This window comes from Marinoscillum sp. 108 (assembly GCF_902506655.1).
Classification (GTDB): Bacteria; Bacteroidota; Bacteroidia; order Cytophagales; family Cyclobacteriaceae; genus Marinoscillum; species Marinoscillum luteum.
The window spans coordinates 2,364,531-2,479,873 of the sequence record NZ_LR734808.1 but is presented as its reverse complement, the minus strand read 5'-3'; the positions used below and the strand labels follow the sequence as shown (position 1 = coordinate 2,479,873).

The 115,343-nt window shown below is 45.7% G+C and carries 95 protein-coding genes, 1 tRNA gene and 1 riboswitch (2 of these 97 cut by a window edge); of the genes, 53 read left to right on the top strand and 43 right to left on the bottom strand.

Features of this window, described 5'->3' with window-relative positions; all coding sequences use genetic code 11:
• The 6 genes from GV030_RS09935 to GV030_RS09910 all read left to right on the top strand — a co-directional run.
• Positions 1-48, top strand: the 3' end of a protein-coding gene (locus GV030_RS09935; RefSeq protein ID WP_159582161.1) for an NADH-quinone oxidoreductase subunit N. Its footprint begins 1,389 nt before the window's first position; only the last 48 of its 1,437 coding nucleotides appear in the window; its start codon lies off the left edge, out of view; the stop codon is at positions 46-48.
• 6 nt (positions 49-54) lie between these two features.
• Positions 55-1,941, top strand: coding sequence for an amidophosphoribosyltransferase (locus tag GV030_RS09930; protein ID WP_159582160.1), 1,887 nt, complete (start codon positions 55-57; stop codon positions 1,939-1,941).
• Positions 1,942-2,113: 172 nt separating this feature from the next.
• Positions 2,114-2,223: riboswitch (SAM riboswitch) on the top strand.
• Between the two features lie 338 nt (positions 2,224-2,561).
• Complete coding sequence (locus GV030_RS09925) at positions 2,562-4,682, top strand: HEPN domain-containing protein (RefSeq protein ID WP_159582159.1); 2,121 nt, start codon at positions 2,562-2,564, stop codon at positions 4,680-4,682.
• A 3-nt stretch (positions 4,683-4,685) separates the two neighbouring features.
• Positions 4,686-5,453 (top strand): uroporphyrinogen-III C-methyltransferase, encoded by a 768-nt coding sequence (gene cobA / locus GV030_RS09920; protein ID WP_159582158.1) that lies wholly within the window; start codon positions 4,686-4,688, stop codon positions 5,451-5,453.
• On the top strand, positions 5,450-6,052 hold the full coding sequence (locus GV030_RS09915) for a bifunctional precorrin-2 dehydrogenase/sirohydrochlorin ferrochelatase (RefSeq protein ID WP_159582157.1): 603 nt from the start codon (positions 5,450-5,452) through the stop codon (positions 6,050-6,052). The genes cobA and GV030_RS09915 overlap by 4 nt, the downstream gene beginning before the upstream one ends.
• A gap of 4 nt (positions 6,053-6,056) precedes the next feature.
• Positions 6,057-6,722, top strand: a complete 666-nt coding sequence (locus GV030_RS09910) for a phosphoadenylyl-sulfate reductase (protein WP_255465301.1) — start codon at positions 6,057-6,059, stop codon at positions 6,720-6,722.
• Between the two features lie 93 nt (positions 6,723-6,815).
• Here the strand turns inward: GV030_RS09910 and GV030_RS09905 are convergent, their stop codons facing one another.
• From GV030_RS09905 to GV030_RS09890, 4 genes are all read right to left on the bottom strand, one after another.
• Positions 6,816-7,025, bottom strand: coding sequence for a hypothetical protein (locus GV030_RS09905; RefSeq protein WP_159582155.1), 210 nt, complete (start codon positions 7,023-7,025; stop codon positions 6,816-6,818).
• A gap of 189 nt (positions 7,026-7,214) precedes the next feature.
• Positions 7,215-7,439, bottom strand: coding sequence for a hypothetical protein (locus GV030_RS09900; protein WP_159582154.1), 225 nt, complete (start codon positions 7,437-7,439; stop codon positions 7,215-7,217).
• A gap of 199 nt (positions 7,440-7,638) precedes the next feature.
• On the bottom strand, positions 7,639-7,965 hold the full coding sequence (locus tag GV030_RS09895) for an iron-sulfur cluster assembly accessory protein (protein ID WP_159582153.1): 327 nt from the start codon (positions 7,963-7,965) through the stop codon (positions 7,639-7,641).
• A gap of 2 nt (positions 7,966-7,967) precedes the next feature.
• Positions 7,968-8,375, bottom strand: coding sequence for a hypothetical protein (locus GV030_RS09890; RefSeq protein WP_159582152.1), 408 nt, complete (start codon positions 8,373-8,375; stop codon positions 7,968-7,970).
• Between the two features lie 100 nt (positions 8,376-8,475).
• Here GV030_RS09890 and mce point away from each other — a divergent pair, with 100 nt between their 5' ends.
• Positions 8,476-8,880: a methylmalonyl-CoA epimerase gene (gene mce / locus GV030_RS09885; protein ID WP_159582151.1), complete on the top strand. Its 405-nt coding sequence runs from the start codon at positions 8,476-8,478 to the stop codon at positions 8,878-8,880.
• A gap of 26 nt (positions 8,881-8,906) precedes the next feature.
• Entirely contained in the window at positions 8,907-9,938 is a 1,032-nt protein-coding gene (gene thiL / locus GV030_RS09880) for a thiamine-phosphate kinase (protein WP_159582150.1), read from the top strand.
• Here thiL and GV030_RS09875 read toward each other — a convergent pair.
• Together GV030_RS09875 and GV030_RS09870 are read right to left on the bottom strand one after the other, a co-directional pair.
• The gene (locus GV030_RS09875) at positions 9,935-10,348 is read right to left on the bottom strand and encodes a hypothetical protein (RefSeq protein ID WP_159582149.1); all 414 of its coding nucleotides are present in this window, start codon (positions 10,346-10,348) and stop codon (positions 9,935-9,937) included. The two genes, thiL and GV030_RS09875, sit on opposite strands and share 4 nt — an antisense overlap.
• 234 nt (positions 10,349-10,582) lie before the next feature.
• The gene (locus tag GV030_RS09870) at positions 10,583-11,620 is read right to left on the bottom strand and encodes a LacI family DNA-binding transcriptional regulator (protein ID WP_159582148.1); all 1,038 of its coding nucleotides are present in this window, start codon (positions 11,618-11,620) and stop codon (positions 10,583-10,585) included.
• Positions 11,621-11,783: 163 nt separating this feature from the next.
• On the opposite strand from GV030_RS09870, the gene GV030_RS09865 reads away from it, so the two are divergent.
• The 8 genes from GV030_RS09865 to corA all read left to right on the top strand — a co-directional run bounded on the left by GV030_RS09865 (position 11,784) and on the right by corA (position 18,623).
• On the top strand, positions 11,784-12,830 hold the full coding sequence (locus tag GV030_RS09865; protein ID WP_159582147.1) for a sugar kinase: 1,047 nt from the start codon (positions 11,784-11,786) through the stop codon (positions 12,828-12,830).
• Between the two features lie 79 nt (positions 12,831-12,909).
• Positions 12,910-14,127 (top strand): 6-phosphofructokinase, encoded by a 1,218-nt coding sequence (locus GV030_RS09860; protein ID WP_159582146.1) that lies wholly within the window; start codon positions 12,910-12,912, stop codon positions 14,125-14,127.
• Positions 14,127-14,798, top strand: coding sequence for a bifunctional 4-hydroxy-2-oxoglutarate aldolase/2-dehydro-3-deoxy-phosphogluconate aldolase (locus GV030_RS09855; protein WP_159582145.1), 672 nt, complete (start codon positions 14,127-14,129; stop codon positions 14,796-14,798). Before GV030_RS09860 ends, GV030_RS09855 begins: the two co-directional genes overlap by 1 nt.
• A gap of 127 nt (positions 14,799-14,925) precedes the next feature.
• On the top strand, positions 14,926-15,414 hold the full coding sequence (locus GV030_RS09850; protein WP_159582144.1) for a gluconokinase: 489 nt from the start codon (positions 14,926-14,928) through the stop codon (positions 15,412-15,414).
• 1 nt (position 15,415) lies between these two features.
• Complete coding sequence (locus GV030_RS09845; protein WP_159582143.1) at positions 15,416-15,928, top strand: DUF3124 domain-containing protein; 513 nt, start codon at positions 15,416-15,418, stop codon at positions 15,926-15,928.
• A 61-nt stretch (positions 15,929-15,989) separates the two neighbouring features.
• Positions 15,990-16,190: a YwbE family protein gene (locus GV030_RS09840; RefSeq protein WP_159582142.1), complete on the top strand. Its 201-nt coding sequence runs from the start codon at positions 15,990-15,992 to the stop codon at positions 16,188-16,190.
• 462 nt (positions 16,191-16,652) lie between these two features.
• Positions 16,653-17,621 carry a calcium/sodium antiporter gene (locus GV030_RS09835; protein WP_159582141.1) on the top strand — a complete coding sequence of 323 codons (969 nt, stop codon included), beginning with the start codon at positions 16,653-16,655 and terminating at the stop codon, positions 17,619-17,621.
• Between the two features lie 27 nt (positions 17,622-17,648).
• Positions 17,649-18,623 carry a magnesium/cobalt transporter CorA gene (corA, locus tag GV030_RS09830; protein ID WP_159582140.1) on the top strand — a complete coding sequence of 325 codons (975 nt, stop codon included), beginning with the start codon at positions 17,649-17,651 and terminating at the stop codon, positions 18,621-18,623.
• Positions 18,624-18,670: 47 nt separating this feature from the next.
• Here the strand turns inward: corA and GV030_RS09825 are convergent, their stop codons facing one another.
• The 4 genes from GV030_RS09825 to GV030_RS09810 form a co-directional block, all read right to left on the bottom strand.
• Positions 18,671-20,821: a M3 family metallopeptidase gene (locus tag GV030_RS09825; RefSeq protein ID WP_159582139.1), complete on the bottom strand. Its 2,151-nt coding sequence runs from the start codon at positions 20,819-20,821 to the stop codon at positions 18,671-18,673.
• A 96-nt stretch (positions 20,822-20,917) separates the two neighbouring features.
• On the bottom strand, positions 20,918-21,805 hold the full coding sequence (locus GV030_RS09820; protein WP_159582138.1) for a mechanosensitive ion channel family protein: 888 nt from the start codon (positions 21,803-21,805) through the stop codon (positions 20,918-20,920).
• A 1-nt stretch (position 21,806) separates the two neighbouring features.
• The gene (locus GV030_RS09815; RefSeq protein WP_159582137.1) at positions 21,807-22,748 is read right to left on the bottom strand and encodes a mechanosensitive ion channel family protein; all 942 of its coding nucleotides are present in this window, start codon (positions 22,746-22,748) and stop codon (positions 21,807-21,809) included.
• 1 nt (position 22,749) lies between these two features.
• Positions 22,750-25,680 (bottom strand): hypothetical protein, encoded by a 2,931-nt coding sequence (locus tag GV030_RS09810; RefSeq protein ID WP_159582136.1) that lies wholly within the window; start codon positions 25,678-25,680, stop codon positions 22,750-22,752.
• 111 nt (positions 25,681-25,791) lie between these two features.
• On the opposite strand from GV030_RS09810, the gene GV030_RS09805 reads away from it, so the two are divergent.
• Positions 25,792-26,283 carry a hypothetical protein gene (locus GV030_RS09805; RefSeq protein ID WP_159582135.1) on the top strand — a complete coding sequence of 164 codons (492 nt, stop codon included), beginning with the start codon at positions 25,792-25,794 and terminating at the stop codon, positions 26,281-26,283.
• Between the two features lie 175 nt (positions 26,284-26,458).
• Here GV030_RS09805 and GV030_RS09800 read toward each other — a convergent pair whose 3' ends face one another.
• On the bottom strand, positions 26,459-26,755 hold the full coding sequence (locus tag GV030_RS09800; protein ID WP_159582134.1) for a putative quinol monooxygenase: 297 nt from the start codon (positions 26,753-26,755) through the stop codon (positions 26,459-26,461).
• Complete coding sequence (locus GV030_RS09795; RefSeq protein WP_159582133.1) at positions 26,752-27,534, bottom strand: S-adenosyl-l-methionine hydroxide adenosyltransferase family protein; 783 nt, start codon at positions 27,532-27,534, stop codon at positions 26,752-26,754. The genes GV030_RS09800 and GV030_RS09795 overlap by 4 nt, the downstream gene beginning before the upstream one ends.
• A gap of 88 nt (positions 27,535-27,622) precedes the next feature.
• Between GV030_RS09795 and GV030_RS09790 the strand changes: the two genes are divergently transcribed.
• The 4 genes from GV030_RS09790 to GV030_RS09775 all read left to right on the top strand — a co-directional run bounded on the left by GV030_RS09790 (position 27,623) and on the right by GV030_RS09775 (position 33,105).
• On the top strand, positions 27,623-28,570 hold the full coding sequence (locus tag GV030_RS09790) for a PhoH family protein (RefSeq protein WP_159582132.1): 948 nt from the start codon (positions 27,623-27,625) through the stop codon (positions 28,568-28,570).
• A complete protein-coding gene (locus GV030_RS09785; RefSeq protein ID WP_159582131.1) occupies positions 28,567-29,001 on the top strand; it encodes a GNAT family N-acetyltransferase in 435 nt (144 codons plus the stop codon). Before GV030_RS09790 ends, GV030_RS09785 begins: the two co-directional genes overlap by 4 nt.
• Before the next feature lie 80 nt (positions 29,002-29,081).
• The gene (locus tag GV030_RS09780) at positions 29,082-31,214 is read left to right on the top strand and encodes a ComEC/Rec2 family competence protein (protein ID WP_159582130.1); all 2,133 of its coding nucleotides are present in this window, start codon (positions 29,082-29,084) and stop codon (positions 31,212-31,214) included.
• Positions 31,207-33,105 (top strand): ATP-dependent DNA helicase RecQ, encoded by a 1,899-nt coding sequence (locus GV030_RS09775; protein ID WP_255465293.1) that lies wholly within the window; start codon positions 31,207-31,209, stop codon positions 33,103-33,105. The genes GV030_RS09780 and GV030_RS09775 overlap by 8 nt, the downstream gene beginning before the upstream one ends.
• On the opposite strand, the gene GV030_RS09770 is transcribed toward GV030_RS09775, so the two are convergent.
• The 3 genes from GV030_RS09770 to GV030_RS09760 form a co-directional block, all read right to left on the bottom strand.
• Positions 33,102-33,650, bottom strand: coding sequence for an HNH endonuclease (locus GV030_RS09770; protein WP_159582129.1), 549 nt, complete (start codon positions 33,648-33,650; stop codon positions 33,102-33,104). The two genes, GV030_RS09775 and GV030_RS09770, sit on opposite strands and share 4 nt — an antisense overlap.
• A 112-nt stretch (positions 33,651-33,762) precedes the next feature.
• Positions 33,763-34,950: a phosphoglycerate kinase gene (pgk, locus tag GV030_RS09765; RefSeq protein WP_159582128.1), complete on the bottom strand. Its 1,188-nt coding sequence runs from the start codon at positions 34,948-34,950 to the stop codon at positions 33,763-33,765.
• A gap of 62 nt (positions 34,951-35,012) precedes the next feature.
• Entirely contained in the window at positions 35,013-35,972 is a 960-nt protein-coding gene (locus GV030_RS09760) for an L-threonylcarbamoyladenylate synthase (protein ID WP_159582127.1), read from the bottom strand.
• 112 nt (positions 35,973-36,084) lie between these two features.
• On the opposite strand from GV030_RS09760, the gene GV030_RS09755 reads away from it, so the two are divergent.
• Positions 36,085-36,240, top strand: coding sequence for a hypothetical protein (locus GV030_RS09755; protein ID WP_159582126.1), 156 nt, complete (start codon positions 36,085-36,087; stop codon positions 36,238-36,240).
• On the opposite strand, the gene GV030_RS09750 is transcribed toward GV030_RS09755, so the two are convergent.
• Genes GV030_RS09750 through GV030_RS09735 form a run of 4 tightly spaced genes read right to left on the bottom strand, consistent with a single transcriptional unit; the run spans position 36,237 to position 44,254 of the window.
• The gene (locus tag GV030_RS09750) at positions 36,237-39,047 is read right to left on the bottom strand and encodes a FlgD immunoglobulin-like domain containing protein (protein ID WP_159582125.1); all 2,811 of its coding nucleotides are present in this window, start codon (positions 39,045-39,047) and stop codon (positions 36,237-36,239) included. The genes GV030_RS09755 and GV030_RS09750 overlap by 4 nt on opposite strands.
• The gene (locus GV030_RS09745) at positions 39,047-39,406 is read right to left on the bottom strand and encodes a carboxypeptidase-like regulatory domain-containing protein (protein ID WP_159582124.1); all 360 of its coding nucleotides are present in this window, start codon (positions 39,404-39,406) and stop codon (positions 39,047-39,049) included. The genes GV030_RS09750 and GV030_RS09745 overlap by 1 nt, the downstream gene beginning before the upstream one ends.
• A gap of 25 nt (positions 39,407-39,431) precedes the next feature.
• Positions 39,432-40,022 carry a hypothetical protein gene (locus GV030_RS09740; RefSeq protein WP_159582123.1) on the bottom strand — a complete coding sequence of 197 codons (591 nt, stop codon included), beginning with the start codon at positions 40,020-40,022 and terminating at the stop codon, positions 39,432-39,434.
• Positions 40,023-40,024: 2 nt separating this feature from the next.
• Complete coding sequence (locus GV030_RS09735; RefSeq protein ID WP_159582122.1) at positions 40,025-44,254, bottom strand: PKD domain-containing protein; 4,230 nt, start codon at positions 44,252-44,254, stop codon at positions 40,025-40,027.
• A gap of 131 nt (positions 44,255-44,385) precedes the next feature.
• On the opposite strand from GV030_RS09735, the gene GV030_RS09730 reads away from it, so the two are divergent.
• The 3 genes from GV030_RS09730 (at position 44,386) to GV030_RS09720 (ending at position 48,716) form a co-directional block, all read left to right on the top strand.
• Positions 44,386-45,465, top strand: coding sequence for a type IX secretion system membrane protein PorP/SprF (locus GV030_RS09730; RefSeq protein WP_370519067.1), 1,080 nt, complete (start codon positions 44,386-44,388; stop codon positions 45,463-45,465).
• A 69-nt stretch (positions 45,466-45,534) separates the two neighbouring features.
• Positions 45,535-47,865: a TonB-dependent siderophore receptor gene (locus GV030_RS09725; RefSeq protein ID WP_159582120.1), complete on the top strand. Its 2,331-nt coding sequence runs from the start codon at positions 45,535-45,537 to the stop codon at positions 47,863-47,865.
• The gene (locus GV030_RS09720) at positions 47,865-48,716 is read left to right on the top strand and encodes a DUF4249 domain-containing protein (protein WP_159582119.1); all 852 of its coding nucleotides are present in this window, start codon (positions 47,865-47,867) and stop codon (positions 48,714-48,716) included. The genes GV030_RS09725 and GV030_RS09720 overlap by 1 nt, the downstream gene beginning before the upstream one ends.
• A gap of 56 nt (positions 48,717-48,772) precedes the next feature.
• Here the strand turns inward: GV030_RS09720 and GV030_RS09715 are convergent, their stop codons facing one another.
• Positions 48,773-50,137 (bottom strand): hypothetical protein, encoded by a 1,365-nt coding sequence (locus GV030_RS09715; protein WP_159582118.1) that lies wholly within the window; start codon positions 50,135-50,137, stop codon positions 48,773-48,775.
• Positions 50,138-50,322: 185 nt separating this feature from the next.
• On the opposite strand from GV030_RS09715, the gene GV030_RS09710 reads away from it, so the two are divergent.
• The 5 genes from GV030_RS09710 to GV030_RS09690 all read left to right on the top strand — a co-directional run bounded on the left by GV030_RS09710 (position 50,323) and on the right by GV030_RS09690 (position 54,436).
• Complete coding sequence (locus GV030_RS09710; RefSeq protein ID WP_159582117.1) at positions 50,323-51,564, top strand: M48 family metallopeptidase; 1,242 nt, start codon at positions 50,323-50,325, stop codon at positions 51,562-51,564.
• 2 nt (positions 51,565-51,566) lie between these two features.
• The gene (locus GV030_RS09705) at positions 51,567-51,995 is read left to right on the top strand and encodes a response regulator transcription factor (protein ID WP_159582116.1); all 429 of its coding nucleotides are present in this window, start codon (positions 51,567-51,569) and stop codon (positions 51,993-51,995) included.
• Between the two features lie 85 nt (positions 51,996-52,080).
• The gene (locus GV030_RS09700; protein ID WP_159582115.1) at positions 52,081-52,617 is read left to right on the top strand and encodes a DUF4199 domain-containing protein; all 537 of its coding nucleotides are present in this window, start codon (positions 52,081-52,083) and stop codon (positions 52,615-52,617) included.
• 100 nt (positions 52,618-52,717) lie between these two features.
• Positions 52,718-53,737, top strand: a complete 1,020-nt coding sequence (locus GV030_RS09695; RefSeq protein WP_159582114.1) for a TrkA family potassium uptake protein — start codon at positions 52,718-52,720, stop codon at positions 53,735-53,737.
• A gap of 42 nt (positions 53,738-53,779) precedes the next feature.
• Positions 53,780-54,436, top strand: coding sequence for an energy transducer TonB (locus GV030_RS09690; protein ID WP_159582113.1), 657 nt, complete (start codon positions 53,780-53,782; stop codon positions 54,434-54,436).
• A gap of 89 nt (positions 54,437-54,525) precedes the next feature.
• Here the strand turns inward: GV030_RS09690 and GV030_RS09685 are convergent, their stop codons facing one another.
• Positions 54,526-55,194, bottom strand: a complete 669-nt coding sequence (locus GV030_RS09685; RefSeq protein WP_159582112.1) for a heavy metal transporter — start codon at positions 55,192-55,194, stop codon at positions 54,526-54,528.
• A 485-nt stretch (positions 55,195-55,679) separates the two neighbouring features.
• On the opposite strand from GV030_RS09685, the gene GV030_RS09680 reads away from it, so the two are divergent.
• Both GV030_RS09680 and GV030_RS09675 read left to right on the top strand, forming a co-directional pair.
• On the top strand, positions 55,680-57,962 hold the full coding sequence (locus tag GV030_RS09680; RefSeq protein ID WP_159582111.1) for a DUF3858 domain-containing protein: 2,283 nt from the start codon (positions 55,680-55,682) through the stop codon (positions 57,960-57,962).
• Positions 57,959-59,806, top strand: coding sequence for a DUF3857 domain-containing protein (locus tag GV030_RS09675; RefSeq protein WP_159582110.1), 1,848 nt, complete (start codon positions 57,959-57,961; stop codon positions 59,804-59,806). Before GV030_RS09680 ends, GV030_RS09675 begins: the two co-directional genes overlap by 4 nt.
• A gap of 80 nt (positions 59,807-59,886) precedes the next feature.
• On the opposite strand, the gene GV030_RS09670 is transcribed toward GV030_RS09675, so the two are convergent.
• Positions 59,887-60,729 (bottom strand): ATP cone domain-containing protein, encoded by an 843-nt coding sequence (locus GV030_RS09670; RefSeq protein WP_159582109.1) that lies wholly within the window; start codon positions 60,727-60,729, stop codon positions 59,887-59,889.
• A gap of 255 nt (positions 60,730-60,984) precedes the next feature.
• On the opposite strand from GV030_RS09670, the gene GV030_RS09665 reads away from it, so the two are divergent.
• Positions 60,985-61,713 carry a response regulator transcription factor gene (locus GV030_RS09665; RefSeq protein ID WP_159582108.1) on the top strand — a complete coding sequence of 243 codons (729 nt, stop codon included), beginning with the start codon at positions 60,985-60,987 and terminating at the stop codon, positions 61,711-61,713.
• 10 nt (positions 61,714-61,723) lie between these two features.
• On the opposite strand, the gene GV030_RS09660 is transcribed toward GV030_RS09665, so the two are convergent.
• A complete protein-coding gene (locus tag GV030_RS09660; RefSeq protein WP_159582107.1) occupies positions 61,724-61,918 on the bottom strand; it encodes a hypothetical protein in 195 nt (64 codons plus the stop codon).
• A 210-nt stretch (positions 61,919-62,128) separates the two neighbouring features.
• Entirely contained in the window at positions 62,129-62,983 is an 855-nt protein-coding gene (locus GV030_RS09655) for an AraC family transcriptional regulator (protein ID WP_159582106.1), read from the bottom strand.
• A 113-nt stretch (positions 62,984-63,096) separates the two neighbouring features.
• On the opposite strand from GV030_RS09655, the gene GV030_RS09650 reads away from it, so the two are divergent.
• The 12 genes from GV030_RS09650 to GV030_RS09595 all read left to right on the top strand — a co-directional run bounded on the left by GV030_RS09650 (position 63,097) and on the right by GV030_RS09595 (position 74,202).
• Positions 63,097-64,044 carry an NADP-dependent oxidoreductase gene (locus GV030_RS09650; protein ID WP_159582105.1) on the top strand — a complete coding sequence of 316 codons (948 nt, stop codon included), beginning with the start codon at positions 63,097-63,099 and terminating at the stop codon, positions 64,042-64,044.
• An 80-nt stretch (positions 64,045-64,124) separates the two neighbouring features.
• A complete protein-coding gene (locus GV030_RS09645) occupies positions 64,125-65,642 on the top strand; it encodes an L-dopachrome tautomerase-related protein (RefSeq protein ID WP_221413325.1) in 1,518 nt (505 codons plus the stop codon).
• Between the two features lie 36 nt (positions 65,643-65,678).
• Positions 65,679-66,215, top strand: a complete 537-nt coding sequence (locus tag GV030_RS09640; protein WP_159582104.1) for a carboxymuconolactone decarboxylase family protein — start codon at positions 65,679-65,681, stop codon at positions 66,213-66,215.
• A gap of 355 nt (positions 66,216-66,570) precedes the next feature.
• Positions 66,571-67,443 (top strand): SDR family NAD(P)-dependent oxidoreductase, encoded by an 873-nt coding sequence (locus GV030_RS09635; protein ID WP_159582103.1) that lies wholly within the window; start codon positions 66,571-66,573, stop codon positions 67,441-67,443.
• Positions 67,444-67,517: 74 nt separating this feature from the next.
• Entirely contained in the window at positions 67,518-67,979 is a 462-nt protein-coding gene (locus tag GV030_RS09630; protein WP_159582102.1) for a hypothetical protein, read from the top strand.
• A gap of 82 nt (positions 67,980-68,061) precedes the next feature.
• Positions 68,062-68,862 (top strand): helix-turn-helix domain-containing protein, encoded by an 801-nt coding sequence (locus GV030_RS09625; protein ID WP_159582101.1) that lies wholly within the window; start codon positions 68,062-68,064, stop codon positions 68,860-68,862.
• Positions 68,863-68,987: 125 nt separating this feature from the next.
• Positions 68,988-69,566, top strand: a complete 579-nt coding sequence (locus GV030_RS09620; protein WP_159582100.1) for a TetR/AcrR family transcriptional regulator — start codon at positions 68,988-68,990, stop codon at positions 69,564-69,566.
• Positions 69,567-69,619: 53 nt separating this feature from the next.
• Positions 69,620-70,345 (top strand): hypothetical protein, encoded by a 726-nt coding sequence (locus GV030_RS09615; RefSeq protein WP_159582099.1) that lies wholly within the window; start codon positions 69,620-69,622, stop codon positions 70,343-70,345.
• An 8-nt stretch (positions 70,346-70,353) separates the two neighbouring features.
• Complete coding sequence (locus GV030_RS09610) at positions 70,354-71,202, top strand: alpha/beta fold hydrolase (RefSeq protein ID WP_159582098.1); 849 nt, start codon at positions 70,354-70,356, stop codon at positions 71,200-71,202.
• A gap of 257 nt (positions 71,203-71,459) precedes the next feature.
• Positions 71,460-72,506 (top strand): alpha/beta hydrolase, encoded by a 1,047-nt coding sequence (locus tag GV030_RS09605; RefSeq protein WP_159582097.1) that lies wholly within the window; start codon positions 71,460-71,462, stop codon positions 72,504-72,506.
• Positions 72,507-72,528: 22 nt separating this feature from the next.
• Positions 72,529-73,350: an SDR family NAD(P)-dependent oxidoreductase gene (locus tag GV030_RS09600; protein WP_159582096.1), complete on the top strand. Its 822-nt coding sequence runs from the start codon at positions 72,529-72,531 to the stop codon at positions 73,348-73,350.
• Positions 73,351-73,380: 30 nt separating this feature from the next.
• Entirely contained in the window at positions 73,381-74,202 is an 822-nt protein-coding gene (locus tag GV030_RS09595; RefSeq protein WP_159582095.1) for an SDR family NAD(P)-dependent oxidoreductase, read from the top strand.
• A gap of 267 nt (positions 74,203-74,469) precedes the next feature.
• On the opposite strand, the gene GV030_RS09590 is transcribed toward GV030_RS09595, so the two are convergent.
• A tRNA-Arg gene (locus GV030_RS09590) sits at positions 74,470-74,543 on the bottom strand.
• A 156-nt stretch (positions 74,544-74,699) separates the two neighbouring features.
• On the opposite strand from GV030_RS09590, the gene GV030_RS09585 reads away from it, so the two are divergent.
• Positions 74,700-75,269, top strand: coding sequence for a nitroreductase (locus GV030_RS09585; protein ID WP_159582094.1), 570 nt, complete (start codon positions 74,700-74,702; stop codon positions 75,267-75,269).
• 3 nt (positions 75,270-75,272) lie between these two features.
• Here GV030_RS09585 and GV030_RS09580 read toward each other — a convergent pair whose 3' ends face one another.
• The 5 genes from GV030_RS09580 to GV030_RS09560 all read right to left on the bottom strand — a co-directional run bounded on the left by GV030_RS09580 (position 75,273) and on the right by GV030_RS09560 (position 83,509).
• The gene (locus GV030_RS09580) at positions 75,273-77,837 is read right to left on the bottom strand and encodes a TonB-dependent siderophore receptor (protein ID WP_159582092.1); all 2,565 of its coding nucleotides are present in this window, start codon (positions 77,835-77,837) and stop codon (positions 75,273-75,275) included.
• Between the two features lie 9 nt (positions 77,838-77,846).
• Complete coding sequence (locus GV030_RS09575; RefSeq protein WP_159582090.1) at positions 77,847-78,749, bottom strand: FecR family protein; 903 nt, start codon at positions 78,747-78,749, stop codon at positions 77,847-77,849.
• A 53-nt stretch (positions 78,750-78,802) separates the two neighbouring features.
• Complete coding sequence (locus GV030_RS09570) at positions 78,803-79,330, bottom strand: RNA polymerase sigma factor (protein ID WP_159582088.1); 528 nt, start codon at positions 79,328-79,330, stop codon at positions 78,803-78,805.
• Positions 79,331-79,519: 189 nt separating this feature from the next.
• Positions 79,520-82,987, bottom strand: a complete 3,468-nt coding sequence (locus tag GV030_RS09565) for a YHYH protein (protein WP_159582086.1) — start codon at positions 82,985-82,987, stop codon at positions 79,520-79,522.
• A gap of 30 nt (positions 82,988-83,017) precedes the next feature.
• Complete coding sequence (locus GV030_RS09560) at positions 83,018-83,509, bottom strand: hypothetical protein (RefSeq protein ID WP_159582085.1); 492 nt, start codon at positions 83,507-83,509, stop codon at positions 83,018-83,020.
• Positions 83,510-83,663: 154 nt separating this feature from the next.
• Between GV030_RS09560 and GV030_RS09555 the strand changes: the two genes are divergently transcribed.
• Positions 83,664-84,200, top strand: a complete 537-nt coding sequence (locus GV030_RS09555; protein WP_159582083.1) for a DUF6252 family protein — start codon at positions 83,664-83,666, stop codon at positions 84,198-84,200.
• Between the two features lie 26 nt (positions 84,201-84,226).
• On the opposite strand, the gene GV030_RS09550 is transcribed toward GV030_RS09555, so the two are convergent.
• The 10 genes from GV030_RS09550 to ilvE all read right to left on the bottom strand — a co-directional run bounded on the left by GV030_RS09550 (position 84,227) and on the right by ilvE (position 96,939).
• Positions 84,227-84,808: an O-methyltransferase gene (locus GV030_RS09550; protein WP_159582081.1), complete on the bottom strand. Its 582-nt coding sequence runs from the start codon at positions 84,806-84,808 to the stop codon at positions 84,227-84,229.
• A 68-nt stretch (positions 84,809-84,876) separates the two neighbouring features.
• Positions 84,877-86,160, bottom strand: coding sequence for a threonine synthase (thrC, locus tag GV030_RS09545; protein ID WP_159582079.1), 1,284 nt, complete (start codon positions 86,158-86,160; stop codon positions 84,877-84,879).
• A gap of 16 nt (positions 86,161-86,176) precedes the next feature.
• Positions 86,177-87,097 carry a homoserine kinase gene (locus GV030_RS09540; protein ID WP_159582077.1) on the bottom strand — a complete coding sequence of 307 codons (921 nt, stop codon included), beginning with the start codon at positions 87,095-87,097 and terminating at the stop codon, positions 86,177-86,179.
• 35 nt (positions 87,098-87,132) lie between these two features.
• Complete coding sequence (gene thrA, locus GV030_RS09535) at positions 87,133-89,562, bottom strand: bifunctional aspartate kinase/homoserine dehydrogenase I (protein WP_159582075.1); 2,430 nt, start codon at positions 89,560-89,562, stop codon at positions 87,133-87,135.
• A gap of 96 nt (positions 89,563-89,658) precedes the next feature.
• A complete protein-coding gene (gene ilvA / locus GV030_RS09530) occupies positions 89,659-90,930 on the bottom strand; it encodes a threonine ammonia-lyase IlvA (RefSeq protein WP_159582073.1) in 1,272 nt (423 codons plus the stop codon).
• Between the two features lie 8 nt (positions 90,931-90,938).
• Entirely contained in the window at positions 90,939-91,985 is a 1,047-nt protein-coding gene (gene ilvC, locus GV030_RS09525; RefSeq protein ID WP_159582071.1) for a ketol-acid reductoisomerase, read from the bottom strand.
• Between the two features lie 28 nt (positions 91,986-92,013).
• Positions 92,014-92,607, bottom strand: a complete 594-nt coding sequence (gene ilvN, locus GV030_RS09520; RefSeq protein WP_159582069.1) for an acetolactate synthase small subunit — start codon at positions 92,605-92,607, stop codon at positions 92,014-92,016.
• A gap of 19 nt (positions 92,608-92,626) precedes the next feature.
• The gene (ilvB, locus tag GV030_RS09515) at positions 92,627-94,360 is read right to left on the bottom strand and encodes a biosynthetic-type acetolactate synthase large subunit (protein WP_185155812.1); all 1,734 of its coding nucleotides are present in this window, start codon (positions 94,358-94,360) and stop codon (positions 92,627-92,629) included.
• A gap of 10 nt (positions 94,361-94,370) precedes the next feature.
• On the bottom strand, positions 94,371-96,047 hold the full coding sequence (gene ilvD, locus GV030_RS09510) for a dihydroxy-acid dehydratase (RefSeq protein WP_159582065.1): 1,677 nt from the start codon (positions 96,045-96,047) through the stop codon (positions 94,371-94,373).
• A gap of 1 nt (position 96,048) precedes the next feature.
• Positions 96,049-96,939: a branched-chain-amino-acid transaminase gene (ilvE, locus tag GV030_RS09505; RefSeq protein ID WP_159582063.1), complete on the bottom strand. Its 891-nt coding sequence runs from the start codon at positions 96,937-96,939 to the stop codon at positions 96,049-96,051.
• A 398-nt stretch (positions 96,940-97,337) separates the two neighbouring features.
• Here ilvE and GV030_RS09500 point away from each other — a divergent pair, with 398 nt between their 5' ends.
• A complete protein-coding gene (locus tag GV030_RS09500) occupies positions 97,338-97,892 on the top strand; it encodes a DUF3575 domain-containing protein (RefSeq protein ID WP_159582061.1) in 555 nt (184 codons plus the stop codon).
• A gap of 73 nt (positions 97,893-97,965) precedes the next feature.
• Here the strand turns inward: GV030_RS09500 and sucC are convergent, their stop codons facing one another.
• A complete protein-coding gene (gene sucC / locus GV030_RS09495; protein WP_159582059.1) occupies positions 97,966-99,177 on the bottom strand; it encodes an ADP-forming succinate--CoA ligase subunit beta in 1,212 nt (403 codons plus the stop codon).
• A 208-nt stretch (positions 99,178-99,385) separates the two neighbouring features.
• Between sucC and GV030_RS09490 the strand changes: the two genes are divergently transcribed.
• Positions 99,386-100,036 (top strand): ABC transporter ATP-binding protein, encoded by a 651-nt coding sequence (locus GV030_RS09490; RefSeq protein WP_159582057.1) that lies wholly within the window; start codon positions 99,386-99,388, stop codon positions 100,034-100,036.
• On the top strand, positions 100,033-100,872 hold the full coding sequence (locus GV030_RS09485; RefSeq protein WP_255465286.1) for a DMT family transporter: 840 nt from the start codon (positions 100,033-100,035) through the stop codon (positions 100,870-100,872). Before GV030_RS09490 ends, GV030_RS09485 begins: the two co-directional genes overlap by 4 nt.
• 18 nt (positions 100,873-100,890) lie before the next feature.
• On the opposite strand, the gene GV030_RS09480 is transcribed toward GV030_RS09485, so the two are convergent.
• Positions 100,891-101,613, bottom strand: coding sequence for a LytTR family DNA-binding domain-containing protein (locus GV030_RS09480; RefSeq protein WP_159582055.1), 723 nt, complete (start codon positions 101,611-101,613; stop codon positions 100,891-100,893).
• A 74-nt stretch (positions 101,614-101,687) separates the two neighbouring features.
• On the bottom strand, positions 101,688-103,874 hold the full coding sequence (locus GV030_RS09475; RefSeq protein WP_159582053.1) for an ATP-binding protein: 2,187 nt from the start codon (positions 103,872-103,874) through the stop codon (positions 101,688-101,690).
• 171 nt (positions 103,875-104,045) lie between these two features.
• On the opposite strand from GV030_RS09475, the gene GV030_RS09470 reads away from it, so the two are divergent.
• The 3 genes from GV030_RS09470 to GV030_RS09460 all read left to right on the top strand — a co-directional run.
• On the top strand, positions 104,046-112,319 hold the full coding sequence (locus tag GV030_RS09470) for an MBG domain-containing protein (protein WP_159582051.1): 8,274 nt from the start codon (positions 104,046-104,048) through the stop codon (positions 112,317-112,319).
• 281 nt (positions 112,320-112,600) lie between these two features.
• Positions 112,601-114,796, top strand: a complete 2,196-nt coding sequence (locus GV030_RS09465; protein WP_159582049.1) for an ATP-binding protein — start codon at positions 112,601-112,603, stop codon at positions 114,794-114,796.
• 204 nt (positions 114,797-115,000) lie between these two features.
• Positions 115,001-115,343, top strand: the 5' end (the start) of a protein-coding gene (locus GV030_RS09460) for a glucan 1,4-alpha-maltotetraohydrolase domain-containing protein (RefSeq protein WP_159582047.1). Its footprint extends 1,979 nt past the window's final position; 343 of the gene's 2,322 nt are visible here — the first part of the coding sequence; the start codon lies at positions 115,001-115,003; its stop codon lies beyond the right edge, outside the window.

Genomic DNA, 115,343 nt, shown 5'->3' with positions numbered 1-115,343 from the left:
GAAATATTGAATAACATTGCAGAAATTATTAAATTCCTTGATTGGTAACTAACCATGAGCGACCCTATCAAACACGAATGTGGAGTAGCTGTACTTCGCCTCAGAAAGCCCCTCCAGTATTACATTGATAAATACGGATCTCCGGCGTTTGCAGCAAAAAAGATGTACCTGCTCATGCAAAAGCAGCACAATAGGGGGCAGGATGGCGTAGGAGTAGCCAACATCAAACTGGATATGCCGCCCGGCACCAGATACATCAGCAGATACCGCACCACCAATCAGCAGCCGATCGAGGACATATTCGGCAAAATCAGCAGAAAATATAATAAAGCAAAGAAGGAAGGAGGCGACAGCTTCTACGATGCTCAATGGATGAAAGATAATTATGCTTTCACCGGTGAAGTATGGCTGGGTCACCTGAGGTATGGTACACATGGAAAGAACGGGATCGAAAGCTGCCATCCTTTTTTAAGACAAAATAACTGGAGAAGTCGAAACCTGGTGATGGCCGGCAACTTCAACATGACTAACGTGGACGAGCTTTTTGACAAGCTGGTCTCTTTGGGGCAGCACCCTAAGGAAATGGTGGATACCGTCACTGTGATGGAGAAAATTGGCCACTTTTTGGATGAAGCCAATCAGGCAGTTTTTAATAAATACAGGGGGACTAAAACCAATATTGAAATCACAGATATCATAGAGCAGGAACTGGATCTGCAGCGTATTCTTGAAAAGTCCTGTCGCGACTTTGATGGTGGATACACCATGACGGGGATGCTGGGGTATGGCGCAGCATTCGTAGCGCGCGATCCCAATGGCATACGACCAGCCTACTACTATGCCGATGATGATGTGGTGGTAGTGGCTTCAGAGAAGCCAGCCATCAAAACCACCTTCGAATGTAATTACAATGAGATCCGTGAAATACCACCGGGTCATGCATTGATCATTGAGAAAGATGGTAGCTACAGGGAGGTGAAGTTTATTGAGCCAAGGGTGAAAAAGTCCTGTTCTTTTGAGCGGATTTATTTTTCCAGAGGTACCGATCCTGATATCTACAATGAGCGCCGGAAATTGGGAGAACTACTTATCCCGAGCGTCCTCAAATCGGTCAATTTTGACCTGAAAAATGCAGTTTTCTCGTACATCCCCAATACAGCGGAAACCTCCTTTTTGGGCCTCCTGAGAGGTATTGATAATTACCTCATTGCCCAGCGAAAGGATATTATACTCGATCAGAAGCCCAGTGCGGATTCACTGGAAGAGTTACTTTCTTTTCGCCCAAGGGTGGAGAAGTTAGTGTTGAAGGATGCCAAACTTCGAACTTTCATTACCGATGATGCGCACAGAGACGATCTGGTGGCGCACGTATATGACACCACCTATGAGGTGATCAATAAGCGAAAAGATACACTCGTGGTAATCGATGATTCTATCGTGAGGGGTACCACTTTGGAGAAAAGTATTCTGACACTGCTGGATAGGCTGGAGCCTAAAAAAGTGGTGATTGTATCATCTGCTCCTCAGATACGATTCCCGGACTGCTATGGGATAGATATGAGTAAGATGAAGGATTTTGTGGCCTTCAGGGCGGTGCTTGCCTTGCTTCAGAAGCATGATAAGGAGTATCTGTTGGACGAGGTATATGAAAAATGTCTGGCCAGCACGGGAGATAAAAATCAGCGCAACTTTGTGAAGGAACTGTATGCTCCTTTCACTTACGATGAAGTTTCAGCCATGATTACGAATATTGTTCGGCCTAAAGGCATGAAAGCTGAACTGGAAGTAGTCTATCAAACAGTAGAAAACCTACACAAGGCATGCCCTAACCATATTGGCGATTGGTACTTTACGGGTGATTACCCTACCCCTGGGGGAAACCGGGTGGTAAATAAGGCCTTTATGAATTTCATGAAAGGCTCTGAGGTGCGCGCTTATTAACGAAGGAAGTGAAATGCTGGAAATGCCAGTGGTTCATTTGCGAAAATTGGAAATATGAGCGTAAAATTTTGAAAAATTGAATTTTTCAATACAAGTTATCGTTATTTTGATTCGGAAGTTTTGAAGTCTCAGTTTTGTGACTCACCTTTGCCTCATCAATTAGCGTATAATTGATTTATAAAGAAGCGTGGAGAGACGGGCTCTGTGAAGCGCTAGCAACCTGAAAGCAATGTTTAAGGTGCTAATTCCTGTTTCTGGCGGTTGCCGGAATAAATATGAATTAATTGACCATGAATTTACAAACAACCTTCTTTTTTAAGTCAATTGACCTCTCGAGACATTCGATGAGTTGTTGTTGCTGTTGTTGTAAGTGATCCCTATCCCTTACTGAAATACAGCACCTTTTTATCCAACAACTTTTATCATAATGCCTTTTAAGTTCAATTGTAACCCTTTATTCTTTCTAATGTCATGTTGTTGCTGCGCATGCGTGTGTTGCATATGCTGCATTTGTACATGACATCCCGGGAAGCACCAGAAATAAATAAAATATTTTCATTGTGTAACTAAAGCCCCGGGAGACTTCATTCAGGGGCTTTTTTTATAGAAAAAACAAAAAAATGATCACAAAAGACATCAGCAAAGAGGCCAAAGCCGACATCAAAGAGCTCAAGGATAAAATCCAGGATTTTAATCTTGGCAGAATACCTGAGGAGCGTTTCAAGTCTTTTCGTCTGGCCAGAGGAGTTTATGGGCAGCGTCAGCAAGGCGTGCAGATGTTTCGTTTGAAGCTGCCGTTTGGGAAAATCACCCCGGATCAGCTGGAGACGGTGGCCAATCTTTCAGAAAAATATACGAATGGTAACCTTCACCTCACTACCAGACAAAATATCCAACTTCATTTTGTGAGGCTGCAGGATACACCGGAAATGTGGGAGGCTCTGGAGTCCGTAGGGGTGACCACCAAGGAGGCTTGTGGTAATACCGTTCGCAACGTGACGGCTTCTCCATATGCGGGTATTGATCCCGAGGAGCCGTTTGATGTATCTCCCTACGCTCAGGGGGTATTTGAGTACTTCCTCAGAAACCCCATTTGTCAGGAAATGGGGAGAAAGGTGAAAATTGCTTTTTCATCCTCTAAGTCGGATGCGGCATTCACTTATATCCATGATTTTGGGTTTATTCCTAAGATCAAGAATGGCGCCTACGGATTTGAAGTGATTGTAGGTGGTGGGCTTGGTGCTCAGTCATTTATGGGGCAGTTGGCTTATGATTTCCTACCTCAGGATGAACTGATTCCTTTTATAGAAGCAGGCCTTCGGGTGTTTGATCGGTACGGAGAGCGGGAGCGAAGACACAAAGCGAGACTGAAGTATCTGATAGAGCCTAACAAGGGGATCGGTCTTGAAGGGTTCATGAAACTGATAGAAGAAGAGCGCAAATCTCTGAAGCATCAGACCTACAAGATCAACACCAAAAAGGTGATCACCAAAGTGCCTGAGGATCAGTCGATCTTGGGAGTGGGTGATTTTGAGCCCAATACTGCTTATAAGGAATGGTTTCTCACCAACGTGTTTGAGCAGAAGCAGGAAGGATTCTACGCCGTGAAAGTGAGAATACCTCTTGGAGACATCAAATCACCAAAGGCAAGAAAACTGGCTGACATAGCTCGAACATATGCTGCTGAAGACATTCGGTTTACCCTCAACCAGGGGTTGCTACTCAAATACATCCGTCTGGAGAATATCCCCGCGGTGTACCAGGCCTTGCAGGAGTTGGATTATGCAGCTCCGGGCTTTGATACCCTCGCGGATGTGACAGCCTGCCCGGGTACAGACACCTGTAACCTTGGGGTGACCAATAGTACTGCACTGGCCCTTGTTTTGGAAGATTTGATCCGTGATGAGTTTCCCCACCTGGTGGATGAAACTTTGATTAAAATAAAAATAAGCGGATGTATGAACTCTTGTGGCCAGCATATGGTGGCCAATATTGGCTTCCATGGCAGTAGCATCAAGAATGGTGACAAGGTATCTCCCGCCATGCAGGTGGTGATAGGTGGAGGGCTTGATCCGGATGGAAAAGGGAATATTGCTGAGAAGGTTATCAAAATACCTACCAAGCGAATTCCGGATACGGTGAGGACTTTGCTCAATGACTATGAGGAAAATGCCACTGAGGAGGAGTATTTCAACGCTTACTTTAGAAGAAGGGGAAAACGATACTTCTATGACATTCTGAAACACATTGCCGATGTGAAAACACTTCGTGATGAAGATTATCAGGATTGGGGCAAAGTAGATGATTTTGTGCCGGAAATTGGAGTGGGAGAGTGCGCAGGAGTCATGATGGATTTGGTGGGCACTATCCTCAATGATGCCGGCGATCGCTTGGCTAGTGGTAAAAGAACCCTGGCAGAGGGCAAGTGGGCGGATGCTATCTACTATAGCTACAATACGTTTGTCATTGGAGCCAAGGCTATTTTGCTCAGCAAAGACATTCAATGCAATACCCACATTGGTATCATAGAAGACTTCCAGAAACATTGTGTGGAGACTGGTGAGTTTGAAGGGATCGAATCCTTCTCTGAGTTAGTACTCCAGATCAATAAGTACGAGCCCGACGAAGCTTTTGCAGCCGCATATCTTGGTCAGGCCAATGATTTCTTTGCCCAGGTCAATAATTTCCGAAGCAAAGAGGCTAAAGACAAGTTGGTAGTAAACGAATTTTATAAAGCATAAGTGATGACGAAAACACCAAAACTTACGCTCGTGGGCGCTGGTCCCGGAGATCCTGAGCTGATCACTGTGAAAGGTGTGAAGGCTCTACAAAAAGCTGATGTAGTCCTGTATGATGCGCTGGTGGATCCTGAGCTTTTGAGCTATGCGCCAGATGCGGTGCACATACCTGTGGGCAAAAGGGCAGGCAAGTCTAGTGTGTCGCAGGATACGATCAATCACCTGATTGTGCAATATGCCAAAGAGATGGGCCATGTGGTGCGTCTTAAGGGTGGAGATCCGTTTGTTTTTGCACGCGGGTGTGAAGAAAAAGCGATTGCTGAGAGGCATGGAATAGAGGTGGACGTGGTGCTGGGTATCAGTAGTGTGATGCTGCCGGGCTATTTTGGGATACCACTGACTTGCCGTGGGGTCAATCAAAGCTTTACGGTGGTGACTGCTACTACCAGTGAGGGTACGCTCAGCGAGGATGTACTCAGAGCTGCTGAGCATTCACCTACCACTTTATTTTTTATGGGATTAGGTAAAATAGACCTGATTGCGAGGGCATATGTGGAGTTCGGACGGGGTGACTTACCCGCAGCCATTATTAGCAAGGGTTCTCACGCTGATGGAGATGTCATCAAAGGAAAGGCAAAAGATATAGCGGCCATAGCAGCCAAAGCGAAACCTGAGGCACCAGCACTTTTGATTTTTGGAGAAGGGGCTGCCCAGGCTAGCAACCAGCAGCAGGTGAATACCTGGTGGGAAGCAGCTAAATCCGAGGTAGCATGAATGAAGTAGGTCTTTCTGAGGGTAATGTGTTATTTCCGGTTTTTCTAAAGCTCAACCAGATACAGACCGTGGTGGTGGGTGGAGGAAATGTGGGCCTGGAAAAAGTAGAGGCATTGCTGAAGAATGATCCCAAGGCTCGAATAAGAATTATTGCTCCGTTGATCCTTCCAGCCTTGCAAGTGCTTGCTGATGGATCGGAGTTTATAGAAATATTAAATCGTAAAGTCAGGGGTGGCGACCTGAAAGGTGCTGACCTTTTGATACTCGCTACTGATGATTATTCGCTTCATGAGAAACTGAAGAGAAAGGCCAAAAAGTTAAGATTGCTGACAAATGTTGCCGACACCCCTGACCTTTGCGACTTTTACCTGGGGTCTACTGTGAAAAAGGGAGACCTGAAAATTGGGATTAGTACAAACGGGAAGTCACCCACTTTCGCCAAGCGATTCAGAGAGGTGTTGGAAGATATTTTGCCAGACAGCACACCTGAATTACTGAACCAGCTGAAAACAATACGAGATGACCTGAAGGGAGATTTTAATGAGAAGGTAGAGCGCCTCAATGAGATCACTTCAGTCCTCACAAAGAAAGGAAAGTAAAAATATGGAATCCGATTCGAGACTTTTGGAACTTAATGACCGATACGGCAATCTTACTTATCTGGATCGATTGAAAATGCTCTTTGGTGAGTTTGAGCCAGAGGAGATCCTGGTGACCACCTCCTTTGGGAGCACCTCCATAGCGCTCATTCACATGATTAGCAAGGTGGCTCCACGCCACCCGGTTCACCTGATCAATACAGGGTACCTTTTTAAGGAAACCATTCAGTATCGCGATCAGCTCATCAATGAGTTTGATCTGAATGTGGTGGATGTTCAGCCAAGGGAGCGCTCCCATGAGTTTACGAGCAATCATAAGGTTTGGGAGGGCAATCCGGACTTTTGCTGTTTTATCAATAAGGTAGAGCCATTGAATGCCTTGAAGAAGGGTAAGAAAGTATGGGTGTCAGGTCTATTGGGTTTTCAAAATGAAAATCGTGCGGGAAAGAGAATTTTTGAAGAGTCTCAAGGGTTACTGAAGTTTCATCCCATCATTGATATGAGTCAGGAGGACCTGAATCTCTACCGTACCATATATGAGCTTCCCGCTCATCCGCTTTTATACAAGGGGTTTGGGTCTATCGGCTGTGTGCAGTGTACCAAAAAAGGAGTAGGAAGAGCAGGAAGGTGGGAAGGTAAAGAAAAAACCGAGTGCGGGCTGCACTTATGAGTGTGCATGTTTGAATCCTCTATATAGCGTTTGCTAAACCAAAAAAAAGCCCGGAATTTCCGGGCTTTTTACTTTTTGTAACTTTCAATGTGATTACTCTGCTACTGTTTCAGTTACTACTTCTACAGAATCAGATACTTCCATCGCAAGAGAGTCTGCTGCTTCTACTACTTCTTCCACAACAGCGATAGGTTCTGATACTTCTACAGTGTCTGCTGCAGTACTTTCAGATTGAGAAGTTCCGGCTCCGCCACAGGCGAAAAAAGCCAGAGAAATGAGTGCTAGGTAAATTTTGTTTTTCATGATAAAAAGGTTGATTTGTTGGTTTAGTGCACACAATTTACGTGTAATATTAAAATATTGCTAATTTTTTAAAAAATTATTATATGAGAGAAAGTGAATGTAACTAACGATTTTTCTTGAAATTAACGGTTTATCACTAGTGTGAAGCCTTTTTTGTTTTCTTTATTCACCTTCTTTTCAGCAGATATTTTATTTCTGTAATCTACTCTTGTAGATGTCGGAGGCTCCTTCCGATGCGATTTTCTTACGTCCGGGTCTGTTGTTGTAGCCACTGTCTGATTCCACATAGTTGCGTACTTTAGTTGCGGATTGTGTGGAAGTTTCTTTTTCATTCTCGTTGCCAACTAGATTTTGTTTGTTTTCACAGGAGAGGAGGGCAAGAAACATCATGTTGATTAAAATTAGGTGTCTCATGGTTTGGTGTTGTTCTACCGCGAAATTGCCAACATGTGAGTACCCAAGGGGTTCATATTCGTTGGATGGCTTAATGTGCTCTATGACTTGGTTGAGGAGCACGGTGGAGTGAGGGCTTGTTTCAGGGCTGAGCTATAAAAAAAACCACCCCGAGTAATCAGAGTGGTTTTACAATTTTCTGGTAGGTGATGATGGGGAGCTATACCGCGAAGCTCTCGCCGCAGCCACAGGTACGTGAGGCATTCGGGTTGATAAACTGAAATCCTTTGCCGTTCAGTCCATCAGAGAAATCCAGCGTGGTGCCCAATAAATAGAGCATGCTTTTTTTGTCCACAATCACCTTTACTCCTTTGTCCTCAAAAACTTCGTCGCTTTCAGTAAGTGTATTGTCAAAAAGTAAGTCATACATCAAACCGGAGCAACCGCCACCTTTGACAGCAACACGCACGTTATGTGCCGGTGAGTGTCCTTCTTCTATTCTTAGCTCTGCGAGCCTCTCTTTTGCTTTATCGGTTACATTGATCATAGTCAAGCTATTGGGTTGAGTACTACACTAAACACTGTGATGTTGTTCATATCCCGGCCATAATACAGTTTGTCCATGGCATCATAGATATTTTTTGCTCTGAAATAGGAGGTCTGAAGTTCATTCATCCCCTTAGTGGTCCACTGGATGGTGTAGGAGCTTTCCTTCTCTTTATGCGTTTTCACATAATCCAACATCTTATTCAAGGCATCTGTCTTGTCAAAACCAGTAATGGTTTTGAACAGAAAAGACTGGTTATGCCTTGGGTTGATGGTGATCAGATCCAGTTTTACCTTACCTTCACTGCTGGCAAATTCAAATACAAGGTCGCTACTTTTCAGACCCAGAAAATTCTTAATTTCATTTTGAATGCGAGCAGCCTCTACATGGACGTCTGTCCTAAATTCCATATTATGTTGACTTTACATAAAAATACAACAACTCAAGGAACCTTTCAAATACAGGAAAAGTTTCCTCATTTTTGCGAAATTAATACATAATCGACACATCATGGTTAGAATAGAGCACATTGGTATCGCAGTAAAGGATTTAGACAAAGCCAATGCGCTTTTTCAGAAGCTTTTTGGAACCCCCTCTTACAAGGAGGAGGTGGTGGACTCTGAGCATGTGACCACTTCATTCTTTGGGATTGGCCCCAATAAGGTGGAATTGCTTCAGGCTGGGGCTCCGGAGAGTGCCATTTCGAAATATATTGATAAGAAGGGGGAGGGCATTCATCACATCGCCTTTGAGGTGGATGATATTCTGGCAGAAATGGAGCGACTGGAATCCGAAGGGTTTGAATTGATTAACAAAGCACCCAAAAAAGGTGCAGATAATAAGCTGGTGTGTTTTTTACATCCCAAAAGCACCAATGGCGTCCTGGTAGAGTTGTGTCAGGAAGTGAAGTCCTAAAAAAAGAGGAAAATCAAAACGAGAAAATGAGCGAGGAAAAAAGAACAGAAATAGGAGCGTTGGGTGAGTTTGGCCTGATTGATAAGCTTTCGGAAGGAGTAAAAATATATCATGACACTACTGTAAAAGGTATAGGGGATGATGCTGCGGTGTATGATGCAGGAGATCATTTCGTGCTACTTTCCTCTGACATGCTTCTGGAAGGTGTTCATTTTGATTTGAGTTATATACCCCTGCAGCATCTGGGTTACAAGGCAGTGTCTGTGAATGTTTCCGATATAGCTGCTATGAATGGTACACCCAAGCAGATTACTGTGAGTCTGGGTCTGAGCAATCGATTCTCGGTGGAAGCCGTGGAGGTGCTTTATGAAGGGATACGGGCGGCATGTGAGGATTATAATGTTGACCTGGTGGGTGGAGATACTACTACTTCGCGCTCCGGGCTGGTGATTTCGGTGACTGCCATGGGTACTGTGGAGAAGGACAAGGTGGCTTATCGCTCAGGCGCTAAAGAAAGCGAAATTCTCTGCGTGACCGGGGACCTGGGAGGGGCCTATGTAGGTCTTCAGGTGTTGGAGCGTGAAAAACAGGAATTTTTGGCTAACCCAAACATGCAACCCAAGCTGGATGGTTATCCATTTGTGGTGGGCAAACAGCTACGGCCGATAGCGCGCATGGATGTGATTCATGAGTTTGGGACGTTGGGCATTGTTCCCACGTCTATGATCGATGTGTCAGATGGTCTTGCATCAGAAGTTTTTCATTTGTGTAAGGCGTCGGGCCTGGGAGCGGCTCTTTATGAGGATAAGATCCCAATAGATAAGGAAACCTATGAGACTGCTGCCGAATTTGGACTGGATCCTAATACCTGCGCCCTCAATGGCGGTGAGGATTATGAATTATTGTTTACCATCACTCAGGCAGACTTTGAAAAGGTGAAGAATCATGCGGAGATTCACACCATTGGGTACATGCAGTCTGCTGATAAGGGAAAGGCGCTGGTTACCAGATCTGGCAATACGATCGCCCTCACAGCTCAGGGGTGGAAACACTTCTAATTTTCCTCGAGCCAGTTGAGGGCCATGTCATAGCTGCCGAATGTGACAAAATCCACGTTTTTAATGGTTTGATTGAATATTTCGTAGGCAGGTTGTTTAGCGTTGGTGTCTGGTGACACCACATGCGCATAGGATTTGAGGTTGGTTTTGAGTAGTGCATTGATCCAGTCGGTTCTAAGCCAATCCATAAAATCGGGCCATGGACCTGACCCGAGCCGGTTATCATCGATCACTTTGGTGTACCCGGTTTCTTTCAGCTGCTGCACTATGCTCAGGGCTGCCTCTTTGGCGGGGCTGATCTCCATAAGGTTGCCAGTCCAGGTGCATTTAATGATGCCTCTCTCGTAAATAGGGATACAGAAAAAAAATGTTTGACCACTTGTGTCTTTAAGGGTGATGGAACTGCTCAAGGTTGTTGGTTTAGGATGGGTGATGCCTAAATTTAACCCGATATGGAACTAAATAAAAGGTCTGGCGTGAAAACGACAGGCCCTGTTTTAGCGGCGGTATTGATTAATTATGAGAAATACTCAGGTTTTTCCCTACTACTTATTCTTTTATTGGTGATTTGGCCCATTGTGGATTAGCTCGGCTAGGAGGTGAGATCATCCATCCAGCAAATGATCAGGGCGTATTTTGAATGGTTATTTCCCATACATCAGGTTCTCTTTGGTGATGATGTCCAGCTGCATGTAGTGCGTGGGTGGCACTTCAGTTTTGAGGATCAGGTGCTTGTAAAATGCCTGCACGGCCAGGTTACCCTGCACTTTCGGGTTTTGATATATGACAAAATCAATTAATCCTTTGTTGAGGTAGACGATGTTTTCGCGGACTAAGTCATAACCTATGATCCGACTTAAATGCCTCGGGATAACGTTTTCAGCACTTTTTGCAATTTGGTGCACCCGCGAATTGGGTACGAAAAAATGGACTGGTTCCTGATTGCCCAGTAGCGACTCTATCCCCGGGGGCAGGCCGACAAAGTCCTTTTCGAGTGTTATTTCATGAATGAGCTCCGGGCTGAAATTTTCCTGCTGGTAATATTTCCTAAACCCCTCTATTCGCTCATCCAGCGTTTTATTCAGACTGTCAAAATCAGTGTATTTGATCACAATCGCTTTTTGGCCCGAGGCATACCCGAGATTAAGGAGTTTGGCCGCCAAAAAACCACTTTGCCTGGAGTCCTGCCCTATGAATGCCAGAGGCTTGATGTTGTCCAGATTGGAGTCCACAAAGATGAATGGAATATCGGCCTGCTGGAGTGACTCACAAATCTGGGTGGCCTCTCGCTGAAGCAGGGGGGCGAGTATCACCCCATCAGGTGAGCTGTTCAGCGCGATATTTGATTGGGTAAGAAACGAATCCTTGTCTTGCCGGTCAAAGGTATAGAAGCTCAGCTGCATTCCCAGAGAGGCATACTCCTCAGCAGCCTCCTCTATACCTTCGCTTTGATTCTTCCAGTATTCATTGTCTTTTGGCAAAATCACGGCCAGGTTATACACCTTGTTGAGTTTCAGGTTTCTGGCAAACACGTTGGTAGAGTAGTTTCCTTCTTTGGCTATTTTGAGTACCAGATCCCGGGTGGCTTCAGCCACCTCACCCCTGTTGTGCAACACACGGTCTACCGTACCCGCCGAAACCCCGGCCTTTTTCGCTATTTCCTTAATGGTGATTCTTGCCATGGAATATTTTTGTGAAAATAGGTCATATTTTTTTGAAATCAGATGCAATATATTACATTTGTATGAATCGTTATCGTACACGATACAATATCCTCCTTGATTGGGGGTTATTTTTTACCAAACACCGTGTACGAACACGACACATTCTTAAAAGTATAAAGACATGAAAAAAGTAGTAACATTTGGCGAGATCATGCTTCGTCTTGCCCCAGAGGGTTTTTTGCGTTTCTCACAAGCCAACTCATTCGATGTGGTTTATGGTGGAGGAGAATCTAACGTTGCAGTATCACTGGCCAATTTTGGTGTTCCTGTGGATTTTGTAACCAGACTTCCAAAGAACGACATTGGCGAGTGTGCCATGATGGAAATGCGTAAGCGTGGGGTGAATGTGGACAAGATCGTGTGGGGTGGAGAGCGATTGGGTATCTACTTTTTGGAGACTGGTGCTGTCTCTCGCGGGAGCAAGGTGGTGTATGACAGGGCGCATTCTTCTATGTCCACTATCCAGCCAGGAATGGTGGATTGGAAAAAGGTTTTTGATGGGGTAGAATGGTTTCATTGGACGGGTATCACGCCAGCTATTTCTCAGAGTTCTGCTGATGCATGTCTGGAGGCCGTGAAAGTGGCTAGCGAAATGGGTGTTACCATTTCTACGGACTTGAACTATAGAGCAAAATTGTGGCAGTATTGCGATGGAGCTAAGCGCGAAGAGATCATGACCGAGCTGACCTCTTACTGCGATGTGATTTTGGGTAATGAAGAAGATGCTGAAATGCATTTTCACATCAAACCAGAAGGCGTCAGTGTGCAAACGGAAGGTCACAATGTGAAAGCAGAAGCTTTTCTGTCGGTATGTCAGCAAATGATGAAGAAGTTCCCTAAAGCTAAGAAAGTGATTACCACCCTGCGTGGTTCTATCTCGGCTTCTCACAATACATGGGCAGGAGTGCTTTATGATGGCACCAAAATGTTGGAAACGCGTCAATACCAAATCACAGATATCGTAGATAGAGTAGGTGGTGGTGATTCATTCATGGGTGGATTGATCTACGGACTGCTGAAGTACCCTGAAGACGATCAAAACGCACTTGACTTTGCCGTAGCGGCATCTTGCCTGAAGCACACGATCAAAGGTGATGCTAACCTGGTGACAGTTTCTGAAGTAGAGAAATTGATGGGCGGAGATGCTTCCGGAAGGGTAGCGCGCTAACAAGAAACTGGGTCGGTCCTTGAAGTATAATATATTGGTTGTATAAAAAGAGCCTGGGCCGACCCAAAATTTTAATTCTATGGAAAAATCAGTAGCAATCATCTGCGGTGGAGGTCCGGCCCCTGGCATCAATACGGTCATTAGCACCGTTGCCAAAGTCTTTTTGAACGATGGGTACAGAGTGCTGGGTGTGCAGGAAGGATACAAAGGATTGTTCGCTGAGTCTCCACAGATTAAGGAATTTGATTTTGAGCATGCCGACAGGATTTTCAGTCGGGGGGGATCCACTTTGATCATGAGCAGGCATAAGCCCAAAGATGATGAGTTTACGGTGGATTTCTTTGTCAAAAACAATGTGAAACTCCTGGTCACCATCGGTGGAGATGATACGGCCAGTACGGCCAATCGGATTTCTAAATTTCTGGCAAAAAACAACCTGGATGTCAAGAATATCCATGTGCCCAAAACCATAGATAACGACCTCCCCCTCCCGGATCGAAATCCTACATTCGGGTTTCATTCTGCCAAAGATGAGGGAGTGAAAATAGGCAATACCGTCTATGAAGATGCCCGCACGAGTCACAACTGGTTTGTGATGTCTACCATGGGCCGGTCAGCCGGTCACCTGGCTTTTGGGATCGCCACGGGGTGTCATTTTCCTATGATGATCATCCCTGAGATGTTCAACAAAACCAAGCCTACGCTGGATAAGATCATTAATCTGATCATTTCGTCCATGGTGAAGAGAAGAATTCTTGACATCCAATATGGCGTGGCCCTGGTGAGCGAGGGGGTTTTTCACATCATCGATGTGGAAGAACTCAAGAATTGCGGCATACTCTTCACCTATGATGATCATGGTCATCCTGAGCTGGGCAATGTGAGTAAATCCAATATTTTCAACGTGTTGGTGCAGGAGAAACTTAAAAAGCTTGGCATCAGTATCAAAAGTCGACCTGTGGAGATTGGCTATGAGCTGAGGTGTTGCAGGCCGATCGGGTACGACCTCACGTTGTGTACTTTGTTGGGCATAGGGGTGAAAAAACTGTACGACGAGGGCATTTCCGGATGCATCGTCACGGCTAACTCCAAGGGTGATATTTCACCGATGTACCTTTCAGAGTTTGAGGACGCCAATGGAAAGATCCCTCCACGGCTTGTGGACATGGATTCACAGATCGCGAAGCTCTGTTTACAGAATATGCATTTCATTACCGCAAAGGATTATGCAGCGGCTGGAGCTTTGCTGGATCATCCCGAAGAATACGATTTCAATAAAATTTTAAATTGGCAATAATGGCAAGATTTACAAGAATAGAAGTAGCATTAAAGATGAAGGAAACCGGGATAGTGCCGGTTTTTTACCACAAAGACGTGGAGGTGTGCAAGGAAGTCCTGAAGGCCTGCTACGAAGGTGGCGTACGAGTATTTGAGTTCACCAATAGGGGAGATTATGCCCATGAGGTTTTCGCAGCGTTGAATAAGTACGCGGAGAAAGAAACTCCTGAAATGATCCTTGGTGTGGGCTCTATTGTAGAGGCAGGAACCACTTCATTGTATATCCAGTTGGGTGCTAACTTCATTGTGTCACCGGTGTTGAACCCTGAAATGGCGAAGGTTTGTAATCGCAGGAAAATCTCCTGGTCTCCAGGCTGCGGGTCTGTGACGGAGATTTCATATGCCGAGGAGCTTGGCTCTGAAGTGGTGAAAATCTTCCCTGGTTCTCAGGTAGGAGGTCCATCTTTTGTGAAGGGTGTAAAAGGGCCATTTCCATGGTGTAGCATAATGCCGACTGGTGGGGTAGAGCCAACTGAAGAAAACCTGAGCAAGTGGTTTGAAGCAGGAGTGCATTGTGTAGGCATGGGCTCACAGCTCATTACCAAGGAGATCCTTCAGAATAAGGACTATGCGGCTTTGCAGGCGAGTGTAAGTCAGGCCGTGGCACTGGCTAAGCGACTTTCTAAGTAATTGATCTCAGAACCGACTCTCTGGCCCTGGGGTGTGAAAAGGAGCGTTGATGTTTTGGCTTTAGGGTCGGTTTGGTCATCTTAGTAGGTAGAAGTGGGATCCATTCACTTCCAAAAGCAGTAAAGGGATGATTTATATTATTGGAGGAGTGGCAGGAAGCGGAAAGACCACTGTCGGTACTTTGCTGGCATCCAAACTGGGTGTTCCCTTTTATGATGCGGATGATTTTCACGTACCGGAAAACATAGAGAAAATGGCTTCCGGTATTCCTCTGTCTGATAAGGATCGCATCTCCTGGCTCAGAAAAATATCACTGAATATGGTCCGATGGGACCAGGAGGGTGGATGTGTGCTGGCTTGCTCAGCCCTCAAAGAGTTTTATCGCAATATATTGACCCCCATTCCCACACACCACGTACAATGGATTATCTTAGAGGGAGATAGAAACCTTATTCTGCGGAGAATTCGAGAACGAAAGGGGCATTTCTTTGATGAAAGAATTCTTGGCTCTCAGTTTGATATCTTTGAGAAGCCCAAGTATGGGTGGTTTTACAATGTAGCAAACCCCGTGGATGCCATCGTCGATGAAATCCTTGTCAGAATTAATCAGGTGTGATATGAAAAAGATCTCTCCAGTGTTGTTAGTTTTTGTGGCCTTGATGTCCTGTCAGGAAAAGACAGTAGGGTCTGATGAGGTGACACCTGTCAACTGGAACAAGAGATCCGCCAACCTGACGACCTCAGATTCCCTTCAGAAAGGGGTAACATACCTCTCTGTTTACTCACAAATCTATAGCCGCTCCGAACACCGAAGACATGATCTTACGGCTACCGTGAGTCTCCGAAATGTGAGCATCGAAGATACAATCTATGTGTCCAGGGCTCAGTTTTTCGGTACCGAGGGCAAACTGATCCGAACCTATTTTGATCAACCCATTTTCATTTTGCCACTGGAGACGGTAGAAATAGTCATACAGGAAGTGGATAACGAAGGTGGGACAGGAGGTAATTTTATTTTTGAATGGATGATCAATCCAGGCACCCCCGAGCCATTGTTTGAAGCGGTGATGATCTCTACGTCCGGTCAGCAGGGGATTTCATTCACCACGCGAGGGATTCAGATCCGGTAGGTATTCCTATCTTCACGGGAAAGCACATTTTTTATTAGCTTGGTGTCAAAATAACCACAGGATGTCAGACGGAACCATCAGAAGCCATGTGAAAGTGGGACAGGAGGTAGAGATCGTGCAGAAGCACCACCAGCGTACCGGCGAGCTTACTGCCGGTGAGGTGAAGCGAATCCTTACCAATTCACCCAATCACCCGCATGGCATCAAAGTACAACTCACCACGGGAGAAGTAGGCCGGGTCAGGCATATTTTGGAGGACTGATATCTCCAGATTTGTTCGAAGTAGGAATAATGAATCAAATGGAATTGCTGTGGGGAGATGATATTAAAAGATAGATGTTGAGGTGATCTAATACTTTATACCTCAATCCAAATGATTGGCTACTTACCCTTCATTTTCTTTGCTTGCCCAAAGAAAACGAAGCAAAAGAAAAGGCACCAACGCAAAAAATCATTTTGACTCATCATGTTTGGGCTTTTTTTAGGGACTTTTTTGGAATCAAAATGATTCACACTTGCCTTGGATGCCCCGCCCTCCTTTACGCTCTCCTTTTCTGAATTCAAAGTGGATTAATTCAGCTTTGCAAAATATCTTTATAGTCATACCCCACATAAATATTGCTTGATCCGAAGTAACCCGTACGTCTGAAAAAAAAGTCAATAGAATCAAAGTAAATTCTTATTTTTAGCGGTTTTAACGATTGACTTAACACTTCGGAGATTTATGATTTACTTCTTGTTTTTGATCGGTTTTGTGCTGCTTATTAAAGGTGCAGATTTTCTGGTGGAAGGGGCCTCGTCTCTGGCCAAAAGAAACAACATTCCGGAGTTGGTCATCGGGCTGACCATTGTGTCATTCGGTACCAGTATGCCTGAGCTTATCGTTAACCTGCTCGCCAGCTTTGACGGGAGTTCTGAGCTGGCCATTGGAAATATTCTTGGGAGCAACATTGCCAACGTACTCCTCATCCTGGGGGTGGCGGCCATGATCCGGCCTTTAACTATTCAGAAGAGTATCTATTTTACTGAAGTTCCCATTTCTTTGTTTGCTACTGTGATGGTTGGCTTTTTGGCGAATGCCAATTTGTTTGTAGATGTGAAGGGGCTCACACTGAGTCGTTACGATGGTTCCATTCTCTTGTTTTTCTTCGCTCTTTTCATGACCTATATTTATGTAGTGTCCAAGTCCAAGCAGAGCATTCAGGAAGAAGCGGCTTCTGCGCAGACCATCAGCACCCTCCCGAAGGGTCGCTCCATCGCTTATATTGTCATAGGCTCGCTGGCATTGTTTTTAGGCGGAAAATGGGTAGTGGATGGAGCCTTCGAAATTGCCCTGTTTTTTGGGTTATCTGAAACTTTCATTGGTCTGACCGTGGTGGCCGTTGGTACTTCCCTTCCTGAGCTGGTAACCTCTGCGGTGGCCGCCAAAAAAGGGCAGTCAGATATGGCAGTTGGTAATGTGGTAGGATCCAATATCTTCAACATCCTATGGATCCTGGGACTAAGTTCCGTCATTCGTCCTTTGCCATTTGATGTGGTCTCGAACTCCGATATACTGATGGTGATTGCATCGAGTACTCTACTCATTGTGGCCATTGTGATTGGGAGGAAAGCCAGTATTGGCAGAGTTATGGGAACGATCTTCGTGCTGACTTATGCAGCCTACCTGGCCTACCTGGTCATGCGAGGGTAGTTTCTTTCTTGAAAATAATAGATCGCCTTGCTCACGCTCATCCAATATAATGATCCCGGGTATCTCACAAAGGAGAACCTGAGCCCTTCGGAGGCGGCTACTCTGGTGAAGGAAGATTTTATCAACTGGATTGATGTGGAGATTACCAGCCAGACGTATGTGGATGATACGGCAGGGCTCTTTAATATCCACCACCTCATTGCCGAAGACATCCTCAACACTGACCAACTGCCCAAGTTTGAACTCTTCGATGATCATCTGTTTTTCAGCACCAAGATGCTCAGTTTCGATGCAGACGAGGATCAGATCATGGAGGAGCACCTGAGTGTGGTGATGTGCAAAAGCCTGGTGATCACCTTCCAGGAAGGCCTCCCAGGGGATGCTTTCAATGAGTTGCGTAAGCGTATCCAGCTGTCCAAAGGTTTGATTAGAAAGTATAAAGAAGATTACCTGTTTTATCATATTCTGGATGCCGTGGTGGATCATTATCTGCAAATCATGGAAACCCTCCGAACCAGGATAGAGCAACTGGAAGCCCGATCACTTGCAGACCCTTCCTATGACGTCATGCAGCAGGTGATTGAAATTAAAAAAGACATTAATATTCTGAGGAAGTACACCGTACCGATGCGCGATGCGCTCAATAAGATGCGGGTGGAAGCGGATCATTTTATTCAGAAGAGCTCCATCAATTACTTTCAGGATGTGGCCGACCACCTGCTTTATCTGATTACCTCGTTTGAGACTTCACGGGAGATGCTGAAAGACCTGATGGACTTGCACCGATCCAATCAAAACAGTGAGATGAACCGGGTGATGAAAACCCTCATCGTAGTGTCAGCTATTTTTATCCCCCTCACTTTTTTAGCGGGTGTTTATGGAATGAACTTTCGGTACATGCCGGAGCTCAACTCTCAGTGGGGCTATCCTCTGACAATTGGTGCCATGGTGGGAGTGGCTATGATCATGGCGCTTTACATGAGAATAAAACGGTGGTTTTGATGCAGTTCTAAAAGTATAAAAAAAGGCCCGCAAGGGCCTTTCTTATTTTACATATCCGTTACCGGAAATCCCCGGTCACGCATCAGCGCTTTGATGTCTGCATCCCTGCCTCGGAATAGCCTGTAGGCCTCTGCCGGGTCCATAGAGTTGCGTGGAGCAAAGAGGTATTTCACCAGTTTACCTGCCAGATCTTTGTCATAAAACCCACCCGGAGCCTCCTGGAAAGCTTCGCCGGCATCTGCGGTGAGCACATCTGCCCACATATATCCATAATAGGCCGTGGCATAGCCCTCACCAGAGAAGACATGGCCGAAGTGTGGAGAGCGATGGCGCATCACCAGCTCCTTTGGCATTTTCAGCTTCGCCAACGTTTCTCTTTCAAATGTGTCCGGATCCAGGTTGGTAGGGTCAGTGGTGTGGTAGTACATGTCCATGAGCGCTGACGCCAGGTATTCTGTGGTGCCAAACCCCTGGTTGAAGGTGGAAGCCTTTTTGATTTTCGCCACCAGCTCCTGAGGGATAGGTGCTCCGGTTTTGTAATGCACCAGGTAATTGTTGATCACCTCGTCAGTGGCCAGCCACCTTTCCAGTAGCTGAGACTGAAACTCGGTATAGTCACGCACACCACTGTTGAGTGTGGGGTACTTCACATTGGAAGAAAGGAAGTGTAGCGCATGCCCGAATTCATGAAAGAAGGTCTCAGCATCATCCCACGATACCAGCACCGGCTCGCCCGGAGCAGGCTTGATGAAGTTAGAGTTATTGGAGGCGAGCACAGTTTTCTCACCATCAAAAGAATCATAACTGCGATAGGTGGTTGCCCAGGCACCTGAGCGCTTGCCTTGCCTGGCAAAAGGATCGAGGTACCAAAGCCCAATGAGTTTACCAGAAGTTTTATCAGCCACTTCCCAAACTTTCACGTCTGCATGGAACACAGGCACTACTCCCGAGTCGATGGGGGTAAACTGAAAATTGAATAACTCACCCGCTACGAAAAACATAGCTTCCCGAAGCTTGTCCAGCTGCAGGTATTGTTTTACCTCGTCGGAGTCCAAATCGTATTTTTTCTTCCTCACTTTTTCTGCATAGTAGCGATAGTCCCATGGCTCAATGGTCACCTGGTCTCCATTGGCATCAGCTACTGCCTGCATATCGGCCACTTCTTCTGCTACTCGGGCAATGGCGGCTGGCCATACGGCTTCCATCATTGCCATGGCATTCTCAGGGGTTTTAGCCATGCGGTCCTGCAGTCTCCATTGGGCGTAGTTATCAAAGCCAAGGAGTCCTACACGCTCGTTTCGAAGTTTGAGGATTTCTGTTATAAGCTTGTTGTTATCATGCTCGTCTCCGTTGTCTCCACGGGAGTAGTAGATGTTCCATACTTTTTCACGCAGCTCCCGCTCATCAGAGTAGGTGAGGAATGGATCCATGGAGGATCGCGTATTGGTCACCGCGTACATTCCATCTTTGCCTCTGTCTGTTGCGGCTTTGGCTGCAGCCTTTACAAATGACTCTGGCAATCCACTCAGCTGGTCAGCAGAGAGGTAGGTGACGTATCCTTCTTCATCGGCCAGGATGTTGTTTGAAAAGCTGGTGTGAAGGGAGGAAAGTTCTTTGTTGATGGCAGCATAGCGCGCCTTTGAGGCTTCATCCAGCTCGGCACCATTCATGGCAAAACTGGTGTAAGTAAGGTCTACTACACGCTGCTGATCTGCAGGAAGAGGATCCTTTTTAGAAGCTTCATATACGGCTTTGATCCTGGCGAAAAGCTTTTCGTTTTGGGTGATTTTAGAGTTAAACTCGGAAAGCTTAGGGGCCATTTCTGCCTGTATTTCTCTAAACTCCGGAGATGAGACATTGCTACTCCAGATGCCGTAGTAAGAATACACCCGGCCCAGGTCATTGCCTGATCGCTCCATGGCCACAATGGTATTCTCAAAAGTAGGTGCTTCGGGGTTGTTGGCGATGGCCTCTATTTCAGCCAGATTGGCCTCCATACCCTGCTCCAGCGCTGGTTTCAGATCGGTCAGGCTCATTCGATCAAAAGCAGGCAGGCCGCCATATGGACCAGTCCATGGTTGTAAAAGCACATTGTCAGAGACTGGGGCCTGGGTCTCCTTGGTGCCCTGGCAACTAATAGCCGCCAGCGCAACCAAAGCAAAAAGTGCTTTGGTGATGTTCATTGTTTTGTATGTCATTCCATTCGGGATTGTTGATTTCAGGTAATTTAACCAATGCCCTGCACGTGGAAATACAGATTTCTATCAAAGGTCAGAAAGGGTGATGGACAAAGTCTACTGCTTAACTGGTTCATTCATATGAGTCACTTCAAAAGCTGCGGAGGCTATGAAGAACTTGTCCTTATGGAGGTCAATAGTTTCCAGAATTCGTGTGTAGAGCTGATCTTTTGTGATTCTTCGTCGTTTGAAATCCACCACATAGCGGATGGTAAAAGTGATCCAGTTTTCATCAAAGGCCATGGTAACCATAGGGTCTATTTGGGCATTTTCCACATAGAGTTGGTCGGTGAGTTTATTCCATTGGGTCTTGGTCTCCAAAGTGAATTCTTTCACCAGATCGGTGGTGATGTCCAGCATGAGCTGTCGGGCTAGTTGATGGTCGCTACTGTGCTTGAGTGGGATGCCGATCTCGTCCCAGAGGAAAGGGAAGTCTCCCGAGTAATTAAAAACAGGTTCTTTGAAAATAAAACTGTTGGCCACACGAACCATTTTACCATTGTATAAGTCGCCATTTACCCAGTCTCCTATCTCCATGAGTGTGGTTCTCAGTATGCCAATGTCCACTACATCCCCTTTGATACCACCGAGTTTTACCCGGTCTCCTATTTTATAGAAATTACCAAAAAGGATCGCCAAAAATCCGGCTATGCTCACAATCACCTCCTGCAGGGCAAAAGCAATGCCTGCTCCTGCTACCCCCAGGGCCAGGGTAAGGTTTGAGAACTTATAGTTGTAGATGAGCATCAGCGCGAGCAGGGCCAGGATGTAGCCCAAAAAGGATACTACTTTTCTGGCCTGATATCGGGTAGTGCTATTCTTGATGTACTTATTAAGCCCTTTTTGCAGCATTTTTACCACGAAAAAGACTATGGTCAATACAATGACCACCTGAATCAGTTTGCTGCCAGTTGTGCTTCGAAGAAAGTCTAAAATGTATTGCATTTTAGTTAAAGTCCTTGTCGTTGATCAATTGCTCATCAATGAGCGCTTTGATGACAATCTCTGTCATTTCACTTTTGAAGGCAAATTCACTGCGGATGTCCATTACATAAGCCTTTAGTCTCATTTTTAGAAAGGACTTTCGGTCTTTCACTTCATTGAAGAAGAGTACTGCAATGGGTTTGGCCAGGTACACATACTTGCTCACCTGAGCTGCCTGGGTGGCGATTTCCCGAACACGCACCGTATCTATAGTGATGGGAAGGTAAATTTCAGCTACTACCTGGCAGTTGGCTTCTCCGGCATTGGAGTTGGATACCGATCCGTTCATGATTTCGCTATTGGGAATAGAGACCAGTGAATCATCCGGTGTAACCACGCGGGTAGAGCGCAGCCCTATCTGAGTCACTTCACCATAGTAAGAGCCCACCTCAATTTTATCTCCTACCTGAAAAGGTCTATCAAAAAGGATCATCACTCCACCAAAGATGTTTTTGAGAATGTCCTGTGAGGCAAAACCAACAGCAACACCCACGGAGGCGGATAGCGCCAATATGGTAGTTGCCGGAGGCTGAAAAATCCCAGCTACAATAATGAACAACACCAGGATCCAGCCAAGAATGCGTACGACCGGGATCAATCCTTTCAGGGTGATCCGATACTGCGCGCTTCGCTCCGCCAGTATTTCCAGTATTTTGGAGATAACTCTAATGCCTATGTAGCCTGAAAGCAGAAATACCAGTGCCCAGAAAATTTTGGCCATGGAGAAAATTTCGGACAGATTGGGTGCTTCGTCCCTTACATTGGTTCTGGCAGCGGCATTTTCCACTTGAATCATCAGGGTAGACGTGTCACCAGTATCCACTGCCAGACTGTCTTGTGCATATGCCGAAGTTGTCAGGCAAAGTGCGAAGAATAATAAGCTGAGGTAGATAAATAGTCTCATTTTAGTAGATCAGGTTTTTAGCTTTGAGGAGGCTGATGACGCTTCTATATACCAGCGGGTTCACCGTGTAGATGTCATTTTTAAAAATCAGTATACCATCTTCGAGCATCATGGATAGCATGAGGAAGGCTGATTGATGAGAAGACCTATTGACGATGGTAAATTGATTGAGCGTGAGCCCGTCGTGCAGAATCAGTTGATGTAGTGCCAGGACTTTTCCGATATCAAAAGCCATCAAAAAACCGAGATCGGGCTTTCTGAAATCACCGATGACAATGCCATTTTGGTCAACAGATTTAGTAGAGAGCAACCAGAACATCAGGGCCATGCTGATATTGCTTTCGGAGAAATCTATCAGTTTTTTGAAAAAGCGCCCCTTCAAAGTGGCTTGCTGATCTGCTTCGCTTAGATTTTTAAATTTCTTGGACTTTAGATCATCTTCAGACGGATCAAATAGAATCTTGTAACCACTGATGCGATTTCGCTTGGCTACAATGTTACTCAGCTCCACCGCGGTAGGGGGCTGCAGTTTGATGTGGTAGCTGAATACATCCTGAACATTGAGGGTCTTCTGAAAGTAGTTCCAGGTATACAACGTACTTGTGGCTATCCAGAAGATGTTTTTGGAGGTATGGCTGATCAGCTCTAGCAGGTCTTTTAGCCTTGCAAAACCGCCTACTTTTCTCAGGTAGAGGTTTTGAATGTCTTCCACAATGATAATTCGTCGGGGTCCTTCATTCAGCGCGCTGACACACTGGATCGGAGTTTCAGCTGTATCATTTTCCAGCAGTCCGTGCAGGAAAGTCAGTAGTTGTTGAGTTCCATAGGATTCTGTTTCGCAGGTGATCCGGTTCACCGCATACCTGAAAGGCGACTGATGCTGAATGTAATTGAGATATGAGGTCAGTCCACTCCATTTTTCACCGATAATTACGGCTGAGCCCATTCTTCCTTTTTCCCAGTTGGCATAGGCCCCCATCAGTTGGTCATATTCCTGCTGCCTGCCTACAAAAAGTTCATGATCTGTGAGTGGCTCTATTCTATACAGGTTTCTGTAGATGATGGGCAAAGCGTTGATCACCTCCTGAGACTCGGACAGGAAGTCAGAAACCTCTTTGGAGGCCGCCTCTTTCTTAGAAGTGAGTATAAAGCGCTGGCTGAGGTCATGCTGAAGTATCTTAAGTTTGTTTAGCCATGCCTTGGCATGAGCAACAACCTGCGAAGTATAGGCTTTTGCCGAATCTTTCATCTCAGCCTTATAAGCCTCGGTCTGCTGGATAGCTCTGGCTCTCATTACGCGCATTCTGATCTCGCGCACATTTTCGTTGACTGTGAGCTGTCGGAGCGATTCTATGTAGTCATTCAGCGCAATTCTCAGCTGTTCATTAGTGGTGTCTATGATATCTGCCAAAGCAGTTTGTATATCACGCACCCTCTCCTCAGAGCGCCGGAGGCTTTCTATTGCCACTTTCTGAGCATCCTCTTTGGCAGCCGGATGGTCCTGAAGCTGCTGTAGGGCTGCTGTAAGACCAAAGGTGATCATATGGTCCAGGTCTCTGGCCACAGTGACGCTCTCATCCAGCTGGCCGATGAATTCTCCCTTAATGCGATCTAGCTGTGACTTGAAAGTAGGGGTAATCTCAAAGGCTATGAGCTCATAGGGTGAAATCGTTGTGATATTTGCAATTGCAATAGGAGCAAGGTAGTCCGTAGGAATCTTAGCTATTTTCCGCTCCGTAGTGAGATTTTCAAGGGCTCTGTTCAGGTCAGCCTCAAACCGGTTGACGGCATTGATGATCTGATTGCTACTGAGCTTCTCTACCAGCAATGGAATCACTTCCTGATCCAGGGTTTTTTGAGCTCTATAATTGCACTTTTTCAGTGTGAGCGAAAAATCTTCGTCTTTCGATTTTTCCAAATCCGCGATAGCCGAATGTATGTAGTTGAAGATCGCTTCCAGCTCTTCTCCAATGTCCTCGCTCAGGTTGTTTGACTGAGCCGACTGATAGGTGACAAAGTCAGATTCAGCCAGGCTAATCAGTCTGAATACCTCCAGGTCAGCGCGCCATTCTTCAAAAAAAGCATCGAAAGTGTTATGCCAACCAGCATCCTCTTTTTGCCATAGCCCATCTGCTGATTGGAGGTGTGCCATCAGGTTTTTCTCTTCGTACCGGTTTGGGCTGTGCTCAAGTGTATCCACTGTGGTGGCAGCTTTTCTCAGTTGCTGCGTGGTGGTGTGGAGGTTGTTTACCAGTTCGGTTTTCAGGTCTTTCCTTACTTTGGAGAATGACTTGGTGAGGTGGCTAAAGTCAAGCCGTGTAAATTCTGCGGTATCTGCTGATTCTTCCCATTCTTTCAGTTCCTGATAGGCTTTGGAAAAAAGGGTGTAATACCTGGCGCGAACCTCCAAAATAGATTGAATATACTCGCCCAAAAGGTAATATTCCCCAATGGCTCTGAGCGGAATCTTGTGGTTCCAGTAGTGGATCGGCTGTTTTGTTTTCCTGAAGAGATTGGCTGTGCGAACCAGTACTGTAGAAGCCCTGAAAGCAATAGATTTAGCACCTTTGGCCAACTTTAGCAGGAACGAGTCTGTTTTGAGTGCGGTGAATCGGTCTTTTTCCTGTGGTATTTCCAGTGTCTCCGGTATTGACTGAAGGCATGCCTGCACGGCTTCATAATAGCCCGCCGAAAACTCGCTGAAAGGCTGCCCGTCGGAGGCATTCCAGGATTGAGAGATCAAAGAGAGAATCTCCGCTTTGAGCTCTGCTTTGCTTAGCCCGGCACTGTTTTCGTAGGTTTGAAAAATGGATTTTTGCAGACTTTCAAAGTCTGAATGTTCATTTCTGATCTCCGATTTGAAGCTGGTATATAGCTTGTCATTGATCAGTTTTTCTAATTCTACTTCGAGTGAATTAAGGAGCTCTTGCATTAGGTTAAATTCATGACAATGACAGAACGGAAAAAGTTTTTATTAGTTTTTGTTAAATCATAATAAATGATAACTGCCGGATGATTGTTAACTTAACTAAAATACCTTGTTATGAAGAATGTTCTGCTGATTTTCTCTGTTTTCGTGATTTTGAGTGCCTGCTCCACTGGTGATGAGCCAGGGACTGCCGAGAGAAGCTCTACTTATTTGCTTTATAGGGCAAATTATAACCCTGTGAGTGGGGATGTGACCGTGCGCGAGTTGGCACCCGGTCAGCTGCAGTTTCATATCAAACTACAAAATACAACGGAAGGTGGTGAACACCCTGCGCACCTTCATTTTGGTTCTGTTCGGGAGGTGGGCGAATTGGCCTTTGCTCTTAATCCTGTAGACGGATCCACCGGAGAGAGCGTTACTGTGTTGAATGGGGTACAAATGAGTGATGGTGGGGTGCTTACCTATGATAGTTTCCTGGAGATGGATGCCAGTATCAAGGTCCATATGAATGATAATTATTTCAAACATATGGTGTTGTCCTTCGGTAATGTGGGGAAAAACGAGAATTATTTCTTTGATGGGGTAGCTATGTGTACGGGCCATTAGAGCAAAAAAAAATCCCCAACAAATGAATGAAGGGGATTTAACCAGCTATGTACAAATAACCTATGTAACCTATACGAGAGTAAAATTATCGGATTCCCTGAGATGACAATTAATTAATCGGTAGACCTTGAGAATTCATCGGTGAATATCCTCTTGGATCAATCTAACCTCCCAATTAGTTCAATTCTACTTCCTGTTTTAGTGAATAGGCCTGTGCCTTTTCGTTAAAACATTTCCTGGTGGCTTTCCAAGTGGTTTTGAAGAGATCAGAATCACGATATTGATCCAGCGCCTCCTGAGAATCCCATTTGCTGAGCGTATAATAGACATTGACGTGATGGTAATCTCTGTGTAGGGATAGGTACTGACACCCCTCCATGGCCCTGATTTTCTTCTTGGCGCCATGAAAGATTTCCAGGAAGTCGTCTTTCTTCTCCGGGGTGAAGGACATACGTACGATACGGGTGATCATAATTGGAAGTTGATAATGACAGGCGCATCGAGGTGGAGCCCTAGCAGCTCAGATGCATTGCCTTTGTTAATACCTATTTGTAGTTGTTGATTGCTATTGAAAAGAATAAAATATTCACCAGATTCCACCTCATGATAGGCGGAGTGTATTTTGCGGGAGCGCTCCCTGCCAAAGCACACTTCGTACGGTTTTTCACCATTGAGTTTCATGATGGTCTCAAATGCCGAGTGCACGATATTGGTGATGAGATTTCCATAGTGGTCTACCCTGATTATGTTGCCGGCGATTTCCCGCTTGGTCACTTTGAGCTGACGTGCATATAGGGTCTTGAGTACGTCCAAAGGCCTGCCCAGCTCGGATATTTTTTTACCATTGGCCAGCGCCACGGCAGCAGGAGCCAGCAGGTCTTTGGCCAGGAAAGTGGAGCCATTCAGGTCATTGGTGCTCAGCTCCACCATGGCTGTAGGGGGCTGATCACTTAATAAACTAAACAGACCGGAATCATAGCCAACAAAATAATGTTCCTCTAGTTGCACCGCTACGAGTTTGGAAGGCTCACGACTGTTCATGTCTATGGCACAGAGGTGGACAGTGCCGGTTGGAAAATCCCTGAAAACGCTCTTCAACACATAGGAAGCATGCCCTATGTCTGAAGGATAAATTTCATGGCTAATGTCAATAATGTGCGTCTCAGGACCCATTTTATGGGCAACAGCTTTTACCGCCGCTACGTAATGGTCTTCTGTACCAAAATCTGACATAAATGTGACTAGAGCCATACAAGCGACGGAATATTTCTTTATTTTGACACAAAAATATAAATTCTAAAAGCAACAAAAATTAAACGCTTATAAATCACTCATTCATTTGCTAGAAAAGGTCATAACACTCGATAATATCTCCCTGGTGGATTTTTTGGGAATCCAAAATCAAAACATTAAAGAGATCGCTTCAGCGTTTCCCGAGAGTAAAATTATCTCGCGGGGCAATGAGATTCGAATTCAGGGTACCGCACCTCAGATTCTGAAAATCAATGATATCCTCAACTCACTCCTGAACCATTACGATAAGTTTGGTAAGGTAACGCATGAAAATGTGGTCTCCTATATCAATGAGGAACAACATAACTCTTCTCATGCCGGAGCTAATGATGTGTTGGTGTTTGGGACACGGGGTTTTAAGATCTCTCCCAAAACCAAGAATCAGAAGGCACTTGTAGAAGCCGTGGATGCCAATGATTTGGTGTTTGCGATAGGGCCTGCGGGTACAGGTAAAACCTACATTTCTGTAGCGCTGGCTGTGCGTGCGCTGAAGAATAAAGAAGTGAAGAAAATCATCATCACCAGACCGGCCGTGGAGGCGGGTGAGAACCTCGGCTTTTTGCCCGGCGACCTGAAGGAGAAAATAGATCCTTACCTCAGACCAATCTATGATGCACTCAATGATATGATCCCCTCTGAAAAACTCAGATACTACCGTGAAAATGGGGTGATCGAAATAGCGCCTCTGGCCTATATGAGAGGCCGTACGCTGAATGATGCCTATATCCTGCTGGATGAGGCGCAAAATACCACACCCATGCAGATCAAGATGTTCTTGACCAGGATGGGGCCAGAGTCCAAAGTGATTATTACAGGAGACAAGTCTCAGATAGACTTGCCGAGAAATCAGCGTTCGGGGCTTATAGATGCGCTGGATGTTTTGAAAGAGGTCAAGAACATTGGGTTTGTGGAGTTGGATGACCGGGATGTGGTCAGGCACAAATTGGTGAAGGAAATTGTGAAAGCATACAATAAGCAGGGAGAAAAAGAATGATACGGGTAATCACAGCAAATACTGAAGAGCTCAAGGAAAAAGCCTTTGCCATTCGGAGGGAAGTTTTTGTGGTTGAGCAAAAGGTATCTACTCGCGACGAGTTTGACGAATTTGAAGCCACCAGCACTCACTTTGTGGCGCTCGATGAAAATGAACAGCCGGTGGGAGCGGCCAGGTGGCGCCGCACCGAAAAGGGCATCAAATTGGAGCGCTTTGCCGTGAAGGCTAACCAACGCGGTAAGCAGATCGGTTCAAAACTGGTGGAGGCTGTTATTGCCGATATCCGATCAAAGGAAGGATCTGGTCAGTACCTCTATTTGCATGCTCAGCTCACCGCTGTGCCGCTCTATGAGAAGTTTGGGTTTGAGAAAAAGGGTGACCAGTTTTCCGAATGTGACATTTTACACTATCTGATGTTCAAGGTGTCTTAATCGATCAAATAAACTCAAATTCCCGTTGTTTGATATGGTAAAATTTCTGAAATTGACTGGGTCAGTTTTGCAGGAATTTTATGTTTAAGTGGACCGCCTTTCCTTTTATCCGTATTTCCTTTTTCCTCTCCCTGGGCATTATTCTTTATGATTCCTATGGTGTGCTGTGGTCTGGGCTCCCCTGGCGACAGATGTCTATGATCTTTTTGTTGGCGCTGATTATTCCTTTCTGGCTGGGGCGGCCGATTCTCAAAGGAGTGGTTTACCTGTTGCTGATGGTGTATCTGGGCGGTTTGATAGCCATGCTGGCCGATGAATCTGCTGTCCCCGGGCATTATTCTTCCTTTGAGAAGGTAGAGGGTTTTATGGGAGTGGTCATTTCGGACAATACCGAGCGGGATCATTATCACCGGTATGAGGTGGCCGTTCATATGGTAGCTCAGTCAGATTCCCTGAATGCGGCTCACGGCAAAATTTTTCTTTATGTAAAGAAGACGCAGGAGGACAGCACACACTTGCAATATGGCGATGTGGTGGCAGTAGACAAAAACTTCTTCCCAATAGAGGGACCTAAAAACCCGCATGAATTTGACTACAGAGCATACCTGAAGAAACAAAAGATCTACGCCCATGCTTTCGCTGACCCCTCTGAAGTCCGGGAAATAGGGCACGAACCACCAAATCCCCTACTCGCTCACGCAATGGGCATACGTACCTATGCCAGGCAGAAGATCGAAGACTGGATCCCACAACAGCGCGAACGTGCCATCCTTACAGCGTTGATTTTGGGTGTGAAAGACTATCTCGATGAAGAGACTACTTCAGCTTATGCGGCGGCAGGCGCCATGCACGTGCTGGCAGTATCCGGCCTGCATGTAGGCATCGTAGTGATGATTTTGAGTGTCATTTTTCAGAAATGGAAGGAGACCCGATGGGGGAATGTAGTGTTTACGATTGGGTCTGTTGCAATCATTTGGCTCTATGCCCTAATTACCGGATTCACCCCATCGGTGATGCGGGCCTCCACTATGTTCACGGTGATTATCGTCAGCAGCGCTTTTAACCAAAGGGCTAATATTTACAATTCCCTGGGGTTGGCGGCTTTTGTGCTGATTTTATATAATCCTTATGTAATCTATGCAGTGGGGTTTCAGTTATCCTTTGCGGCTGTGATTGGTATTGTGATTTTGCAACCCCGCTTATACAGACTGTTGGATTTTTCGGGCATTGTTACGGACTATGTCTGGTCTATTACCTGTGTGTCCATTGCTGCACAAGTGGCTACTTTCCCCTTGGCGCTGGTCTATTTTCATCAGTTCCCCACTTATTTTCTTGTATCCAATCTCATCGTTATTCCGGCGGCTTTTTTGATGCTGGGTGGTGGCATCTCTATGCTCCTGGTCGGCAGTATCCTTCCTGCTCTTGGGCAGGCTCTGGGGTTTGTATTACAGGGGTTTTCATGGGTAGTGAATGAACTCATCCTGGGTATTAAGTGGTTGCCCTATCCGATTTTCGATTGGCTGTATTTTGATGCCTGGGACACCATTTTCACATATCTAATTATGAGTTTTCTCGTGCTGGCTATATGGAAGTACAGCTATCACTATATGGTACTTGCTTGGTTGGCAGCCATTACCTTGGCGACATGGCTTCATTTCAAATCCTTTGAGCAGGAAAACCAAAAGAGAATGGTGTTTTACGAAATAGATGGGATAACAGCCATCGACCTGATCAATGGGAGGGAGGCGGTATTGCTCATCGATGATTTCTCAGAAGCCAATAAGGAGCTGATCGCCTTTCAGATCAACCCCAACAGACTGGCTAGTGGGCTGCCAAAAGTGGAAGACACCTGGCAACTCATGAGTAGTTCGGAATGGGTACAGGTTCATTCTTGTTTCGATTTGATTCAGTGGGACGGGGTACGGGTGATCCTGATGAAACACATGGAAACCTACCAACTAACGCATCCATTGGAGGCTGATGTCATTTACTTTAAGGATGCTGAAATGCTTTCATATGAGGGATTGCTGCCAGGAATAGCCCTCCTCGGGACAAATTTTAATTATTATGAAACACGTGATGCAAAGCGCATATTTGAAAACAGGAAAATTGAGGCCCGTAGTTTGTCGCAGGATGGCTTCTTGGAGTTAGATTTGAATCAAACAAGACCTTTTAGCCAGAGAAAACATCGGCTGGCAACTATCAGTGAGTAGACCACAGGAAATATTGAAGCAATACTGGGGCTTTGAGGCCTTCAGGCCCATGCAGGCGGAGATTATCGGTGCCGTGCTGGACAGTCAGCACGTGCTGGCACTTCTTCCTACAGGCGGTGGAAAGTCACTCTGTTTTCAGGTGCCTGCCCTGTGTTTTGAGGGGGTTTGTGTGGTGGTATCTCCGCTTATAGCGCTGATGAAAGATCAGGTGGAACAACTGAAGAAACGCGGCATCAAAGCGGCCGCCATCTATTCGGGGATGTCCCTGAAGGAAATTGATATTGTACTGGATAACTGCATATATGGGGCCATTAAGTTCATATATGTTTCTCCAGAAAGGATCAAGACGGATCTTTTTTTGGCCCGGGCTGCCCAAATGAATATCTCACTGCTTGCAATAGACGAAGCACATTGCATCTCACAATGGGGGTATGACTTCCGGCCTTCTTATCTGGAGATTGCTGATTTTATAGAAACACTTAAAATCACCAGAATCATCGCCCTTACAGCATCGGCTACCGCTCAGGTCAGGCTGGATATATTGGAAAAGCTTGGGATGAATGAGCCCAGAGTCTTTCAAAAGAGCTTTGCCCGGAGTAATCTGTCTTACTCTGTGTTTGAGTTGGAAAACAAGGAGCAAAAGATGCTGGAGATCTTGCGCAATGTTCCGGGGAGCAGTGTGGTCTATGTTCGCAGTAGAAAACAAACACGGGAGCTGGCAGAGTTTCTTCGAAACAGTGGAGTTTCCGCAGATTATTATCATGCCGGTATTCCCGGGCATGTCAGAGCCCGGCGGCAGGACCAGTGGATTTCAGGGCAAACCAGGGTGATCGTGGCCACCAATGCCTTTGGGATGGGCATTGATAAGCCAGATGTGCGCACGGTTATTCATTACGACTTACCGGATTCGCTGGAGGCCTACTACCAGGAAGCCGGCCGAGCAGGGCGGGACGAACGAAAGGCATATGCCATTCAGCTCTATGCCAAAAACGATGTAATCAATCTGAGGCGAAGAGCTGAGCAGGCGGCTGTGTCGGTGGACTTTATGCGCAAGGTCTATCAGGCACTGGCCAATCACTTCAAGCTGGCGGTAGGCAGCAGTGCTTTTACGAGCTTTGAATTTGATTATGAAGGTTTTATTCGCACGTTTGATCTACCCATGGTGGAGACCTACCACGCCCTGAATAAGCTGGCAGATGAGGGACTCATAGAGCTCAATGAATCTTTTAAGGAGTCCTCCAAAATGATTTTCCTCCTGGAACAATCCGAGGTGTACAAATATCAGGTGGCTAACAGAACGATGGATCCCGTGATCAAAACACTGATGCGACTCTATGGCGGGGAGATGTTTTCGGATTTTGTGACCATCAAGGAAGAGGACCTGGCTAAACTTTTGAAGGAGCCCGTGGATCTGGTCAGAAATCAGCTGCAATACTTGCACCAGGCTGAAGTGCTGATCTATCAGCAAGCCAGTGACAAACCAAGGATCAATTTCTTAACCCCGAGGGTGGAAGCTAATAACCTGCCCATAGACCAAAAACAAATGGCCTGGCGCAAGGAGGTCACACTCACCAAAGCCAAAAAGGTAGAAGAATATGTTACCTCAGAGCATAAATGCAGATCCCGTATGTTGCAAAGCTATTTTGATGAGCTCACTTATCAGGATTGTGGCGCCTGTGATATCTGTATTCACCGGCACAAGAAAATTCAGAGCATGCCACTGGACGAAATTGAGGCGTTCATCCGCGAAAACCCCAAAAAGGAGAGTGAGCTTATTCAGCAATTTAGCCGACTGGCGCTGGATGATTTGGTGACCTCTCTGCGCGTCTTAATGGATCAAAAGCGGATCGGGTTGACCAAAGAGGAATTGTTCGAAGTGAAAATTGCCTAGGAGGAAGATTTATCGGACCCAGCCGCTTTCACGTGCTTCCAGGAATCTCCACGTTTGATACTGAAGATGGTACCCACAGAGACCCCAAATTGCTTGGCAATGATTTTTACACGGGTTTTACGGTTGGGATCGTTCATCATTTTTTTGATCACCGCCACCTGTGTTCTCGTCAGCTTGTTGTTGGGAGTGAAGTCCTTATCATAAGTATAAGCAGACTTATGATACTTGCTCATATGGTCTTTGAAGGTGGCCTTATCCACCCAACGCAGGTTATCTGCCTCCGGGTTTCCTTTGTTTTCGTCTATGAAAATGAGGTGGGTATGGTTTTCCGGATTGGGAACAAAGAGCTCTGCCACTACTTTATGCACGTATATCAGGGTGTTTTTCCCATCCTTTTTTCTGGTGGGAATGGCCCGATAGCCCATGTTTTTGTAGTGTTTAAGGAGTTTTGGTGGATCAAAATACAGTGATTTAACCTCACCATAGCTGCTTACCAGAAACTTGTTGCGAATCTCATCGCTTTCCCAAACTTTCCACTCTTCCATAAAAAAGAAGGGTTCTTTGAATCAAAAGTACCGATTTTTTGAGAATCGAGCGGATAAAAAAAGGGTGAATAATTCATTCACCCTTTTTGATTATCTCTAAATGATATGATTTTTATTCCTCCAGAGCGGCTACTCCGGGCAGTACTTTTCCTTCCATGTACTCCAAAAGTGCGCCCCCGCCGGTACTTACGTAAGACACTTTATCTCCGTACCCTAGGTTGTTGATCGCCGAGGCAGAGTCACCTCCACCGATCAATGAGAAAGCACCTTTTTCAGTGGCACTCACCAGAGATTTGGCGATGGCCTCAGTACCTACAGCAAATGCAGGGAACTCAAAAACACCCATTGGGCCATTCCAGAGAATGGTTTTGGAGTTTTTGATGGTTTCAGAAAATAATTTGATGGTTTCAGGTCCAATGTCCAACCCTTGCCAATCGTCCGGAATCTGACCGGCCGGAACCGTCTTCTTGTTTGCATCTTTATCAAAATCATCGGCAATTACGGTATCCACAGGCAGGATAAGGTTCACTCCCTTGGCTTTTGCCTTTGCTTCCAGCTCTTTGGTGAGGTCCATTTTGTCGGCTTCCAGAAGCGATTTACCAATGTTTCCTCCTTTTGCTTTGGAGAAGGTATAGGACATTCCTCCGCCAATGATGAGGTTGTCAGCTACATCCAGCAAACGGTCGATAATCAATATCTTATCGGAGACCTTGGCACCACCCATGATGGCGGTAAAAGGACGCGTAGGTTCACCTAATACTTTTTCTGCGTTTACTAGTTCCTGCTGCATCACATAGCCGCAGCACTTATCTGCAAAAAACTTAGCGGCAATGGTCGTGGAGGCATGGGCACGGTGTGCGGTCCCAAATGCATCATTGACGTAGATATCTCCCAGGCTGGCCAGTTTCTCAGCAAAAGCTTCGTCCCCTTTGGTCTCCTCTGGATAGAATCGTACGTTTTCTAGCAATAGCACTTCACCATTACCAAGGGCTTTGGCCTTTTCCTGGGCTTCGTCTCCGATACAGTCATTGGCAAAATGAACGCTGACACCTAGTTTTTCACTGAGGTCTGCTACGATGTGCTTAAGGGAATATTTTTCTTCTGGTCCGGTCTTAGGTCTCCCCAAGTGGCTCATCAGTATAACAGCACCCCCCTCATCGATTATTTTCTTGATGGTAGGTATGGCCGCTCTTAGTCGTGTATCGTCAGTAATTTGGCTGTTTTCATCCAGGGGTACATTAAAGTCTACCCTGATTAGTGCCTTCCTGTTTCTAAAGTTAAAATCATCTATGGTTCTCATATCCACTTATTTTGGAGTGCTAAATTGTCTGATCTGGGTAAAAAAGCAAAGCTTCTGGAGACTTATCTTGTGGCAGCTCTCTTCAAGCGGTCATTTATGGCTTGTCCAAGACCCATATCAGGGAATTTTTCGGTAATAATAAATTCCACATCCTTCTGATCCATGGTGCGCAATGCTCCAAAGAGCTGGCGCGCGGCCTCATCCAGGTTACGGGTTTTAGAAAGTATAATCTGCCGGTCTGCTGTTAATCCATCAAATGACTGATGGAAGCTGATCACCCCGAAATTCCGCTTGTGAAATCGGGGAACCAGTTCGGTCAGGTTGCCAATGATGAGTCGCTTGGATGGAGCATAATGCGATTTGAGCATGCCTGGTGCGATGGGGTCAGAGCTGTGATTGATCCGTAATTTCACTTTGCCAACCACTTGCTCAATATCATCTATTTTCTTCCCGCCAAGCCTGTATACGATGGGTTGCTCTTGTTCATTGAATCCGATAATGGTGGATTCTATACCTACTGAGCAGCTGCCCCCATCCAGTATATACGGAATATGAGCACCTAGCTGATCCTGAACATGCTGTGCCGAAGTGGGCGAGATGTACCCAAAAGGATTGGCGCTAGGTGCCGCTAGTGGGAAATCCAGCTGTGAAAGCAGTGAATGGGTAAGCGGGTGACGAGGTATTCTCACCGCCACATCTGAAAGGCCGGAGGTAAGAATGTCCGGAATGTGTGACTTTTTATTCAATAAAATGGTCAAAGGGCCGGGCCAGAAGGCCTCTGCCAGCATGAGTGCTTTGTCAGGAATGTGCGTGACTATTCCCTTGATTTTTTCCAGAGAATCCGTGTGTGCAATCAACGGGTCAAACTTGGGTCGCTTTTTGACCTTGAAGATGTCCAGAATGGCAGATTCATCCAGCGCATTTCCCGCCAGACCATATACAGTCTCCGTGGGAATGGCCACCAGTTTCCCTGCCTTTAGGAGGGCTGCTGCCTGTTCGATATTGGTGCCTATTTCTGCCATTTGGTAATTCAATGCACAATTATCTTGAAAATTATTGACAACTTATGAGAGGTCTATATATTTACGATTGCAACATCATCGCCAGTTGTTAAAAAACCAACTAACCGTAGATATGAGTAAAAGTACTAGAAATACCCTCAGATTGATTTCTGTTATTATCGTTTTGGCTTTGGTGTTGATGGAATTGAATGTCATTCCCAATCTGCTGAACTATAAATTTTGGTTTATGGTTGCGGCTTATGCCCTGGCGCTAATTACCTATCGTTAGTTCGGAAGGTAGATCATTCTCTTGCTGATCTGCTGTCCCTGAAACTGGAGCACATAGGTGTATATGCCGGACTTTAGGCGCGTTCCGGAGTTGTTGGTGCCATCCCAGATGGTCCTGTTTTCCCCTGCGTATTGTGGGCCCCAAAGCAGGTTTCTGATGAATCTTCCGGAGGCATCGTAAAGATCTATTTTTACTTCACCATTTTCCGGCAGGGAGTACCGGATCATCGTTTCGTTGGTAAACGGATTTGGATAATTCTGCAGACTCGTTAGTTGCTCTCCGGGTGAGTGCTGATTGGTGAAGGGGCGCGTATCCTCCAGGAACGACTGAAAAGTACCATTGCCATGTGTCGCAATGACCAGGCGACCGTCTATGTCCCGATAATCAATCATCGTGATCACCGCATTGCCTATTTTGTCTTCACTTTCTTTAATCCAGATGGTTTGGCCACCATTGGTGGCAGTGGTGGAGTACAATCCAGTACTCGTGCCTACAAAGACGCTAATGCCACTGGTGGTGGGGACAATTTCTGCCCACCTTACGCTGGGACCACTACCGGAGCCATCGGGGTTTTCTTCCAGGTTTCCGCTGATGTCTGAGAAGGACACTCCTCCATCCACCGTCATGAAGATAGATGGGATGCCATAGTTAGAAAACACCACGATCAGGTGATCTGCATTTTCAGGATTGACCGTGACGCATGCGATGTGACCATTTTCAGGAAAAATGGTAGGAGACATAAAAGTTACGCTTTCCCGGGTAGGGTCCGAAGCATTTTCTACTTTGACAATGGTGGGGCTTTGACTGTATATTCCAGCATAGAGAATATCCTGATCCCGTGCTTTGTCTATGGCCGTGTACACACCGGAGGCCTGCTCCGTATCTTTAATTTCCGACCAGTTGACTGAGGTCTTTTTTTGATTTCCACCCGGCACCTGCAGCAGGTTTTCATTTCGCCAGATCACATCACCCCCAGTCAAAAACATTCGACTGGCGTTGGTCGGATCCAGAATGAAAGGATTGATGAATAGATAACCCTGACCCTCTCGTTCACCTCCGCCTATTGGATCCACCCGTGCAAAGGATTTGAGTTGGAAGGTGGAGCTGAGTGAGAGTCGGTAGATTTGGCTGTTTTGGAAGGAGACGTAAACAAAGTCACGGTTGGGGGCAATGGCACAGTAGCCTCCATCTCCACCCAGGATTCTGTTCCAGGAGGGGTTTTCACCGAGAGCATCTCTCATGTACGTCCCATTGTCCTGCATTCCACCCAGGATTTCATCAGTGTCCTTGTCCAACCGCTGGGCGATGGTGTAAAACTGTGAGGTAAGGTACCCGTTGTTCAGGCTTTTCCAGGAGACAGAGTCAGCCAGGACATTGGTGGTGAGCCGGATGCCACCGTCATTGGCTGAGATCATCCTTTTTTCATCTGAGGGATAAAAAAGCAGGGCATGCTGATCTGGGTAATGTCCGGGGTAGACTGAAGCGTCGTTCTCAGGGCTGTAGCCTCCGATCCATTTGATGTTTTTGGTAGATGAAAAACCATCGGTGGATCGGTAGAGGTTGGTACCACCTATAAACACGAGGTTGGGGTTCTGAGGATGTACCTCTATGAGCATGTTGTAGCCACCCTGACTCTCAAAGTCACCGTATTCGCCACCCGATGCAGGTATGTTGCTGGTCAGGTTAGTCCAGGACCCTGAGAGTATTCCATTCTGTATGTTGGTCACATTAAGTTTCCAAAGGGAGGCCTCTTCGCTCTGGGTGAGGAAATACACACTCGATTCGTCAGCAGCAAAACCGATCACCGTGCGCTCGTGATAGGCTGCCAGACCCGGAGGAGTGATTTGCTGCCACTGATCTCCGGTAGCTGAGAAATAAAAACCCGCTGAAGGCGAAAGCTTATTGGAGGAGGAGGCACTGCTCATCGCAGCAAAAAAATGTCCGGAAGGTGTTTTTCTCAAACTGGTATAAAATGGGGCATCAGATTCGTTGAGGTCTGTGTTTTCTGGCAGGTCAAATAATTTCTGACCGAGCGCCACGCCCCAGGTCTGGCCCCCATCTGATGATTTGAGGATGGCTCCATAGGCGGCTACCAATACTTCATCCTGGGTGAGATTGAGTTGGTTGGTTTCAATGGCCCAGATGTATTGAAACTGGCTGCTAAACTGATTAGGGGTGGCATTGTCTATAGTGCCGGGGAGTGCTTCCCAGGTTTCACCACCATCGGTAGATTTGAAGAGGCCTGCACCCCTGTATGGGGCAGCGGTACTTCGGGCGGAGTTGCCCAAAAGTTCGCCCGTTCCTGCGTACCAAATGTCCTGTTTCCCTGGTCTCAGGTCCTGATTAAGGGCAGTCACGCTATTTCTTAGTGCCGGATCAGAGGTTCTTTTCCAATCAGTGCCTCCATTGGTGGTTTTCCAGATGCCCCCGGAAACACCACCCGCGAGTATGGTATTTTCATTGCGAATATCGAGAGAGATCGCCCGGGTGCGCCCACCCACATTGAAGGGGCCGGCAAGTTCATAATTCTGAGCAGCCATCCGCTGATGATGACCAGCCCTGTGCTGTCTGGAAAGCAGCAGCTCAGCAAACCGGAGCTCCCGGTCTCTGATGTCTTTGGGAATCTGCCCTGTAGAAGGGTCAACCAGCAATCGATTTTCGTAATTTGCTCTGGCCTGAGGGTCTTCTGTAGTGCCAATGGCCGATGGTTGCTGATCGAGTACTAATGAATAATCCGGAAGCGGTTTCGGCTCCCGGATTATGCTGAAAAATATGAGGCAGGCTAGAAAACCGGTGACCCTATTCACTATTCGATGACAGTGTTTACTTTGTTGAGTTTACCTTCTTCGAGTGCCGCTGTTCTTACTCCTTCAAAGTCATTGTTCATGTCCCCTTTTCGGGCATCGATAAAATAAGGAACCGGCTTCAGGTCTTTGAATGTAACCCGCCCTTTGTTGTCAGATATGGCTTTAGCTACGGGGTTTTCACTGTTCCTGTAGTCATCCTCATTAAGATAAATGGTCACTGTGGCACCTTCTGCAGGGTTGCCAAGTCCGTCAATTACCGTGATCCGAAGTTTAGTCGGGAGTAATTCGGGCTGTGCCGGGCTAAAGGAGAACAAACCCACCAAAAGAACGGTGGAGAGGACGAAAAGTACGTATTTCATGATTTTCATAATTAGATTCTTAATTTCAATTAACCTCAAACAAATATTTGGCCAAAAACTCAAAGCTGTCAGGGTTTTTATACATTCTGTCATTATACGTATTGGCCACTAATTTGATAAAGCTTGGACGGTTATCAATGGATATGTGTTCGATCAGGATATTGCCAAACTGCTGATCAAGGGGAGCTTCCTGTGATTGCTGAATGGGCTTGAAGTAATGCTTTTCCTTAGATTCGATCACATTGCCCTTATCAGTGATAGTCACATCGCTATTGGATCGTTTATATGGCAGGGCTTCTACTTTTTCTCCTAGCCAGTCAAAGAAAAACTGAAACTCTTTCTTGTCTATTTCTTCATTGAAGGAGATGGCAAAGCCATTGGAGAGGTTGGTGGACAGCAGGTGCACATCAGGTTCTCCAACCAGATTGTTTTGCTTCAGTAAATATGACTCAGCTACTTGCCGGATAAGCCTTTTATGATTGACAGAGTGCAGCCAGAAGGCATAACTTTCTGAGTAATGCTCATTTCTCGAGATGGGTTCATAGACCAGTACCTCATTGGCGGTTTCGGGCTTAGAAAAGAGTTTTTGATATACCTGATCGAAAAATGTCATCATGCTTATTTTACAACCGTCACAGAACCATACTGTTCAAAGGTGCCTTTTTCGGGCTCCAGCGTGCTGGTGAAAAGCATGCGATAAGCATAGGTACCCATGGGTACTTCCCCTCCTGCAAAAGAACCGTCCCACCTGAAGTTTTTATTGTTGGAATAAAAAACCAGATCGCCCCAACGATTGAAAACATAGACCTGAAACTGATCCACAAATTCATTGGGAAAAGCAAACCACTCATCATTGGCGCCATTTCCATTTGGACTGAACGCATTGGGAACAAATATAGTACGGTAGCATTCGTCCGAGACACTTAGCCGAACAGTGTCCGATTGTATACAGTTTGGTGGATTGGTATCGCGCACTTCCACGAAGTAGAGTCCGCTATCCAGGTCATTGATGGTAAAGGTGCTCCGCGTCAGGGTTTCTGTAGAGCTAAAGACATTGTTGCCGGCTTCATTCACTACGTTTATTTCCACTCTGGCGGGAATGCGATTGCTGAACCGGACTGAGATATCACCGGTGAGGGCGCAGGCATTCTCACCTACGGCCTCCATTTCAAAAGGCGCATTGTCTTCCAGGAGCACAATTTCATCAGTGCTACATCCCGTCACTGTATTGGTGACGGTGGAGGTGTAAGTGCCAGCAGGCAAGCCCGTGAAAGCTGGCGTGGTGCCGGGCCCATCAAAATTGAGCGGTCCGGCAGTGACAGGGCCCGAGAGCGCGTAACTATAATTACCTGTAGTGCTGATGTCCAGCGTAAACGAACCGTTGGCCTGCCCGCAATCTGGCGTGAGTATATTGGACTGGATGGCCTGTGGGCCACCCTGCACGGTGATCTGGATGGTGTCCCTGTAAATACACCCAGAGAAGTCATTGATCACCTCCACGGCGTAAAGAAAGTCCCCAGGACTTCCTGAAGCTACCAACTGAGTTCTTTGATCACCGACCACTACACCATCCCGGTACCAGGTATAATTTGGTCCAGGGTCATTAGAGTCCAAAATCAGTGTATCATTTTGACAAATGAGCCGATCTGGCCCCAAATCAATGAATGATTCATCCTCGCCGATGAATACTGTCAGGGTGTCTGAGCTACAACCATCGTCATTGATGATGGCCACGTTTACAATGGTAGGAGCGGTAAAAGTGACTGCTCTGGTGGTGTCTCCCGATGACCAGTAGTAGTTGAGGCCTGGATCATCCGTATCCCAAGCAAAGAGTGTGACCGGACCACCACATAGTGCGGTGTCCGTAGGTACTGTAGGAAGCAAAGGGATATTAAAAACCTCTACAGTATCCCGGAGCACACTGTCCATGTCGCATCGGTTGCTCAGGGTCAATTGGACGATGTAAGTTCCAGGGTTGAGGTAGGTATGCTGCGGGTTCTGATCCGTGACCACACCCGTGGTGTCACCAAAGTCCCAGCTATAGGTTTCGATGCTGCTATCGCGGCCTACGGCTGTAAAGGAAGTGGGCTGGCCTGCACATGCCACCTCTGTGGTGATTCCGGGTTGCTGCGGGGCAGCCGTGATCTGCTGGGTGAAGTTGGGCAGACCCAGCCTCGAGGTTCTTCCTCCAAGATCGGTATTGGTTTCCTGATAGGATGCCGTCAGATCGTTACCACCGGGGCTGCTGATAGAACCTATTTGTGTCTGTCCGTCTATGGCCAGGTAGATCACTCCATTTGGTCCACGCTGTAGTGCGCCATAACCGGGCAAAGTGGCACCGTAGCCATCAAATTTGGTGGCCTGAATGTCAGCCGCCGGATTTTGTGAGTTGATACTGTCCAGGTCATACTGGATCAGCTTGGAGTTGACTCCTGTGGTAGTGACATATAGTTTGAGTCCGTCACCCGAAAATTCTAAACCATAGGCTTCACCAGCTTCTTCAATGTCAATCAACCGGGAGTTGCTGACCTGTCCGGTGGTCAGGTCAAAATTCAACAGATCGATGTAGTTGGGGCTACCTGGTACCACCACAGCCACCAAGTCTCCAGCCGGTGAGAATTTCATATAACCTGTGGCTCGCGGTTCGCTCTGGAATACGTGAGGCTCCCCGGCAGAGGAATGTATGGTGCCTATCACGCCATTGGTGTTGATCTGGTAGGCCCTGAAGTTATTGTTGCCGTACTCATGGGCCAGGAGCCACGGGGTGCCGCCAAATCCTGATGCAGTGACTCTTTCTGTGCTGCATTCTATGATGGGGATGTTTTTGATCAGTACCTGCCCGCGAGCGGTGTCCTTTTTCATGTCTACGATGGACATTTTCAGATTGAAAGTAAAGTCCCCGTAAACCTCTTCGGTGGTGAAAATGTAGAACATAGTGTTGTCATCGGGGAAGGGTAGAATGATGGAAGACTGGGCAGCCGTACTGTCTCCACCAATGCCCTGTCCATTGGCCATCACCAGGTGGTCTTTGTTCCAGACCGTGGATCCATTGGTATAGAAAAGCAATTGACCATTGTCGTCTGACATGGTGGCACAGCCTTCCTCTGAGAAAATCATGCCGTCCAGTAAGGGCGCGGGCGGATTGGAGTTAAAGTCTAACCCGGCCATTTCACCAAAATACCATTGGTTGAAAACCTGCCGCTGCACTCCATACTCAGTAACCACAATGTCGTCAAACGAAGTACACCCTGAAGGGCCGGTCACCTCTACCCAGTAGGTACCTGCGGTGTCCACTTCAATGGTTTGAGTGAGTTCTCCCGTACTCCACAAGTAGGATATGCCGTCTCCGGCATCCAGCATAAGGATCTCATCCACGCAGATGGTGGTGTCGTTTCCTAAATCCACTGCCGAGTCTCCGGGCAGAATGTCCACAGGTAGCGTGACTGACTGGAAAGTGCCGTTGAGTTCAGCGGTGAGCGTGACAAAGTAGCCACTGGCCAAATCATAAGTGTGGATGGGAGCCGGTCCCACACTACCTGTACCATCGCCAAAGTTCCAAAAGTAGTTGTTGGGCAAGGGGTCTACCAGCGCTATAAACTTGGTAGCACTTTCCACACAGGAGTCCAGATAAGTGAAGCTCATGGTAAAGAAGTTGGTAGGCATGTAGGCCGGTGCAAATTCAGGAAACTGGGTGCCGTTAAAGTTATTAGTGAAGACCAGACTGTCGTAAAACACTCCGATGGCCGCAGCGCTGTCCGGTCGATTGATTCTGCCCAGAATAAAAGGTGCCGTGCTGTTCCTCTGATAGAGGTGATAAATATTGCCGTCTATGGCTCTTTTGAGGCCATAGCTTCGGAAGTACGCATTGTTAAGGATGGGCGTAACCGGAGGGTTTGCATTGACAGTGTCTGCAAAATCAATCTGATAGATGTTTCCCTGATTGGTGTCATCTCCCGTTCGGGAAATGTAGAGTTTGGAGCCATCATTTGACCATTCGGTATCATAAATCACAGAAGTGCCAGAGTCGTCAAAGCCGGACCCGATTACTTGCTGGTTGAAAGCCAATGCTCCGGTGAGTGGATCAAAATCCAATAGGATGGTGTTTCGGTTGGCGTTTTTGGGCGATGCTGCCACATAAGTGCCGGTGGTATCTGTTTTGATGGCCAGAGCTGTGGCCTGAAATCGGGGTAAAGCTGCCGGAAAGACATCATAGCTCGTTGTGGCACCCAACCCGGTGCTGTTAATCTCGGTGACCTGAAAGTTCAGGGTGGTGGCTTCCTGAGTTACCAGCCAATAGCGCTGTCCATCAGCACTTTCCAGTATTTTCATCAGTTCTCCGGGGTTGTTCAGGCCTGTGGGTTGGTTGATCGCGCCAGAGACATCTCCCAATGGAAATTGAAGAATCGTGGAATTTCCCGGAAGGGAGGCATCCACCACGGTGAATTCAATGGCACTGCCGGTGTTGGTAAAAATATAGTATTGAGGAGTGCCGTCAGGAAAAGGGCAGGAGACCACGGGCTGTATTATGGTAAGGTCTGCACTCAGGGTAGCGGCACCCAGTCCGGGGAGCGCCTGATGAGTGTTGTCATAGATCACCTGACCATCCGAATAGAAAAGAAGATTCCCTTTCTCCTGATCACTGATCACCGTGGAGCCATTGGTGCCGAAAGGGGTCACCTGATTGTCCACGATATTGGGAGTCCGCCCGTTTTTATCCATCACAAAGGCATCTGGTGAGTTTCCAAAATACCACTGAGTCTCTGTGATATTCTGGGCCACCACCGCAGACGGGACCATGAAAAAGCAGAGAATAAATTTGATTACACCTGAACGCAAAATCTTTGACATTAAACTTATTAAGGGTTATTTAGAGGGAAAATGTCCTTAGCATCACAACACTATGTAAATTTAGCATAAAATACTAACGGTAAACTTTACGTTACATTACCTAGTTTAGCAACTTTAAGGCAAAAATCAATTTGACACTTAATTTGATTCATTTTAATTCACATCAGCTGCGTTTGTTCTGCCGACTGAGTTTTTTGTTTGTGCTGGTTAGCCTACTTTCCACCAACAACTTAAAAGCTCAGGACCCGCAGTTTTCACAGTATTATGCAGCGCCTATGTACCTCAATCCGGGGTTGGTAGGGATCAGTCAGATTGGGCGTGCAGGCTTGAATTATCGGAATCAGTGGCCATCCATAGATGCCAATTATGTGACTTATTCCTTTTTTATCGACTACTTTTTCGAAGATGAATTCAGTGCCCTTGGACTGATTGTGAATACTGATCAGGAGGGGATAGCCGGCCTTAGATCCACGAATATTGGTCTGCAGTATGCCTATCAGCTGAATCTTACAGACACATGGACTTTCAGACCAGGAGTGGAAGCGTCTTACTATTTCAGGGATTTGAATTTTGACCGGTTGACCTTTGGAGATCAGTTTGACAACTCCGGTCAGGTACGTCCTACTACCGGGGAGACTTTCGACACTGGCTTTAGCGCCAGGTTTTTCGATCTGGCTTTTGGTGGCATTTTATACAATGATAAAATGTGGTTTGGTGCATCCATGCACCACGTACTGGAGCCCAATCAGGCAGTAGCTGGTGGAGATGCGCCGCTTCCTCGAAAATTTTCCCTGCATGGGGGCTACAAGATCCTTTTCACGGAGCTCAACAAACGCGCCAGGCCACAGGGCAAGGGTCGTGAGCGAAGCATGACACCCTCGGTAAACTATAAGCAGCAAGGGTCATTTAAGCAGTTGGATGTGGGCCTTTATTTTACGCTGGAGCCTATCTTGTTGGGCGCCTGGTACCGTGGGCTGCCGATCGATGGTTTCACAAGCACCAAAAACAGTGAGGCTATCATTTCGATGATAGGGATCAATAAGAATAATCTCACCATTGGATATAGCTTTGATTATACCATTTCTGATTTGGGAATAGGTAGTGGGGGTGCTCATGAGATCTCGCTTATTTATGCTTTTGACCTTTCTGATCCGCGTAAGCCTTCACGCGAGGTGCGTCAGCTGAGGTGCCCCGTTCCCTTTATTTTCTAAGCATACCTCTTTATAGGGATTATTGGTGTCTCACTTTTGGAGGTGTGTTTTTCCGAATATCTTAGTCAAATGATTCGAGGTGTCTTGCTGGTCATTTTTTTTGCCTTGACTGGTGGTTCTTTTGCACAATCTGTCGTCACCTGGCAAGTGAAGGATAGCGAGCGGGCGCCGGTATTGGGCGCTACCGTCCTGCTGGAGAGTGGAGAGGTTTTGATCACCAATACTAATGGTAAGGTCAGTAAGGAGATTTCAGGAACTGAGATTAGTTTTCAAATCACTTTTGTGGGCTTTAAGCCTGTACAAAACACTTTCCCGATCAGTGGAGACACAACACTTTTGATCATTTTGGAGTCCGATGAGGTGGTGATGGAGGCCGTGGAGATCAGGGGAAACCAACCCAGGCAGCAACTGCAGGAATCGGGTACTGGCTATGTCACCTTCAGCATGGAAGGGGAGAGCGAGCTGCCTTACCTGCTGGGCGAGCAGGATCCCCTCAAGTTTATTCAGAGCCAGTCTGGGGTGGCCTCAGGTACCGATGGAAATAATGGCTATTACGTTCGTGGTGGCGGTATTGATCAGAATGCCATTGAGCTTGATCATATAGAGCTCTATAATACCAATCACTTGTTTGGTTTCTTTTCTACCTTCAACCCCAAGGCCATCGACCAGGTGAGTTTTATGAAGAGTGGTTTTCCTGCAGCGATTGGGGGCAGACTTTCATCCATGATGCGGATAGAGACCATCAATCCCGATGCGGATGCTTTTCACGGACATGTGAAAGTAGGAGTGCTGGCGGGAGGTGTAAGCCTGGAAATACCTGTGATCAAACAGAAATCTTCCCTGCTGGTGGCAGCACGGAGGTCCTACCTCGACCTGATTACGCAAAATCTGATGGATGATGAAAGCGAGATCAGCCGGCGCACCGACTATCGCTTTTCAGACCTGATTTTGAAATACAATCACCGAATCAATAGTCACCATACGCTTTCACTGGTTGGTTTCATGGGTACCGACGATTACCTTTTCCGGAGTGAGCGTACCTTCGAAAATCATATTTATTGGAAAACCCTCAATGGCGGGGTGAACTGGAAATGGATGACCAATGCTGACCTGGATGGGGAGGTGTACGCCACGCTGGGACGCTACGAACAACGCTATGGGGCCGGGTTGAGCATCTATCAGATTGACCTGGATTCCTACATTGCCAATGCCAGAGCGGGTGCCAACGTTTTTCTGACCAGGGGATCACATCTGCTGACCTTTGGTGCAGAGTATTCTTACCGAAACTTCAGACCGAGTCAGGTGCATATAGAATCCACCCAGGAGGAGTTTAATCTTTCTGAAGTGTCCTGGCTCCCTACCGCTGAGCTGGCGGTGAGTGTGGATGATGAGATCACGCTTACAGAGCAATTGCGAATCGGGCTGGGGTTGCGCTTGAGTAGCTTTGTGCACCTGGGACCATTCACGCGCTACGAGACCACAGAGAATCTGGTATCTGTGGACTCCACGCATTTTTCACAAGGCGAATGGGTGCAACATTACGTGAGTCCTGAGCCCCGGGTGAGGGTCAATTATTTGATGAATCAAAACAGTGCGTTAAAGGCCTCCTATGACCGGAATGTTCAGTACATCCATCTGTCTCCCCTGGGATCGGTCTCTTTGCCTACTGATATCTGGGTGCCCAGTTCTCAGAAGATTCGCCCCCAGAAGGCACATCAGGTAGCGCTTGGTTATTACAGCCTCCTTTCCAGCCAGATAAAATATTCGGTAGAGGGGTATTACAAACTATTACAAAATCAGATTGAGTACAGAAACGGGGCCATTGCCGGGTACTCTGGTAGTAAGAATTTTGATGATGACTTTATCTTCGGAAAGGGTCAATCCTATGGCGTAGAGTTTTCAGTAACGAAAGATGCGGGATCGGTGGAGTACCAGGCCAGCTACACCCTCAGTAAGACCGAGCGAAGTTTTGAAGAAGTGCAGGGTGGAGAAACCTTTCGCGCCAAGTATGACCGCACCCATGACCTCAACCTTATAGGAACCTACCATCTCGGCAACTGGTCATTTTCAGGATTATTTAAGCTCAGCTCGGGCAATAACCTGACGGTACCAGTGGCCAAATATGTCATTAATGAGAGTATTGTGAGTGAGTACTCGGAAAGAAATGCTTTTCGTCTGCCCATGTACCACCGGCTGGATGTTGCTGCCAGCTGGCACCCCAGCGGGAATGAGCAGGTAACCTGGGTGTTTTCTGTGTACAATGTCTACAATCGTCGAAATCCCTATTTTGTGTATTTCGATGTAAAGGGTGATGTATCTGCCTATGCCCTGGACATTAGTTTGAAGGAAGTAGCGCTCTTTCCGGTTTTGCCTTCACTTAGTTTTGAATATAGCTTCTGATGAAACCATTCTATCTGATCGTATCGATGCTTTTGATCTGGGGATGTGAACCCATAGAGGAGGGGCTACCTACTTCTGAGCAGAAGCTCGTCATTGACGGAGCGATCGAACAAGGGCAGTTTCCCATTGTGTACCTCACGCTGAGTTCCGGATTTTATGATCCTGTAGACTCTATGAACCTACTGGATCTGATTGTCACTACAGCGAGGGTGTCAGTGTCTGATGGCGAAAATGAAGAAGTGCTCACCTTATTCAGAAATGAAGGTTATTTCCCGCCCTATTACTACCGGGGTACAGCTCTGCGTGGGGTCATTGGCAAGGAGTATACCCTGGAGGTGCGAAGCAGGGGGGAGACCTACACCGCCACGACTACCATTCCTGCACCAGTGGCTTTGGATAGCTTGTGGTTTTTGCAGGATGGTCCGTCGGATTCATTGGTGAATATCTGGGTACGGTTCAAAGATGACGGCAGTGCGGTCAATCGCTATCGCTCCTTCACCAGAATTATCAGCAAGAATGATCGATACATTCCGGCGTATCAATCTACCCTCTCCGACAGGGCTTTTAACGGTGAATCATTTCGTTATCCCATATTGAAGCAACCTGCTGACTTTACCAAGGTCGCTCAGGATGTGTATTTCACGAAAGGGGATACAGTGAATGTAAAGTTTTGCACGTTGGATCAGGTGCATTTTGACTTTTGGAGGACCCTGGAGCGTGAACTTTACTCAGCAGGTAATCCCTTTGGGTCTTCGGGAAACGAAGTAGAGAGTAATATCCGGGGCACAAAACCAGCGCTGGGTGTGTGGGGTGGATATGGTGCCAGTTACCACAGGATAGTCTTAAAATAAAATGACTGCCCGGAAGCCGGACAGTCATTTTTATGAGAAAAACTCTACTAAGAAATTTAAAATTCGATGTGCTCCAGATCTTCACCAATGTCTTCGCTGATCTGATCCAGCAAGTCGTTGATGGCTCCCTCTAGCTGACCAAATCCTGTTTCCAGATAATCTTCCAGGTCTACCTTGCTGCCATCTTCAAAGATCATGCGTGCACCCAGCTCCACGCTGTAGTCAGTGCCACAGCAGTACTCCTCAGACTCCACAAAGGTGTACCACTCCACTTCTGCGGCGATCTTACCAGTGCTTACATAGGAAGTAGTCAGGCTTACATGGTCATTGAGTGCAGCTTCCAATTTTTCAGCATTGGCCTCCAGGTCGGGCTTTGGATCGGTGTTTCCGTCATAATCGTCATAATACGTATCCAGATTATACACTTTAGGATAGAAATTTGCGAAATCTACATCAGCCACCATTTTCAGATCCAACAGGGTGAAAGAGAAATTGGCATCATGGATGACGTCCTTTAGTTTTTCTTCATCTTCCTCTGCAGCTTCTATGGCAGCATCAGAGAAGTCACCATTGAATTCTACACTTGTAGCAATCAGCGTTTTGGTGCCATTAGAAAAATCTACACCTGTTCCAATTTTGGACTTGTTGTTTGTGAGGTCAACAGATAAAGTAAATGGGTTCACAAAAAGGGCTGTTTCCACTTTCTCAGGAACTCCCTCACTGTTATAATCTACCTCAAAACCGTAGGTCACCTGAGTGACACCATCTAATTTCAGCTCTACGTCCAGGCTCGTTGGGAGGTCTCCAGTGTACTCTTCATCAATTGGATTAGCTATCTCCACGCTGGAGTAGTTGCTAAATGTGAGGGTAGTATTGTTGGATGTTCCGGTTTCTGGCGTAGGATATTTGAAAATGATTTTGTCGCTACTGTTGTCTGTATAGTCAAACTCCTCAGTTGCGGCATTCCAGTCATAAGTACCTGTGGCCTCATCAAACAGTTCCTGGAGAGACTCAAAGTCATCATCATCGTCATCAGTTCTTAGAGCTACTGGTAGGGCCCCAAATTGATTGGCCGATATGCGCCCATGAGCAAAAGCGATGATGGCTTTGTTGATCTTCATCAATTGGTTGGGAACACCCGGGTCTGGATCATCGTCTTCACCTTCTACTAAAAGGCCAAAGGAAGTGAGCGCCTGTATACCTTCAGTCTGCTGCATAGCGGACATTTCGTTTACAAACTGGACTCCAATGGTTTGGAGAAGTTCTTTATTTTGCTCAGGTGTGAGTTTTACCACATTGCTGGTGGTATCTGTAGTGTCAGTAGGGTCTTTGTCTCCAGGCTTGGGATCATCATCCTTATTACAGAATGACAGAGTCAACACCATGGCGAGTGCGAGTAATAAATTAAGTAATTGTTTCATAGTAGTGGAAATTGGATTGTAGACGTTTAAAAAATTGTGATTGGAATATTTGACGCATTAGTTGTAATATTCTAATTGCCTTAACAAAGGTACTAGCAAGTAAGATCACTTCAAATACCCCTAAATGGGTAATTTCTAAAACCCATTTTTCGGCTTTATTCGCTTGTTCTGCATAGTTTTGAGTCATGTGGAATGAACAAACAATACTCATTGTCCTGCTGGTGATCATTACTTTCGATTTCGTGTTTGAGCGAGTCATCACTCACCTCAATAATAAAAGTTCTAAAAAGCCGATCCCCTCAGAGCTGAACGGGATTTATGATAACGAAAAGTATGCCAAATCGCAGGCCTACCAGCGAGCTACCTCACAATTTGGCACCCTTACCGCCACACTCAGTTTTGTGCTCATGTTTGCGGCCATTTATTTTGGATGGTTTGGACTTCTGGACAAATGGCTACGTGGATTTTCCCCTTTTGAGCCGCTCACCACGCTATTGTTTTTTGGAGCGGTATTTATCATTTCTGATGTTTTTGGGACCCCTTTTTCCTGGTACCAAACTTTTGTGATCGAAGAGAAATTTGGTTTTAATAAAATGACCCCAAAGACTTTTTGGCTGGACAAACTGAAAGGGTATGTACTCACACTCCTGATAGGCTGCATTCTGCTGGCGGCCCTTATTTACCTGGTGATGGCCATGGGGAGTGGCTTTTGGGTCTATTTCTGGATCATCATTACCGTCTTTATTTTGTTCCTGAACGTGTTTTATACCTCCCTGCTGTTACCACTTTTCAATAAGCTCACTCCGCTAGAGGAGGGATCTCTGAAGGAATCCATACAAGCGTATAGTGAGCAGGTGAAATTTCCCCTGAAGAGTATCTTTGTGATGGATGGCTCCAAAAGGTCGAGCAAGGGAAATGCCTTTTTTTCAGGCTTGGGCAAAAAGAAAAAAGTGGTCTTGTTTGATACCCTGATAGCGCAACATACCACCGAAGAGCTTACGGCTGTCTTTGCACATGAGGTAGGTCACTTTAAGAAAAAACATATCATTCTGGGCACGGTGATTAGTATCCTCACCATTGGGTTGATGCTTTTCCTGCTTTCCAAAATGATCTTCAATAGTGAGGTGAGCTGGGCCATGGGCGGCGATATTACGACGCTTCATCTGAACATGCTGGCATTTGCTATCCTATACACGCCTGTATCCAGGATTTTGGGACTGTTTAGCAATGCGCTGAGTCGAAAAAATGAGTTTGAAGCGGACGAATACGCGGTGACCACCTATGCTGGTCAGCCGCTCATAGATGGGCTCAAAAAACTGAGCAGCGATCACTTGTCCAATCTCACTCCGCATCCGGCTTATGTATTTGTACATTATTCCCATCCTCCGCTGCTGGAGCGCATCCGTGCCATGCAGCAAAAAATGTAATCATGAAGAGGAGCTACTGGATATATGGTGGGGCCACAGGCCTGCTTTTGCTGCTGCTGCAAGTACTCCACTACCGCACCATGGTGCGGGATCTCCGGCTGGAGGTATTTGGGGTGGTCATTGCGGCCATTTTTATGGTGCTGGGTGTGTGGGTAGGAATTCAGCTCTATAAGCGGCGCCAGGCCACACTTATTGACCAGTCGAGGGCACAGGCCCTCCAGCTGAGTGCCCGGGAGACTGAGGTGCTCAGTCTGCTGGTGGATGGATGTTCCAATCAGGAGATCGCAGACCGTCTGTTTGTATCGCTCAATACCACCAAAACCCACCTCTCCAATATTTACCAAAAGCTCAATGTATCCAGTCGTACGCAGGCCATTCAGAAAGTGCGGGACTTTGGCATCATCAGCTCACCAGAAAGTACTAAAAAGTAAAAATCACCCGAAAGTATGAAGGGTACTTTGGTTTTTTTATTTTCCTTGAGGCCTTATTTATTTCAATCATCAAAAGAAAGAAAACATGAACGCACAACTTAAAAAGGCTTTGCAGTTTGGGCTGATCAGCGGACTGGTCATCATCATTAGCTGGTGGATTACTCAGCTCATTTTTGCTCCGGCAGAGGGCGAACCGTATGATTTCTCCCAGGGGGAGTTTTTGGGTTATCTGACCATGATCGTGGCACTGTCCGCGGTGTTTCTAGGCATCAAAAACTATCGGGATACCACTTTGGCGGGAGTAATCTCATTCAAGAAGGCCTTCTTTATGGGACTTTACATTGTGCTGGTGGCTTCCGGCATCTATGTAGTGGGTTGGATGATTTACTACCCCAATTTCATGCCTGACTTTATGGACCAGTACTCGGCATATCAGATGCAGGAGTATACCAAAGAAGGAATGAGTGCTGCGGAGATCGCAGTGAAGCAGCAGGAGATGAAGGAGTGGATGGAACTCTATGAGAACCCACTGGTGATGGCCGGATTTACCTTTTTGGAGATTTTCCCTGTGGGACTCCTGATATCGGCCATTTCTGCGGTCATTCTGAAAAAGAAAAAGTGAGACGGTTTCTGTCCTGAGAAAAATTTCTGTAATTTCCCTGAAAGCCCCACCTGAGTTTCACATGAATGTGGAGAATGTCTGGCTTTAAGCAAATTACAGAATGAACAAGCAACTGGAGAGTCTCATTACAGCGGTTGCCCTCTTTATATTTAGCCTATTGGTAGGCCTTACCGGGTTTACCCTTATCGAAGACCTGAACTTTGTCAATGCTCTGTATATGACGATCATCACGGTGGGTACAGTGGGTTTCACAGAGGTGAAAGAGCTCAGTTCTGCCGGAAGGGTTTTTACTTCTATTTATATCCTCATGAACCTTGGGCTGTTCGCTTATGTGGTTTCGGTGGTCTCCAGCTACTTTTTCGAGGGAAAACTAAAAACAATCTTTAAAAGCTATCGATCGGGTATGGAAATCAGTAAACTAAAAAACCATGTCATTGTGTGCGGGTTTGGCCGAAACGGCAGCATGGCTTGTGATGAGTTGCAAAAGAGTGGTAAAGAATTTGTAATCATCGAAAAGGATCCGGAGATGGTTCAGGTTATTCCTGATTCGATGAAGCAGTTTATAGGAGATGCCACAGAAGATGATCACCTGCGTATTGTAGGCATCGAAAAGGCCAGCACCATTATCATCACCACACCCTCAGATGCTGCCAATGTGTTTATTACCCTCACCGCGCGCCACCTCAATGATCAAATCATGATCATTGTGAGGGCCTCCAGCAAAGACACAGAAAATAAGCTATACAGGGCAGGGGCCAATAAAGTGGTGATGCCAGATATACTCGGTGGTATGTTTATGGCCCAGCTGGTTACCAAGCCGATTGTTATAGAGTTTCTGGACCTGCTCAATGGGGTGTCTGAAACCAGTTACCACCTGGAGGAGGTGGGGTATGAAAATCTGAAGCCCGAGTACAAGGACAAGACATTGAAAGAGCTGAATATAGCAGCGTCCACCGGCGTGATCGTGCTGGGGGTGAAAGATAATATCAAGGGGCTGATCCCTGCGCCTTCGGCAGACACCTTCATAGGAGAGGATGATTACTTAATAGTGCTGGGGTCAGACGCCAAGCTGAAAGCATTCGTGAAGGAGTACACGGTGCTTAATTATAATGATTTGTGAATGGGGGGGGTGAATTGATGTTCCATTGATACTTGGATATAAATGAGTAGAGAATTAGTCTTAGTTATACTTATAGTACTTATTGCCTCCTTGACAGGCGCTAGTCAGCCATCGGATGTTGACAATGGTTATGAAAGAGGAAAATTGGAAAATGGTTATAAAGTAGGTGTTTGGGAGTATTTCGGGAACGGTGATTCCGTAGAACTCAAAATCAATTACGACAAAGGAACACTTGTTTATCTTAAGCCAGACACGAGCAAATACTTTGTGATGATAGATTCTGTCTGGACATACAAACACGTGAACCCTTACCCTAGGTATCTTGGCGCATATGCCGAATTCTATACGATACTGGGAAATAATATCAATTATCCTACAGCAGCGAGAAGAGATCAGATTGAAGGAACGGTCTTTCTCATCTTTGAAGTAAACACAATTGGGAAGGCAGTGAACATCGCGGTATTAAACGACAATGGTGGTTATTTCACCGACGAAATAATAGATGTATTCAACCTGATTCCTAATCTGTGGTTAACTGCTAGCTATAACGGTAAGAACGTCCCTTCGAAATTTATCTTACCTTTTTATTTTAAACTCACTGGAGAAAAGGAATCATCAGCTTTTGATATAACCACTTTGAGCACCTTGGAAGGAAAGAAGTTGTTAGAAGTAATTGTTACTACGCCAAGACCTAAATAAACAAACTCTAATTCAGGTGCGGTGATTATGATAATACATGATCTTAATTAGATCAACAGAAGTTATGAATAGCATACGCTTAACAAACACTACAACGAACTCTTGTAGTGAGTCTTGATGTATTCCTCAATGGATTCATAATAAGCTTCAAGCTCCATTTCATCCAGGTCAATGGTGATAGGAGCTCCTGAGGTCAAGTCCAATTCCAACTTCTGAAGATCATTGGAGTCATCCTTAATCATGCGAATCTGTTGGATATCTTTCAGTTCGATGACCCCTTCCTTCTCATTGTTTTTATACGCGATCGAACTGGTGGTGAGCTTCAAAAAGTCATTGTAATTGTTGATGCCGGATACCAGCTTACCCACTACCGGCAGAATCGTACAAACCGCTGCCCATCCGTAAAAGCGGAAAGGGCTTACTTCGTACGTGAAAACCAGGAAGACCACAATGGCCGGAATGATCAGGTAAATCAGGGCCTGCACAATCAACTTTGTGGCATGATTCCGAAAAATCAATCCATCACCATCTGGTTTGATTTTCACGGGGAAAAGAATTTCCTCCCACAGGATCAGGATCATCACGATGACCGCAGTGCTTACCAAAAACTCCCCGAGATAGATGCTCGTGAATTGTTCAATGTTGGGCTGATTTTTTTCAAAAAGCTGACCAGCCAGGAAAAAGACAATAGCAAAAATGATCACTAATACCCCAACACTGATATCCCTGGGGAGGGTCTTGCGAATGATTTTGGTCATGGGTTAGATAAAGGAATGATGGTTGTGTGTTGTGTTTTTTGATTAAACGGGAAATTAATGGTTTTATGGAAATTGAGGAAGGTCGGTTTTGTTCAATGGGGTTTTATTTGATGAGTGGTTCAGGCCTTAAGAACGAGCCAATAAAATATTTAATAGCAGGTTGTGGATCAGTGCCTTCTTTTACAGCACTAGTCCAACACCCATCATTATTCTCCTGATCCTGTGCTCAGCACGCCATTAAGAACCTCAGCTTTTTGCAGGATCTCAGTGGGTGGAGGATCAAGGTTAAGAATTACATTTCTTCGGGGGATATCAAGGTTTAATTGATCCCATTGGTATACTTCCTATGAATCTGTGACCTTTTGGGGATCTTCGTATGTAGAATTCGAAATCGTTCAAGTCAAAATCCCATTGTTTTAGCAAGCTGCTTTTGTCCGTTGTGAAGAATTCTACTATTTTTCGTTTTTCATTTAACTCCTCATTTGATGCGCTTTTTTTTCTACTCTTTTTTTTTCCTCATTACCAGCCTTTCGTTTGGACAGGATTTACTCATTACCAAATCTGGTGATTCTCTTTATGTAGACTTAAAAACCAAGAAGCGATTCGAATTTATTACTTACCTGGATGTTGGGAATGGTAAGATCGATTACCGAATTGGCACTGAAAAAGTTAAGACTTATATAGAGGACTATTTTGTCAAATTCACTGATTTGATGATTACCACTGATGGCATGATATTAAGGTCAGATTCAAGTTTGACTATATTGAATTATGGGGATACAGTGAGGTTACACGAGGTTCATCCATCTCAAATTAAATCAATAACACCAGACTACTGGAAAGATCAGATCCCAAAGAGCCATTATACTTATTTAGGGTCTTTCATTGAGGAACAACAAAAGGTTTTGGAAATAGATAGGGCAAAGAGATACGATAAGCAATTTTCTAATTCTGGAAAATTTGGTGAAATATCGCTTGAAGAGGCAATGATGACACATTGCCCGATCGATTCCTCTGCGGGTGCATTTATCTTATTTGATAAAGGAGAATTTCAATACCTGCCCAGCGGAAGTGGATACTTCTTCTCACCTGGTCAGTTCAGTAGGCACCTCAGAATTAAAATACTCAAACCTTCTGGTACCAGATGGGGCAACTGGACCGTAAGGTCATCTGAAAGTGGTAATTTCAACATTATGGTTTTCAATCTTGAGGGTGATGTGCTGGTAAGCGAAAAATTGAAAGCGAAAGATCATTACACTGAAGAATTAGTGAATGGATATTATTTCAATAAAATGTTTATTCCTGATGTAAAAGTGGGCACGATAATCGATATTCAATATCTCTCTAGAGGGATGCCACGCGAATGGCAGTTCCAGGTTGAAATTCCTACTCTTCACAGTGAAATTTCAATTGAAGCTATTCCAAATCTCAGATTTTCATATTCAATCACCGGTTTTCATCCGATACTTCCTATCGCTCCCAATCGCCACTGGATCGCCAAGAACATACCAGCCTTTCATGGTGAAAATTTTATGAGTCATGAAGTGAATTTTGTTTCAAAACTCAATATTCAGATGGAGGAGGCATCACAGCTGAATATCTCAAAAACGTGGGAAGGAGTTAGTAAGCTCATATGGGATCTAATTCAGCCTAACTCCAAGAATAAGGACTTAAGAAACTTTCTTGAAGGTGTTGGTGCTTTGGAAATGGCCCCCTCGGAAATAATTGATACCTCATTCTATTACCTAAAGGAAAAACTCAAATGGAGTGGGGTTTATCAGGCTGTGCCCTTTGTCTCCATTTACAAGCCTAAGTCTCTTGGGGAGCGTATTCAGGCGGGTGAAGAATTAAACTCAGCCGAAATGAATCTGGCATTGGCATACTTGCTAGAAGAATTAGGAGTCAGGGTGTTGAGAGTTGCGTTATCCACTCGGGATAATGGAATTTTAAATCCCTTATACCCGGAAAGAGATAAATTAAACCACCTAATATGTTACTTACCTGATCAGCAGATTTTTTTAGACTTAAACGATAAATATGCCATCCCTGGGTTTTTGCCAGAAAATGTTTTGAATCATCAGGGCAGAATTATATCAAAGGATTCATCGGCTTGGATTGATCTCAAAACAAAAGATATGAAGCAAGTCCAGCAAGTGACCAATATTACAGTTGACGAGAATTTTCATGTTTCGGCTAGCGTACAGCGAAGGTTGAAAGAATACGAGTATGTGGAATGGGCTAAGGTATATGAAGAATTACAAACAGATGAAGCGTACGAAGGCACGCTCAACGAACTATACAATTTCAAAATAGAAAAACTCAATCTGACTGACGAAAAAGGAGAACACTATGTCAATCAAGAGATGACACTGGATTTGGATGATCAGGTCATGGTTTTTGACAATGAGTTGTTTATCCATCCCATCTTGATGGCTGAATTTTCGAATAATCCTTTCAAGTCAGAAAGCAGGAAATACCCAGTAGATTTCATCTATCCAATTAAGAAATACTACATGACTACCATCACTTTACCTGAAAATGCGATGGTTACCAGTCTTCCAAAACCAGAAGCCATTAAACTTGAAAATGGTTTTGGGAATTTCACCTTTGTTTGTTCTAGTGTTGGAAATAAAATACAGGTTCAGTACCTGATGGATATTCGAAAAACTACTTACACAGAAGTAGAATATTATGGGATAAAAAGTTTCTTTGATGCCATATCCAACAAACTCCAGGAGCAAATTATCATTGCGAAAAATCAAGGATGAAGTTAGCGGGATTCCTATTGTTAATTTTATTGCTTCGTCCCATTCTGCTCATCAGTCAGGCCAATATTACTGTACACCAAGAGTCTTTGGAATATGTGATTAAGCGCCCTGGCGATGCTAACTTGAAAGTGACCAAAAGTTTCACGGTTCATAATATAAAGGGGCTTGAGTCGGCTGTATTTACTTTATACCATGATTCATTTAGAAAGCTAAAGAATTTTAAGTTTGAGATGACGAACGATAGGGGTGAGCGTATTGAAGTCTACAACATTAGGGATCTACTGGATTTGTCATTGTCTGGGTATGCCAATGTTACTGATTCACGTGTCTACCTATTGGATTCAAAGTATAAGAAAGTTCCGTTTCGCGTTCATTATACATACGAGATGGATTTTAGCGGATTTATCAGTTTGGACGATTGGCAACCCATTAAAGATTTTAACACCATCATTGAGGAATCCAAAATATCTGTAAAGTATCCTCGGGACATGACTTTCGAGGTAATGGCTGTTTTAGGAATGAAGGAACCGGAAACTTACTGTGATGATGGTTTTTGTCATTTTAAAATCGAATACAAAAACATCAAACCTATATCCAAAAAACGCTACGATGAGCCGCTCAGAGACCAAACCCCAAGGCTTTTGATGAAGTCAAACGACTTCCAACTGGATGGGATTGATGGATCACTGGCATCATGGAAATCTTTTGGTGACTGGTATCTTAAACTCAATAGAAGAGATGAACAGATAACACCCAAGACAAGATCAGATGTTGAAAACATCAGGAATAGCTTTGATATGGTGCCCGAATTGGTGGATAGCGTATATAAGTATATGCAGAGCAGAACCAGATATATTTCAATTCAACTTGGGGTTGGAGGGTTCAAGTCTTTGCCCGCGGAAGAAGTGGACACCAAAGGGTATGGGGATTGTAAAGCTCTGACCAACTATACTCAGGAATTGCTGAGTATAGCCGGGATAAAGTCGTATCAGGTATTAGTAATGGCAGGGTCGAACGTACCACGATTAATAGAGGATTTTCCTAGTAATCAATTCAACCATGTATTTTTAGCGGTTCCGCACGAAAATGACACCTTATGGCTGGAATGTACAAGTCAAACTATGCCAAGTGATTACCTGGGCTCTTTTACTGACGATCGGAAGGTTCTTTGGGTTGATCAAGGAAACAGTCAAATTGTGAAAACACCCTACTACTCTGTTGAGCAAAATTTAGTATTGGAGCATGTGAAGATTAGTCTTACCGAGAATGGTCATGCCAAAATAGAAATTAAGATAACAAAAGGGGGAAATTATTTTGAAGAAGGGCAATCCTATCTATACCAAGCCACTGAAGAGATTCAAAAAAGCAACCAAGAAAAGTTTAGTTTCAGTCAATATTCAATTGATCACTTCGCCTTTGAGATGGATCAAGACTCATTGCTTTTGAAGGAAGTTTACGTACTAAATGTGCCATCTTTTGCCAAGAAATATGGTTCAAGGCTTGTTGTCGATATGAAAGATTTTGTCAAAACGAGTAGAATATCTGCCAATACGAGCGATCATTTCATGAGGTTGCTAAGAAATTATCAAGTGGTACAAACAATTGAAATAATATTCCCAGAGAATCATATTCTTCAACATGCCAATGAAAACCTTAGTATCAAGAAAGAATTTGGGGAATATGAACTAAAGGTGAAAAGATCGCCGCAGGGCGTGCAGTATTACAAAAAGCTAATATTGAAGAAAGGAGATTATTCAGGTGATGAATTCATTGAATTACAGGAGTTCATGAACGGTGTTTTTAAAAATGAGATATCTAAAATAATGCTATCAAGTAAAACATAGATTGTTTTTAACTGGGCTGTATTTCGGGTTGACTAGGTTTAATCACCAGCATCAAAGCCACACATTGAAACTAGGATTTTTCACAAATCACAAATCGTCCGAGCCTCTGTAAGTATTTTGTCTATTTTGGAGCTTTCCAGGCCCAATCCTTCCAGGGCCTCAGGTTGCTCCCAGAGGGTTTTGGCAAGCACAATCCCTTTTTTCATCAGGAGCTCTTTATTGGATTTGGAAAGTACGCCGATGGTGGTGATCGGATACAGCCTGTGTCTGGTCACCAGACTTTTCAGGCTGCCCTGTGCAGGATAGTCCCAGCTGAGTAGCTGCAGCCGCGAGCACGTGCCGAAATCAATGGCATCTTTGGTGAACCGGGCATTGGTCACTACCCAGCCTTCGTGCTTTTTATGGCTGATCTGCGCATCATTTTTCCAGACGGACTCCAGGTCTTCAAAGCGAGACTTGATGTACATCGTCACCTTCACATCTGTTTTATACCCCAGCCGGTTATGAAATTTGCACTCCATCATGCGCACCATTTTTTCATTTTCGGCATAGACGTCCACTTCGTGAGTCACACACTTACCGGGCATCACCGTGCCTACCTTTACCTTAAACCCCTGGGCCTTCATCAGCTCCCCTACGAACAGTTCAAAGGGATATCCTGTAGGTCCCATGTTGAGGATGGCTTTTTTTAGGCCATATCTTGAAGCTTTGGACTGGGCATGATTTCGGAGCAGGCGGTGCGCGCGCTGGTAAATTTGTTTGGTGCTGATGCCATCGTAGAGTTCATCAGCTATTTTTCTGGAAATGCGCGTCGTGGCGGATTCTGTGGCGCCGGCATCCAGCAGACTCTGCCGCAGTTTATCAATGTCAAAAGGGGTGGTTTCTCCCGAATACTTGACGATCTGTACAGACGATGATTCCATTTAGGCTTTTGTTGTTCTGACTCAATATAGAGTGGTTTGCCGAAATTTTACCAAATGGCCTGCGCGATTAGCATGAGTCCACTGATGATACTGAATGCTGCCATTCCACTAAGTAGTAGCAAAAGCAGGGTGAGGAGGTATTCTAAATCCATTGGCCATTGATTCTGAATGAAAGAAATACAGTTGTGGGAGTGATCCCCTTGTTTGAGGTTTTCACCGTGTCACTGTGATTTCAAGGCTCGATTCGTTAAAATTATGCAAAGAAAACTTGTCGTTGCGATTTTGGGGAAGCTTCATACAGAGAGGGAATTGATCAATGCCGATAAAACTCAGATTTATCGACTGGCGAAGCTTGCCTCCACAGATGAGGCTACTTTCAGAGCGGTGTGCGATCACGTCAACTTTTTTGTGACCTTCAATGACCGCCAAACCCTGAATACTACCTACGCCAATCATACGCTGGAAAACTGGATGGAGCTGGATCGGGAGATGATCATTGCGCTTGGATTTAAGCGTATTCGGCAGATTTCAGATCCTGAGGTAATGAGCAGGGCCATTCGTGAGGTTCAGAGTTTTGAGCGTGCATATCCTGATGGTCAGCGATTTTGTTCCTATCTGCAGCGCCTCTATTTCAGGGGTGGCTATCAGTGGATTTCCACGCATAAGACGGTTTTTGACCATCACACGTATCTCAACTGTGGGTATAACATTCAAACACTGGGAAAGCCTGGGGCCCTGATCAGAAATTTGCTGGACGAGGTGTTTGTGGAGAAAAATGCCTGGGAGCGGTTTGAGTCTCTGGGTAAGCGCGAGCGCGAAGTTTTGGCACTGGTGGCCCGTGGATACACCAGCAAGGAGCTCTCAGAGTTGTTGTTTTTATCTGAGCATACGGTGAGGACCCATCGCAAAAATATTTTGGCCAAGCTGGAAATCACCAGCAATGCAGAGCTTGTGCGTTTTGCTCAGGCGTTTGAGTTGATCTAGATGCCTGCGATTAAGCTTCCGGCTTATTTCTGAACGTGCGAACGGTAAAGAAGATCGACAAGGCAAAGATAAAAGCCACCATGTAGAATTTGATTTGATCGGAGAAGTAGTCACCGCTCTCGGGTGCTTCGGCGACGGTTTCCTGGGCTTTGGCCATCATGAATGCGCAAAATAGGATGACTGAAAGGAGTATTTTTCTTACCATGGCCCTAAGATAAAAGATGTTGATGGATTGGCCAATTTATTGGGGACGGCTCTGTGTATACCCTCATGAATTTACTCTGGATTCATGCGAAACCAATCACTACACTCACTTTTGAACGCAGAAAGGTTCGAGTGGCATTTGGAAGCGTGCTATTCCACTCAACATATTTAAAAGAGTGCATATACCTGCCATAGTTTACCTCTTAGATGGTCAAAATTGCGCTATTTCCTTTCTGAATTCCTTACGAAATGCCACAGGACTTAATCCTGTGGCCTTCTTAAAAAACTTATTCAAATGACTCTCATCAGAAAAACCAAGTGAATTAGCTATTTCGCCAACTCGAAGGTCGCTATGTTTCAGTCGGTGTTCTATCAACTGAACTCTGTAGTTTGAAACATACTCCTGTAAGCTAATTTCAGCGTGTTTTTTAAAATATCGTCCTAAATATGACTCAGATATTCCGAATTCATCACTAATTGCTTTAGCTCTTAATTTTTCGGGTTCATAAATATGTTTATGGATATACTGCAAAATATCCATGGCTTTCTCTTCTGTATGTTCACCAACCGTATCTGGAAGATATTTAGCAATATTTCTTGCCACCACCACAATCATCGTATTTACCAGGTGTTCTATCAATTCCTTGTTGTATAAATCCCTATTCACATACTCCCGTATAATTGCATCCACCATTGGTTTGACCAATTGTTTGTCTGTTTGGTTCTTTAGTATACAGCCTGGTTTGTGGCTGACGTTTTGTAAAATGTACTCGAGTTGTTCAATCTTATCTTTCCACAAGCCACTTTGTTTGATATAAATATCATTGAATCTAAGAAAGAAGAATGTAGTAGTGGTTTCGATATCAAATGAGTGACAATCCTGTGGAGTAATCAGGAACATATGTCCGGGATGATATCGAAACTTATTTTGATTGATGCATTGCTGACCAGTTCCTTCCATGATATAGACCAACTCAAAGAACATATGCATATGCTCAAGCTTAGGACATTCATCTACTGTCTTCGTCACGATTTCGAATGGCTGAAATAATGTTTCCCGTTTCATAAGTAATCAGTGAAGTAGTAAAAGTACTGATTTATATCAAATATGTACCGAATATCACCCAATCCATCGGTGTTTTTTGTCGTTTATGAATACAAACCAAAAACAATAAAGAAATGCAAGCAATTATACTGGACGAGCCTGGAGGAATCGAACAACTACAGGTGACTTTTGTCAATTCTCCTAAAATTCAGGATGATGAAGTACTCGTACAAGTCAAAGCGATTAGTATCAATCCTGTAGATGTAAAAACCCGAGCTGGAAAAGGAGTATATGGTCGACTGAAGGATCACTCCCCTTTAGTAATTGGGTGGGATATTTCTGGAGTGGTGACCAAGACAGGTAGTGCTGTTAAAGAATTTGAAGTTGGTGATGAAGTATTTGGAATGGTTAATTTCCCAGGTCATGGACAGGCCTATGCGGAATATGTGGCAGCTCCTGCAAATCAATTGGCATTAAAGCCCAGTGAGATCAGCCATGAAGAAGCTGCGGTAACAACCTTAGCAGCGCTTACCGCTTATCAAGCGATGATCCATCAATATCCTGTTAAGGCCGGGGACAGAGTTCTTATTCATGCAGCTTCTGGAGGTGTAGGCCATTTTGCTGTTCAGCTAGCTAAACATCTAGGTGCTTATGTGATAGGCACTTCCTCAGCCGCTAATCGAGATTTTGTTTTGGGTCTGGGGGCAGATGAACATATTGATTATCGCTCTGTGAAATTTGAGGAAGCAACTTCGGATATCGATTTTGTACTGGATACCATTGGTGGTGAAAATATTGACCGATCGCTTGAGGTAGTAAAGCCGGGTGGAACCATCATTAGTATTCCTACCGGTCTGAACGCGGAAGTATCGCAAAAGGCAAAGGACAAAGGAGTCAATGGCTTCTTCTTTCTGGTACAGTCAAGTGGCAAAGACATGAAGGCTCTTGCTGGATTACTCGAAAATGGATATTTGAAGCCACACGTATCAGCAAGCTTCCCATTCGATGAAATATCAAAAGCCCATGAACTTCAAGAAACCGGACATGTCATTGGAAAATTAGTGGTAACCCTTAATGATTAAAATGTCATAGGCTGAAGCTATCCCCAGCTCTTACGATATGAGGATTTCATCAGCCTTTTTTAAAATCAACTTAGAAAGAAATGAAAACCAATCAATTTATAATCCTACTAATACTTTGCTTAAGTATTATCAATCAGGTCGTTGGGCAAAATGGATCTCTTGAAATCGTTGCAGAGCTGCCCATAAGACCCGGAGACGTTGCAGTTTCCAAATCAGGGCGCGTTTTTGCTACCATCCATAGCCTTGGCAGTAGAAATCTTCAGCTTATAGAAATTAAGAGTAAAAAGCGATTTGAACCCTTTCCAGCCAAGTCGCTTCAAAAGAATGAAAACCCAGCAAACGACCAAATGCTGGACTCTCCCTTAGGATTGATCTTTGATAAAGAAGACAAGCTTTGGGTGATTGATATGGGGCAAGAGCTGGGTAAAACCAGACTTTGGTGTTTTGATATTGATCAAAGGAAAGTTCTTAGAAAAATCGAGCTACCCGAAAGTGTAGCCCCAAAAGGTAGCTTTATACAGGATGTAGCCATTGATCATGAACACCAATGGGCATATATGGCAGATATCAACAATCCGGGCATTATAGCCATGGACTTAGCCACCGAAAATACCCGAAGACTTGGAGGAGCTAAAGAACTGGAAGCCGAAGATGTCGATATGGTGATCGATGGGGAATTGGTTTATTTTGGTGGGAAACCAGCCCGTGTAGCCGTCGACCCAATAACCATCAGTCCTGATGGTAATACAGTCTTTTTCGGAGCAATGAATGGAACCAATTGGTATAGTCTGGATGCACAACTTTTTCGAGATGGCGCCAGTGATGAGTCTATTCAAAGCAGTATTGTACGAGTAGGTGAAAAACCAATAAGTGACGGAGCATCTTCTGATGGTATGGGAAATCATTATTTCACTAATCTCACTGCGCATGCTATCACTCGATTAAATCCTGATGGTACGCTTGAGCATATTATTCAGGATGATCAATTAAAATGGCCGGACAATGCCTATCTCGCTCCAGACGGCTCTTTTTATATTTCGGTTAATCAGCTTAATACCACACCTGCATTTACAGGAGGGGAAGATGATGGTAAACCGCCTTATTACATTTATCGCTTTAAACCTCAATCTCATAATGATATTCCCATACCTGACCGGGTTTCAATTGATGGCGGACTATCAACCAAAGAAGCCAATAAGCTAAAAGAAACAGCCTTGTATTTCTATGCTTTCTGGAATACAGGTAAACAGGAATATCTGGACAGGTCTATCTCGGAGAAGTTTATGGATAGAACCCTCCCGGAAGGTCGCCCGCAGGGACCGGGGGGACCAAGTTTTGCTTCCGATGCATTCAGAAAGGCCGTACCGGATTTGAAATGCGAAGTGAAGGATTTACTTATAACAAAGGATAAGGTAACTATTCGAATGGTATTTAGTGGAACCCATCTGGGGGCTTTTGCCGGAGTAGCGCCAAGTGGAAAACCTATTGAGTTTAACGCTATCGACATCCTCCGAATTGAGGATGGCAAAATTGTAGAAAACTGGCATTTGGAAGATAACCTGAGCCTCTTTCAGCAACTGGGAGTTGTGAAGCTTTAAGGTTCCCATTTACTATTATCAAAACAATTTAAAATCATGGAAAAATATCTTATTCCAGGCAGAGACGATGTGTCTGCCAGCGATCAGGTACTTTTTGACACCTTAGAGAAACGTATCGGCTTTGTGCCAAATCTGTATGCATACTATGCAAAAAACGCCACAGCGCTAACAGATCTTCTCGCTCTGGAAAACAGAAAGTCCAGCTTGAATGCCAAAGAAAAAGAAGTGGTGAATTTGGTGGTGAGCCAATACAATGGCTGCAAGTATTGTGTTTCTGCACATACACAACTGGCATTGAAAAGAGGGTTTAGCGATGAACAGATACTAGAGATACGAAAAGGGTCAGCAACGTTTGATCCCAAGCTTCATGCATTGGCTGAGTTTTCCCTTGAATTATCCTCCAAAAACGGAAAGGTTTCCGAGGCAACGAAAGAGCAATTCTTTGAAGCCGGATATTCTGAAGCCAACATGATCGATGTAGTGGTACTGGCCGGAGGCCGAACCATGGCTAACTACATACATAACCTTGTCGGGTTTGAGATTGACTGGCCTCTGGCTCCAGGACTTGAGTAATAATTACTGAATATTATTAAGATGAAAAGAATAGCACATTATTTTCTGATTGCCTTGGTTTCGCCCTGACATTTATCACGTCAGTAGTCTTGATTGTGGCATTATCCTGCAAAACATACTATTAGCTGCTCATGCCACTTCATATCTGGCACTACTCGATTCTTGACGCCAAACTTGATTAAAAGCACAATTCAAAATGCTAAGGAGATATCGCAACCTCAATTTTTAAACCACAAAGGATGCTGCAAACTATTAAACTATACAGGTTGATCCGCTCAACAAAGTAAACTTGATATTTTCAACAAAGTCTCATACTAGGGCCACTTCTAATTTTGCTATATAAATCAATAGTAAAATGGAAACAAACAGTAAAGTCTGGTTCGTGACCGGAAGCGGGAATGGACTTGGAAGAAACATAGTAGGAACAGCTCTAAAATCTGGACATCAAGTGGTAGCTACAGCACGGAAAGTTGAACAGTTATCAGATCTGAAATCTTTGTATGGAGATCAGATACTTGTGAAAACTTTGGATGTTACGGATGAAGGTCAGGCCAAAGAAGTAGTTAGCAAAGGCATTAAACATTTTGGACGTATTGATGTACTGGTGAACAATGCCGGTTATGGAGATAACCGACCATTTGAGCAAATGCCAGCAGCAGATTTTCGCAAACTAGTTGAGACGTGTTTTTTTGGCGTTGTTACACTTACCCGTGAGGTTTTGCCTTATATGAGAAAACAACGGAGTGGCCACATTATACAGATATCATCAGGAGGTGGAAGAATGGCTGTAGCAGGCCAGGCAGCTTATCATGCATCCAAATGGGCGATAGGCGGCTTCACAGAAGGGCTCGCTCAAGAAACTGCTCCTTTTAATGTGAAAGTCACAGCACTGGAGCCTGGAGGTATGCGTACCAACTGGGGTAAACGAGCCTATGCGGACACCATAGAGCTATTGCCCGAATATGAACCTACAGTAGGAAACACTATTAAATTTCTTGAAAATTATTGGGGAAATGAGAATAGTGACCCTCAAAAGGTGGCTGAAATCATCCTTAAAGTGAGTGAAGCAGATGAAGTTCCCTCACATATTTTGGTTGGAAGTGATTCATATAACCTGGTAAAAGAAGCAAGTGCTAAAAGATGGGAAGAAGCCGAAAAGTGGAAAGATTTAAGCTTTTATGCTGATTTCGAGAATGAAATGGTTCTTCCAGAATTGATGAAGAAGTAAGGTGTCCTTATCAATATGTAGGATGATAATGGATATTTCCATGCCATGCCATCCTACATTTATTTAAAAATTCCATGATTGAAGAAATTCATAATTATTATACAGCCGAGAAGGCCGGTGTGCCATATGTAGTTCTAGCTGGTATACTCCTCGTGGGTGCTGGCATTTTGATACTTTTCAAAGCCTCAGCTCATCCCATATCCAAGGGGATTGCGACAGGTTTTTTGATTTCAGGAGGCCTGCTAATTGTTATTATTCTTTCTAACAAATATTATAATGATATGATGATCAAGGAGCTACCGAATCGTATAGATGAAACTGAGTTGGAATTGCAACAATCTGAAATAGGAAGAATGGAAAAAGTTATGAATTTCTTTTCGCTGTGCTTTCTTGGGGTTTGCTTGTTTCATCACAATATTGGCATGGTTGATGGTAGCTACACCGAGTTATTTCTGGAAAGGATTTTTTATAGGACTCTTGTTTTTAGTGTTGCTGATATTAATAGCCGATACCTACAATTCAAAAAGAAACGATGAATACCTTGAATCTTTGAAAACCTATTTTGAAAGAAGTAAGTGTATTAAGTGATAGAAAAACGTATTTATCAAAGCTTTAGAAATGGATAAAAGAGAAGCAAAGTTCGCTGAGATTGTTCAAGCATGTGTTGATGAAAAGGATTTCAAAACTGAAGCAATTGCTGAATACCACACTTTAATTCGGGTGATCTCCGGAGAAATGAATATTGTTTCGGCAGACATGACTTATACTTTTCGGGTAGGTGATATACTACTTGTTCCGCGAAATCAATTGTGTATGGTAATCAAACGTCCAAAAGATGGTAGACCTTATAAATCAATTGCCGTAGCCTTTAAAACCGAAAGATTGAAGGTATATTATTCGAAAGTCGATCAATTAGCTACACAAGTACCGAATAAAAAGATACAGACTTATCCTCCACATGCTTTACTTGAAAGTTATTTTGCTTCCCTTGAGCCTTATTTTGAATTAGAAAGCCAACTGCCTGAAGAAATAGCGAAACTAAAAATAGAGGAGGGCATAGGGATATTGCGGTCCATCGATAAAGCCGTGGATGGTCTACTTACAGACTTTTCTGAACCAGGGAAGGTTAATCTTGTAGACTACATGGAAAAGAATTACATGTTTAACATGCCATTGAAGAAATTTAGCTATTTGACAGGACGCAGCATTGCGACATTCAACCGGGATTTTCGTAAAGCCTATCACATTTCGCCACAAAAGTGGCTAATTCAGAAAAGACTAGAGTTAGCTCATTATCTCTTGAAAGAAGACAATAAAAAACCAGTTGAAGTTTACTTTGTGTCAGGGTTTGAGAATCTCTCTCATTTCTCCTATTCATTTAAAAAACACTTTGGATATTCTCCTTCTAAGATCAATTAAATATGCCCTGTCTCTCTTAAATAATTGATTTTCAGAAAAGATTTGAAAAAAAGTAAAGATTTAATGCAACCTATTTTGTACTAAATAGTACAATACTATATCTTTACGTAAGAAATAAGGAGAATATGGCAGGGAGACCTAAAATTTTTGATGAAGAACAGGCACTAGATAAAGCTATTGCTGTTTTCTGGGAAAAGGGATACGAAAATGCTTCGGCTGAAAACTTACTTAAAGCGATGGGTATCGGGAAAGGAAGTTTTTATCATTCATATAAAGGTGGTAAGCAAGAGTTATTTGAAAAGTCGGTGAACAGAGTTGGTAGTCACTACATGAAGGACTTTAAGCAGGCCTTACGGGATTCAGCCAGACCAACTGAGGAGATCAGAAAATTTTTCTATGCAGTAGCAGATCCGGAAAGTCAGTTTGGAAAATTTGGCTGCTATTTTGTCAATGCGGTTTTGCAGGTTGATGATGAACATTTGAAATGTGTAGCTGCCAATCAGCTTGATGTTGTCAGGCAACTATTCATGGAAGCGATTGATCGAGAAAAAAATGCGGGATACCTAAAAACTGCACTTTCAACTGAGTTGATTGGCTTGCACCTCCAAAGCTTGTGGGCTGGAGTCAATGTGATTCGAAATGCAGGCAGGAGTGCAAAGGAAGTTAGAGAGGTGATAAAATTGAACCTCGAAATATTGGAATGAAAATTTTTTAACTTAAACTGTACTGATTGGTACAAAATAAATCTATTTTAATTATGAAAAACACGGCAGAACTATTAGAAAAAGTAATTGACTTTCACGGAGGCGCAGATTTCTGGAATCAACAGCAAGGGTTAGAGGCTCACTTAAATATTGGAGGTGTAACTTGGCCATTGAAAGGGCATGATGATCCTTTGAAGGACGTACAATTCAAAGCGGATCTTCATCAGCAAAAAGGAATATGGAAAGGAATTTTTAGTACAAATACCAGCTCAGAATTTAGTCCTCTAAAAGTTTCTCTTTTGGATGGGGATAAGGTGGAAGAAAGCTTGTTTCAGCCTAAAGACTCCTTTCAGGGCCACACTATCGAGACCCCATGGAGTAAACTACAGTTGGTTTATTTCTCTAGCTATGCGACTTGGAACTACCTGACTACTCCTTTCAATTTCCTAATGTCTGGAGTCCAAGTGAAGGAGTTAGAGCCTAGGGAGGAAGGAAATGAAGTATTAAGAAGGCTCGAGGTTATATATCCAGCGGATTTTGCAACCCATAGCAGAAGGCAGATCTTTTATTATAGTGAAGAGGGCTTTCTAAGACGTCATGATTATTGGCCTGAGGTGCTTGGAGGGTCATCTGCAACCCAGATTGTAGAAAACTATAAATCATTTTCTGGCATTCAAACTGGAACGAAAAGGAGAATATACATTCTGAATGAAGATGGGAGTTATGCCAAGGATCCCGTTTTGGTTTCCATCGATATAAAAGGTTTAACATTCAATTGAGATTAGCCATGACAAAAGTTACAAAACATTTCGCCAAAGCTTCAACGCAGTACCTAAAGGTCAATGGGATTGATTTTGCCTACCGAAGGTTTGGGAATTCCAAAAATAAGGTCCCTCTAGTAGGCTTTCAACACTTTACTGGCACGTTAGATAACTGGGATCCTTTGATAATGGATGCATTGGCAGCAGAAAGAGAAGTTATCGTATTTGATAATGTTGGAGTAGGCAATAGTGGAGGAAATACGCCAAATACTGTTGAATCTATGACAGCCGATGCTGTTTTGTTTATCAAAGCATTAGGTTTATCTAAAATAGATGTCTTAGGTTTTTCATTAGGTGGATTCATTGCTCAGCATCTTGGTATCTATTATTCTGACCTGATCAGAAGAATTATTATGGTTGGAACTGCACCTCAAGGAGCTGAGGTTTTGACAGGATTCGCGCAACTAATAGAGCATGCAATGAGCCTTGATCCTGAAGAGCGCTTTCTGAAAATTTTCTTCACAGATTCAGAATCTAGCCGTGAGGCAGGTAGAAGTGTATTACAAAGACTTAATGCAAGGAAGCATGATAGAGACGTGGAGACCAGTGTTGATAGCATTATGGCTCAAATGAAGGCCATTTCAGCATGGGCAACACCCCCAGTTGAGGATCATTTATCTCAAATTGATCACCCCGTATTCATTGTACAGGGAAGCGATGATGAAATGATGGATTCCAACAATTCATATGTACTTTTTAAATCACTTCCCAATGCAACATTAAGCTATTACCCTGATGCTGCTCACGGTTCATTTTATCAGTATCCGGAGACATTTGCTGTACAGGCCAATGATTTTCTTGATCATTTTAAATAATGATTTTATGTGCGAAAAATTGTACTAATTAGTACAATACGGACTAAACATTCGAGGAAAAGAGAATGACGAGTTTCAAAAAAAAAGTAGCACAAAATGCAGAAAAGATATTTCCTGTGAGCAATGCACTTGGCTTTGAAATAAAGTTATCTGCAACACTGGTCTCTTAAATAAAAACCTGGCTCCATAAAAGGTGGAGCTTTTTAATCAATAATTGTGTACTAAAAGGTACAATTTAAAACTTAACATATAAAGCGATGAAAAATTTCATATTATTTCTATTAACTTTTTTAACATCCGTATCGGCGATAAAGGCTCAAAGCATTTCGGCAGAAAATGACCCTAGCATAGACCCTCAAATCAGAGAATTTCTGAAAGCGTTAAACAATAGTGGAGGCAAGCCCTTGGAGACGCTTAGTCCTGCGGAAGCCAGGCAGGTTCTGGTCAGTGCTCAACAATCTGTGGAAGTCGATTATTCTGGTATTGAAGAGTCAGAAAAAACCATTACGCAAGATGGCGAAACAATAACTATTCATATCGTTAAACCTGAAGGAGCTGACGCAAACCCACCGGTATTCATGTTTTTTCATGGAGGAGGCTGGGTTTTAGGAGACTATGCCACTCATAGGAGATTAGTAAGGGACCTGGTAGTAAATAGTGGTGCAGTAGCTGTATTTCCTGATTATACTCCATCGCCAGAGGCGCAATATCCTAAAGCAATCAATCAGGCATATGCAGCCACAAAGTGGGTGGCAAAAAACGGACGTCAGATTGGTGTAGATGGCAGTCGTCTTGCGGTAGTTGGAAATAGTGTTGGTGGAAATATGGCGGCAGTAGTGGCCTTGATGGCAAAGGATAAAGGGACACCAACTATCAGTCAGCAAATCTTACTCTGGCCAGTGACAGATTCCGATTTCTCAAGGGCATCTTATGAGTCTTTCGGAGAGGAGCGGTTTCTTACTACCAGTTTGATGAAGTGGATGTGGGACAATTATACGACGGATGTTAACGAACGAAAAGAAAAGTATGCAACACCTATACATGCATCCATTGAAGAGTTGAGAGGTCTGCCACCAGCTTTGGTTCAAACTGCGGAAAATGATATTCTCAGAGATGAGGGCGAAGCTTATGCCAGAAAAATGAGCGAGGCTGGGGTACCAGTTACACTTACTCGCTATCAGGGACTCATCCATGATTATGGTCTACTCAACCCACTTGCGCATGTTCCGGCGGTTCAAACAGCAATTATACAAGCTGCCATTGTACTGAAGGAAGGATTAGACTCCTCCAATTCCAACAAATAATATCAATAGATCAAAAGTCGAAATGAAGACTATTTTTATAACCGGGGCTTCTCGTGGATTTGGAAGGCTCTGGACAGAGGCTCTCCTTGAGCGAGGAGACCGGGTCGTAGCGACCGCTAGAAACCTGACAGATCTTGAAGGATTAAAGGAACAATACAAGGATCGGTTCCTTCCCCTTCAACTTGATGTGACTGACCGTCATGCCAGCATTGATGCTGTGAACAAAGCTCTGAAGTACTTTGAGAGAATAGATGTTCTTATTAACAATGCTGGATACGGTCTATTTGGAACGGTAGAAGAAACGACAGAAGAACAAGCCCGTGCACAGATGGAAACCAATTTCTTCGGTTTACTATGGGTAACACAAGCGATTCTTCCAGTAATGCGATCACAGAAAAGTGGTCATATCATACAGGTTTCCAGCTTCCTTGGACTTACAACGTTACCAATGCTAGGCCTCTATAATGCATCCAAATTTGCTGTGGAAGGGCTCAGTGAGACACTCGCCACTGAGGTTGTGCATCAGAATATTAAAATCACGCTGATAGAACCAAATGGATATGCAACCGACTGGGCTGGGGCTTCTGCAGTACAAACCGAAAGTGGGATTACTGATTATCAGCCGGTTCGAGATGCTTTTGCAACAGCAGGAGAAGATGTCTCTTCATGGGGCAAGCCTGGGGCTACCATTTCACCTGTTCTTGACTTGATTGACAATCCCGAGCCACCACTTCGCCTATTGTTTGGTAAAGTAGCTTATGCAGCTGTAGAGCAATCACTAAACAGTAGGCTTCAACAAATTCACCATTGGAAAGATGTGAGCATTAAAGCTCATGGTCATTAAATGATATAACAATACATAGATACAATATAAATGAAAACGATTTTTATAACCGGAGCTTCCAGAGGATTTGGGAGGCTCTGGACTGAAGCACTCTTACAAAGAGGAGATCGCGTGATTGCCACTTCCAGAGATATTACAAGTTTCAATGAATTGAAAGCGCAGTATTCTGATGCATTTGTGCCATTATCGCTAGATATCACTGATAGAAATGCAGTATTCGAAACGGTAAAAGAAGCCCATGCACGTTGGGGAGTTTTGGATGTTGTCATCAATAATGCAGGCTATGGCGTGTTTGGAGCTACCGAAGAACTATCAGAGAAGGACGCTAAAGAAGTTGTTGATGTAAACCTTTTTGGAACATTATGGGTGACACAGGCTGTTTTGCCATTATTCAGAGCGCAAGGAAATGGTCACCTGATTCAATTATCTAGCGTTCTAGGCCTTTGGACCCTTCCAACCCTCGGATTATACAGTGCTACCAAGTTTGCAGTAGAAGGGCTAAGTGAGGCTCTAGCTCAAGAGGTAGAACGCTTTGGTTTACATGTGACTTTAGTAGAACCGAATGGTTATGCAACAAGTTTTGCAGGTGATTCCGCAGTATTGAGTCAGCCTATTTCTGACTATGACTCTGTAAGGTCGGCATTGACAGCCAATGAGGGCATGCAAGCGCCGGCAACTGGAATACCGGAAGCAACAGTTCCTGCTATCCTTCAACTAATTGATTCTGATAACCCTCCATTGAGATACTTTTTAGGGAAAGTTGGTCTGCAACGAACCAAGCAGGTTTATGCTGAAAGATTGATCGAGTGGGAGAAATTTAATCATGTTGCCATTGCTGCACACGGCAAATAAACATATTCTTAAACAAAAGAGGCTATCCCAAATACTTTTGGGATAGCCTCTTCTCCAATTGTTCACTCGGAAGGATTACTCATACGCACATCCATGCGCGCTACCCCTCGTGAATTCGCTGCGCTCATTTACTCATACGCACATCCATGCGCTTGGCCCCTCGTGAATTCGCTGCGCTCATTTCAAACGGTTCTCATCCTTCCCGAAAATACATTTGAAACAAAAAAAGCATCTCCATACGCTAATGAAGATGCTTTCACTATTTTGTGCACTCGGAAGGATTCGAACCCTCAACCCCCAGAGCCGAAATCTGGTATTCTATCCAGTTGAACTACGAGTGCATTTCCAATTTTGGATTGCAAATATAAAGGCTTATCCGCTTAAGAATGAAGCAAACATTTAATAAAGTCAATGCTACCGGACTACATTTAAATAAGATTGAGAAATTCATGGATAAATACGGCACTACTCTAGCCTGAGGCTTATAATTTTGCGACATGACGATTGAAGAAGTGCACCAGCTATTGCAAAACAGAAGGTCTGTATATCCGGATCAATATTTAGATAAGGTAATCCCGGATCAGATTATCCGAAACATCCTGGAAAACGCCAACTGGGCACCCACACATAAGCTCACAGAGCCCTGGCGATTTAAAGTCATGAAAGGTGCTACCCTCAAAAAATTTGGCACCTTCATGGCGGAAAAGTATAGGTCACTCCATGGCCTGGAGTCGTTCTCGGTGGCCAAATACGAAAAGTTAAAGATGAACCCTCAGAAAGCCGGGGCCCTGATCGCCATATGCATGCAGCGTGACCCCAGGAAAAGAGTGCCCGAGTGGGAAGAGGTTGCTTCTGTGGCCATGGCCGTGCAAAACATGTGGGTTACCTCCTGTGCCTATGGCATTGGTTGCTATTGGAGTACACCCGATCTGCTGGAGTATTTTTCAGAGTTTGAGCCGCTGGCAGAAGAAGAGCGCTGCATAGGCCTGTTTTACATGGGCTACGCCAACCCGCCAAGTGGCCGGATCAAAAGAAAACCAATAGAGGAAAAAGTTAAGTGGTTATAGGCACTACCACTCCACAGTGATCATCAGATTGGGCGCAAAGCCAATGGCATAACGATCGACCAGAAAGGCTGTTGGCCTACCTGCCCGAACGGCTTTGTCCGTGAGGTTTTGCTGGTTGTACACATTGATCAGTGAGATGCCGAAGGTAGAGCTCCATTTTCGATCTTCAGTTTTAGGTAGTTGATAGGAGGCAGAGAGGTTCAGGGTGTGCACTGCCGGGTACCTGTCTGCCAGGTCGGTATAGCTATCAATTGGTCGTGGCGCATCTGGGGGTAGTTGGTTAACAAACCTGTAGTAGCTGGTTTCAGCCTCACTCACGCGGAACGACCTGGCATACTGGCCGGAGGCGTAGTTCCAGCCGAGTGAAAATTTCCATCCTCCATGCTGCAAAGAACCCCCAACATAAAATACATGTGGTTGACTAAATTGGGACTCAAAACGGGTGTCGCTTATCGTATCCACCATGATTTTGGATTCGGCCCATGAGTACCCTACCCAAGCAGAAGCATTGCTGCTGAGTTGCTTCTTGATCAACAGGTCTGCACCATACATCAGATGCGAAGCAAAGTAAAACTCCCCGCGCGATGAAAACCTCCCGGCGCTGTAGTAGGAGATGTTATCTGCTGTCTTGTAGTACCCTTCCAAGTCAATAATCCATGATTTCAGGTTGAGTATGGCCCCGGTCATAGATTGAAAACCATTGATTATTCGCGTATCCTTATTATCGGCGAGTAACCAAAGCTCATTGTCAAACCCACCACCACTGAACTCCAGAACCTTTACCTGGCTCAGGTACTGGTAGTACCATCCTGCAGAACCTTTCACCGTGAGTTGCTTGTTGGCAAAGTAGTTGATGAAAATACGTGGGGCCACTTTGAGGTCATTCAGCTTGCTATAGTAGTTGGCCCGGGCACCTATCTGGACGTACAGTTTTTTGGATGAGTTCCATTCGAAATTCACAAAAGGGGAGGCCGTATGGGCATATTGGTCAGCGCCGCGGGTTTGCACGATGGTATCTCGTACAGGAATGTCCTGATAATCGTAATAGGCGTTCTGATACTTATAGTCCACCCCAAATTGCAGTCGGTTTCCTTGTTCCATATCCAGAGAAAATTCCTCCCGAATACGGAAGTCAGTAAGCTCGTTGGTCGAGTAGATTTCCAGCAATCTCAGATTTGCTGATTTTGGTGGAGTGATCAGGTTTCTGAAGGCAAACCGATAGTCGGAAGAGGTGGCCGAGAACCTGGATACCAACCTGGAGTTAATCACCGATTTCCACTTTAGGTTAAGTCCCAGATTTTCAATCCGATTGGATTCATCCGAATTTTTTTGAGAAACCTTATAGGCCACGTCAGATCGCGAATAGACGGAAGTGAGTGTCAGTAGATTATTGTCATTCACCTGGTGAGTGATTTTTCCTACATAATCTTCAAAGAGCACATCGATATCCTCCTGCAGGTTTCCAGCAGAGTCAAGGAGCGCGGAGCCAGCGAAGACCATTTGAGAGATGGACCTGAGTTTTGGGGAACTGAAAGAATAAGGATAAGATCTTCTGGCACCTACCGAGAAGCCTGTTTTTTTATTTTTGGAAGGCAGTTTGGCATAGCCCATTCCGTAGAGGGTATTGGATCCTAAGCCGGCATTCAGGTTTTTCTGTGGCTCATCTGTGGAGTTGATCTCCAGGGCACCACCTACACGGCCGCCCATTTTAGGGTGAAAGCCATTTCGGTATACCTTCACATCATCCACCATTTTGGGGTTGTAGGGCGAAATAGTCCCATAGTAGTGTCCACGGTGATAGATGGGGATGTCATTGAAAAGGATCAATGATTGGTCTGTAGAACTCCCCCTGATGAAAAGGTTACCCGGCCGGTTGTCTGGTGTGGTAATGCCCGGGAGGGCTGCCAGAGAGGCAAAAATATCACCGTCAGTTTCGCCCGGAAGCAGGGGAAGGTCTGACACTTTGATAGAAATGCTCTGGTTGGACGGGTTCATGTTAATCCCTTTGGTTAGGTAATCCTCTATGATCACCCCACGCAATTCAATGATCTGGGGATGGAGGCTAAGTGCTACTGATTTCTTGTTTATCAGTTGCTCAAAGGAGATGGGTTTGCGGTTGTAGCCCAGGGCATATATTTCTACCTGATCTGTAGGGTTGGGTTTATAGAGAAAATCAAGTTGGTTTGCAGACACTGTGCTGGCTATGGGCTGCCCATTGACCAGGACGGTAGCCTGGGATGGAGCGATCGTTTTTCCATCCACCGAGTCAGAAATGCTGATGGAGTACAAACGCTCCGTGAGTGCGATGGTGTAATATGCGTCTTGTACCTGACTTACCTTGAGGGGGTACTGATTTTCAATGAACCTGATGAAGTTGGCAGGGCTCAGCGTGTCCAGGCCCTTGGGCATAGCTATTTGCTCCAGCAACTCGGGATCGTAAGAGAATTTTATCTCATTTCGCTCTTGATAACTGTTAAGAGCAGTGGTCAGCGACATGTGATCAGTGGACTGTCCGACCACCCACATGGTGGAGAGGAGTCCCAGTGATACCAAAAGCGTTTTGATCATACCCTTGTGTTATTCACTAAGTGTGAGTTTACTTTCTTTCATTTCGTAGGAAATGCCCAGAGGGTCAAAAACGATTTTCAAAGCGAGGGTGAGGTTTTTATTAGGAATAGATCCCGTAAACCTACGCTCCAGCTTCACATTGTTTTTGATGATTTGTATGTCATACTCGTTTTCCAGGGTTTTCAGCACCATGGCCAGAGGCACATTGTCAAATTTGGTTTCCTCCTGAAGCCAGGAAGGTTGGGTATCCGTGACGTTGAGTTTTTCTTCCCATTGGTCATGGTGATACAGATAGCCTTCACCTGCAGATACTATTCGCGATCCCTGATTTTTATCGGTGGCCCTTACTTTCCCCTCAAAACAGATCACCTGGAAAGATTCGTCGAACTCTGACACTTCAAAGGACGTACCCAGCACAGTTACTTCGCCAGTTTGAAAAGCCACTGAAAAGGGAGTGCCCTTTTCCACCTGAAAAAAGCCCTTGCCATCTATTTGCAGTCGTCTTTCTGATGAATTCCAGTCGTCTTCCGTCCAGGATACTTTAGAATTGGCCGCCAGTGTCACGATAGACAGTCCATCTGGCAGGGTGATTTGCTTGGTTTCACCAGCTTTGGTAAAATGGACAGTGCGATCGGATCGGAGCATCCATATACTGAAAAGCGCTACCAACACGACCGAAGCTGCTACAGACAGAGACATCCGCCTGGTCATGGTCATCACCTTGCCTTTTTTGGTGACCACCGCAGGATCGAAAATCACGGACTCGTTGTCCGGAGTCCACTGATCCACCTCCTGAATGATCTGCTTATATTTTAGCAGATTGTCTGCGCCTATCTCCTGCATCAGTTGCTCCTCGGGGAGCTCACCGTTCAGCCATTTGATGATTTGATCATTATGTTCATTGTCAGCCATTTGGACCTAGATTATGTCTAATAGTGAAACGGGTACCTCTCCATAAACCCTACCTACAATTTTGAATTGGTTAGCTCATCCAGTTTGCCCTTAAGATTTTGAAGAGAGCTGGCGATGTGTTTTTCTACTGTTTTCAGCGAAATATCAAGTGTTTCGGCTATTTCTTTATTCTTCATTTTGTCTATTCTGCTGAGCAGGAAAACCGCCCGTTGCTTGTCGGGTAGCTCTGATACAGCCAGTTCCAGCCGCTCTTTGAATTCATCGTGCTGATAGATGTATTCTGGGTTTGTCTCCATTTGTTTTTCTGTGGTACCCTGCCGATACTGAAATTTCAGAACCACTTTCTGATGATCCACATCGTCCAGAAAGAGCCGGTTGGCAATGGTGAATAAATAGCTTTTGGCTTTTTCAAAAGGAACTTTGCTACAATTATCCCAAAGCCTGATGAATGCGTCCTGGGCAAAATCTTTTGCCTTTTCCAGGTCACCGAACTTGTAAAACAGGAAATTTCTCAGTGACGTAGAGTGGTCACTATGCACCTGATGAAAGGTTTGCTCCTCACAGACCGATTGGTGATTCATGAAATAGGTAGAGTGGTTGGCTACCAAAGGTAAAAATTTTGGTCAGTAAACCGGAAAAAAATAATCCATTGAACGGGCAGAAGCTGCTGGCTGAAAGTGATCTTATTGAATAATGGTTCAGAGATGGAGATAAAGACGCACCGGGCAGCCACAATACCCGATGACGTCTTATCACCGCAACATTTGTCTTTAGTCTCTGACCACCCGGGTCCAGGATTCACCCTCCCCGGAGATCATATGTATCAGGTAAATCCCTGTTTTCCAATTGGATACATCCAGGGTGAGCGTTTGATGAATGTCTGTTTTTCTGACCATCAGCTCACCCGAAAGGTTGATAACTTCCACCAGCTGAATCTCATTTGTTGGATTCGAAATGAACAGCCTTTCGGTCACCGGATTGGGATAGATTCCTATGGATTCCTGAGGTGGTTTGGATTGCAATACCGTAACGCTTACTTCTATACAAGATGAAGTAACTGAGCACCCATCCATGCTGGTGGTGACCGCATAGCTTCCGCTTCGGTCGGGAACGAACTCTCGGGACACAGCGCCATCGATGATGCTGTTATCCGCACAATTCACCCATTGGTAGGTAAGCCCAGTCAGGGTGCTTGCACTCAGCGTAGAATTATCCAGGCTGATTTCAGCGGGCAGGTCGATCACGGTAATGGTGACCTCAGCACTCGCGGAGCAGCCATTGTTGTCAGTACCTGTCACTGTGTAAACACCACTTGCTTCAGGGGTGAAGGGTACACCATCTTCCACTTCGTCACTCCAGGTATAACTAGCGGCGCCAGATCCTGTGAGGGTCAGGCTTTCAGCTTTACAGAGGGTGGTGGCAGAAGCATTGGCCAAGACGGCTGGGGGCTGGTTGACGGTGATGGTGATCTGAGTAGTGCCTGTGCAGCCGTTATCGTTAGTTCCCGCCACCGTGTAAGTGGTTGTTTGAGTAGGGGCAAAGGGCACTCCATCAGTGATGCCATTGTCCCATTCATAGGTGGCTCCTCCAGAGCCATTGAGTGTTACCTCTTCGCCTGCACAAATCTCCATTGAGCTGGCTGTGGCACTGATTTGCGGTGCTTCATTCACGGTGATTGTGATTTCATCTGTGCTGGAGCAGCCATTTGCATCCGTTCCGATCACCGTGAAGGTGGTAGTGGACTCGATGGTAAAAGCCTCCCCATTGATTACATTTTGATCCCAGGCATAAGTGCTGGCGCCAGTTCCGGTGAGGATGACTTCCTCTCCACTGCAAACGGTAGTGGATGAAGCGTTGGCGACTGTAGTGGGTGGCGTATTCACCACTACGGTGATTTCATCCGTGGCTGTACATCCGTTTTCTCCTGTGCCGGTTAAGGTATAGGTTTTTGTTTCTGTGGGTGAAAAGGGAACTCCGTCAGTGACCTCATCACTCCAGCTGTATGAAAGTGCTCCCGAACCGGAAAGGGTTACTGATTCGCCCAGACAAATACTTTCTGAAGAGGCACTAGCCTCTACACTCGCGCTTTGCACGGTGATGGTGATTTCGGAAGATGCGCTACACCCTCCCGAATCTGTCCCGATGACGGTATACGTGGTGGTCTGCGCTGGGGTAAAGGCCACTCCATTTTCTACACCCTGATCCCAGGCATAAGTAAGCGCCCCCGAGCCGGAAAGTGTTACCGATTCTCCAGCGCATATAGTGGTGGCTGAAGCCGATGCAGTCACCTCCGGCAGCTCCATGACCGTGATGGTTATTTGATCAGATGATGAACAGCCCTCTGCTGAAGTACCAGTGACCGTGTAGGTGGTGGTTGCTTCGGGGGTGAAGGATTCACCATCAAGTATCCCTTGATCCCAAACGTAGGTAGCCGCCCCGGTGCCACTGAGTGTTACGGATTCTCCGGCACAGATAGCCGTATTGTCTGCAGTGGCCTGCACTTCCGGCAGGGAATTGACGGTAATGCTAATGGATGAAGCTGCGCTTTCACAGTTGTCCAGGGTCTCGGTAACATAGTAGATGGTGGTGCCTACTGCGTCTGATGGGGTGTATGATGCTCCGGTGGTCAGTGGTGAAGCCAGGTTGGCATCTGCGTACCAGGTGAGGGTACCATTTCCCCCCGTGGCGGTCATTGCGCTGGGGGTATCACCAAAGCAGTAGCTGGCATCTCCTGAAGTAGCAGGAGCATCAGGTGCGCCTGATTCGCCCACCGTACCCGAGGCAGTGATTTCACAACCAGAGGAAGTTTCCTGTATGAGGATCGAATAACTATCCGCGGCCAGATTTTCAAAGAGACCGGAACTCTGAAAGGTTGAGCCATTATCGATGCTGAAGAGGTAATCAGTTCCTGCTCCCCCTGAAGCTGTGAATGTTAAAGTGCCGTCAGTACCGCCACCACAAGTGGCATCAGTAGCAGACACAGAATAAGTGATCTCAGCGGGCTCGGTGATGGTTATTTCCAATTCATCTGTGCAGTCATCGCCAGAGACTGTCACAGTATAGGTGCCAGCAGCCAGTCCGGTTTTAGTCTCGGAGGTGCCACCACCCGTCCATTCGTAGGTGGGATTATCCCCAAAGCCGGTGACAGATACCGTCACTGATCCGTCAGATTCTCCAAAGCAGGAGGCATTGTCCTTTGAGGCAATCGAAATGCTGGTTTCGCAGGTAGAGGAATAGGTACAACTGCCATCGTCTACATTGGCATTGGCATTATAATTCATTGAAAATGGATCCATGCAGCCAGCTACTGCCACAGCACAGTCGGTGGCGGCGGAAGATTCAGGACACGAGGGGCCTGGTCCCACCCGGAAGGTGTTATCTACAGATGTTCCTTTGAAGCATCTGGGGATGTAGGGATAGGAGTCTGTGAGCACGTAGTAATACGTGCCATAGGGATATTCCGGAGTGACCCCATACCGGCCGTTGCACTCGTCGAGGACGGTGTTGGCAAAGAAATATTCATAATCTTCATAATAGAGGCCTGTGTAGTCTCCATCTGGAGCCGATACACCATCTCCCGGGCGCGTGCCAGTTTTTAGTGTAAACCCGGAAGCAGCCTCCATGATGGCACTGGTATTGTCCTCAGGATCTGAATAAATGTATTTGTAATACATAGGAAAACCGTCTGCCGAGTAGCCCACGATCGGAGAGTGTGCCGAGCCATTAATGCTCAGGTCATCAGCGAAATAATCTGCTGGTACGTCGTGGTAGTGGTATTCTCCAAAAGGGTTGAGGTGGCCGCCATTATTGCCAAAATTGGCGCTAAAAATGTAGCGGGCTTCTACGTGCCAGTCGATGTTATTTTCGCCAGTGGAAGTGTTTTCAAAATACTCAGCAGAGCTGGGGTCATATTTTACCCCATTCACCCCCACACCGAAGGTGTAGGTGAAAGTACAACCTTTGGTGGTTTCGGTTTCCTCATACAGCGGTGTGAGCTCGCTGGCCTCTTCGGGGTACGCACACATGGCATACTCCGTATCACTGGTGAGGAGATCAAAGGGCGAATTGTAACTGTCTGTGTGGTCAGGATAGTTGTTGGTATGGAAATATCGGACATTGTCCACAATTTCGTAGCATACGGCATTGGCATCTTCCACCGCATAGATGTCCTCCGGCACACAGGTCTGTCCGTAGGTGAAGAGTGGCATACAGGCTATTAACAGGATCAACTTTTTCATAAGTCAGGGGTTGCGGGTTAGAAAGCTGGTTTATGGCTGAATGAAGTTGGCTTCAATGGTCTTCTTTGAGGCCTTTAGGTCAAATGATTTGCTGATGTTATCGATGGCGAACTGGGCGCGAACAAAGGCATGTTCGTTGTATCGGAGTAGAAAATCACTGGTGACACTTACCGAAGTGATGGGTTCATCCGCTTTGATCATTCGGTAGGAATAGACCACTGCGTTTTTCTCCAGGGTCACAGACACCTTCTCATAAGTGACCGGCTGACAATTGACGGTGATCTGGATGTGCTCTTGGAGGTACTCATCTCCACAGATAGAAATCATCTGATCGGGCGTGCAGTCTGCTTCCTGCATCAGGGCCAGGCTGAGCATGCGCTTGTCGATGATGCTTTTGACGTAGAGTTCGTTCTTGAAATTCTCAAAGATCAACTGACCTGCCATCTCGCTGTGTGCCAGAGAGGGGATCTGGAGGATAAGAAGAAGGCCCACCAGGCCTGCAGCTTTTTTTACACTCATCATAGGTTGGATTTCCGATTAGTTGAGTGTAAAACGGGAGGCCTTCAAAAAACCCTACTTTGGAGGTGAAGTTTACCACCTACCACTGCCAAACTTCACACAACCATTGGCTTCCAATTGGGGTCTTTATCTATCTTTGAATGCCAGACCATTATCTATGAGAGTATTGATTGTGTGTGTCCTGTTTATTTCCCTCGGCCTGTGCATCTCCTGCGACCTGGGCCTGGGTATTCACGAACCTACGGAACTGGAAAAACTCCCGCCTCTGACTACTACAGGGGAGAATACCTTCGGATGCCTGGTAAATGGGGAGGCGTTTGTTGTGACGAATACGTCACGAATGTCAGCAATATATCAGGGTATAAATCAGAGAGCACTTTCTCTGTCAGGGGAAATTGATAACTCAGAAGTTGATGAAAATGTATCCATGTTTATTGGCAATACAATCAAGGAGGGTGAAAAATACCAATTAGACAATGCTACAACACATAAGGGGAAGTATGATAATCAAATAGGAAATTGTATATATGAAACTTCTAGTATATTTCAAGGATACATATATATATATATATCAAAATTAGACTCACTAGATTATTTACTGGCTGGTACATTTGAATTTGATGCCTATTCCAAAGATTGCCAGGATACAGTTCGGATAACCGATGGACGCTTCGATATGCAGTACATTCCTTAATCCTGAGCCTCTGAACACAATGCTCATCAGTACCTTTTGGTACAAATAATGACGCCTGTTGACCAGTTCATCTTTGTGATAGTAAAGTCCTCTCTTGATTCGAGATAGGCGGTCAGTTTTTCTGCTTTGGCGGCATGTCCCTCCGGCCAGTTGGGCTGAGGATTCATGTCGTCTATAACATAGATACCACCTACTTTTAAGAGGCTGAGCGTTTCGTTGAGTTCGCTATATTTACCCGGCCATGCATCTGCGAAGATTAGGTCAAAAGCCCCATCTTGATAACTTTTTATCCAATCGGCTCCATCAGTACAGACTAGGCTCACCCTGGGCTCATTGGCGAAAAATTCCCTGGCTATTTTAATAAGTTGAGGATCATTGTCAATACTGATCAACTCCGAATGCTCATCCAGTCCCTCCACCATCCAGGCGAGTGATAGACTCATGCCTGTGCCCAGTTCAAGCACCCGGGCATTTGGCTTGGAGGCAATCAGGGATTTCAGCAGTGTTCCTATGTATATATCAGAGGGCATGGTGAAGCCAATTTCGCTGCACCTGGCTTCCAGTTTTGGGTATACTCTGGGGATGTCGAGGATATTGGATTGGTTCATTTTGATTAGGGTTCACTATTGGCCGATCTACAGGCCTGTTTGAAATAAAGAATCTGGAAAGTATCAGATTACTCCATTAAAAATGCCTTAAAAGCCTCGTAATCATTGTTGATCAGGATTGCCTCTTTCTCTTTTTTCATGAGTTCAGATACGAAATCGGGCAGTTGTATTTCTTTCCCCAGTGCCTGCTCTACCGTGCTGAGAAACTTGCTATAGTGGGCGGTTTCCAGGAAGAGGCCTGTTTCCTTCTTTTGTAGACCAGCTTTCAGGGCTGCATACCCAATGGCCCCATGCGGGTCCAGGATGTAGTTGTTTTCCTGATCGCATTCTTTCATGACCTTCAGGGTTTGCTCATCGCTGAGGGTGAAGCCAGAGATGTGTTTGATGATGTCTTTGAAACTCTTTTCGTGCAGTTCCAGCATCCTGGGGTGATTGCTTGGATCACTCACATCCATGGCATTGGATAGGGTAGGTACTGTAGGCCGGGGCGAATATTGTTCGTCGATGAGGTACCTGGGCACCACGTCGTTGGCATTGCTGGCAGCAATAAATCTATGAATGGGCAGACCCATTTTTTTGGCGAGCATACCGGCCGTGATGTTGCCATAATTTCCCGAAGGCACGGACACCACCAGCTTATCTTTTTGGAGCTGCTTGTATGCCTCGAAGTAGTAGAGCGACTGAGGTAGCCATCGGGCGATGTTGATGGAGTTGGCTGAGCTCAGGTTGAGCTTTGCATTAATGTCAGTGTCGTGAAAAGCCTTTTTCACCATGGCCTGGCAGTCATCAAAGTTGCCTTTTACTTCGATGGCTTTGATGTTTTTGCCCAGTGTAGTGAGTTGCTTTTCCTGTAAGTCACTCACCTTCCCGCTAGGGTACAAGATGACCACATTGACACCAGGTACTTCATAGAAGCCGGAGGCTACCGCTCCGCCGGTATCACCAGAGGTGGCCACCAGTATGGTGACTTCCTTATTTTCTGTTTCGTTGAAATAGCCCAGGCATCTGGCCAGAAACCGGGCACCTACATCTTTGAAGGCGTAGGTGGGGCCATGAAATAGCTCCAGGGCATGGATGTTTTTTTCTACTTCTACCACGGGGATCTCAAAGTTGAGCGCCCCCTCCAGGATTTCCTGCAGTTTGGTCTCAGGGATATCATCCTTGCAGAATTGCCTCAATACTTCAAACCCTATCTGAGGAAGGGAGTAGTAGCTGAGGGTTTCCAAAAACAGGAAATCGAGTTCTGGTATTTCCTCAGGATAGTACAGCCCTTTGTCTGAGGGCAGGCTCTTGATGACTGCTTCTTTAAACGATACCGGACTGGACTGGCCATTGGTGGAGTAAAATTTCATCTTGAATTCGGTTCTTTTAAAGGATCTGACACCCGTTTGGATTGATTTTGGTCAAATGCAGCATGACCGGGAGATTCACCTTTTGGTACATTTTTTCAATTTTAACCATACAGGCCTTGGCAGCTTCCGAACTCTTGAAAAAGGCAAACATGCTGGGCCCTGATCCGGAAATATTGAAACCCACAGCTCCAAAGTCGAGGGTCGTTTGCTTGACTTTGCCGTATTCTGGGATCAGCTGTTTTCTGACAGGCTCAGCGATCCGGTCCCTTACCGCATGGGAAAGTAGCGAATAATCCTCACTATGCATGGCGTGGATCAGTGCGCCCACGTTGCCCCACTGCTCACGGGCATCCTTCACGGAGAGTTCTTTGGGAATTAATCCTTTGGCTTCTGAGGTTTTGATTTCCACATCCGGAAAGATGATGAGCACCCGCAATGCGGCCGGAGTGGGAATGCGGAACAGCTCCAGAGGCTCGTAGCTCCGCACCACCTGAAAGCCCCCGAGCAGGGAGGGGGCTACGTTATCGGCGTGATAACTTTTGGAAGCCAGTGCTTCACCCTCCAACGCAAAATCAAGGAGTTTCTCGAGTTTCAGCGGGTTGCCCAGGAGGTGGTTGGCCGCAAACACCGCACCTGAGGCGCTGGAGGCGCTGCTTCCCAGGCCGCTTCCCGGTTTGAATATTTTCTTAATGTGCACGTCCATGCCCTGATCACTTTCCAGATAGTCCAGCAGTGACTGGATGGCCACGGTGGCCACATTGTTTTTAGGATCGGTCGGAAGGTCGGCACCTTCTGCCTTCAGTACCTTCAGCTTATGATCATTTCGTTTGGTAAGTGTAATCACATCTCCCAGCTGCTCTATGGCAAAGCCAAAAGTGTCATAACCCGGTCCTACGTTGGCCACTGAGGCCGGTGCAAATACTTGAATGCTTTCCAAGTTTCTAAAGTCAAGAGTTCGAGAAAAATTGTTTACTAGTCGGTCTGGGCAAGCCTCAGTACATCGGCAAAAATCCCCGAGGCGGTCACTTCAGCACCGGCACCGGCACCTTTGATCACCATAGGCTGCTCTTTGTAGCGGTTGGTATAGAACAGCACAATGTTGTCCTTGCCTTCCAGGTTGTAAAAAGGATGGGCCGAATCCACAGCCTCCAGCCCCACAGAGCCATGTCCGTTTTTGTATTTGGCGACTACCTTCAGGCGTTTTCCTTCCTTGTTGGCAGCCTCATAAAGGTTTTTGAAGTGGGCTTCTTCTTTTTCCACTTTGGTGTAGAAGTCTTCTACCGAATTGCTCTCCAGACAGCTTTCAGGAAGGAAAGAATTTAATTGAATGTCTTCATAGTCGCATTTGTAGCCACTTTCTCTGATCAGAATCACTATTTTTCGTTTGACATCCGATCCGAAAAGATCCAGTCGAGGGTCAGGCTCGGTGTATCCCAGTTGTTTGGCTTTTTTGATCACGTCTACAAACTTGGTTTTGCCGTTGTATTCATTGAACAAAAAGACCAGGGTACCGGAAAGCACTGCTTCAATCTGGTGGATCTGATCGCCACTTCTTACCAGATCACTCAGCGTAGAGAGCACCGGCAAGCCAGCGCATACGTTGGTCTCAAAAAGGAATCTGCTTCCGTAGCGTCTACTCATCCCTTTCAGGTTGAGGTAGTCTGCATAGGATCCTGTTGCGGCTATTTTGTTAGGTGTAACCACCGAAATACTCTTTTTCAGTATTTGCGGATAGAGTCCGGCTACATCTTCAGAGGCTGTAATGTCTATGAAAATACTGTTGCGTAGGTTGGCGTTGTACATTTTCTCCAAAAACTGCTCGCTGGAGTATTTTTCTCCTGCCTGCAGGATGGATTCCCATTTCGAAAGGGGGATTCCATCATTCTCAAAGTGCATGAGTCGGGAGTTGCCCAGACCAATGATTTTGATGTTCAGCTGATGGTGTTTCTTGAGGTAAGTAAATTGCTGAACCAACTGCTGGATGAAGGCCTTTCCGACATTGCCTGTACCGATGATGAAGAGGTTGATCCTCTTGGTGACAGAAAGGAAGAAGCTCTCATGAAGTACGTTCAGTGCTTTGTTTAGGTCATCTTTGGCAATCACAGCGGAGATATTACGCTCAGAGGATCCCTGAGCGATGGCTTTGATGCTCACGCCATTTTTACCCAGTACGTTAAACATCTGGCCACTAACCCCCACCTGATTTTTCATATTGGAGCCCACCAGCGCGATGATCGAAAGGTTGTTTTCAGCCTGGATCGGGTCGATCTTGTGATTTTCAATTTGCTCTTCAAACTCTGCATTGAGGGCTTTCACGGCGGCCTTTGAATCTTTCGTGTCGATCCCCACGGTGATCGAATGCTCAGAACTGGACTGAGTGATCAGGATCACATTGATGTGTGCTTCCGACAGGGCCCTGAAGAAGCGGTAGGAGAACTTCGGGACGCCCACCATGCTGTTGCCACTGAGGGTGACCAGCGAGATGTCTTTGATGCTGGAAATCCCTCTGATCAATTCTTTGTCCTGATCCCATTCTTTGGTGATCAGCGTACCCGGATGCTCCGGGTTGAAAGTATTTTTGATGGTGATGGAGATGCCTTTTTCCAGCGCTGGCTGGATGCTGGGCGGATAGATCACTTTAGCGCCAAAGTGTGAAAGCTCGAGCGCTTCCTCATAGGAAACGTGCTCAATGAAATGTGCACGCTTGACCATGCGCGGGTCGGCGGTCATGAGTCCGTCCACATCGGTCCACACTTCAAAATGATCCGCATCGAGCACTCCGGCCAGAATGGCGGCAGAGTAGTCTGAGCCTCCCCGTCCAAGGGTGGTGGTTTGGTTGTCAGCTGTAGAGGCAATGAATCCCGGAAACAGGTTTACTTTGCTGAAGGTCTTGCTGACTTCTTTGAGTCTTTTAGTGGTTTCTTTGAAATCTACGTGGGCATGACCAAAATGATCATCGGTGATGATGTAGTCACGGCTGTCATAGAGGGTCACGTCGATTCCCTCGTTTCTGAAAAACTCAGAAATGATCAAAGTAGAAAGTCGCTCACCAGTGCTGTAGATGTAGTCTGCACTTCTGGGGGTGAGTTCGCGAAGGAGCCACACGCCCTTGCAGATGTCTTCAAACTCTTCGATGATTTTGTAGAATTGCTCATCGGGTTTGTTTTCTATGAGGTTATAATAGAGCTGCTCATGTTGCACTTTCACTCCTTCTATGAATGAAGCGTAATCTTTGCGGCCGGAAGCGGCCAGCTCTCCGATGTGTACCAGCTGATCGGTGACTCCACCCACAGCCGATGTGACCAACACCAACTGATCTATAGATGAATGAACAATTCTGGCTACTTGTCTGATTGCTTCCTCACTACCTACCGAGGTACCTCCAAATTTTAGTACTTTCATATTTGACGCTTAGCTTCGGCTTATGGCCTCCGCGTTTACAGGTTTTAAAAAATCTTTGTTCACTTGGCTGATCCAATGTCCAAAAGTCTAATAATTTCAGATCATATAACTAAATAAATCTGGTTTTTCATTGAGATACTCGCCGAAAAAGTTCCTTTGTTTCATTCGGGTCAATAGGGGCTCAAAGTCTTCTTTGGCTTTGAGTTCGATACCTACGAGTGCGGGGCCTTTTTCTCGTGAGGTCTTTTTGGTGTATTCAAAGTGCACGATATCATCGTCGGGCCCGAGTACTTCGGCCACAAATTCCTTCAGTGCTCCGGCGCGTTGGGGAAAACGGATGATAAAGTAGTGCATCAGATCTTCATGGAGCAAAGACCGCTCCCGGATTTCTTCGGTGCGGGTGATGTCGTTGTTGCTGCCAGACAGGAGGCAGATGATGTTTTTGCCTTTGATCTGATCTTTGTACTGATCCAGTACGGCCACCGAAAGTGCGCCTGCGGGCTCCAGTACTATGCCGCTTTCGTTGTACATGCTGATGAGGGAGGAGCAGAGCTTCCCCTCGTCTACCAGGGCTATTTCATCCAGATTGGCTTTGCAGAGCGGGTAGGTGAGTTCGCCTACACGCTTTACGGCCGCGCCGTCTACAAACTTGTCTATTTCTTCCAATGTCACCACATGGCCTTGCTGAAATGCTTCATGCATGGCAGGGGCTCCGGCAGGCTCCACACCGATCATTTGGGTATGTGGGCTCAGGGCTTTGATAATGGAGGATACTCCGGCAGACAATCCGCCGCCACCTACTGGTAAAAAAAGATAATCGATGCTGAAGTTGGCATCTTTGAACAACTCCAGGCCGATGGTGGCCTGACCTTCTATGACTTTAGGGTCATCGAAGGGGTGCACAAACGTGCTTTTATTCACTGTGCAGTATTCCATGGCTGTCTGGTAGGCATCATCGAAGGTGTCTCCTGCCAGGATCACTTCCACTTTGTCTTTGCCAAACATTTTGACCTGCTGCACTTTTTGTTTGGGGGTGGGAGCGGGCATGAAAATCACGCCCTTCACCCCAAGTTTATAACAGGAGAATGCTACGCCCTGTGCATGGTTGCCAGCACTGGCACATACTACTCCATTGATGAGCTGATCAGGAGCGAGCGAAGTGATTTTATTATAAGCACCTCTGATTTTGTATGAGCGCACAATCTGGGTGTCTTCTCTTTTGAGATAGATGTGGGCGTCATAGCGCTCACTCAGATTGAAGCTATACTGCAAGGCGGTCTGATAGATCACCTTGCTCAGTATATTGTGTGCTTTTTTTACCTCTTCTACCTCCGGATAAAAAGCCGTATGGGTAGTATTTGTAGTCATTCTATTGATTAACTGTTTTCTGGACGCAGCTTTCTTACAGCTTTGCCGGCTTGCCACATTTCAGATTCTTCCAATTCTTTCAGTTCGGCTTCCAGTTTTACCCGGTAGTCTGGCTGAGAGTTGCTGTCGATCGATTTCTGAGCTTCTATACCATCTGTCACAGACTTATAGAGTTTTTCGAATACTGGCTTGGTCGCTTCATAGAAAGGTCCCATCCAATCCAAAGCACCTCTTTGTGCAGTAGTAGAGCAGTTGGCATACATCCAATCCATTCCATTCTCTGCGATCAGTGGATAAAGTGACTGAGTAGCTTCTTCCACAGTTTCGTTGAAAGCTTCGGAAGGTGAGTGACCATTGGCTCTCAATACTTCGTACTGTGCACGGAAGATTCCCTGAATAGCACCCATCAAAGTACCTCTTTCACCTGTAAGGTCAGAAGAAACTTCTTTGTAAAAATCTGTTTCGAACAGGTAACCTGATCCCACAGCGATACCCAGAGCAACTACTCTGTCTTTGGCTTTTCCGGTCGCATCCTGGTGGATGGCAAAGCTGGAATTAAGTCCTTTTCCTTCTACAAAAAGTCTTCTGAGAGAAGTTCCTGAGCCTTTAGGAGCTACCAGGATCACATCTACGTCAGCAGGAGGAATGATGCCTGTTTTTTCTTTGTAAGTCACACCAAACCCGTGAGAAAAGTAAAGTGCTTTTCCTGGAGTAAGGTATTTCTTTACGGTAGGCCAAAGGGCTATCTGACCAGCATCTGAAAGCAAGAACTGTAGGATTGTGCCTCTTTCGCAAGCTTCTTCCAGTTCGAAAAGCGTTTCACCTGGTACCCATCCGTCGGCTACTGCCTTGTCCCAGGTTTTAGAATCTTTTCTTTGACCAACGATCACGTTGATGCCATTGTCTTTGAGGTTGAGTGCCTGACCAGGGCCTTGCACACCGTAGCCTAATACCGCTACTGTTTCACCTTTTAGTACTTCCTGAGCTTTTGATAAAGGAAATTCTTCTCTTGTTACTACTTCCTCTTCTACACCTCCAAAATTGATTTTCGCCATTGTTTTGTTTGTTTGTAATAAAATAAGTTTAAAAATCTTTTATGCTTAAATAATGTGACGGGGCATCCTCCAATTGCTTGATGTAGGCCTCGGTCTTTCTTTTTGATTTGGAAATGGCCACCCTTCCGGACCTCACAAACTCCAGCAAACCATGGGGCTCGAGTTTTTTGTAAAGATCATGAGTGTCTTTCTTGTGACCGGTTTTTTCTATGATGATGTGATCCTCTTCGATCACCAGTATGCGTGCGCCGCTGTTTCTCACCAGATCTTCAATCTTGCTGCCGTTCAAAAACACCTTGGTAGGCACTTTGTAGAGGGCTATTTCCTGATAGTAGATCTCATGGTCTTCATAAACAAAGGCTCCTAGTACATCGATGAGCTTTCTGATCTGCTTCACCACTTTTTCGATGGTTTCGCGGGTGGAATGCAGCACGATGGTGAATCGGGAAACTCCCGCCACCTCCGTAGTGGATACATTCAAGCTGATAATGTTCATTTTCCGCCTGGTGAAAATGATCGTGATGTGGTTCAGAAGCCCCGCTTTGTCTTCGGTAAGCACCGAAAGTGTGAAGTCTTTTTCCACTTTCTCACTACTGTCTTCGCTATATATAGAGTTTGACATGGTTTGTTTATTAAATGGGTTACTCTAATCTGATGTCAGATACGGAGGCTCCTGATGGTACCATTGGAAATACGTTTTCTTCTTTCTCTACCACTACTTCCAGCAGGGTAGGACCTTTATCAGCCAACCATTCGTCGATCGCTGCATTCAATGCGGCTCTCTCGGAGACCTTGTTGGTTTTGATGCCGTAGCCTTCAGTGATTTTCTGAAAGTCGGGGTTGGTCAATTCGGTGAAAGAATATCTTCTGTCATGGAAAAGCTGCTGCCACTGACGTACCATCCCCAGGAAGTTATTGTTGAGGATCAGAATTTTAACACCCAGGTTATTCTGAGCGATTGTACCCAGCTCCTGTATGGTCATCTGAAAGCCACCGTCCCCGATCACTGCAATGACGGTACGGTCCGGACGACCTACCTGTGCGCCCATGGAGGCCGGCAGGGCAAACCCCATGGTACCCAGACCACCTGAGGTGATATTGGAGTCGGTGTCTGCAAACTCGTAGTAGCGGCTGGCTACCATCTGGTGCTGCCCTACGTCCGTCACGATCACTGCTTTACCTTCGGTCTTGTCAGAGATCATTCGGATCACTTCAGCCATCAAAATGGGGCCTTCCGTAGGGAATTTCTCCTTTTTGGTCACCTTCTCTTCTTCCAGTTTGTCACACTCCCTGAATTCTGCGATCCATGCCTGGTGATTATTGGACTCCGTCTGCTTGATCAATGATTGCAGTGCCTGCTTGGCGTCTGCATTGATGGCCACAGTTGTTTTTACATTTTTATCAATCTCAGCCGGGTCTATTTCTATGTGAATGACTTTGGCCTGACGTGCATATTTTTTGAGATCTCCGGTTACCCGGTCGTCAAATCGCATCCCAATGGCGATCATCACATCACACTCATTGGTTTTGATGTTGGGGCCATAGTTTCCATGCATTCCCAGATAGCCTACATAGAGTGGATGGTTCACTGGTACTGCAGAGAGGCCCATCAGGGTAGAGGCCATCGGGATGTTGGCTTTTTCTGCAAAAGCAAGTAGCTCTTTTTGAGCTTCCGAAATCAACACGCCGTGCCCTACCAGCAAAAATGGTTTTTTGGCTTCATTGATGATTTTGGCAGCCGCCGCTATCTTGTCTTCTTCCAAAATGGGGTAAGGGTGATAGCTTCTGATTTTAGTGCATTTCTTATAGCTAAACTCGAACTCACCAAACTGTGCGTCTTTGGTAATATCCACCAATACGGGGCCTGGTCTACCTGTACCGGCAATATAGAATGCCCTGGCAATGGCTTCCGGGATTTCTTCAGCGCGTGTGACCTGATAGTTCCACTTAGTGACGGGCATGGAGATACCTACCACGTCCGTTTCCTGAAAGGCATCTGTGCCCAAAAGGTGCGAAGGTACCTGGCCGGTGATGGCGACCAAAGGCGTAGAGTCAATCTGAGCATCGGCTATGCCGGTGATGAGGTTGGTGGCTCCCGGGCCTGAGGTGGCAAAGCAGACGCCAGTACGACCATTGACTCTGGCATATCCTTGTGCAGCATGTGCCGCGCCTTGCTCGTGTCTGGTCAGAATGTGGTTGAGCTTGTCGGCATAACCATACAGCGCATCATAAATAGGCATGATGGCCCCTCCGGGATAGCCAAATATGACATCAACTCCTTCTTCGATCAGGCATAATAAAACCGCCTCTGCTCCCGATACCTTGATCGTGGATTGTTTGGGCTCCTTCTCTACCGCTAAAGATGGTGAATTCATAGTCTTATGTTTATTCATCAGTTACGCAACCCTCCGAGGCTGATTTTACTGAATTGATATATTTCCTTAATATGCCCTTCGTAGCCTTATAAGGTGGCTTGTTCCAGGCTTTTCTGCGTGCTTCCAGCTCTTCGTCCGAAAGTTTCACTTCCAGTTTGTTGGTGATGGCATCTATGCGAATGATGTCTCCGTTTTGGATCAGTCCGAGCGGGCCACCTTCCTGGGCTTCAGGAGTGATGTGACCCACCACAAAACCGTGCGATCCGCCTGAGAACCTGCCATCGGTGATGAGCGCTACATCTTTACCCAGGCCTTTACCCATCACAGCACCAGTAGGCTTGAGCATTTCCGGCATTCCGGGAGCACCTTTTGGTCCGGAGTATCTGATCACAATCACTTCTCCTTTTTGTACTTCCTCCTGTATACCTCGGATGGCATCAAATTCATCTTCATAAATCCTGGCGGGTCCTTCGAAAACTTCACCTTCCTTGCCCGTGATCTTCGCCACGGCCCCTTCAGGTGCCAGGTTGCCATAGAGTATCTGGAGGTGTCCTTTGGCTTTGATAGGTTTATCAAAGCTGTACATCAGTCCTTTGTCATCATGCAGATCAGGAACTTCGGCCAGGTTTTCGGCCAGTGTCTTGCCTGTGACCGTCATACAGTCGCCATGCAGGTAGCCTTCTTTTAGCAAAAGCTTTAATACGCCGGGTACCCCGCCAATCTTATGAAGGTCTTCCATGAGGAACCTGCCGCTTGGTTTCAGGTCGGCCAGGAAAGGGGTCTTATCGCTAATTCGCTGAAAGTCGTCCAATCCTATGTTTACATCTACTGATCTGGCCATGGCAATGAGGTGAAGTACCGCATTGGTAGAGCCACCAAGTATCATAACAGTGGTGATGGCATTTTCAAATGCCTCTTTTGTCATGATGTCCCTTGGGAGGATATTTTTCTCCAGCAGGTTTCTGATCGCCGCTCCTACCTTTTGTGTTTCCGTCTGTTTTTCATCGCTCACGGCAGGGTTAGAGGAGCTAAAAGGTAAGCTCATCCCCATAGCCTCAATGGCTGATGCCATGGTGTTGGCCGTGTACATGCCGCCGCAGGCTCCGGGGCCCGGGATGGAGTTTTTGATGATGCCTTTGTAATCTTCATCAGACATGTTGCCCTGCATGCGTGCACCATAGGCTTCAAAAGCCGATACAATGTTCAGGTCTTCACCTTTCCATTTTCCAGGTTTCACAGAACCCCCGTAGACCATAAGTCCGGGTCTGTTGAGCCTTCCAAGTGCCATGATGGCCCCAGGCATATTTTTATCACATCCTACTACCGGCACCACCGCATCATAAAACTGGGCGTTGACCACCGTTTCAATAGAGTCGGCGATGATGTCTCTGGAAATGAGGGAGTATTTCATCCCTACGGTACCATTAGAAATACCATCACTCACCCCAATGGTGTGAAAAATAAGACCTACCAGGTCAGCTTCTCTTACCCCCTTTTTCACCTGATGGGCGAGGATGTTGAGGTGCATGTTGCATGGATTGCCCTCAAAACCTGTGGATACGATGCCCACCTGAGCTCTGTCCATATCTTCCTCGGTGAGGCCTGTAGCATAGAGCTGCGCCTGAGAGGCAGGTTGTGTAGGGTCTTGTGTGATTACTTTGCTAAAAGTGTTGAGTTCTTGCGCCATTTTATACAATCGTGAGTCCCTGGTACTCGTCAAACATTACTTTTTGTTGGTAGATCAAGTGGAGGTTGTGTCCGATGGACCCTTCCCACTCTTTTTTGAATTTTTCTCCATTCACAGAGCTGATGTGCGTGATCTCGGTGGCGGTGCCACAGAAGAAGGCGTGATCAGCTTTGTAAAACTCTTCGGGAGTGATGTCTTTTTCTGTGACTTTCACCTTGAGCTCTTCACAAATTTCCAGCACAGTGCTTCTGGTGATCCCGGGGAAGATGTTGCCCAGCTTGGGAGTGAAGAGTTCTCCATTTTTTTCGTAAAAGATGTTGCTGCCAGGGCCTTCCGCGAGGTGACCATTGTGGTCCAGGAGGATGGCTTCATCGTAGCCCAGTCGCTTAGCCTCTGCAGATGCCAGGGTATTGGCCGAGTAGTTTCCTACGATTTTGGCATCTACCACGGTGGATTTGGGGCTGGGCTTCAGATAGGACGAGATCATGGTATTGAGTGGCTCGTATCCGGGGTACTTGGCCCATTTCCATGCAGTCATGAAAAAGTGTGATTCCTTTGATGGGGCCAGGATCATGTTGGGTCCGGCAAAAACCAGGGGTCTGATGTAGGCGTTGGTGAGGTTGTTTCGGTCTATCAGGTCGTAGGCTATTTTGATGAGGTCTTCAATGGGGTAGGGTATTTTTAAGAAAACCTTTTCGGCGGCTTTATGCAGCCTTTTGAAGTGCTCGGCAGGTTTGAAGATGTTGAACCCATTACCATTGTTATAGGACCTCAACCCATCAAAAACGCCTGTGCCATAGTGGAGGGTCTGATCAAAAAGGCTGGCTTTTGCGTCCTTGGCCTTGATCCATTCCCCATCCAAAAATACTTCTGTACGATCGTCGTAGTACATGGTCAATTTGATTAAAAAAAAGCGCCATTCCGTGTTAGGAATGGCGCTTTGTGTTTATTTTATATTTTCTGCTAAACACAGCCATTCCCATTCCTAATCACAGTGGTGACCAGAATAATAATTGGTACAATGACAATATTTAGGTTGATTCTTTTCATTATTCGAAATCAAAGCTAATATATAAGCCAGCAAATTGACAACCTACCTCTTCGATTTTTTTACAGAAATAATAATAATTACGATATCAAAGAAGATTGATTTTTGAATCAAGCTCAGTATTGGTTCAAATTGAGTATTTCCACCTTCTTTTATCTACGATGTTTAGTGGTTAGATTCAAGGGCATAAGTCGTTCTGGCATGGCATTTGTTTTTCCCCGGCCAAACAAACTTATATACTTATGAAAAAGGTTCTAACCTCATTTTTTCTCATTGCAGTATTTGGAATGACCAGTGTATCCGCACAGGATGCTGAAAAGAAGAATACGCTAAAAGCCAACCCAATGGGTCTGATTATCGGGCTTGGCAAGATCAACTACGAGCGCAAGCTTGGTGATGCCAGCTCTGCTCAGCTTGGCGTTTCTTACTTCAGCTATTCCTCTGATGGCACCTCGTTTTCAGGACTTGGTTTGTTGCCAGAGTATCGGTTTTATGTGACCAAGGAAGCGCTTGATGGATTTTATCTGGCTCCCTTTATGAAGTATAACAATTTCACATTGAAGAATGATGAGGAAGACTTCAAAGGCAGCTTGAATGCATACAGATTTGGAGCCAAGGCTGGTTTTCAGTGGCTGATGGGTAAGCGCAAGAGCTTCGTGATGGATCTGGCGTTCGGCGGCAAGTACTCAGATTTTAATCTGAAAGTAAAAGAAGGCAGCGAAGATGATTTTGATAATGAAAATCTGTTCCAGGGCTTTAGTCCGGAATTGCACTTTGCGATCGGTTACGCATTCTAATGATCCAGCTTAGATTGCATAAAAAAAGGCTTCCAGTAACCTGGAAGCCTTTTTTTGTTTTGATATGTAAGTCTTACGCCAGTACTTGTTTTACTTTCTCAGCGGCATCTTTGAGTACAATGGCAGATGTTACCTTCAGCCCTGACTCTTCGATGATTTTCGCACCTTCTTCGGCGTTGGTGCCTTGCAGACGTACAATGATCGGTACTCTGATGTCTCCGATGCTCTTGTAAGCTTCTACCACACCATTGGCTACCCGGTCGCATCTCACAATACCACCAAAGATGTTAATGAGAATGGCTTTTACATTAGGGTCTTTCAGGATGATTCTGAAACCGGCCTCTACCGTTTGTGCATTGGCCCCACCCCCTACATCCAGGAAGTTGGCAGGCTCACCACCTGATAGCTTGATGATGTCCATAGTAGCCATGGCCAAACCAGCTCCGTTCACCATGCAGCCTACGTTTCCGTCAAGCTTCACATAGTTCAGCCCATTTTGGCCAGCTTCTACTTCCAAAGGATCTTCTTCCGACAGATCTCTCATTTCGGCAATGTCTTTGTGGCGATACAGGGCATTGTCGTCCACGTTGACCTTAGCATCTACTGCCAGGATTTTGTTGTCTGATGTTTTGAGTACCGGGTTGATCTCAAACTGAGAGCTATCAGTAGCTTCGTATGCTTTGTAAAGGTTGAAAATGAATTTCACCATTTCCTTGAATGCCTGACCTTCCAGTCCAAGGGCGAATGCCACTTTTCGGGCCTGAAATCCTTGCAAACCGACAGCAGGATCGATCCATTCTTTGACGATCTTCTCAGGAGTCTCTTCAGCCACTGTTTCGATATCCATACCGCCTTCTGTAGAAGCCATGATGACGTTACATCCTTTTGCACGATCAAGCAAAATAGAGAGGTAATATTCTTTTGGCTCAGACTCGCCAGGGTAGTACACATCCTGTGCAATCAATATCTTGTTGACTTTTTTGCCTTCAGGTCCGGTTTGGTGTGTGACCAGCGTACCGCCCAGGATGGCGTCAGCTTTGGGCTTTACCTCTGCCAAACCTTTTGCCAATACCACTCCATTGGATCCGGTTTCGTTAATTTTTCCCTTGCCGCGTCCACCAGCGTGGATTTGTGCCTTTATCACATACCATTCTGTTCCGGTTTCTCTGTTGAGTTCTTTGGCTGCTTCATGGGCTTTTTCTGGGGTATCAGCTACGATTCCTTCCTGGATGGTTACACCATAGCTTTTCAATATCTCTTTAGCTTGATATTCGTGGATGTTCATGCTGTCTGAATTTTCTTGCGAATCTACGGCAAACGGCTTGCTTATTCAACCGAATGGCATTGAAAGTTCAGTAGATCGGGGACAATATGAGTGAAAAGTGAGTGACCACATATTGCTTTCAGCGAGGAGGGGTCTGATATGAGGGGATCCAATGACTAAACCGTAAAAAGGGAGGTTATCAACTAAAGAACATCTATATATTTGCGGCATGCTAAAAGCTGAGGGCCTGTATAAAGCATATGGAAAGCTTCCCGTCCTGAAGGGAATAGACCTCCACATCAGAGAAGGGGAGATTGTTTCTATCGTAGGGGCATCGGGTGCAGGCAAGAGTACCTTGCTGCATTTGCTGGGTACGTTGGATTCGCCTGAAAAAGGAAAAATTTTCATCAGCAATACCGACGTTTTTCAGCTCAACCAACAGAAACTGGCTGGTTTTAGAAATAAGCACATTGGATTTATTTTTCAGTTTCACAACCTGCTACCCGAATTTTCAGCACTGGAAAATGTGATGATTCCCGGGCTCATCGCTAAGCGATCAGGTACAGAGGTCAAACGTAGGGCGATGGAGCTGCTGGGGCTACTAGGGCTGTTGGAGCGAAAAGATCATAAGCCAGGCGAACTCTCAGGTGGAGAGCAGCAGCGTGTATCTGTAGCGCGTGCACTGATCAATGACCCTTCCATTGTATTTGCTGATGAGCCCAGTGGAAACCTGGATTCCAAAAATGCAGATGAACTGCATCAGCTATTTTTTGATCTAAGAAAGGAGCTTAACCAGACTTTTGTGATTGTCACCCACAATAAAGAATTGGCGGAGATGGCAGACCGAAAGCTGGAGATTGAAGATGGGGTGATCCTGTGAAGGCTCAACTGTCCGCTGGCGTAAAATTCATGCTCCTGGCCACTTTTACCTTCACCCTGATGAAGGTTTGTGTAAAGCTGATTCCTCATATTCCGGCCATTGAAATCATTCTTTTCCGATCGGTTATTTCCTTGGTCATCAGTGTCTTTTACCTGTACCAACAGCAGGTAAGTGTGTGGGGTAATAATAAGCCCATACTACTTCTGAGAGGCGTTACCGGAGCCATCGCATTGATCACCTACTTCAGTTTGTTACAGCAAATACCCCTTGCCACCGCTTCTACGCTGCAGTACCTGGCCCCGATCTTCACGGCTATTTTGGGTATTTTTCTGGTCAAAGAAAAGGTGCGGTCCTGGCAGTGGCTTTTCTTTGCGATCAGTTTCGCGGGAGTGGTAGTGGTACAGGGTTTTGATCCGCGAATTTCTACCCTGCACCTGCTCATGGGGGTGGGTGCTTCTCTCTTTATGGGGCTGGCTTACAATTTTATCAGAATGCTGAAGACCTCCGAACATCCACTGGTGATCATTTTCTATTTCCCACTGGTCATGCTGCCAGTGGCAGGTCTGTGGTCCGTGATGGTGTGGGTTCAGCCGGTGGGGTGGGACTGGCTGGTGCTGCTGGCCGTAGGTTTGTGTACACAGATTGCTCAGTTTTTTATGACCAAATCTTATCAGTCTGCAGAGCTTTCTAAGGTCTCTATTCTCAATTATATTGGTATTGTGTATGCACTGGGATTTGGCTGGCTTCTCTTTGATGAGACGTTTAACCTGATGACCTATGTGGGCATGGGGCTGGTGCTGGCCGGGGTTATAGGCAATGTGGTTTTTAAGAAGTGATAAGAAGGTGTCTCGGTACTACAATTTTTTGATTTGAGAAAGTACCTGGTCTTTATACGACATGCCTATGGGTACAGGCTCCCCTTCTATATATAGCATGAAATCCTCCAGGATGATCTGGCTGATCCGAAGTGAATCTACCACATAAGACCTGTGCACCTGCAAATAATTGGAGGGTATTTTGGCCAGTAGGTCTTTCAGGGAAATCCGAATGATATATTTCTTTTGAGGGGTGTGAAGTATACAGTATTTGTCTTCTGCCTTGATGTAGAGAATGTCCTTTACCATTACCTTGACGAGGACATTTTTTTCCTTGATAAAAAAGCTGTCTGATAGAATGACATCTTTTTCTTTCCAGACATCCTTTTTCTCTCCGGCAAGATTGGCTACTGCCAGCTCTATCGCATTGGTCAACATCAGTGGGTCGAAAGGCTTCAGGATAAAAGCAAAAGGCTTGGTTTGTTTGGCTTGTTCGAAAATGGAACGTTCGCGCAATGAGGTGATGAAAATAATAGGAATGGCCGGATTCAGTTTGTTGGCCAACTCTATTCCATTGTGCGGCCCGGAAATGTGGATGTCCAGCAGGAGGAGGTCGGGCCTGGTGGATTCTATGACGCGTAGGGCCTCTGTGCTATCGGCTATTACATCTATCACCTGATAGCCTGCCTGCTCCACTGTAAAACGTATGGTTTCTGCGTAAATGGGGTCGTCCTCCACGGACAGTATTCTGATATTGGACATATAGTTTTTAGGGTACAAAGGCAAACTAGAAGGGTGATAGATTGTTTAGGTTTTAAGGGTGATTTTAATGTTTTTTAGGGTTGATGGATGCTGGAGATAGGCTCCTCGTTCATGGAGGAGATTGGCAATGTAAAAGTGAACACTGTGCCGTGGCCCGGGGTGCTGTCCACGCTGATGGTGCCTTTGTTGAGTGACACATATTCCTTGCAAAGGATGAGCCCAAGTCCTGTGCCTTTCTCATTTGCGGTGCCAAAGGTGGACTTGCTCTCATTCAACTCAAAGAGGGTTTCCAGTTTTTCCTTGGGAATACCAACCCCTGAGTCCCGAACCTGAATGAGCACCTGCTCATTTTCTGTCTGGCACCCTATCAGGATAGCACCATTCATAGGGGTGAATTTGAGGGCATTGGAAATGAGATTTCGCAGTACCAGCAGGAGTGCGTTTCTGTCTGCCAGAACACAGGTAGGCTCAGTGATTTTAACCGTCAGAGCAATGTTTTTCACTTTCAGTTGGTTGGTGAAAAGGCCTTCTATTTCATGGATCGCGGGTTCTAGTTGGAAGCTTTCCGGGTGATAAGGGAGACCTCCTGTTTGAGCCATGGCCCAGTTCAGCAGGTTGTTGAGGAGTGTGTCCAGCTGTTCTGCCGATTTGGAAATATTTTCACCAAGCGCCCGCAGCTTCTTTTCATCTTTCTTTTCGATATACCATTTTATGAGATTATTGATGCCTGCAAAGGAGGTGATAGGTCCTCTTAAATCATGCCCTATGATACTAAAGAAGCGGTCTTTTGTCCTGATTAGGTTTTGAAGTCTGGTATTTTGATCCTCCACCACCTTTTTGTTTTGTCGCAGGGTGACATAGAGAAAAATACCCAATGCAAGCACCACCATGGTCATCATAAGGCCGGCGATCAGAAAGAGCTCCCGGGTTTTACGTTCTTCCAGGCTTGACTGTGCAGCCTTTTGTCTGGCAACTGCCAGAGCCAGTTGCTGCTCCTTTTTTTCATTTTCATAAAGCGCCTCTATGTTGGCAATCTGGCGGGTTTTTTCCTGATTCAGTACACTGTCCTTCACAGCGGAGTATTCCAGACTAAGTTGGTAGGCTTTGGAGAAGTCTTTCTGTGAAGCATAAAGCCTGGATAGAAGCAACAGAAAGTCCTTTTCAGTGTCTTTGAGCTCAAGTTCACGAGAGAGTGAAAGGCCTTTCTCTGCCAGCGAAACTGATTTTTTTATGTCGTGAAGATTCAGATAGGCCTCAGACAAAACCAATTGGGCAGCAGTATATCTTCTCGGAGACTTCACTTTCCTGAAATACTCGTAAGCAATGGAGGCATTCTCGGCTACTTTATTCCATTCCTCGTTGCGTTTATAATGGAGTGCCAAATAGTGGTGTCCCTCGGCAACCCGATCTGCGTCGTTTGTTTTTAGCGCAACAGAGATACCCTTTTTGATATGAAAAATGCAGGAATCCCGATTGCCAATTTGTGAATACACATTGCCCAGGGTGTAATGACTCTCAGATATCCCCACTGGCGACTGGGTGCTATTTTCGAATCCATCCAGGGCTTTGAGTGCGTGCTGCCTGGCTTTTCTATAGTCTTCCAGAAGCTCATAACATTCGCCAAGATTCAGGTTGAGGATGGCCTGGGTTTCTCCGCCATCTTCACTGAGGTAGTTGAACGATTCGAAAAAGGACCGGATGGCAGCCGGGTAGTCGCCTTGCCGCATGTACACATTTCCAAGGTTGATGAACCTGCCAGCTATGGAAATAGAATCTTTTAGAGCCTTGTGGATAATGAGTGATTGATTATAGTATGAAATAGATGTCTGAAAATCTCCCAGATAGCCTGCCACGATGCCTTTATAATTCAGTGCATTGGCCAGTTCAGCTTGTGTAAGCTTGTCTGATGTTGCCTTAGAGGGTACTATTTTTTCCAAAGAGGCTTGAGCCGCAATGAAGTCGTTCTTGATGATGTGAGCGGCGCCCATCAGGCGCAGTGCTTTAATGTGCTGGTGGTATTTGCCTTGCTTTTCTGCCAGAGATAACGCCCATCGGGCATAAGAGAGTGTAGAATCGGGCATCCGTTTTTGGTGGTAACGTTCAGCCAATTCCAATAAAAGATCTATGTGGGTGCTGTCCGCCGGGGTTTCACGGTGAAGGGTGGATTTAATGCTGTCTATCCGTTGGCTTTGCCCAAAGCCACTGTGTTGAAGGGTAATACTAAGTACAATTAATAACAACAGCTTTATCGGGTAGCTCATACAATTCTCCAGCGGCCTGCCAATGAGCTGGTTTCATCTAATCATTTGTCCTTTTTTGAAATATGTCGGTGAGGGGCGGCAAGATTCACGACATGAATTCTGGTGTTGGCGCCACAAAGCACGGCATTCGTGGACAAAAACCCAAGGGCAATTTGCCAATTGATCTTCTTTATGGTCAGAATGACCAATTCATATGCCAAGACAAATGCTATTCAGACCAACAGACATACTATCACCAACAAGAATCAAATCTCAAACCTGCTAATCTATGATGACGAACAGCTCGTCCATGATCATCAAAAATTCAATATCAAGGTGTTTTCTTTCTCCAATAAATCTATGAATCAAGTTTACCATTTATTTCAGACCGAATCGGGTAAGAGACCCGGATTTGCACGTGTGCTATGGAAAGCACTGAGTTTTGTGATCGTCTTCAGCTTCGGAGCCTCGATGGCTACTGCTCAGCAGCAATTATATGTTTCCACGGATACCATCTCGGCGGTTGTTCAATCAGGAGGGACCGCTGGGGTATCTTTTAATATTACCAATTCGGGAGATGCTCCTTTGGTCATTGACTCCTATACGGAGCGAAATGCCTATGGTACTGCCAAGTCGGTAGTATTCACGAAAGCGAATTATGCCAACTGGCTCTTGCCTGCTAACCAGGATCGCATTGCAACTCATGTCTGGCTTACCAGAGATGAAACCAAGAGTTTGTTCAACGCCAAAAGCGAAGTAGCTTCAGAGACCAGCTCACCGGAGGGTACTTCCTGGGCACTGGGCACTGTCAATGAGGTGTCGCCAGGAGATTTCACTACCTTCAACACCATGCATGGTAATGATCCTCAGTCACTAGTGGGGGATACGGCTACTCTGAAGATTGATTTCGCCAATGGATCCTCCAGTAAATACTATTCTATTTACATGCAGCAATGGAGTGGTGGAAAAACCGGTGGAGGTTTTACGTATATCAGAAAGGAGATGCTCCCCTTTTACAACCTGACTGCTTCCTATACCGGGGAGATATTAGCAGGTAATACCGAGTCCGTGAGTATCCTGCTAAGTGATGCGGGATTGGAATCAGGCACTCATTTCGGGCATGTCGACATTGCCAGTAATGACCCCAGCCAGCCTGTCACCACAGTGGTGGTGAAGCTTGAGGTACTTCCGGTACCCCAAATTGAGTTATCGGAATCTACCATCTCTGTGAGTATGGACAATGCAGAGGGGCCGATTGAAAGGACGTTTACAATTTTCAACAATGGTGGATCCACACTGAACTGGAGTGGTAGCACGAGCACCAATACTCAGGGAATGTGTGCCAACTTTAGTGCGTTGAGTGGTTCTATTGAGGCCGGAGCCTCCGCAGAGTATACCATCACATTTGCGGTATGTAATGAGGGCACCTATCAGTGGCCGTTCGTGATCACCTCCAATGATACTGGCCGCCCGAACGTAACGCTACAGTTGACTGCAGTGGTGGACGGAAGTCCGGAGCTGGATTACACTACACCCGTATTTATGGAAACATATACTGGAGCATCCTCGACCGGGACTTTGATCCTTCATTCTACAGGAACTGCAGATCTGCACATCACAGATATTTCGAGTGATAACCCTGTTTTTTCCCCTACCAGGAAAACACTTACGATAAAGCCGGGAGCCAGTATGTCCGTTCCTGTGAAGTTTATCCCCAAGTCTGCCGGATCACATTCCGGTCAATTGCTGATAGTGAGTGACCATGAAGAAGACTCTCTGTATGTTGACTTGTCCGCTTCGGCGGTAGGGGCACCTGTTTTGTCCATCTCTCCTTCAAGCCTGGCCTTTGATATGGGCCATGGAGAAAGCACTAAAGACAGCCTGGCCATTTTCAATAATGGAACATCTGATTTGAAATGGGATTTTTCGGTCACTGGGGCCGTTTCATCTGCTGGCTCTTTTTTTGAAAAGAAAGACCATGCCGACATCTCTCTGTCACAGAATCGTGACCGACTCACTCCAAACGTGGAGCTGGCAAGGGATGATGAAGGAGGGATATATAACTACCTTTCTGCGCCAATAATGTATGCATTGGGGTCTGCCAAAGAGAATAATTCCACCAAATACAAGAGTGATTTCAGGTCTGGGGTTAATAGTAGTGCCAGTGATCTACCTGGTCAGATTCTTTCGATTTATATACCTTCTGAGGAAAGATACTTCGATTTACACATCGATTCATGGACTTGCTGCGGAGCTGGTGGAGGTCTGTCTTACACTCGCTATGAGGTATTTAAGTGGATCAATCCGGAATATAAGAGTAACCCCGAGCTGGAGGTGTTTTTTGAAAAGCCAGAAAATGTAAACACCAACTTGCCGGAGTATCGGGATAGCCTGACGGAAAATGTATCGCTGGTGCGGAACTTCTACAGTAATATGGGTAACTACAATGGTAGTCCTGAAATCAGATATGCATTGGGCTCTGCCCGATACCTGAGTGCGGAAGACTATGTAAGTTACTTCCCGAATGCTGTGGGCAATGCGAGCGAGCTGCCCGGAAAGACGGTTTCCATCTACATTCCTGCGGAAGACAGGTATTTTGATCTGGATTTCATTACCTGGTCACCGGATAATTATAGTAACTACACCCCAGGAGGGTATTCGTATGTGCGCAGGGAGATTCTGCCAACATCCACAGCTGCAGGCATGACAGACTATGCCGTAATCAATGTGAACGGCAATATGCCGGCGGGTACCTATTCAGGATCGGTTACCGTGGAATCAAACGATCCCCTTTTACCATCGGCCATCGTGCCAATTACCATTACCACTACAGGAACTCCTGATATTTCGGAGACGGATCAGACCTACGATTTCGGGTCTACGGTTCAAGGGGTGGCTAAGACATTTGAAGTAAGGATTCGAAATAGTGGCTCGGATGTGCTGGAGATCGCTTCTGTGGTTATTGATAATAGTAGTTTTGAGATAAGCTATGACGGTATTTCTATTCCTGCGGGGAGCTCACATAAGCTTCCAGTGACGGTTCATTCATCAGTTGTTGGACCTATTGTCGCCACACTCACATTGACTACCAATGATTCTGAGCATTCTGAATATACCATTGAGGTTTCAGGTCTAATACTGGATGTGCCGGTTTTTGCCATGAACGAGGTGATATTCTATGATACGCTGGCGTTTGGTAGCAGCTCTGTGCAGCAACTGTCTATTCAGAACAACGGACTCGGGCAGATGGAATGGGCAGTGGCTTATGATGTTTACTTCGAGAAGGAAGATTTTGCGCTGACCACTGATGCGTCTGCTCAGGACAGGATTACGGATCATGTATGGTTGACTCGCGCGAATGAGCGAGGGCTTTTCAATATTTTGGAAGCAGATGAGTATACTCGGGTTGCGGAGACATTCGAGTGGGGTAATGGGGCTTCTACTTATGAATCTACCGAATACAGTTATTTCACCGATTTCTGGGATGGCGGAGACCTTATGAATAATGCTAAGATCTCCATGCACATGATTCCTGATGATTTGTACTATGATTTTCATTTTACCAGTTGGACATCTGGTGAAGGCCTTGGCGGAGGTGGTTTTGCTTATGAGCGGCGCGCAGGTGTGAGGTGGCTTGGCCTGGGAGCATATGAGGGTGTAGTGGAGGCCGGAGCATCGGTAGACGTTCCCCTATACTTCTCTGCAGTAAATACTACGGCGGGTGATCATGAGTTTACCTATAGGATTGCGACGAATGACCCTAATAATCCAGAACAGCTGATTACTTTCAAGCTACATGTAGATGGTGAGCCTGAGATCGAAGTAGCGATGGATCCCCTGGATTTTGGTTCTTTTCCTATCGGAAAAACGCATACTGCAGAATCCGCAATAGAAATAAACAACCTTGGTGGCGCTGATCTCGAAATCACCTTGAGTACTGATAATGAGGTATTCTCTTTCGAAACTTCTTCGTTTGTGATTCCTGGTGGTACTTCCAAAGCCATTTATCCCCGATTCACACCGGAAACTGAAACCATCTACGAAGGAACCATCACCATCAGTAGCAATGACGCTGATGAGCCTGTATTAAACCTTGCAGTTTCTGCTGAGGGTTTCTATGGCCCTGAGGTGACGGTGAGTGCGGATACCATAGCTGCCACGATGATAAGTGGAGGGTTGGTTAAAAAGACAGTTACCCTCTCCAATACCGGAGGTACCAACCTTGGGTGGAGCCTATGGTCCGGATTCTTCATGAAGGAAGAGCTGACTGATTACAAACTGGAAGCAAATCAGCTTCATTTAAGCGATAAGGTCTGGATTACCAGAAATGGCTACAATGGGCCTTTTAACATCAAGGAAACCAGTAACTATAGCTATAACCCGTCTTCGGTCAAATGGGCTTTGGGAGCTACGAAAGATCTTTTATCAACGGCATATTCCGCCGATTGGAATAGTCTGGTTTATTCTTTGAGTTACAATTTTAACAACCTACCCGGGAAAGTGGTATCTCTCTATATGGTAGAGGAGGGTCGATATTTTGATTTCTTTTTTACCAACTATACCAACAATGGAGCAATGGGATTTTACTACGCCGAAGTTGGTAGCATTTCTCCAAATGAGGGCGAAATTCTTCCGGGCGAAGCGGAAGTTGTGGAGTTGAGTCTGAGTGCGGAAGGGCTGGACGCCGGCGTGCATTATCAGGAGTTTACCCTGTTCCACAATGGCCTGGCGCCATCAAAAAAGGTGGTAGGTAAAATCACTGTACTTGGAGCTCCGGCATTGTCGGTGGCAGAGGAGTCCTTGGCTTTTGGGATATCCCCAATAGGAGATAAATCTTATCAGGAAATATCCATCACCAACTCCGGTTCGGCCAGTGGTGTGATCAGTTTGGCTTCAGATCATCCGGCGTTCACAGTGGATTCTGAGAGTGTTCGCATCAAAGCAAATGAAACCAAAACGGTAGCAGTGGCTTTCAATCCACCATCCTCCGGTGATTTTAGTGGCCTTATCACCATCACTACAGACGATGCTGCCAATCCAAGTTTCGAGGTGGGCGTTTCCGGATCAGGAGCTACTGCAGCTACCATATCCGTAGTGAAACCCAACCTCAATGCTTCACTGTTTTTGGGAGAAACGATTACGCGATCATTCGCAATCTCTAATAGTGGAGACTTTGACCTAAACTGGTCACTGGGCACCTATGGAGAGGAAATCTCATTTGTCAAGCCGGATTATGCAGATTACAAACTTGAAGCATTTCAGGATAGAGTCTCTGATCATCTCTGGATCACCAGACAAAATGAGCGGGGTATTTTCAATATAGCCCTGGAAACGCAATACAACAGGTCCAATTACGAATCACCTAAGGGCACAGAATGGCTCGGTGATGGCTCTGCGATACCAGGTCCTTTTATCACTGTTAGTGCCAACGAATATGGCAAGTGGAGAGATGTGGCCTACCCACCCAATGAACAGCCGGGAAGAACATTTTCCATGCATGATATTAAATCAGATCAATACTATGACATCAGCTGGGATAGCTGGACGGAGGATGGGAATGGGGGAGGCTTCTCCTATAGAAGAAAAGTCGCATTCGGTCCGGAGTACAACGCAGTATCCTTTTCTGATACGGAAGGTGTGATTGCTCCAGGTAAAACGGTCACTGTGTTAGTTACCTATAATCCGAACTCCAGTTTTGACGGAGATTTCGAATTACCACTTGCTATTTTGAGCAATGACCCAGCAAATAGGGAAGTGAGGACTCCAATTTCACTTTCCGTGAAGGGAATTATCGTTGATCGGTTCCTTGAGGACTTACAGCTAAACGAAGGGTTTGGTACTCTCTCTATTGATGTGAGTGATGTATTTGTGGATGCTCAAGGAGATGTGTTGAGCCTTTCGGTGAGCAATTCAGATGAAACCGCCATTGCGGCCACTATTCTGGATGGTAATCTGGTACTGACAGAGACTGGATATGGTCATTCGTTAATCACCCTCACCGCCCGCGATGCTACCGGAAACACTGCTACCGAAAAATTCGAAATCGATGTGAACGCCAACCCGGTGGTCACCCCTCTCGAGGATGTGGAATTAACCAGGTCTTCCGAAGTGTTTACGCTCGACATTGCAGCCAACTTTGAAGACCCCGAAGGTCAGGAACTGTCTTATACTATGATTAATGGTTCTGATGTGGTAGCTGAAGTGAGTTTAACAGGCACCGTACTGTCCATTACTCAGTTGTCAGTGGGTACCTCCATGGTGTCACTTACGGTCACTGATCCATTAGGTGGCTCGGTTACGGAGGAGTTTGCTGTAAATGTAAGCGCTCTCCATCAGGAGATTACTTTTGATACCACCTATGTGAAAGTCTATGGAGATGGCGCTTTTGAGCTGGTCGCATTTGCATCATCAGGTTTGGAAGTGTCTTTTGTTAGCTCGAATGAGGACATTGTGACCATAGATGGCACATTAGCTACCGTGGTAAGCGCAGGAAGTGCAACCATCACGGCTACTCAGGTGGGTGATGATGTGTATGTGGCAGCCGAAGAAGTTCAGAATGTGCTGACCATTGGCAAAGCCACTCTGGAGGTGACTGTAGAGGATGCAGCAATAACCTATGGTGAAGCAGAACCCATTTATACACTGAGCTATACCGGGTTTGTAAATGGTGATGATCTTACAGATATAGCTACCCCTGGTAGCGGGGCAGTTGCTTCTGCTTTGGTCACCAATGCAGGTACTTATACCCTGCTGGCCAATGAAGATGCAGAAGACAATAACTATGCGTTTACATACACCAGTGGTGCATTGACAGTGCATCAGGCTAGCCTGATGATTAGTGCAGACGATGTGTCAAAGGTTTATGGAGATGAAAACCCTCCATTGACAGTGAGCTATCAGGGTTTTGTGAAGGATGAGGATGAGACGGTACTTAATAGCCCTGTTGTAGTGCTCTCAGCGGCATCAGCGGAGAGTTCTGTTGGAGCGTATGCCATCACCGCTTCGGGAGCCACTGCAGCCAACTACCAGATAGGCTATACAGATGGTTTGCTGACCATTAGTTCGAAGGGCCTCACGGTGAGTGCTATAGATCAGGTGAAGGTTTATGGCGAGTCAGATCCTGAATTGACTTATGCGATTACCGCAGGTGATCTGGTAGGGGAGGATGTGCTCACGGGAGCATTGGAGAGAGAGAGTGGAGAAAATGTGGGATCGTATACAATCAATCAAGGAACATTGCTGGCTGGAGCCAATTATGAGCTTCACTTTGAGGAGGCTGACCTGACCATTGAACAAGCTGTCCTTACAGTGACTGCTGATGCCAAAACGAAAGTTTATGGTGAGTCTGATCCTGAATTGACCTATTCCATTTCCGGAGGGGAGTTGATAGGAGAAGATGTACTATCGGGAGCTTTGACAAGAGCAGCTGGAGAGAACGCAGGCGTGTACCTGATTAGTTTGGGTAGTGTATCAGCGGGAGTCAACTATGAGCTTCAATATGAAGGCGCAGAATTAACGATCACTAAGGCACCTCTTACTGTGGCTGCTGATGCCAAAACGAAAGTTTATGGTGAGTCTGATCCTGAATTGACCTATTCTATTTCCGGAGGGGTGTTGATAGGAGAAGATGTACTATCGGGAGCTTTGGCAAGAGCAGCTGGAGAGAACGCAGGTGTGTACCTGATTAGTTTGGGTAGCGTATCAGCAGGTGTCAACTACGACCTTCAGTATGAAGGCGCAGAATTAACGATCACTAAGGCGGCCCTTACTGTGGCTGCTGATGCCAAAACGAAAGTTTATGGTGAGTCTGATCCTGAATTGACCTATTCCATTTCCGGAGGGGAGTTGATAGGAGAAGATGTACTATCGGGAGCTTTGATGAGGGTAGCTGGAGAGAACGCAGGCGTGTACCTGATTAGCTTGGGTAGCATATCAGCGGGTGTCAACTATGACCTTCAGTATGAAAGCGCGGAATTAACTATTGGGAAAGCCACGTTGACGGTGACTGCCAATGATGTGGTGATCACAGAAGGTGATTTGATCCCGGCACTTACAGTGACTTATTCAGGATTTGTGAATGGAGATACCAAAGCTGACCTTCAGAAGGAGCCGGTAGCTTCTACTACGGCAACTCCTTCCAGTATGCCTGGGGCATATCCCATTGTATTGGTGGCGGAGATGGATCATAATTATTCATTCGTTCTGTTAAATGGCACCCTGACCATCGAGGCTGGTGAGCCAATACTGGGTGTTGAACGAGCGGAACTCATAGAGGTGTATCCAAATCCGGCAGTGAACTTTGTGATGATAAAATCTTCAGAGTCCAAACCATTGGAGCTTTATGATGCAGTAGGTCATCTGGTACGATCAGGTGTTACCAATCATCAGCTGGAGATTGGTGAATTGCCTGCTGGAATGTACTTGATCAAGGTAGAAGGCCAGGTTTTCAGACTGGTTAAAAAATGATACTAAGGCGGGGGCAGGCTCACAGAGTCTGTTCCAACCAGCCCCGAGGGGGCTGGTTTTTTTGAAATCAATGAGCGCTCCTGCAGGTACTGTAGGAGCGCTTTGTTTTTTTTGGAGTTTCCAGAAATCCGAAAGCGCTTGCTCCGGAGGATATTTATTTAAAACGGTATGATAAAGAACCTTTCTTGATCCGACTGACTATGTAAATTCTTTTTACATAGAAAGCCCTCCAAAAGGTGGGGATTTTGTATTTTCAGGATTGCTAACAGCCAGACCGCCGAATGTATTACACCGACCTGACAGATGCGAAGAGAGTTTTACAATTTCTGAAAAGAGCCAATCAGCAGGATATCGACTTGCACATTGGCTTGGGATTGGCTAGCAGAGCGCTTGAGCTCAGTATGAAGCTGGATGATACCGGGCTGATGGCCAGAAGTCTGTATAAGCTCTCAGAGTTGCACCAGGCCCTCGGTGAAATTGATCAATCCATTCATTATATCAGGGAAGCCATCGGGCTTTATCAGGTGCTGGGCGAGGAGGAGCTCATTGCCCGCAGCAAATTCCAACTGGCAGAAATTCATTATAAGTCAGAAAATTATCACCTGAGCCTCATTTATCTCCTGGATTGTCTGGATATCTACAATCGGACAAAGGATTACTATAATTTGGCTGGAGTTCAGAAATTTCTCGGGGGGATTTACGAGTATTTTGGTGATGAGCGCAATGCCATCATGGCCTATGAGCGATCTGCCCAGGCTGCCAGAAGGATCGGTGCCAGAGACCTGGAGTCGGACGCCTATAACCCCCTTTCGGGTATTTACCTTAACCAGAACGACACAGAAAAGGCCGAACAGCTTATTGAGCGGTCATTTCAGATGAAGCAGGAGCTCGGGGATAAGCGGGGCTTGGCATTTGCCCTGTACGGAAAAGCCAAGGTCTATGTGAAAAAAGGGCAAAGTAACCGTGCCAAAGAGGCCTACCAGGAAGCCATACGGCTGCACAGGGAGATCGGAGAGTTGCTGGGATTGGGCATGTGCTACCACAAGCTTGGGGTGATGTACTATGAGGAGGGGGATCTGGACAAGGCGATAGAAGCACTGAAGGGAGCGTTGAATTTCGCAGGACTGTACAACCTGGTGGTGATCAAATCCAAATGTAACAACCTGCTATATCGGATTTTCAAAGAGCGTGGGGATTTTGAGAATGCCCTCGGCTACATCGAGGATTATGTGACCGAAAAGGAAGTCCTTATAGGTGCACAGACCCAGAAAGTCATCCACAGCTATGATGCCATCACTACCATGGAGCGTCTACAAAAAGATGCTGAAAATCAGCGTGAGAAGGCTGAGATCATGGATAAAAAGAATAAAGCAGAGCAGTCCTCCAAGATGAAGCAGGACTTCCTCTCTACGATGAGTCATGAGATCAGAACTCCGCTGAATGCCGTGACCACCATCACCTCATTATTGCAGGAGAGCGCCCGGGAGGATCAGGTAAGTCTATTGAGTTCACTCAGTTTTTCTTCCAACAACCTTCTGAGGATCATTAATGATATTCTGGATTTCAACAAGCTGGACGTAGGCAAACTGAGGTTGCAGCCATCGACCGTGGCGTTCAGGAAGTTGATGGAAAATATACGTCTTACCTATAGCAACATGGCTATTGAGAAAGGCATCAGTTTGAAAATGCACATTTCAGAACAGGTCTCTGATTTTTATAAGGTTGACGAAACACGTATTACTCAGATTTTGGGCAACCTGGTAAGTAATGCTATCAAATTCACGGAGAAGGGATCCGTCAGTCTGAATATCGAATACGGGGAGACAAAAAACAATAAAGACCTGCTCAGATTCAGTGTGGTGGATACGGGGATCGGCATAGAGGAGGACTTTATTCATGAGGTGTTTGATAGTTTCTCTCAGCCGCAGTTTCACAAAAGCAAAAAATATGGGGGCTCGGGATTGGGGCTGGCCATTGTGAAAAAATTAATTGAGTTGCACGGAAGCAATATCCATGTGGAGAGTCAGGTGGGGCACGGAGCCACTTTTTATTTTACCCTATATCTGGAAAAGGCAGAGCCGCGCCGCTTGAAAACCGAAACCCGAAGGAAAAAACTCAATCCCAAGTCTATTTTGCTGGCGGAGGATAATATGATCAATGCCATGGTTTCCCTGAAGCTACTGGGCAACTGGGGGATGGAAAGTGTACACGCCCGCAATGGCGAGGAGGCGGTAAAGTTGGCCGAGTCACAGGTATTTGATTGTATTCTCATGGATATTCATATGCCTAGCATGGATGGCATAGAGGCCTCGCAGCGCATCCGGAATACGAACAACCCCAATGTTAACACGCCTATATATGCCCTCACCGCTGATGTGATGGTGGGCTTTGGTGATGAATCTTCACAGTTTTTCAACGGTTTTTTGCTCAAGCCTATAGAGCAGGAAAAACTCTATGCGGTGCTGGCTTCAGTCTGATAGTACCACTAAAATTCACACGATTTTCTACATTTAATCTATTTTGAGCGCCTCAGGGGCATTTTTTTGATGTGAGATATCATGGTGTCACTGGATCAATCGGGCTATGTGATCCGTCTCGCGTTATGAAATGAGGCGAATGAGAGGGTATAAGAGGGGAGATTGGTTATCACAAATTTTAAAATGCTAACCAAAATCCAATCAATGATGAAACACCTCTTACTTTCTATCGCTTTTTTACTGCTCATGATGAGCGCCGGTGCCCAGGCCGCCAATGATGGCCGGGTGCTTCTCCAGGGTTTTTACTGGGAATCTTCTCATGATTATCCGGGTGACTGGTACAGTCATTTGGAAGGCAAATCTGCGGATATGAATGCCGCCGGTATTGACATGATCTGGCTTCCGCCTCCGAGTGATGCCGGGTCATTGGAGGGCTACCTCCCCAGAGAACTCAATAATTTCGCTAACTCGTATGGATCACTGGCTGAGCATCAGAGCCTGCTCTCTACCCTGAATGGATTGGGTATAGAAGCCATTGCAGACATTG

Coding starts and splice junctions, on each gene's coding strand:
- GV030_RS09930 (WP_159582160.1), top strand. CDS start 55: ATGAGCGACCCTATCAAACACGAATGTGGAGTAGCTGTACTTCGCCTC.
- GV030_RS09925 (WP_159582159.1), top strand. CDS start 2,562: ATGATCACAAAAGACATCAGCAAAGAGGCCAAAGCCGACATCAAAGAG.
- cobA (WP_159582158.1), top strand. CDS start 4,686: ATGACGAAAACACCAAAACTTACGCTCGTGGGCGCTGGTCCCGGAGAT.
- GV030_RS09915 (WP_159582157.1), top strand. CDS start 5,450: ATGAATGAAGTAGGTCTTTCTGAGGGTAATGTGTTATTTCCGGTTTTT.
- GV030_RS09910 (WP_255465301.1), top strand. CDS start 6,057: ATGGAATCCGATTCGAGACTTTTGGAACTTAATGACCGATACGGCAAT.
- GV030_RS09905 (WP_159582155.1), bottom strand. CDS start 7,025: ATGAAAAACAAAATTTACCTAGCACTCATTTCTCTGGCTTTTTTCGCC.
- GV030_RS09900 (WP_159582154.1), bottom strand. CDS start 7,439: ATGAGACACCTAATTTTAATCAACATGATGTTTCTTGCCCTCCTCTCC.
- GV030_RS09895 (WP_159582153.1), bottom strand. CDS start 7,965: ATGATCAATGTAACCGATAAAGCAAAAGAGAGGCTCGCAGAGCTAAGA.
- GV030_RS09890 (WP_159582152.1), bottom strand. CDS start 8,375: ATGGAATTTAGGACAGACGTCCATGTAGAGGCTGCTCGCATTCAAAAT.
- mce (WP_159582151.1), top strand. CDS start 8,476: ATGGTTAGAATAGAGCACATTGGTATCGCAGTAAAGGATTTAGACAAA.
- thiL (WP_159582150.1), top strand. CDS start 8,907: ATGAGCGAGGAAAAAAGAACAGAAATAGGAGCGTTGGGTGAGTTTGGC.
- GV030_RS09870 (WP_159582148.1), bottom strand. CDS start 11,620: ATGGCAAGAATCACCATTAAGGAAATAGCGAAAAAGGCCGGGGTTTCG.
- GV030_RS09865 (WP_159582147.1), top strand. CDS start 11,784: ATGAAAAAAGTAGTAACATTTGGCGAGATCATGCTTCGTCTTGCCCCA.
- GV030_RS09860 (WP_159582146.1), top strand. CDS start 12,910: ATGGAAAAATCAGTAGCAATCATCTGCGGTGGAGGTCCGGCCCCTGGC.
- GV030_RS09855 (WP_159582145.1), top strand. CDS start 14,127: ATGGCAAGATTTACAAGAATAGAAGTAGCATTAAAGATGAAGGAAACC.
- GV030_RS09850 (WP_159582144.1), top strand. CDS start 14,926: ATGATTTATATTATTGGAGGAGTGGCAGGAAGCGGAAAGACCACTGTC.
- GV030_RS09845 (WP_159582143.1), top strand. CDS start 15,416: ATGAAAAAGATCTCTCCAGTGTTGTTAGTTTTTGTGGCCTTGATGTCC.
- GV030_RS09840 (WP_159582142.1), top strand. CDS start 15,990: ATGTCAGACGGAACCATCAGAAGCCATGTGAAAGTGGGACAGGAGGTA.
- GV030_RS09835 (WP_159582141.1), top strand. CDS start 16,653: ATGATTTACTTCTTGTTTTTGATCGGTTTTGTGCTGCTTATTAAAGGT.
- GV030_RS09825 (WP_159582139.1), bottom strand. CDS start 20,821: ATGACATACAAAACAATGAACATCACCAAAGCACTTTTTGCTTTGGTT.
- GV030_RS09820 (WP_159582138.1), bottom strand. CDS start 21,805: ATGCAATACATTTTAGACTTTCTTCGAAGCACAACTGGCAGCAAACTG.
- GV030_RS09815 (WP_159582137.1), bottom strand. CDS start 22,748: ATGAGACTATTTATCTACCTCAGCTTATTATTCTTCGCACTTTGCCTG.
- GV030_RS09810 (WP_159582136.1), bottom strand. CDS start 25,680: ATGCAAGAGCTCCTTAATTCACTCGAAGTAGAATTAGAAAAACTGATC.
- GV030_RS09805 (WP_159582135.1), top strand. CDS start 25,792: ATGAAGAATGTTCTGCTGATTTTCTCTGTTTTCGTGATTTTGAGTGCC.
- GV030_RS09800 (WP_159582134.1), bottom strand. CDS start 26,755: ATGATCACCCGTATCGTACGTATGTCCTTCACCCCGGAGAAGAAAGAC.
- GV030_RS09795 (WP_159582133.1), bottom strand. CDS start 27,534: ATGGCTCTAGTCACATTTATGTCAGATTTTGGTACAGAAGACCATTAC.
- GV030_RS09785 (WP_159582131.1), top strand. CDS start 28,567: ATGATACGGGTAATCACAGCAAATACTGAAGAGCTCAAGGAAAAAGCC.
- GV030_RS09780 (WP_159582130.1), top strand. CDS start 29,082: ATGTTTAAGTGGACCGCCTTTCCTTTTATCCGTATTTCCTTTTTCCTC.
- GV030_RS09770 (WP_159582129.1), bottom strand. CDS start 33,650: ATGGAAGAGTGGAAAGTTTGGGAAAGCGATGAGATTCGCAACAAGTTT.
- pgk (WP_159582128.1), bottom strand. CDS start 34,950: ATGAGAACCATAGATGATTTTAACTTTAGAAACAGGAAGGCACTAATC.
- GV030_RS09760 (WP_159582127.1), bottom strand. CDS start 35,972: ATGGCAGAAATAGGCACCAATATCGAACAGGCAGCAGCCCTCCTAAAG.
- GV030_RS09755 (WP_159582126.1), top strand. CDS start 36,085: ATGAGTAAAAGTACTAGAAATACCCTCAGATTGATTTCTGTTATTATC.
- GV030_RS09745 (WP_159582124.1), bottom strand. CDS start 39,406: ATGAAATACGTACTTTTCGTCCTCTCCACCGTTCTTTTGGTGGGTTTG.
- GV030_RS09740 (WP_159582123.1), bottom strand. CDS start 40,022: ATGATGACATTTTTCGATCAGGTATATCAAAAACTCTTTTCTAAGCCC.
- GV030_RS09735 (WP_159582122.1), bottom strand. CDS start 44,254: ATGTCAAAGATTTTGCGTTCAGGTGTAATCAAATTTATTCTCTGCTTT.
- GV030_RS09725 (WP_159582120.1), top strand. CDS start 45,535: ATGATTCGAGGTGTCTTGCTGGTCATTTTTTTTGCCTTGACTGGTGGT.
- GV030_RS09720 (WP_159582119.1), top strand. CDS start 47,865: ATGAAACCATTCTATCTGATCGTATCGATGCTTTTGATCTGGGGATGT.
- GV030_RS09715 (WP_159582118.1), bottom strand. CDS start 50,137: ATGAAACAATTACTTAATTTATTACTCGCACTCGCCATGGTGTTGACT.
- GV030_RS09710 (WP_159582117.1), top strand. CDS start 50,323: ATGTGGAATGAACAAACAATACTCATTGTCCTGCTGGTGATCATTACT.
- GV030_RS09705 (WP_159582116.1), top strand. CDS start 51,567: ATGAAGAGGAGCTACTGGATATATGGTGGGGCCACAGGCCTGCTTTTG.
- GV030_RS09700 (WP_159582115.1), top strand. CDS start 52,081: ATGAACGCACAACTTAAAAAGGCTTTGCAGTTTGGGCTGATCAGCGGA.
- GV030_RS09695 (WP_159582114.1), top strand. CDS start 52,718: ATGAACAAGCAACTGGAGAGTCTCATTACAGCGGTTGCCCTCTTTATA.
- GV030_RS09690 (WP_159582113.1), top strand. CDS start 53,780: ATGAGTAGAGAATTAGTCTTAGTTATACTTATAGTACTTATTGCCTCC.
- GV030_RS09685 (WP_159582112.1), bottom strand. CDS start 55,194: ATGACCAAAATCATTCGCAAGACCCTCCCCAGGGATATCAGTGTTGGG.
- GV030_RS09680 (WP_159582111.1), top strand. CDS start 55,680: ATGCGCTTTTTTTTCTACTCTTTTTTTTTCCTCATTACCAGCCTTTCG.
- GV030_RS09675 (WP_159582110.1), top strand. CDS start 57,959: ATGAAGTTAGCGGGATTCCTATTGTTAATTTTATTGCTTCGTCCCATT.
- GV030_RS09670 (WP_159582109.1), bottom strand. CDS start 60,729: ATGGAATCATCGTCTGTACAGATCGTCAAGTATTCGGGAGAAACCACC.
- GV030_RS09665 (WP_159582108.1), top strand. CDS start 60,985: ATGCAAAGAAAACTTGTCGTTGCGATTTTGGGGAAGCTTCATACAGAG.
- GV030_RS09660 (WP_159582107.1), bottom strand. CDS start 61,918: ATGGTAAGAAAAATACTCCTTTCAGTCATCCTATTTTGCGCATTCATG.
- GV030_RS09655 (WP_159582106.1), bottom strand. CDS start 62,983: ATGAAACGGGAAACATTATTTCAGCCATTCGAAATCGTGACGAAGACA.
- GV030_RS09650 (WP_159582105.1), top strand. CDS start 63,097: ATGCAAGCAATTATACTGGACGAGCCTGGAGGAATCGAACAACTACAG.
- GV030_RS09645 (WP_221413325.1), top strand. CDS start 64,125: ATGAAAACCAATCAATTTATAATCCTACTAATACTTTGCTTAAGTATT.
- GV030_RS09640 (WP_159582104.1), top strand. CDS start 65,679: ATGGAAAAATATCTTATTCCAGGCAGAGACGATGTGTCTGCCAGCGAT.
- GV030_RS09635 (WP_159582103.1), top strand. CDS start 66,571: ATGGAAACAAACAGTAAAGTCTGGTTCGTGACCGGAAGCGGGAATGGA.
- GV030_RS09630 (WP_159582102.1), top strand. CDS start 67,518: ATGATTGAAGAAATTCATAATTATTATACAGCCGAGAAGGCCGGTGTG.
- GV030_RS09625 (WP_159582101.1), top strand. CDS start 68,062: ATGGATAAAAGAGAAGCAAAGTTCGCTGAGATTGTTCAAGCATGTGTT.
- GV030_RS09620 (WP_159582100.1), top strand. CDS start 68,988: ATGGCAGGGAGACCTAAAATTTTTGATGAAGAACAGGCACTAGATAAA.
- GV030_RS09615 (WP_159582099.1), top strand. CDS start 69,620: ATGAAAAACACGGCAGAACTATTAGAAAAAGTAATTGACTTTCACGGA.
- GV030_RS09610 (WP_159582098.1), top strand. CDS start 70,354: ATGACAAAAGTTACAAAACATTTCGCCAAAGCTTCAACGCAGTACCTA.
- GV030_RS09605 (WP_159582097.1), top strand. CDS start 71,460: ATGAAAAATTTCATATTATTTCTATTAACTTTTTTAACATCCGTATCG.
- GV030_RS09600 (WP_159582096.1), top strand. CDS start 72,529: ATGAAGACTATTTTTATAACCGGGGCTTCTCGTGGATTTGGAAGGCTC.
- GV030_RS09595 (WP_159582095.1), top strand. CDS start 73,381: ATGAAAACGATTTTTATAACCGGAGCTTCCAGAGGATTTGGGAGGCTC.
- GV030_RS09585 (WP_159582094.1), top strand. CDS start 74,700: ATGACGATTGAAGAAGTGCACCAGCTATTGCAAAACAGAAGGTCTGTA.
- GV030_RS09580 (WP_159582092.1), bottom strand. CDS start 77,837: ATGATCAAAACGCTTTTGGTATCACTGGGACTCCTCTCCACCATGTGG.
- GV030_RS09575 (WP_159582090.1), bottom strand. CDS start 78,749: ATGGCTGACAATGAACATAATGATCAAATCATCAAATGGCTGAACGGT.
- GV030_RS09570 (WP_159582088.1), bottom strand. CDS start 79,330: ATGAATCACCAATCGGTCTGTGAGGAGCAAACCTTTCATCAGGTGCAT.
- GV030_RS09565 (WP_159582086.1), bottom strand. CDS start 82,987: ATGAAAAAGTTGATCCTGTTAATAGCCTGTATGCCACTCTTCACCTAC.
- GV030_RS09560 (WP_159582085.1), bottom strand. CDS start 83,509: ATGATGAGTGTAAAAAAAGCTGCAGGCCTGGTGGGCCTTCTTCTTATC.
- GV030_RS09555 (WP_159582083.1), top strand. CDS start 83,664: ATGAGAGTATTGATTGTGTGTGTCCTGTTTATTTCCCTCGGCCTGTGC.
- GV030_RS09550 (WP_159582081.1), bottom strand. CDS start 84,808: ATGAACCAATCCAATATCCTCGACATCCCCAGAGTATACCCAAAACTG.
- thrC (WP_159582079.1), bottom strand. CDS start 86,160: ATGAAATTTTACTCCACCAATGGCCAGTCCAGTCCGGTATCGTTTAAA.
- thrA (WP_159582075.1), bottom strand. CDS start 89,562: ATGAAAGTACTAAAATTTGGAGGTACCTCGGTAGGTAGTGAGGAAGCA.
- ilvA (WP_159582073.1), bottom strand. CDS start 90,930: ATGACTACAAATACTACCCATACGGCTTTTTATCCGGAGGTAGAAGAG.
- ilvC (WP_159582071.1), bottom strand. CDS start 91,985: ATGGCGAAAATCAATTTTGGAGGTGTAGAAGAGGAAGTAGTAACAAGA.
- ilvN (WP_159582069.1), bottom strand. CDS start 92,607: ATGTCAAACTCTATATATAGCGAAGACAGTAGTGAGAAAGTGGAAAAA.
- ilvB (WP_185155812.1), bottom strand. CDS start 94,360: ATGAATTCACCATCTTTAGCGGTAGAGAAGGAGCCCAAACAATCCACG.
- ilvD (WP_159582065.1), bottom strand. CDS start 96,047: ATGGCGCAAGAACTCAACACTTTTAGCAAAGTAATCACACAAGACCCT.
- ilvE (WP_159582063.1), bottom strand. CDS start 96,939: ATGTACTACGACGATCGTACAGAAGTATTTTTGGATGGGGAATGGATC.
- GV030_RS09500 (WP_159582061.1), top strand. CDS start 97,338: ATGAAAAAGGTTCTAACCTCATTTTTTCTCATTGCAGTATTTGGAATG.
- sucC (WP_159582059.1), bottom strand. CDS start 99,177: ATGAACATCCACGAATATCAAGCTAAAGAGATATTGAAAAGCTATGGT.
- GV030_RS09490 (WP_159582057.1), top strand. CDS start 99,386: ATGCTAAAAGCTGAGGGCCTGTATAAAGCATATGGAAAGCTTCCCGTC.
- GV030_RS09480 (WP_159582055.1), bottom strand. CDS start 101,613: ATGTCCAATATCAGAATACTGTCCGTGGAGGACGACCCCATTTACGCA.
- GV030_RS09475 (WP_159582053.1), bottom strand. CDS start 103,874: ATGAGCTACCCGATAAAGCTGTTGTTATTAATTGTACTTAGTATTACC.
- GV030_RS09470 (WP_159582051.1), top strand. CDS start 104,046: ATGGTCAGAATGACCAATTCATATGCCAAGACAAATGCTATTCAGACC.
- GV030_RS09465 (WP_159582049.1), top strand. CDS start 112,601: ATGTATTACACCGACCTGACAGATGCGAAGAGAGTTTTACAATTTCTG.